Annotated in this window: 72 protein-coding genes, 1 tRNA gene and 2 pseudogenes; 40 read left to right on the top strand and 35 right to left on the bottom strand. The window is 40.1% G+C overall.

Annotated features, from left to right (window positions below; all coding sequences use genetic code 11):
* Positions 1-23: 23 nt before the first annotated feature.
* From C7Y70_RS01205 to C7Y70_RS01215, 3 genes are all read right to left on the bottom strand, one after another.
* Positions 24-2,144, bottom strand: a complete 2,121-nt coding sequence (locus C7Y70_RS01205; RefSeq protein WP_135473087.1) for a YjbH domain-containing protein — start codon at positions 2,142-2,144, stop codon at positions 24-26.
* Between the two features lie 150 nt (positions 2,145-2,294).
* On the bottom strand, positions 2,295-4,199 hold the full coding sequence (locus tag C7Y70_RS01210; protein WP_135473088.1) for a hypothetical protein: 1,905 nt from the start codon (positions 4,197-4,199) through the stop codon (positions 2,295-2,297).
* A gap of 383 nt (positions 4,200-4,582) precedes the next feature.
* Positions 4,583-5,239 carry a cyclic nucleotide-binding domain-containing protein gene (locus tag C7Y70_RS01215; protein ID WP_135473089.1) on the bottom strand — a complete coding sequence of 219 codons (657 nt, stop codon included), beginning with the start codon at positions 5,237-5,239 and terminating at the stop codon, positions 4,583-4,585.
* A gap of 276 nt (positions 5,240-5,515) precedes the next feature.
* Between C7Y70_RS01215 and C7Y70_RS01220 the strand changes: the two genes are divergently transcribed.
* Positions 5,516-5,746 carry a YgjV family protein gene (locus C7Y70_RS01220; RefSeq protein ID WP_099294956.1) on the top strand — a complete coding sequence of 77 codons (231 nt, stop codon included), beginning with the start codon at positions 5,516-5,518 and terminating at the stop codon, positions 5,744-5,746.
* Positions 5,747-5,748: 2 nt separating this feature from the next.
* Here the strand turns inward: C7Y70_RS01220 and C7Y70_RS01225 are convergent, their stop codons facing one another.
* From C7Y70_RS01225 to C7Y70_RS01245, 5 genes are all read right to left on the bottom strand, one after another.
* Positions 5,749-7,425: an amidohydrolase gene (locus tag C7Y70_RS01225; protein WP_135473090.1), complete on the bottom strand. Its 1,677-nt coding sequence runs from the start codon at positions 7,423-7,425 to the stop codon at positions 5,749-5,751.
* A 140-nt stretch (positions 7,426-7,565) separates the two neighbouring features.
* Positions 7,566-7,802: an EF-hand domain-containing protein gene (locus tag C7Y70_RS01230; protein ID WP_135473091.1), complete on the bottom strand. Its 237-nt coding sequence runs from the start codon at positions 7,800-7,802 to the stop codon at positions 7,566-7,568.
* Between the two features lie 3 nt (positions 7,803-7,805).
* The gene (locus C7Y70_RS01235; RefSeq protein WP_135473092.1) at positions 7,806-8,042 is read right to left on the bottom strand and encodes an EF-hand domain-containing protein; all 237 of its coding nucleotides are present in this window, start codon (positions 8,040-8,042) and stop codon (positions 7,806-7,808) included.
* A gap of 111 nt (positions 8,043-8,153) precedes the next feature.
* Positions 8,154-8,381 carry a hypothetical protein gene (locus C7Y70_RS01240; protein WP_135473093.1) on the bottom strand — a complete coding sequence of 76 codons (228 nt, stop codon included), beginning with the start codon at positions 8,379-8,381 and terminating at the stop codon, positions 8,154-8,156.
* 19 nt (positions 8,382-8,400) lie between these two features.
* Positions 8,401-8,628, bottom strand: coding sequence for an EF-hand domain-containing protein (locus C7Y70_RS01245; protein WP_135473094.1), 228 nt, complete (start codon positions 8,626-8,628; stop codon positions 8,401-8,403).
* A 571-nt stretch (positions 8,629-9,199) separates the two neighbouring features.
* Between C7Y70_RS01245 and C7Y70_RS01250 the strand changes: the two genes are divergently transcribed.
* The 4 genes from C7Y70_RS01250 to C7Y70_RS01265 are packed head-to-tail and all read left to right on the top strand — an operon-like array spanning position 9,200 to position 13,024.
* Positions 9,200-10,648 carry a HAMP domain-containing sensor histidine kinase gene (locus tag C7Y70_RS01250; protein WP_135473095.1) on the top strand — a complete coding sequence of 483 codons (1,449 nt, stop codon included), beginning with the start codon at positions 9,200-9,202 and terminating at the stop codon, positions 10,646-10,648.
* Position 10,649: 1 nt separating this feature from the next.
* Positions 10,650-11,162 carry a hypothetical protein gene (locus C7Y70_RS01255; RefSeq protein WP_135473096.1) on the top strand — a complete coding sequence of 171 codons (513 nt, stop codon included), beginning with the start codon at positions 10,650-10,652 and terminating at the stop codon, positions 11,160-11,162.
* Positions 11,163-11,165: 3 nt separating this feature from the next.
* The gene (locus C7Y70_RS01260) at positions 11,166-12,515 is read left to right on the top strand and encodes a sigma 54-interacting transcriptional regulator (protein WP_135473097.1); all 1,350 of its coding nucleotides are present in this window, start codon (positions 11,166-11,168) and stop codon (positions 12,513-12,515) included.
* Between the two features lie 8 nt (positions 12,516-12,523).
* Entirely contained in the window at positions 12,524-13,024 is a 501-nt protein-coding gene (locus C7Y70_RS01265) for a DUF1543 domain-containing protein (RefSeq protein ID WP_135473098.1), read from the top strand.
* Between the two features lie 19 nt (positions 13,025-13,043).
* Here C7Y70_RS01265 and C7Y70_RS01270 read toward each other — a convergent pair whose 3' ends face one another.
* The 4 genes from C7Y70_RS01270 to pdsR form a co-directional block, all read right to left on the bottom strand.
* Positions 13,044-13,277, bottom strand: coding sequence for a hypothetical protein (locus tag C7Y70_RS01270; protein WP_099294947.1), 234 nt, complete (start codon positions 13,275-13,277; stop codon positions 13,044-13,046).
* A 39-nt stretch (positions 13,278-13,316) separates the two neighbouring features.
* Positions 13,317-13,481 (bottom strand): hypothetical protein, encoded by a 165-nt coding sequence (locus C7Y70_RS20475; RefSeq protein WP_167850778.1) that lies wholly within the window; start codon positions 13,479-13,481, stop codon positions 13,317-13,319.
* Between the two features lie 263 nt (positions 13,482-13,744).
* The gene (gene pdsS, locus C7Y70_RS01275) at positions 13,745-15,874 is read right to left on the bottom strand and encodes a proteobacterial dedicated sortase system histidine kinase (protein ID WP_135473099.1); all 2,130 of its coding nucleotides are present in this window, start codon (positions 15,872-15,874) and stop codon (positions 13,745-13,747) included.
* Positions 15,874-16,563, bottom strand: a complete 690-nt coding sequence (gene pdsR / locus C7Y70_RS01280; protein WP_135473100.1) for a proteobacterial dedicated sortase system response regulator — start codon at positions 16,561-16,563, stop codon at positions 15,874-15,876. Before pdsR ends, pdsS begins: the two co-directional genes overlap by 1 nt.
* Before the next feature lie 227 nt (positions 16,564-16,790).
* Between pdsR and pdsO the strand changes: the two genes are divergently transcribed.
* From pdsO to C7Y70_RS01295, 3 genes are read left to right on the top strand one after another with little or no spacing between them, the layout of a single operon-like run.
* On the top strand, positions 16,791-17,519 hold the full coding sequence (gene pdsO / locus C7Y70_RS01285) for a sortase-associated OmpA-like protein PdsO (protein ID WP_135473101.1): 729 nt from the start codon (positions 16,791-16,793) through the stop codon (positions 17,517-17,519).
* 54 nt (positions 17,520-17,573) lie between these two features.
* Positions 17,574-19,574, top strand: coding sequence for a marine proteobacterial sortase target protein (locus tag C7Y70_RS01290; RefSeq protein WP_135473102.1), 2,001 nt, complete (start codon positions 17,574-17,576; stop codon positions 19,572-19,574).
* Positions 19,571-20,149: a class GN sortase gene (locus tag C7Y70_RS01295; RefSeq protein WP_099294942.1), complete on the top strand. Its 579-nt coding sequence runs from the start codon at positions 19,571-19,573 to the stop codon at positions 20,147-20,149. Before C7Y70_RS01290 ends, C7Y70_RS01295 begins: the two co-directional genes overlap by 4 nt.
* Here C7Y70_RS01295 and C7Y70_RS01300 read toward each other — a convergent pair.
* Complete coding sequence (locus C7Y70_RS01300) at positions 20,056-21,003, bottom strand: DMT family transporter (RefSeq protein WP_099294941.1); 948 nt, start codon at positions 21,001-21,003, stop codon at positions 20,056-20,058. The genes C7Y70_RS01295 and C7Y70_RS01300 overlap by 94 nt on opposite strands.
* A gap of 125 nt (positions 21,004-21,128) precedes the next feature.
* Here C7Y70_RS01300 and proB point away from each other — a divergent pair, with 125 nt between their 5' ends.
* From proB to gltX, 4 genes are all read left to right on the top strand, one after another.
* Positions 21,129-22,232 carry a glutamate 5-kinase gene (gene proB / locus C7Y70_RS01305; RefSeq protein ID WP_135473103.1) on the top strand — a complete coding sequence of 368 codons (1,104 nt, stop codon included), beginning with the start codon at positions 21,129-21,131 and terminating at the stop codon, positions 22,230-22,232.
* A gap of 76 nt (positions 22,233-22,308) precedes the next feature.
* Positions 22,309-23,271, top strand: coding sequence for a GGDEF domain-containing protein (locus tag C7Y70_RS01310; protein ID WP_135473104.1), 963 nt, complete (start codon positions 22,309-22,311; stop codon positions 23,269-23,271).
* A gap of 63 nt (positions 23,272-23,334) precedes the next feature.
* Positions 23,335-23,694, top strand: coding sequence for a glutaredoxin (locus C7Y70_RS01315; protein WP_099294938.1), 360 nt, complete (start codon positions 23,335-23,337; stop codon positions 23,692-23,694).
* Between the two features lie 82 nt (positions 23,695-23,776).
* On the top strand, positions 23,777-25,261 hold the full coding sequence (gene gltX / locus C7Y70_RS01320; protein WP_135473105.1) for a glutamate--tRNA ligase: 1,485 nt from the start codon (positions 23,777-23,779) through the stop codon (positions 25,259-25,261).
* A 46-nt stretch (positions 25,262-25,307) separates the two neighbouring features.
* On the opposite strand, the gene C7Y70_RS01325 is transcribed toward gltX, so the two are convergent.
* Positions 25,308-25,694 carry a hypothetical protein gene (locus tag C7Y70_RS01325; RefSeq protein ID WP_135473106.1) on the bottom strand — a complete coding sequence of 129 codons (387 nt, stop codon included), beginning with the start codon at positions 25,692-25,694 and terminating at the stop codon, positions 25,308-25,310.
* A gap of 538 nt (positions 25,695-26,232) precedes the next feature.
* Here C7Y70_RS01325 and C7Y70_RS20740 point away from each other — a divergent pair.
* A complete protein-coding gene (locus tag C7Y70_RS20740; RefSeq protein ID WP_167850779.1) occupies positions 26,233-28,821 on the top strand; it encodes a S8 family serine peptidase in 2,589 nt (862 codons plus the stop codon).
* 117 nt (positions 28,822-28,938) lie between these two features.
* Here the strand turns inward: C7Y70_RS20740 and C7Y70_RS20785 are convergent.
* From C7Y70_RS20785 to C7Y70_RS01340, 3 genes and pseudogenes are all read right to left on the bottom strand, one after another.
* Positions 28,939-29,661, bottom strand: a pseudogene (locus C7Y70_RS20785) (histidine kinase dimerization/phospho-acceptor domain-containing protein); the annotation flags it as partial.
* A complete protein-coding gene (locus tag C7Y70_RS01335) occupies positions 29,658-30,338 on the bottom strand; it encodes a response regulator transcription factor (protein WP_135473108.1) in 681 nt (226 codons plus the stop codon). The gene C7Y70_RS01335 and the pseudogene C7Y70_RS20785, both read right to left, overlap by 4 nt.
* Positions 30,338-30,772 (bottom strand): DUF3019 domain-containing protein, encoded by a 435-nt coding sequence (locus C7Y70_RS01340; RefSeq protein WP_135473109.1) that lies wholly within the window; start codon positions 30,770-30,772, stop codon positions 30,338-30,340. Before C7Y70_RS01340 ends, C7Y70_RS01335 begins: the two co-directional genes overlap by 1 nt.
* Positions 30,773-31,226: 454 nt before the next feature.
* Here C7Y70_RS01340 and C7Y70_RS01345 point away from each other — a divergent pair, with 454 nt between their 5' ends.
* The 3 genes from C7Y70_RS01345 to C7Y70_RS01355 all read left to right on the top strand — a co-directional run bounded on the left by C7Y70_RS01345 (position 31,227) and on the right by C7Y70_RS01355 (position 34,298).
* Positions 31,227-31,931, top strand: coding sequence for a DUF3581 domain-containing protein (locus C7Y70_RS01345; RefSeq protein ID WP_135473110.1), 705 nt, complete (start codon positions 31,227-31,229; stop codon positions 31,929-31,931).
* A gap of 104 nt (positions 31,932-32,035) precedes the next feature.
* A complete protein-coding gene (locus C7Y70_RS01350) occupies positions 32,036-33,280 on the top strand; it encodes a DEAD/DEAH box helicase (protein WP_135473111.1) in 1,245 nt (414 codons plus the stop codon).
* A 43-nt stretch (positions 33,281-33,323) separates the two neighbouring features.
* Positions 33,324-34,298, top strand: a complete 975-nt coding sequence (locus C7Y70_RS01355) for a sensor domain-containing diguanylate cyclase (protein WP_135473112.1) — start codon at positions 33,324-33,326, stop codon at positions 34,296-34,298.
* A gap of 331 nt (positions 34,299-34,629) precedes the next feature.
* Here C7Y70_RS01355 and C7Y70_RS01360 read toward each other — a convergent pair whose 3' ends face one another.
* Entirely contained in the window at positions 34,630-35,586 is a 957-nt protein-coding gene (locus C7Y70_RS01360) for a hypothetical protein (RefSeq protein ID WP_135473113.1), read from the bottom strand.
* A gap of 259 nt (positions 35,587-35,845) precedes the next feature.
* Here C7Y70_RS01360 and C7Y70_RS01365 point away from each other — a divergent pair, with 259 nt between their 5' ends.
* Positions 35,846-38,731, top strand: coding sequence for a pitrilysin family protein (locus C7Y70_RS01365; RefSeq protein ID WP_135473114.1), 2,886 nt, complete (start codon positions 35,846-35,848; stop codon positions 38,729-38,731).
* A gap of 163 nt (positions 38,732-38,894) precedes the next feature.
* Here the strand turns inward: C7Y70_RS01365 and C7Y70_RS01370 are convergent, their stop codons facing one another.
* Both C7Y70_RS01370 and C7Y70_RS01375 read right to left on the bottom strand, forming a co-directional pair.
* Positions 38,895-39,215 (bottom strand): helix-turn-helix transcriptional regulator, encoded by a 321-nt coding sequence (locus C7Y70_RS01370; protein ID WP_099294925.1) that lies wholly within the window; start codon positions 39,213-39,215, stop codon positions 38,895-38,897.
* 1 nt (position 39,216) lies between these two features.
* Positions 39,217-39,621, bottom strand: a complete 405-nt coding sequence (locus C7Y70_RS01375) for a hypothetical protein (protein ID WP_180270397.1) — start codon at positions 39,619-39,621, stop codon at positions 39,217-39,219.
* A gap of 327 nt (positions 39,622-39,948) precedes the next feature.
* Between C7Y70_RS01375 and cysE the strand changes: the two genes are divergently transcribed.
* Positions 39,949-40,764, top strand: a complete 816-nt coding sequence (gene cysE, locus C7Y70_RS01380; RefSeq protein WP_099294923.1) for a serine O-acetyltransferase — start codon at positions 39,949-39,951, stop codon at positions 40,762-40,764.
* Between the two features lie 24 nt (positions 40,765-40,788).
* Positions 40,789-41,445 carry a hypothetical protein gene (locus C7Y70_RS01385; RefSeq protein ID WP_135473115.1) on the top strand — a complete coding sequence of 219 codons (657 nt, stop codon included), beginning with the start codon at positions 40,789-40,791 and terminating at the stop codon, positions 41,443-41,445.
* A 3-nt stretch (positions 41,446-41,448) separates the two neighbouring features.
* On the opposite strand, the gene xseA is transcribed toward C7Y70_RS01385, so the two are convergent.
* Complete coding sequence (gene xseA / locus C7Y70_RS01390) at positions 41,449-42,783, bottom strand: exodeoxyribonuclease VII large subunit (protein ID WP_135473116.1); 1,335 nt, start codon at positions 42,781-42,783, stop codon at positions 41,449-41,451.
* A gap of 135 nt (positions 42,784-42,918) precedes the next feature.
* On the opposite strand from xseA, the gene guaB reads away from it, so the two are divergent.
* From guaB to rimI, 5 genes are all read left to right on the top strand, one after another.
* A complete protein-coding gene (gene guaB, locus C7Y70_RS01395; RefSeq protein WP_099294920.1) occupies positions 42,919-44,388 on the top strand; it encodes an IMP dehydrogenase in 1,470 nt (489 codons plus the stop codon).
* Positions 44,389-44,488: 100 nt separating this feature from the next.
* The gene (guaA, locus tag C7Y70_RS01400) at positions 44,489-46,066 is read left to right on the top strand and encodes a glutamine-hydrolyzing GMP synthase (RefSeq protein ID WP_099294919.1); all 1,578 of its coding nucleotides are present in this window, start codon (positions 44,489-44,491) and stop codon (positions 46,064-46,066) included.
* Positions 46,067-46,211: 145 nt separating this feature from the next.
* Positions 46,212-46,288 (top strand) — tRNA-Trp (locus C7Y70_RS01405).
* 65 nt (positions 46,289-46,353) lie between these two features.
* Positions 46,354-46,692 carry a hypothetical protein gene (locus C7Y70_RS01410; RefSeq protein ID WP_135473117.1) on the top strand — a complete coding sequence of 113 codons (339 nt, stop codon included), beginning with the start codon at positions 46,354-46,356 and terminating at the stop codon, positions 46,690-46,692.
* On the top strand, positions 46,679-47,140 hold the full coding sequence (rimI, locus tag C7Y70_RS01415; protein ID WP_210114648.1) for a ribosomal protein S18-alanine N-acetyltransferase: 462 nt from the start codon (positions 46,679-46,681) through the stop codon (positions 47,138-47,140). The genes C7Y70_RS01410 and rimI overlap by 14 nt, the downstream gene beginning before the upstream one ends.
* Here the strand turns inward: rimI and C7Y70_RS01420 are convergent.
* A complete protein-coding gene (locus tag C7Y70_RS01420; protein ID WP_135473118.1) occupies positions 47,111-49,804 on the bottom strand; it encodes a hybrid sensor histidine kinase/response regulator in 2,694 nt (897 codons plus the stop codon). The genes rimI and C7Y70_RS01420 overlap by 30 nt on opposite strands.
* A 258-nt stretch (positions 49,805-50,062) precedes the next feature.
* Between C7Y70_RS01420 and prfC the strand changes: the two genes are divergently transcribed.
* The 4 genes from prfC (at position 50,063) to C7Y70_RS01440 (ending at position 55,476) form a co-directional block, all read left to right on the top strand.
* Positions 50,063-51,646 (top strand): peptide chain release factor 3, encoded by a 1,584-nt coding sequence (gene prfC / locus C7Y70_RS01425; protein ID WP_135473119.1) that lies wholly within the window; start codon positions 50,063-50,065, stop codon positions 51,644-51,646.
* A gap of 54 nt (positions 51,647-51,700) precedes the next feature.
* Complete coding sequence (gene argS / locus C7Y70_RS01430) at positions 51,701-53,443, top strand: arginine--tRNA ligase (protein ID WP_135473120.1); 1,743 nt, start codon at positions 51,701-51,703, stop codon at positions 53,441-53,443.
* Between the two features lie 614 nt (positions 53,444-54,057).
* Positions 54,058-54,696, top strand: coding sequence for a pyridoxamine 5'-phosphate oxidase (gene pdxH, locus C7Y70_RS01435; protein WP_135473121.1), 639 nt, complete (start codon positions 54,058-54,060; stop codon positions 54,694-54,696).
* Positions 54,697-54,702: 6 nt separating this feature from the next.
* Positions 54,703-55,476, top strand: a complete 774-nt coding sequence (locus C7Y70_RS01440) for a TatD family hydrolase (RefSeq protein WP_135473122.1) — start codon at positions 54,703-54,705, stop codon at positions 55,474-55,476.
* On the opposite strand, the gene C7Y70_RS01445 is transcribed toward C7Y70_RS01440, so the two are convergent.
* Positions 55,443-56,063 (bottom strand): AhpA/YtjB family protein, encoded by a 621-nt coding sequence (locus C7Y70_RS01445; protein WP_135473123.1) that lies wholly within the window; start codon positions 56,061-56,063, stop codon positions 55,443-55,445. The genes C7Y70_RS01440 and C7Y70_RS01445 overlap by 34 nt on opposite strands.
* Before the next feature lie 131 nt (positions 56,064-56,194).
* On the opposite strand from C7Y70_RS01445, the gene serB reads away from it, so the two are divergent.
* Positions 56,195-57,202 carry a phosphoserine phosphatase SerB gene (gene serB / locus C7Y70_RS01450; protein ID WP_135473124.1) on the top strand — a complete coding sequence of 336 codons (1,008 nt, stop codon included), beginning with the start codon at positions 56,195-56,197 and terminating at the stop codon, positions 57,200-57,202.
* 136 nt (positions 57,203-57,338) lie between these two features.
* On the opposite strand, the gene C7Y70_RS01455 is transcribed toward serB, so the two are convergent.
* Positions 57,339-59,831: a PilZ domain-containing protein gene (locus tag C7Y70_RS01455; RefSeq protein ID WP_135473125.1), complete on the bottom strand. Its 2,493-nt coding sequence runs from the start codon at positions 59,829-59,831 to the stop codon at positions 57,339-57,341.
* Positions 59,832-60,169: 338 nt separating this feature from the next.
* Between C7Y70_RS01455 and radA the strand changes: the two genes are divergently transcribed.
* The 3 genes from radA (at position 60,170) to C7Y70_RS01470 (ending at position 63,938) form a co-directional block, all read left to right on the top strand.
* The gene (gene radA, locus C7Y70_RS01460; protein WP_135473126.1) at positions 60,170-61,555 is read left to right on the top strand and encodes a DNA repair protein RadA; all 1,386 of its coding nucleotides are present in this window, start codon (positions 60,170-60,172) and stop codon (positions 61,553-61,555) included.
* A 92-nt stretch (positions 61,556-61,647) separates the two neighbouring features.
* Positions 61,648-62,580, top strand: coding sequence for a hypothetical protein (locus tag C7Y70_RS01465; RefSeq protein ID WP_135473127.1), 933 nt, complete (start codon positions 61,648-61,650; stop codon positions 62,578-62,580).
* 449 nt (positions 62,581-63,029) lie between these two features.
* Complete coding sequence (locus C7Y70_RS01470; protein WP_237113971.1) at positions 63,030-63,938, top strand: tetratricopeptide repeat protein; 909 nt, start codon at positions 63,030-63,032, stop codon at positions 63,936-63,938.
* Between the two features lie 759 nt (positions 63,939-64,697).
* Here C7Y70_RS01470 and serA read toward each other — a convergent pair.
* The 5 genes from serA to C7Y70_RS01495 form a co-directional block, all read right to left on the bottom strand.
* Entirely contained in the window at positions 64,698-65,927 is a 1,230-nt protein-coding gene (gene serA / locus C7Y70_RS01475) for a phosphoglycerate dehydrogenase (RefSeq protein WP_099294906.1), read from the bottom strand.
* A gap of 10 nt (positions 65,928-65,937) precedes the next feature.
* On the bottom strand, positions 65,938-66,591 hold the full coding sequence (rpiA, locus tag C7Y70_RS01480; protein ID WP_135473128.1) for a ribose-5-phosphate isomerase RpiA: 654 nt from the start codon (positions 66,589-66,591) through the stop codon (positions 65,938-65,940).
* A gap of 53 nt (positions 66,592-66,644) precedes the next feature.
* Positions 66,645-67,241: a 5-formyltetrahydrofolate cyclo-ligase gene (locus tag C7Y70_RS01485; protein WP_135473129.1), complete on the bottom strand. Its 597-nt coding sequence runs from the start codon at positions 67,239-67,241 to the stop codon at positions 66,645-66,647.
* 21 nt (positions 67,242-67,262) lie between these two features.
* Complete coding sequence (locus tag C7Y70_RS01490) at positions 67,263-67,820, bottom strand: hypothetical protein (protein ID WP_135473130.1); 558 nt, start codon at positions 67,818-67,820, stop codon at positions 67,263-67,265.
* Between the two features lie 348 nt (positions 67,821-68,168).
* Entirely contained in the window at positions 68,169-69,689 is a 1,521-nt protein-coding gene (locus tag C7Y70_RS01495; protein WP_135473131.1) for a carboxypeptidase, read from the bottom strand.
* A 267-nt stretch (positions 69,690-69,956) separates the two neighbouring features.
* Between C7Y70_RS01495 and C7Y70_RS01500 the strand changes: the two genes are divergently transcribed.
* The 5 genes and pseudogenes from C7Y70_RS01500 (at position 69,957) to mrcB (ending at position 76,025) form a co-directional block, all read left to right on the top strand.
* A complete protein-coding gene (locus tag C7Y70_RS01500) occupies positions 69,957-71,192 on the top strand; it encodes a response regulator (protein ID WP_099295069.1) in 1,236 nt (411 codons plus the stop codon).
* Between the two features lie 173 nt (positions 71,193-71,365).
* On the top strand, positions 71,366-71,704 hold the full coding sequence (locus tag C7Y70_RS01505) for a P-II family nitrogen regulator (RefSeq protein WP_058560161.1): 339 nt from the start codon (positions 71,366-71,368) through the stop codon (positions 71,702-71,704).
* 11 nt (positions 71,705-71,715) lie between these two features.
* On the top strand, positions 71,716-72,945 hold the full coding sequence (locus C7Y70_RS01510) for an ammonium transporter (protein ID WP_099294901.1): 1,230 nt from the start codon (positions 71,716-71,718) through the stop codon (positions 72,943-72,945).
* Between the two features lie 175 nt (positions 72,946-73,120).
* Positions 73,121-73,282: pseudogene (locus tag C7Y70_RS01515) on the top strand (YqaE/Pmp3 family membrane protein).
* Positions 73,283-73,676: 394 nt separating this feature from the next.
* The gene (mrcB, locus tag C7Y70_RS01520; protein ID WP_135473132.1) at positions 73,677-76,025 is read left to right on the top strand and encodes a penicillin-binding protein 1B; all 2,349 of its coding nucleotides are present in this window, start codon (positions 73,677-73,679) and stop codon (positions 76,023-76,025) included.
* A 3-nt stretch (positions 76,026-76,028) separates the two neighbouring features.
* Here mrcB and C7Y70_RS01525 read toward each other — a convergent pair whose 3' ends face one another.
* From C7Y70_RS01525 to C7Y70_RS01550, 6 genes are all read right to left on the bottom strand, one after another.
* Positions 76,029-77,870 carry a methyl-accepting chemotaxis protein gene (locus C7Y70_RS01525; protein WP_135473133.1) on the bottom strand — a complete coding sequence of 614 codons (1,842 nt, stop codon included), beginning with the start codon at positions 77,868-77,870 and terminating at the stop codon, positions 76,029-76,031.
* A gap of 132 nt (positions 77,871-78,002) precedes the next feature.
* A complete protein-coding gene (gene hemL, locus C7Y70_RS01530) occupies positions 78,003-79,283 on the bottom strand; it encodes a glutamate-1-semialdehyde 2,1-aminomutase (RefSeq protein ID WP_135473134.1) in 1,281 nt (426 codons plus the stop codon).
* Positions 79,284-79,331: 48 nt separating this feature from the next.
* On the bottom strand, positions 79,332-80,348 hold the full coding sequence (locus tag C7Y70_RS01535) for an aspartate carbamoyltransferase (protein WP_099294896.1): 1,017 nt from the start codon (positions 80,346-80,348) through the stop codon (positions 79,332-79,334).
* 83 nt (positions 80,349-80,431) lie between these two features.
* Positions 80,432-80,866, bottom strand: a complete 435-nt coding sequence (locus C7Y70_RS01540; RefSeq protein WP_135473135.1) for a CopD family protein — start codon at positions 80,864-80,866, stop codon at positions 80,432-80,434.
* 18 nt (positions 80,867-80,884) lie between these two features.
* Entirely contained in the window at positions 80,885-82,567 is a 1,683-nt protein-coding gene (locus C7Y70_RS01545) for a chloride channel protein (RefSeq protein ID WP_099294894.1), read from the bottom strand.
* Positions 82,568-82,688: 121 nt separating this feature from the next.
* Entirely contained in the window at positions 82,689-84,569 is a 1,881-nt protein-coding gene (locus tag C7Y70_RS01550) for a methyl-accepting chemotaxis protein (protein WP_135473136.1), read from the bottom strand.
* Positions 84,570-84,667: 98 nt separating this feature from the next.
* Here C7Y70_RS01550 and C7Y70_RS01555 point away from each other — a divergent pair, with 98 nt between their 5' ends.
* The 3 genes from C7Y70_RS01555 (at position 84,668) to erpA (ending at position 87,108) form a co-directional block, all read left to right on the top strand.
* Positions 84,668-85,885 (top strand): porin, encoded by a 1,218-nt coding sequence (locus tag C7Y70_RS01555; RefSeq protein ID WP_135473137.1) that lies wholly within the window; start codon positions 84,668-84,670, stop codon positions 85,883-85,885.
* Entirely contained in the window at positions 85,863-86,678 is an 816-nt protein-coding gene (locus C7Y70_RS01560; RefSeq protein ID WP_167850780.1) for a transporter substrate-binding domain-containing protein, read from the top strand. The genes C7Y70_RS01555 and C7Y70_RS01560 overlap by 23 nt, the downstream gene beginning before the upstream one ends.
* Positions 86,679-86,769: 91 nt before the next feature.
* Complete coding sequence (erpA, locus tag C7Y70_RS01565; protein ID WP_099294890.1) at positions 86,770-87,108, top strand: iron-sulfur cluster insertion protein ErpA; 339 nt, start codon at positions 86,770-86,772, stop codon at positions 87,106-87,108.
* Positions 87,109-87,334 lie beyond the last annotated feature (226 nt).

An 87,334-nucleotide genomic window follows, 5' to 3' on the forward strand; every position in this document is an offset into this window, starting at 1 on the left:
TTAACCAGAGTTCAGGTTAAATATTATCTATATATTTCAAATGCTTCTTTTAACCTTGCAAGGTGAGAATAAATATAGCTACTCGACATTCTATCTTGGTTGAAGAATGTTTTATCAAGATCAATAGACGATGTAGGTGTCACTGCGCTGGTTCTATTAATTAGGTTAACATCTTGGTTTATAACAGTGTTCACACTGTGACCCCAATTTTTTGCGCCTTTGACTTGCCAATTACCTGCGCTCATATCTTTTCGAGGCGATAGTGGGATACTAAAACCTATACCTACTTTTTGCACATCGGTATTTATGTACATTAATCTTAAATTCGCATCACCGAACCAAAATTTCGTTTCAAGTTTATAGCCTGTATCTTCATTCCAGAACTGCCCGCCGGTTATATGGAAGGAAACATCTTTGTCGGCCCATAAATAACGGTATGAAAGTAACGAATAATCACGTTTATCGGTGTTGTAATCTTTATATTCAAAATAGCCTATTTTAGCCTTTAATTTATGAGCACCTGCAGGGCTTTGCCACGCCGTTTCATTAGTTATACCCATATAGTCAAAGTAATCTTGGAATAGTCCAACCTGAGTTTGGTTATAGATATTAAACGGAAGTGAAAACGTCTGGTAAGCGACTGCACGTTTAATACCTGTTTCTTGGCGTGAGTTTGAGAAAATTTTGCGATCTTCAAAGTGACTTGTGTTTGCTACATTTACTTGGCCGGTTACATTTATACCAGCACCTTGCCAAATCGGAATATTTAAGTCAGCTTGAAGTGCTAATGAATAATCGAGTACGCCAAACTCTGTTGCATGCCTAGATGATAAAGAAGGTGAAAATGTAACCCTTGGAACAAAGTAAGGGCTTGTCTTTGTTGTATTTCCAGCCCATTTGATAGATTTCGTATCTTGACTAGTAAATTGAGTTTTAACGAGTAAATCAGGCGTTATATTTTCACTAATAAAGCGTCGGTAATTTTCTAGTTGCCCACTTACTTGTAATATAGGTATGTCTAATTTTGATAAACGAACAATAAAGTCGTTATTTCCTTCAGGGAAATTTTCAGTAATACGGCCTAACACAAGGCCCAAAGCATCAATTTCGTTTCTGTTAAAAACTGAATTTTCAAATTCAACTATTATTAAATCACTATCAGATAAACCCACACGCAGATTTTCAAAGCCATCATTGCTCAATGCCGATTTTAAGCCATGTATGCTTTGATTGTTAACTTGGTTAGATTGCTCTACTTTTTTAGGCTTAGATACAGTTTGCATTGAGTTTGAGTTTGCTAAAGTGCTCACCTCAAATTGTGGTTTTCTATCTTTTTTTGCTACAGAAGCTGTTTGTGTATTATCAGGTGTGGGGGCTGCTTTAGGTTCAGTGTAGCTGCTTTGTGCTTGATCGCTTAGCGGCATACTGATATTTATTCCCCAATAAGTGTCTTCATCAGCAAACTCAGTATTAGAGTAAAAGCGGCTGTTAATAGAAACTGTTGCAATGTCGTATAACCACTCTTTTGGAATAGTCACCTTCGCACCAAGGTTAAAAGCTTCGGAGTCATGCTCTGCAAGGATGGATAGCCAAGTGAAAGGTTGATATTCAACACCTGCAAAAGCGCCATCAAGTTGACCTATTAGCGCGTCAGAGCTTCCCATGCCAGCACTAAAGCGAAAATCCCAGAGTTCTTTAGATGCTACAGCATAATAGGCTTCATAATTATTAGCCGCACCGCCTATGTCTTTTGCACCTACAGCGATAGTAAACCAGTCTTTAGGAATAAAAGGGATTTGATACTTGGCATTAAATGAGAGGTCGCGAATTTGCCCCTTATTTTCGTAGCTATAAAGGTTATCATGCATGGACGAAGAGGTAATTCTACCGCTTACCTCAAGGCCGTCAAAAAGCCCCGCAGAAAATGTGAAATTATGGCCATCGGTGTATTTATTTCTTATTTCCAGCTGATTGCTGTAACCAATATCAATATCACCTTTATTCATTACGGCCGCTGTGGGAGTATGAAAAATTCCAGTAAAACTATTAAATGCTATGCCATGATTTAAATCATTAGCAGCAAAAGCAGAAGAGCTGGCACTAATTGCACAAAGTGTCGCGAGAGTTTTTTTATAATAAGTCACGTGATTAACCAAATTAGATTTAAATGAGGCTTTAAATTTTTAAAACCAAAAGTTACTCCTACCATAATATAAATGAAGCAATAACTTAATAGCAAGATAAACAAAAGCCGCGCAAATGCGCGGCTTTAGGAGGTAATGTTCTAGTACTAATTAAGAACCTGAACCTGAACCTGTAGCTTCAACTTCTTCAACTTCACATACAGTTGGGATATCAAAGGTAGCAGCAACAGAATCAGCAGTTACTGCAACTCGTGGTAACCACTGGCCAGTACTAACATCTTGGTATCTTGCTGAATAAGTACTACCTTCTTCTAGGTTAACTGTAAAAGTACCAGTAGAGTAGATTGTTTGTTGGAATTGAGTACCTTTAAACAATCTTACACTAGAAGGTGTAGGAACTGGAGCCGTTGCAACTTCAAAATCTTCAGTGTTGCTACACACAAGCTGAGTAGTAATCTGTTTACTTACAATTGTTGGTGGTGCAATTGTTAACTTAAGATCTTGACCGTTCAAATCACATAAATTGTCGACTTTTAGTCCTGATGCAGCACCATCAGAGCTTGTAGATAAACCATCAAGTACGTTTACACCGTTGCGAAGAACTTTAACGGTAATAGGAAAGCTTGGCGGACGAGCAATATTCGCTTCAGAATAATCACCAGTATAACTAGTGAGTAATCGGCGGTAGCCATTAGTTTCAAGTAAAATTCTAGTTTCCGCAACGTTAGCAACGTCGTTACTGTCTAAAATGTCGAACGACACACTGCTACATGAGCTGTTATTGAAGAAATCCAGATTCCAGTAAGATAAGTGATTTACATCTACAGCAACGTCAAACGTTGTATAAGTCCCATCTTTTGGATCAGCATCATTGAAAGTGATTTCGCCGTAGCTTTCAAATTCCCATTTACCAGCATCTTCATCGTAGCTCCAAACAGGAAATATATCACCGGCGGCTAATTTTCTAGATACTGGAGCATCAACTGTACAAATACCATTTTTAAAACCATTTGCTTCTGCGTATGTATTCACATCAGAACCAGCAGGTAAAGTTACAGGGCAAGGGTTAGACGTTTTCTTGTCAACTTCCATTGCAACAGTGATTGAATTGCCTTCACCAAATGTACTTACTTTGTTGCCTTCATCATCGACAAGTTCGATAGCAACAAAGCCACCTGAAGTAAATGAGCCTTCAGATTGTTCAGTGCTGTTTGGATCAGTAGCAACTGATAAAGCTAGGCCGCCAGGGAAAGCATCTAAAGATGAGGTTTCAGCTGCTGCTTCTTCTGCTTCGTTGTCATTTCTAGTAGCTTCATTCGCAAAGTAGGCCACAGTCATTTTAGGAGCAGAAGTTAACGCAGTACCGTCTTTATCTAAAAATTGAGTACCACTTTTGATTTTAACTGTAGTACTACCAACTGCTTTCGCAGCTTTATCTGCAGATATAGCTTGTTTAAGCTGGATTTCTGTTTTGTCACCACTAACAGAAAGGCCTGATGCCGGATCGTAAGCAACCGTAGTGCCTTCTTCCGCTAGCTCAGACAAATCTTTTGTTTCTGCAACAATAGCAACATCAGAATCAGCCAATGTACGAGGAGTTAATCGTATCTCTTGAGCAGCAACATTTTCTGAGCTAGTTAAAGTAATGCTACCAGAGTTGCTAAGGTAACCTTCAGCGGTAACAACATAGTCATAGCTAACACCATCAGCAGGGATTGAGCCAACTGTAAATGCAAAAGAACTACCAGAAGTAACCTTATCGGTATCTGCTAATGCATTACCAGAAATTGTCAATAAACCATCTTCCGCTGATGTAAATGAAACCGTTGCTTCAGCTTCAATTTCTGCACCAGTAACATCAACCAAGTTTAATGTTAATGAACCAGCTTGAACTTCAACTGCCGCTGGCGGCACAGCTACTACAACCGTTTCAGGTGGTGTTACTGGTGGTTTTTCGTATTTGTTGTCATCGTTGTCGCTGAAACAAGCCGTTAGACTTGCTGTTAGGCCAAGAGCTAGCGCTAGCTTGGTTAGCTTGAAATTATTATTTCCCATAATCGTTACCTTTCTTTCCTTTCTCTTTAAGTAAACAGACTTAATTGCAGTTAAACTAGTATCATTAGAGGTCCCTTAAAGAGGTACTTTTGCTATGATACAATAATTTTGTTAATGAAGGATAAGCGCACATTATATATACGTCAAGTGAACATTATATATACTTTCTTTAAATTTATAAGAAATTTGTAATCAGTGTTGCAAGAGTACACAAGATGAGTACAAATAATGTATTTTCAGCGCTTAACCTAAAGTTTAGATGCTAATGTAACAAGCATACCATGTAAAACTTATTAGTGTAATTTAGCATCTTTTATATTGCTAAATTATGTATGTTTTGTTTAATTTCACTAATAATAGCATTCGTTAAAAGGATAATATAGTTAGATTTGTGAAAAGCTATCCACGTAATCACTGAGCTTATCAAGGTTAACGGCCTTCAAACCATTGTTAGACCTTTCTACTAAGCCTTTTTCTACAAGCTCTGATACGACACGACGATAGGCTCTCTCGGTTGTTGCAAACCGCTCTGCTTCGGCGTTGACCGTTGGGTAAGCACGCAGTAACGTTGGGTTATTATTTTCTGCTCGTAATAAACAGTCTTTAGCAATGTTGTAACCAAGAGGGAGTAATAGCTTATCCAAGTTTATTTTTTGATTTTCTTGAAATTTTGCAGCAATAGTTTGTGCTGTATATAAGCTCAACTCGGGCTTGTCTAATAATAAGGCTCGCCAATGTTTCAATTCGATTAAGTTATAACTCACGTCACTAAAACAAGTTACAGTATAAATACACGGGTTATTGTTTAGAGCTTCAATTTCGCCAATAAGTGTATTATTACAATCAAGCTGCCCTAGCAACAGGCGTCTGCCGTTACCCACATCATAACTAAATGACACCGTGCCACTACGTACTAACACAAGCTTTGTTAAAGGCTGATCTTGGTGAATTAGTACTTCTTTTTTTGATTGCTGGTATCGACTACCAGCAAATGTGAGAAGTTGCTCAACTAGATAACTCGAAAAATGATATTGAAACATCAAATATGCTCTTCGGACAATTGTCCTATTTATTACATCTTAATGGCGATAGCATTAAAACTCTAAGAATTTACACTAACTTACTAGCTTGCTTAAGCGCCTCAGCACTTATACAAGTTTGACACCTTTATATCCCGTGTAACGATTATTTAAAAGTATGCATTTAGCTTACTTTAGGTTTTAAGTAAGTTAGTTTTTTATACAGTACTACATTGTGTCGCTATTGCACCTAAATCGCAATACCCATAGTGTTAATCTTAATAGTTAGGAAAACAAATGAGTTGGGAATATTTAGGTTATATAGCTTCTGCTTTACTTGTTGCTTCTTTAACGATGAGCGATGTAGTCAAACTGCGCTGGTTAAATTTTGCTGGGTGTATAGCATTTACACTCTATGGTGTTGCGATAAGTGCATGGCCAGTCGCAATAACAAATGGGTTACTGACCTTTGTTAACTTATATCACTTAATTAAACTTGAGCGTAAAAAGTCAAAAACTGCAGAATAATATTACTCTGCAGTATCTACTTTATTAAAATTTGTCTTTTGGTATTTTAGTTCACCTGCTATCCAAGTTTGTTCAACGTTAATGTTATAAATATCTTCTACTGGGATTTTGAAATAATCTTTATCAACTAAAATAAAGTCTGCCCACTTTCCTTGTTCTAAGCTGCCTAGTTTAAACTCTTGATGCGCAGCGTATGCTCCTCCAAGAGTAAAAGCTCGCAATGCGTCTTCTCGGTTTAACGCTTCATCTGCTCGCCAGCCATTTTTGGGAAGTAGTTGATGATCCATTCTTGTAATTGCTGAGAACAAACCATGAAAAGGGTTGGCCAGCTCTACAGGAAAATCGGAACCGGCGGCAACAACAGAGCCTTGATTTAAGAAAGTTTGCCAAGCATAAGCGCCAGTGAGTTGCTCTGGCGTTAAACGTTGCTCTGCCATATGCATATCTGAAGTCGCATGGACGGGCTGCATTGACGGAATAATTTTTAATGCTTTAAAACGAGGAATATCATTCGGGGCAACGATTTGAGCGTGCTCAATTCTGTTGCGAAGTAAAATCCCACCGGTTTGTTTAAATACGTTTTCATAAGCATTAAGCACCGTTTTGTTTGCTTGATCACCGATTGCATGTGTATTCGCGCTAAACCCGTTAGAAAAGCTCAAGGTAAATAATGCCTCTAATTTTTGCTGGGTTTCTAACATTAAACCTTTGTGATTTTTTCTGTCAGCATAATCCTCAATTAACGCGGCACCTCGGCTACCCAATGCGCCATCAGCGTAAATTTTAACGCTGCGAATAGATATATAATCATTAATATCCTTAAAACGACCAGCCTTGAGCATTGTTTCAAGTGATGGATCCGTCGCGCTAAGCATCGCAACAATCCGCAAGGGTAACGTTTCTTGTTCAGCGCGCTGTTTATAGGTTTGCCATGTTTGTTTATCGATACCTGCATCGTGAGTGGAAGTTATGCCGAGGCTTAATAGGTGGTTACCTGCTTTATCGAGCGCTTGATTGATATCAGCCTCAGAAGGTGAAGGAATAAAGTGGGTAATTAACCCCTCGGCTTTATCTATAAAAATACCACTGGGCGCGCCATTTGGGGTGCGAATAATTTCTCCACCAGTAGGGGCTTTAGTTGATGCGGTTATATTTGCCAAAGCCATTGCCTTACTATTAACCCAAATTGCATGACCGTCAACGCGAGAAAGTACGACTGGTATATCTTTTATAATTTTATCTAGGTCAGCAGCGGTTGGAAACTGCTTCGAAGGCCAAAGCTCTTGGTTCCAACCTCGGCCAATTATCCAGCCCGATTTGCCTTTCGCAAAATCAGCTAACTTGGCTTGAACACTTTTTACAGATTCACTGCCGCGTAAATCCAGTTGAGATAAGTTTTGACCTAAACCAATAACATGGCCATGGGCATCTATCAGCCCTGGTAAAAGTGTTCTTTGCTTTGCATCGAGTTTTTGAGCATCAGGAAAGCTGTTTTTTAGCTCATCAGAACCCACCTTAACCACTTTACCATCTTTTATCACAAGGGTTGAAAATTGTGTCAGCTCGCCTTTGTAGGTTGGGGTGTAACCATTTGCATTGTAAATAACCTTGGTATTAGCAACTGCTATTAAAGGAAGAAAGAGGGATAATGCGAGCAAGTTTTTCATTGTGAGAGTCATCTAATTGTTGTTTTTATAAACATTAACAGAGAATCTCTGTGCTGCAAAATATTTGTGTTACTTTTAAGATTCCTTATAAAAGCATATGCTTATGAATTAATTAGTAAAACACCATTACATATGCAAAACTTTAAATGTGCTCATTTATTGGCATATACGCTGAACTCTGCAAAAGATAAACGACTGTCTTTGTCGGTATCATAGCTATTAAAGCGCGACCAAAGCGCAGGATCTCTCGCTGTTTCTGCACGTGTTAATAGGCCATCTTCATTTTTGTCCAATGCTTTGAACGTATCTGCCTGTGTATTGGTCATAGCAAAACCACTGAAGCTAGTCAGTAATAGCAGGGGCAATACGATGATATTTTGTTTGTTCATATTTTAATACAAGCTATTCGTTAAATAGTGTTTAAATTCAAGTAAGGATATACGGTTGTCTCTGTCTTTATCCCAGCGCTGGTAATCATTAAGTAACTGCGGTTGAGGATCAAGTTCCGATTTTATTAAAAATCCATCTTTGTCCTTATCTAAGTGGTCAAAGCGCTGCTTTACATCGAGTGCCGATGCACCAAAGCTTACACTGATCATTAATCCACAAATAAGTGCTTTGTTTTTCATTATTTATTCCTTTAATGAATGTTAAAGATAAAGTATTTGCCATAATTTAAATCCCAACATTAAATCCATTTACACAATCCCTCCGGGATTATGGCAAATACTTTAATTTGCTTAACGCTTTAGTTGTTCAAATTCGCGCTCAGAAAGCATTTCGTCACCGTTTTCGTCAAGATCGCTAAATTGTTTAAACAGGTTATCGCTCTTTTTAGCTTCTAAACGTGATATTTCGCCATCTGAATTAATGTCAAATTGCGCAAATTTAACATTGAGTTGAGAGGCTAAAACGGACGCACTAATGGCCAAAAACATTAATGCAAATGCACTTATTAATTGTTTCATCTTGTTTCCTTAACATTGATTACTGAATAAATAATTTAAATTCGGCATATGAAATTTGACCACTGTGGTCTTTATCTATTTGCTCAAAATTTTTATAAAGCATGGCATCCTCATATGCCTCTCCTTCGCTTAGCATCCCATTACCATCCTTATCTAGCTCGGCGAAGATGGCCTTGCTGTCTAAAGCAGTTGCACTAAAGCTTAGTATTACACTTAGGCAAAATAGTGTGATAACACGAGTGCTCATAAACATCCTTTTTAATATACATGTTGTATTTAATTGATAGTGATAACAAGAATAGTGCCAATAATATTTTAACTTATAAGTCAAAGAGTTAAAATTTCATAAAGTTTAAGGTAAGAAAAAAATACTCAGTGGCGTGTCTTTTTTGCAACAAGGTAAGGGTGTAAATAAAAAACACCTTTTAAACTAATCGCTTAGCGTGTTGCCAGTTAGCTACAGCAGGACTTTAAAATGCATCTAAAAGTGTTTTATTCAGCGAGTGTCTAAGTTAGCTGCCTGATAATATACTCAGGCCACCTCGAGGTGCGAGCGTCGTTGGAATGAAAAGCGATTTAGGCAAGGCATTGATTGCAAATAATGGTTGTTCCCTTGTTAAAATCAATAACGCAGTATAAACCGCTTTTAATCCAACCAGCTGGCCGTTTCGCAGGCAGTTACTCTCATTGTTGTTACTTTTTTAAAGGGACTGCCATTGTTGCAAAGTAACGCCTTGATATTAAGCCCCTGTTAAACGCTGAACTCTGCACCATGAGGTGGTTTTGGCATACAAACGACTATTTAAAAAGGAAGGGTAATACAAGTGACAATAGGCAAAAAATACAAAACTGTGCTTAGGTGGCGACCGAGTCTTATCGGGCAGTTTTTGATTAGTATTTTATTGTCTTTATTGCCCTTGTCTTTGGTGGTTATTATTTTTTTAAATGCGTTAAATAAACAGCTTGCCACCACTCAAATTATTGTGGATAGCAACTACAAAGTAACCAAATCATTTAATAGCCTTAAGCAAGACCTGAATAGTTTAGAGCGAGCAACAAGGCAAAACTGGGTATTAAAAAGTGAATCACTTGATGGACTTATTAAAGATAAGTGGACCGCATCATTTGAGACAATTGATGAACTAATAGTATTAAGTAATGAACAAGGTAAGCAAAAATGGCAATCATTGTTAACCGTACTACATAATACAAAAAAACAGCTTATTGAGGAAAATGCACAAAATGCCAAGCTGTTTATTCCAATTAGTCAGCTTATTAATGAACAAACATTGTGGTTACGAGAGAAAAATGAACAAAAAATTGCTGAAAATCAACAGCAATTAAAGGCGTTACAGAGCTCCTTTATAAATTGGTTAGTCGCACTTCTGCCGTTAACTATGTTAGTAGGCGGGGGGTTTTTATGGCGTATTAGTGGCCGTTTAAAGGGATTAACTAACGTGATAGATAAACTAGGGCAAGGGCATTGGCAACAAACGATATCAGTGCAAGGATCTGCAGAGCTTGTTGAGTTAGGTAATAAATTACAATGGGTGCAGGCTCAATTACATACTTTGGAGCAGCAAAAGGACACTTTTTTGCGCCATGTAACGCATGAGCTGAAAACGCCTTTAGCCTCTATGGTTGAAGGCACTGATTTGCTGACTGATGAAATCGTAGGGCCTATAAACAAAGAGCAGCAGGCAGTACTGGCGTTAATCACTCAAAGTATGGAACGCTTACGTACTATGATAGAGAGCTTGCTTAGTTACAATGCAATTCGTACCAGTAAAGATAATTTAAATGAAGTTGAATTCAGACATATAATAAAAAAAATAAATAACCATTTTGAGCACCGGTTGCAAGCTCGCGAGCAAACTTTGTGTTGGCATTCTAATTTACCCGATAAGCCTCTTCCTTTGGCTGGTGAGCTAATTGAAATGTCCCTTATTCAGCTCATTTCTAATGCATTAAAATACTCAGCCAATGAAAGCTCTGTCAAAGTTGAACTCGCACTAGTTGAGAGTCAGTTAATCATAACAGTCAGTGATCATGGCATTGGGATTAAAGAGCATGAAAAATCCAAAATATTCAATGCTTTTTATCAAACAAAAGCAAGCCAAATAGAAAACTCCCAAGGCAGCGGCTTAGGATTAACAATCGTTAAAGAATCAATTGAACACCTTAAAGGTACAATTACTGTTGAGGAAAATAGTCCTCAAGGTTGCTGTTTCACTATTCAAATACCGATTCAACAAGGAGTGAATTAATATGACTTGTTATTTTAAGTCAGCTTTTATGGCCTGTTTTATCCTAATAGGATTGACAGGGTGTGAGTTAACGAGTGATACAAGCACAAAAAACTCCGATTCAATGAAAGCGGTCCACCCAAACCCAAAGCCTCGCCCCAAAACGGAACCGGCTTATCCATCGGCAAGTACAGTGATTGCTTGGCATGCCTCGTCTTGTGGCGGTTTTGTACTAGCTGCTGATAAGAAACAGTATGTGGGTAAGAGAGAAATTCAATCGTATTTTAACTTCAGTTGTAAAAATAATAGCTTAGCACCTGAAAAAGTGCTGACAATGCTTTTACAGCTCGATCAAGCATATTATTGGCCTGATGATATTAAACATTACTGGTGGCTACAAAAACAGCAAATCAAACAACAAATCAATGCTAAAAAACAGCAGCAGGCATTGAGTGATAAAATGCAAAAGACCTTATCGTCTTTAGCAACCATCGAGCAGCAACTGCTGTTACGCGAAGAAACCAAGGAGCAGTAATCTATGGCAACTCAATTAACCCAAAGTGCACGTGTTTTATTGGTAGATGATGATGCAAGTTTGCTTAAGTTACTTGCTATTCGCATTGAATCTAAGGGCTACCAAGTGACAACCTGCGAAAGTGGCATAGTCGCGTTACAATTACTAAAAAGCCACGTATTTGATGCAGTAATCACCGATTTACGTATGGATGAAATGGACGGTATGGCACTGCATCGCCAGTTACAAAGTCGTTATCCGGCCTTGCCAGTGATAATGATGACGGCTCATGGTTCGATCCCCGATGCTGTCGAAGCAACCAAACAGGGAATTTTTGCATTTATTACCAAGCCCGTGGATAAAGATGAGTTATTTGACAGCCTCGCTAAAGCAATTGAAATTCATGGGTTGAATGCTGATGAACAAGCTTCAAGCAGCGCTATTGTAACTCGTAGCGGCGCAATGTTGCATTTACTTGAACAAGTAAAGCTTTTAGGTCCAACCCAAGTAAACGTGCTTATTTCTGGGGCAAGTGGTACTGGTAAAGAGTTACTTGCTAATGCTATTCACCAACATAGCCATGTAAGTGATGGGCCATTTGTAGCCATTAACTGTGGTGCAGTGCCTGGGGAGCTGCTTGAGTCGGAGTTGTTTGGCCATAAAAAAGGCGCGTTTACAGGTGCTGTTAAAGATCACCAAGGGTTATTTCAACAAGCTCAAGGCGGCACGTTATTTTTAGATGAAATAGGTGATATGCCATTAAACTTACAAGTTAAGTTATTACGTGTATTACAAGAAAAAACCATCCGCCCAGTTGGTTTTCAAGAAGAGATACCAATTGATGTGCGTATTGTTTCTGCAACCCATAAAAACTTACCCGACGCCATTGCTAATCAACAGTTTAGAGAAGATTTATACTATCGCTTAAATGTTGTAAATTTAAAGCTCCCGGCGTTAAAAGAGCGTCGAGAGGATATTAGCTTACTAGCACAGCATTTTAGCTCAATGATTGCTAAACGAATGGGGCAAACACAAAAGCAATTTGCTACAGATGCTATGTACGCATTAGTTCGTTATGATTGGCCAGGTAATATTCGCCAATTGCAAAATGTGGTAGAGCAGGTTGTTGCATTGACGCCAAGTGAGGTAATATCGGTACAGTTAGTACTAAGTGCACTTAATAGTAATGAGAGTAATGTTGAGCCGTTATCTTTAAACGACGCGAAAAAAGAATTTGAACGTGATTACGTGATCAATACGTTAAAAATGGCGGGCGGAAATGTGGCAGAAGGGGCGAAGCTTGCAAAACGAAATCGCTCTGATTTTTATAAGCTAATAAAGAAACACAGCATTGACGTTGATAATATTTTGTAGGGGTAAAAATGCAGTTATTTATGGTGTACTTAGGTGGCAGAATACAGGGTTGTCATATAGAAATGCACGACATACGTTTTGTGGTAGGTGAAGCAATAGAGCAATGCTATACAAAACTTAAAAGCCAATGGGTTGGTGATAAAAACATTGTGCATATGGACAGCTTTATGGCAATCAAGCACATTGATGGTTATCAAGTTGAGGTTGTAAATCAGCCTGTTGCGCAGCCAGAAAAACTGTTTTTTGTAAATCTAGGCGCATACCGCGCTGATAGCCTAGCTGAACAACATGATTTTGCTTTGTATGTGGCAAACGACGCTGAGCAAGCGAAACAACGGGCTAAGGAGCATTTGTTAGCGGGTCTAAGTCATTTGCACAAAGATGACTTACATGATGTTGATGATTGCTTTGCCATTGATTTACTTGATAGCCAATTACATATAAAACTAACGCCAAGTGGTCAATCTCAAGGCATTAAACCAGACTGGTTTGGCTATCATATTTTATAAGTAAAATTTTAGTAAGCGACTAATCGTTGTCGCTTTGCTCTTGGCGTTCCTTATCTTCACTCTTACTTGCAATTTTAAAAGCAATAATAACAAAGCCAAACATGGCAAAAGGCAGTGCTGCGAGCAAGTATTCAGTGAGGTTACTGTCAGCGAAACTCGCTTGTAATAGAAAATGTCCTGCCACACACAGTAAGATCACGATAAGCAGAATGGGTAATAAAATAAGTTCTTTTTTGGCTGAATGACTTTTCATGGTTAAACATGGCTTTTACAAGATGCGACATTGTAAAGATCAAACCGCTTTTAGGTCAAACATGTTATTTTTAAAAGTAACAACAGATTGCGCTGCATCATGTTTTTCCGTGATAGGCTCGTTTTTATCCTGCCTTGCATTATCACTATAAGAGTCTTGGTATAAGTCAAAAATAAAATCAATTTCTTCTTGTTTTAATATCATATATCTCCCCCTTTTTATCCAAACTAGCCCTCGGGCGTTTCACATAGACTTACTCTCATCGTTATTCCTTTTTAAAGGGACTGCTATTTTTGTAAACAGCACCTTGATATTAAGTCCCTGTGAAACGCAGAATGCTGCATCTTAGGTGGCTTGTGTCTATGTGGTTAATCAAACTTAATCTTACTGTACCTGAAATAGTCTGAATTATGAGTGAATCGAATCGACCTTAAGTAACTAATAAGAATGATGATCTAAAGATTAGCTTACATCGATATAGGGAGTCTTATGGTAAATATAACGCCGTCTTGCTGTGGTGTATTTTCTGCAATAACACTACCGTCGTGGTAATCACAGACTAAACGCACAATGTACAAACCTAACCCTAAATGTGGTTGTTGCTGAAGTTGCTGGCTGCGGATTGATACCATCGAATCAAAAATATGTTCTGAGATCCCTTCAGGTAATAAAGGCCCCTTATTTGTGACGGTGAGCACAGCCTCATTATCGTGCTTAGCTAAACTGACACAGATGCAGCTGTCTATTAAGCTAAACTCTAGCGCATTGTTAATAAGCTTATCGAGTAGCTGCGCGATGAATTCAGGCGCACCCATCATAGGAATTGGGCTGTCACAAATTGTTAGCTTAAATGTGTGGTGCGGGTAAGTCAGCTGGTAACCTTGCATACATCCATTGATGATTTTTTGTAGTTCAAATGGCTCAGGCTCGTTGCTTTGTATACTTTGTTCAAGCCGAGTCGCTTCACTCATGGTTGTAATTATTTTGCCTAAGCGCTCAACCCCTTCACTGGCCCGATCTAAGTATTTTTGACTGAGCTCTGATTGTGGCTGCATTTGAAGATTTTCCAAAGAGCTACGCACTACAGCAACAGGGGTTCTTAACTCATGAGATAGTCGTGATGACATGGTTTCTAAATAGTTAGTGTAGCCGCCAAGGCGACTGACAATATTTGCAAAACTACGCGATAGGTCGCCAATTTCATCATTTGAATCTGAATAGTTAATTGTTCCAGTAACTCGCCCTTGCGCATCGATTGCTTGCTCAGCGGTATCACGTAAACGCCTGACTCGGTTTGATATACGTGAAGCGAAAAAGAACAAAGTAACAGTGCCAATTAGCATTACCGCTAAAATGACATTAAATAGCTTCTCAAGTGATTTATTTCTCAGGGTGCGAACACCATTCGTTGTTTCTTCAGCGATAACAGCACCAATAACTTTATCATTGATCCAAATAGGGTAAGCAGCCGATAATATCACTGCTTTGTTATCCGGTGTCAGTCGCCATGATGACGCTGGTGTGCCATTGAGTGCCTTGCCAATATGGCTGCCTTGCATAGATGCTACATCGTGCAATGTGTCTAAAAATTCGTCTTCTGGACGAGTAAGTACTTTATAATAAAGCGGGTGTAAGTAATTTTTTTCAAAGCGTTGCCACCATGTTTTGGCGGGTTTATCGGCAAGGCCATCAGCCCAGACGCCATCCGCATGGTGAATTGAGCCTGATTGTGCTAATACGCGGTGATGATTATCAACCACCCAAATACGGCTGCCGCTGTGGCCCATGCCTTTTAAAATGCGGTTAATTTCAGGGGAGGGGACAAGCACTGAGCCAATATCATTAGGGTTAAGTATGTTCGACGTTGACATTAACTGTGGTTCTACTTTTTCTGCATCCCAATCTTCGATAGCAAAGCCAAGCTTATTACCCAGCATACTTAACGGAAATCGTAGTTCGATATTATAGCCTACGGCTGTACTGGTAAAATAACCCTGAATTTTAGTAAAAGGTTTATTGGTTTGGGCATCAAATGCATTGACCCAGCCATCTTGGCGAGCCGCGACATTATAATGTTTAAACTCACCCTCTGGTGTTTTTAACATGATTTGAAGGTGATCATTGCGGGTAAGGCTCAAACTATTTTTGGCACGGTAAACGAGTGATTCATCGGTTACATTAAAAACCGCATATAAAAATTCGCCGTATTTTCCCACCATGTGATCAAAAGACAGATCAGTGCTTTGATGATCGGTCTTATTACCTTGTAAATAACGCTCATCATAATGCCAAATTAAATTTTGATAAGGCTGCCAATCAGATAATTTGCCATCCAGTTGAATTGGGTTACTGAGGTTATAGGCATAAAGGTCTCGGCCTTTAACTACTTGATCTAAAAAGTTACTTTGTGAATCAAATAAAGCAGGGCGTTCATGCAACGCAGTGGCGAGTGCGCGCGTTGTGCCAACGAGTGTTTTTTCTTGGCCTTGACGTAAAAACTTCTCCATTTCCCATACGTATTCGTACCCTAGCCAGGGTAATAAAAGTAAAAAGCATGACAAGAAGATAAATTTACTGCGAAGGCCAAAACGAAGCATTAAAGTTGCTCCCAGCGATAGCCCATACCGTAAACAGTGTCTATACAGTCAAATTCAGCATCTAGGACAATAAACTTTTTGCGAATACGTTTTACATGCGAGGTAATTGTTGAGTCATCAACATATATTTTGGCGTCACTCATTAACTCATTGCGGCTTTTAACATGCCCAGGGCGCTGTGCCAAAGAATGCAGCATCCAAAATTCGGTCACCGTTAAATCAACTAACTGTTGCTGCCAAAATACTTGCATTCGTTTGGTATCCAATGTGAGTTGGCCACGATTAATTAATGCGGCTTCATCAGCAGGTTGCTCTAATGCTTTCATGCGTCTAAATAAAGCGCCAATCCGCGCGGCTAAGTGCGCCATACTAATGTCTTTTGTAAGGTAATCATCAGCCCCCATACGAAGGCCACACACGGTATCAATTTCGCTATCGCGAGCGGTTAAAAAAATAATCGGTAAGGTTTTTGAAAGTGAGCGTAAGGTTTGGCAAAGCAAAAAACCGCCGTCTATTTCATGGCCTAGCCCAATATCAACAATGGCTAAGTCAGGTAGTGCGTCTTGAAAAGCATGCTCAGCTGTTGCTCTATCGCAGAAACCATTGACTTGATATCCCTGTGCACTGAGCATTTCCATGTAGTTTTCGCGGATTGCCGTTTCATCTTCAATAATGGCTATTTTTTTCATCTTTATACCTTCTTACTTATCTAGTTGCACTATACCTAATTTTTTACCTTGGGTACTGGCAAAAAAGCAATTGCCTTTTTTTTGCCACAATTGCTCAGCAGTTTGCCTTTATTCATCCCTTTTGTTGCCACTTGCCAGTGTTTTAATAACACCATCCCAATTACAGCAGACGGCAACCAACGCCTGCTGAACAAATGAATAAACAGTTAAGTACAAAGGAATAAATCATGAAAAAACTTATTATCACATGCACCATCGCTACTTTATTCGCGGCGCCTAACTTTGCCCATGCAAGCAATGAAGAGAAAAAAGAAACGCACAAAGAAACAGTTATTGGCCTCAGCACAGGGGCTATTTTAGGCGGTATCGTCGGCGGCCCCGTCGGTGCATTTGTAGGAGCTTTTGCTGGTGGTCTAATTGGCGATAAGGAAGTTGCTGAAGATAAAATTGCTGAGCAAAAACGTGCTCTGATTGTTATGCAAGATAAAACAGACGACTACCAACATGTATTAGCTCATAACGCTAAGCTCACCGAACAGTTAGATGTTTTAGAGCAGCACAATGAGCGTCTTACACTCTCACAAATGAAAAACTTGATGGCAATGACAGTGCAGTTTAAAACGGGGTCAAGCGAGATTGCTCCCCACTTTGCTAAGCAACTTGATCAGCTTGTTATTTTGTTAAAAAGTCAACCAAAGCTATTACTTGATTTAAATGGATTTGCTGACCAACGAGGTGATGAAGAGGCTAACTTACGGCTATCAAAGAAGCGAGTTTCGGCGGTGCAAAGTTACTTAATTAAGCATGGCGTTAGCCATACTCGGTTGACGGCTAACGCATTTGGTGAGCAACACACACTTGCTAATAGTGACACTTATGAAGAGAACGTATTTGATCGTCGAGTAACGTTGACTACTCGTCCGAGTAACGTCTCACAAACAGCCAGTAATGACTAATCCGTTTTGGGTGCGCTAAAGAGCACCCACATAATTATTTTAGGCGTGAATTTTATGTTGAGTAGACCAAGCAAAGTGCTTACCCAGTCTTACGTAAAGGTGTGGGTAAGCCTTTTTATATTCGTTTGTAGTTTTACACCATGCTTAGTGACGGCAAGTGCTGTTGAGCTGCAAATGTATGACAGTCAAGGCGCAGCCGTTGCACCGGGTGTTATTTTGCAAAGTGATGCAAAAATGAAGGTAACGGGTCTGATAAATCACGTTATCGTGACTCAGCATTACCGTAACGAAAACCCGTTTTCAGTGAATGCGCGTTATGTATTTCCACTGCCTGATGAAAGTGCTGTACATGCAATGACTATGCGCATTGGCGAACGTGTCATTAAAGGCCAAATAGATAAGACAGAGCAAGCAGAGCAGCGTTTTCAACAAGCTAAAAAAGCAGGTAAACAAGCAGCCATCGTCAGGCAGCAACGGGCAAATATATTCACTACAAATGTAGCCAATATAAACCCTGGTGAAACCGTTATTATCGAGCTTGAGTATCAAGAAGTGATTGATTATCGCAGTGGTACTTTTGCGCTTAGATTTCCGACGACGATAACACCGCGTTATCATCCACTTAATGGCGAGTTATCAGCTGCAAACGCTCAAGATAATAAAGCGATTAACACGCCTTTAGTTGCTAATGGTTGGATCAGCCCTGTTTATCAAACTTCGGCTGGCGCGGCTTCTGATAGTGGAACGTTTAGTTTAACTATTAATATCGATGTTGGATTGGAATTGGTTGATATTGAATCTAAATATCACCAAATTGCAGTAACCAATCCTCAGTTTGGCCATTATCAAATTGCACTTGATGAAGGCAACGCTGTTAACCGCGACTTTTTATTGGAGTTTAAGCCATTACAAAAAGAACACGCCCAAGCTGCGTATTTTACTGAGCGGTTAAAAAATGGTGAACGTTACGGTTTATTAATGCTAATGCCACCAGATGATCACTTTACTCAAACGCAAAGACTGCCGCGTGAAATGGTTTTTGTAATTGATACCTCGGGCTCAATGCATGGTCAATCCATGGAGCAGGCAAAAAGTGCGTTGTACTATGCATTATCTTTACTTGATGCAAACGACAGCTTTAATATTATTGGGTTTGACGACCAAGTAGCCACTATGAGCGAGCATCCGGTTGCAGCTAATGATTTTAATCTGCGCCGAGCCGAGCGTTTTGTTTACAACCTACAAGCGGGTGGCGGCACTAATATTGAAGATGCGTTAGATGCGGTGCTTGATAACAGCGAGCAAGAGGGGTTTGTGCGCCAAGTGGTATTTTTAACGGATGGCAGTGTTAGTAATGAAGCTGAACTATTTACACATATTCGCATGCAATTAGGTGATACGCGTTTATTTACGGTAGGAATAGGCAGTGCACCAAATAGTTACTTTATGCGACGCGCTGCTGATGTGGGTCGGGGAACATTTACTTTTATAGGTAGTACGAAAGATGTACAACCGAAAATGCAGCAATTATTCAATAAATTGGCTCATCCTGCCATTACTCAATTAACCTTGCAAAGTAATGATAAGCAGCTCGAGTATTGGCCATCACCGTTACCTGATTTATATTTTTCAGAGCCTGTTATGGTGGCCATTAAATTAACAAACAATGATGGAGTAAGTCTTCTCGGTCAAACAGCGCAAGGGCCACTTAATTTAAAACTTAATGCACAGCAAGGCCAAAATGCAATGGGCATAAGCCGATTATGGGCACGGCAAAAAATTAAGTCGTTATTACTTTATAACGATAAACAACTAGTAAAAGAGCAAGTTCAAAACCTAGCATTAGAGCATCAATTACTAAGCCCATTTACTGCATTTGTCGCGATTGAGCAAACAGCAATAAACACGCCAGCTGAACACGATGTACAAGTGGCAAATCAACCCGTGCAAGGACTCACCATGCGATTGCCGCAAACTGATGGGCAAAGTAGGTTACACATGTTTTTGGGTTGCATTTTAATCACTGGGTGCGTTTTTTTAAGAGTCAAAAAATGAAATTCTGGTTTAGTGTTTTCGCCCTTGTGTTGGGGGTGGGTTTATTTTCACATGGCAGTTATATACAAGCAAAGGCATGGCTTGCTCAGCACTTAATTGAGCAAGCATGGCAAAAAGCGTTACTTACTCCTAATGAGCAAGTAAAACCTTGGTTCTACGCGGATAGCTATGTAACAGCGCAGCTTAACTGGCCAAGCCAAGGGAAAACGTTATCGATATTGGCAGGGGCTAGTGGCCGTAATTTAGCGTTTGCGCCAAGCCATTATTTACCAAGCGGTGAGCTTGGTTCTGAACACGGCGCTTTAATTGCGGGGCACAACGACACCCACTTTGCCTTTCTACAAAACGTTAAAGTAGGCGAGCAGTTTAGCTTACAAACACAAAGTGGTGCTGTGGTGTATTATCAAGTGCGCGAGATTGACGTCGTTCATCAATCCCAAAGTGATTTTTTAGCGCACAGTGGTTTGTATTTACTAACTTGCTATCCTTTTGACTCAGTCGTGGAAGGGACCGAATTTAGGTTGTTAGTCTCTGCTGATAAGGTGTCGTCAACAACATCAACGACTAATTCTTGATGGCGTTGACTGATCATGACACCTACAAACACCACGGTAATACTAAGCCATTGGCCTAAAGTGAGTATTTCACCCAGCATAATGGCAGATAAAATTAAGGTGAATATTGGAATTAAATTAGAGTATGCAGCGGCAGTAAGCACCGAGACCTTGCTAATCGCATAGTTATACAAACCATAGCCACCCAAAGTAACGCAAGAGCCCAAGTATAAAATACTCATTAACGCAGTTAAATCATGTTGGTTTTCACTTGGTAAATCGATGAACAGTAAAAATGGAGCAAAAAACAAACTGCCACTAAAACCTTGTAAAGCAATGAGTGTTAAAGGGGAATAGCGCGCGGCTAAGTGCTTTACTGCCACGGTATAAAAAGCCGCACACACCATTGCCATGAGCTCTAAAAAGTTTCCTAACAGCGGGTTAGGGGCTTGATCTGAAGTAGGAGAGAGCAGCGTCAGTAAAATACTGCCGCCAATACAAAAGGTAAAGCCAATAACTATGGCCTTACTGATGTACTCTTTAAGCATAAAAAACGCGAGAAAGGCAACAATGATAGGTAAACAAGAGACGATCACACCCGCTTGTGAGGCTGAGGTGTATTCCATAGCGTGCCCTTCAAATAGGAAGTATAAGCACGGCTCCGCTAGTGACATCCCCACTAGATACTTCCAATCCCCCTTACGGTAGTCAAAACGAATAACGTAGCGCCATAAACATGCAGCAATGACTAGTGTTGTTAGCATACGTAAAAAAATCACCAGCGCGGGGTCATAAATAGCAATCGCATACTTGAGTGCAATAAATGAGCTACCCCATAAAAAGGTGGCAATAATTAAACATAAACTGGCAGGCATAATGAGCTCTTACTTAAAATTCAGATGAATAAATTAAAATGCGATCCTAGCATGAAAATTTTTAACTTGTTCAAAAAGCGATAACTGGTATAAATAAATTATTCATATTTTGTGTAGTAAGTAGCATGCATAGGGCACAGGTAATAGTCGTTAAGCTGGGAACAAGTGTACTTACCGGCGGCACCGATAAACTCGACAAAGCACACATGGTTGAACTTGTTCGCCAGTGTAGCGAATTGAAAAAGCAGGGCCATCAAGTTGTTATGGTATCAAGTGGGGCTGTTGCTGCCGGCCGAGAGCAATTAATTAAACCCTGTGGTCGCTCTATTATTGATAAACAAATGCTCGCAGCCATTGGTCAGGGTCAGCTTATTCATATTTGGCAAAGCCTGTTTGCGTTATATGGCATTAATGTTGGTCAAATGCTATTAACCCGTGCTGATCTAGACGACAGAGAGCGTTACCTCAATGCTCGAGACACATTAACGGCTTTACTTAGTTATGATGTTGTGCCGATTATTAACGAAAATGATGCCGTTGCGACCAGTGAAATAAAGGTCGGTGATAATGATAACTTATCAGCACTCGTCGCTATTCTAGCCAATGCTGACAAGTTACTATTATTGACAGATCAAGAAGGGTTATTCACCAGCGATCCTCGTACTGATGCTAATGCACAATTGATTGAACAAGTGAGTCATATTGATGATGAGCTACGTCAGCTTGCTGGTGGTAGTGGGACAAATTTAGGTACGGGCGGTATGGCAACAAAGCTGGAGGCGGCAGACATTGCACGCCGAGCGGGTATTGAAGTCATCATTGCCAAAGGCTCAGGTCAAAATGTCATTGTGAATTGTGTGAGTGAGCAATTAACTGGTACCCGCTTTTTAAAACTGAGTGCGCCCAAGGATGGTCGTAAAAAATGGCTGCTCGCAGGGCCAAAAAGTAGTGGTCAAATTGTTATAGATGAGGGTGCAACAAACGCTATTAAGCAACATGGCGCGAGTTTATTAGCCAAAGGTGTACGTGCAGCAAAAGGACTATTTAACAGGGGAGACTTGGTTGATATAGTGGATTTAAATAATCAGTTTGTAGCGCGTGGAATTATTCGATTTAACCACCAAGAAGTTGAGCAAATTAAAGGCTGCCACTCCAAAGAAATCATCACTGTATTAGGCTTTGATTGTGGCTCAGCAGTTATCCATCGTGATGATTTAGTCTTACTCTAAAATTTAGTCAAATAATTTAGTGATTAAAGGGTGTTGTTCTAGACTTAAGCTTATGTATTCATAAGGTAGATATTAAATGGCGAACCCTTGCGGACATGAGTGGGTTGTATCCATAACCCAACAAGAAGAAGAGCCCGGTTTAGATCAGGCTTTGCTAAGGGCGATTTCGGAGCTTGCAGAAATTGATGCTTTTGCGATTTATGTTAATAAGCACTTTAATGATGATGTAGCGCCTATATTACTGAACAAAGACTCCCCTTTGGGAGCATTAGAGAACCATGAAATATCATCAATCTTGCAAAAGGTATCAAAAAATAAGATACGCATAAGTGCAGCCTTTGGCTCTTACACAAGTTACATTCCTATGTATTATTTAGGCCGTGTCATTGGCATGTTACTGGTTGAGACGGATCATGAGTTAGCTGAGCGTACAACTATGCTCAGCATTCATATTTTAAATGTGTATGCGAATCAACTTGCCCTTATTCATCGTTCACGGTTAGACCCCCTCACAGAGCTTTTAAATCGACAAACCTTTGATACCAAAGTGATAGAGATTGTATCAGATGATGAATTTTCTTTATCAAATGACGCGCAAAGTTGGTTTTTAGCCATCGTCGATATTGATCATTTTAAACGGGTTAATGACAATTTTGGCCACGTGATTGGGGATGAGGTCATTTTGTTACTGGCGAGGCTACTCAAAAATAATTTTAAAGTTGATGACTTTGTGTTTCGTTATGGTGGTGAAGAATTTGCTGTACTCTTTAATGCTAAAAGTGATTCTGACGCACTTCATATTCTTGAGTGCTTTAGAAATAACGTAGCAGAATATCCTTTCCCTCAAGTGGGTCAGTTAACCGTGAGCATAGGTTATTTAAAGCTGACAGAGGTTGATATGGTGGCCTCACTTGTCAATAAAGCAGATTTAGCCCTATACCACTCAAAAAATAATGGCCGTGACCAGGTTACTTCGTACCTTGAGCTTAACCTTGTTGAAAAAGTTCAAAATGACGATGATGGCATTGAGCTTTTTTAATGCTATTTTGATGGCTGTTATGCTAAAATCCGTGCCCTTAATTTGTTGTCGATAGGGTAGAAAATGAAATTAGTTCGTTGGATTTTAGGGTCTTTAATCTTATTTTTTGATTTTATATTTACACCGCGTAGTAAAAAGCGTGCGCCAGAGGACCAAGCAAAGCTCGATCAGCAAACTCGTGATTTTAAACTCTATCAATTTAAAGCATGCCCATTTTGCGTAAAGGTGCGCCGCGCGATTAAACGTGAAGGCTTAAAAGTAGAAACCCGCGACGCAAAAAACAATGAACAATATCGCCAAGAGCTGTTAGAGCAAGGTGGCAGAGTTAAGGTTCCTTGCCTGCGTATTGAAAAAGATAACCAAGTAACTTGGTTATACGAATCAAACGATATCATTGCCTATTTAGATAAAGTCGCAGCCTAAGGCGAGTGACCACTTCGAAAATTGCCCTTGCTATGCTAGCATCAGGGCAACTTTTATAGTCCTTTTTTAAAGAGAATATACTATGACAATCCGTACTCGTGTTGCTCCGTCACCAACAGGTGACCCGCATCTTGGCACTGCTTATATTGCCTTATTTAATTACTGTTTTGCTAAACAGCAAGGTGGTGAGTTTGTACTTCGTATTGAAGACACAGACCAAGTACGTAGCACGCCAGAATCTGAACAAGCGATTATGGATAGCCTACGTTGGTTAGGGCTTGAGTGGGATCATGGTCCTGATGTCGGCGGCGAGTTTGGCCCGTATCGTCAATCTGAGCGCAGCGATTTATATAAGAAATACGCACATCAGCTCGTTGATGAAGGCAAAGCGTTTTACTGTTTTGCAACCAGCGAAGAACTTGACCAAATGCGTGAAGAGCAAATGGCAGAAGGTTTACGTCCAAAATACGATGGTCGTGGTTTAAAATTATCGGAAGAAGAAATTAAAGCGAACTTAGCTGCTGGTAAGCCGTACGTTATTCGTATGAACATCCCATCTGAGGGCACATTTAAATTTAACGATTACCTGCGTGATGAGATTGAGATCCCGTGGGAAAATGTAGACATGCAAGTGCTACTTAAAGCCGATGGTTTTCCAACGTACTTTTTAGCTAACGTGGTTGATGATCACCACATGCAAATCAGCCATATTTTCCGTGGTGAAGAGTGGATTAACTCTGCACCTAAGTTATTAAAGCTATACGAAGATTTTGGCTGGGAAGCGCCTGTACTTGGTCACTTACCATTGCTACGTAACCCTGATAAATCAAAGCTATCAAAGCGTAAAAACCCTACCTCTATTAATTACTATAAAGAAATGGGTTACTTGCCTGAAGCGGTACTTAACTACTTAGGTCGCATGGGTTGGTCAATGCCAGATGAGCGTGAAAAATTCACCCTTAATGAAATGATAGAACATTTTGACATGAAGCGAGTGTCACTGGGTGGTCCGGTGTTTGATGTAGATAAGCTAAGCTGGCTAAACGGGATGTGGATCCGTGAAAACCTAACAGATGCAGAATTGATGCAACGTTTTGTGGATTGGAAGTTTAACGGCGATATGCTTGCTAAAGTATTACCAGAAGCGAAAACGCGTATAAATACACTTTCTGACATGGTTGATTTAGCAGGACATTTTGTAGGTGGTATCCCGACTTACGAGCCAGCACTTTTAACAGCCGGTAAAGCTGACGAAGATGTTATTCGCCAAGCGTTACAGTTCTTTATCTGGCAGTTAGAGGGCGTGCGTAGTTGGGAGAAACCTGAAATATTCGCTATTGCTAAAGCGGTAGCGACCTTCCATGAGTTAAAAATCAAAGATTTCCTAGAACCAATATTTGTGGCTATTACTGGCAAAACATCGTCTACCTCGGTTTTAGATGCAATGGAAATTTTAGGGTCTGACCTATCGCGTGCACGCTTACGAGTCGCGCTTGCCCATTTAGGTATTTCTAAAAAGCAGGCTAAAAAGATAGAGCGTGCTTATCGCGAATATCCAAACGGTTAAAATACTTATCAATTAGCCCTATAAACCGAGCTCTATGCTCGGTTTTTTAATAGCTATAAGACTGACCAATACATAAGTAAGCTATTTCACATTCATATTTGGCATATGTCACAGCTTTACATTGCTCAATGGTATAAGCGTTCGCTCCTCGGTTTACAGCATCTTGTTTTAATAAAGATTGGGCTTCGGCTTTTAAGTTCTTTTTATTAACAGTTCCTTTGCGACCCTCTTTATAGTTTGTACAGCTGAGCCCCTCTATCTGGCCCATCATCGTTGCACCCATTTCGATTGCATGTTGGTGGTTTCGAAACTTATATAAATCATGTTTAGCAATTTGATTTGCAATCATGTATTCACTGATATTTGTAGACAGAGTGATAGAGCTACAGCCACTACACAATAATAAAAGCAATAAAAAAAATTCTTTATTCATTTTGGCTCCGTTGACCTCTCAAGGTTAAATTTACAGTAGTCTGTTTTGTATTTAGGCAAGGCAACGACTATATGGTGTGGTTTTTACCCATAAATAGGCGGTAATGCAGCATCAATGCCAAACAAGCGCTTCCTTTAAATGGCCCCTAGTTTGAACGAATTTTAATCCGTAAAAGTCAACAGACCCTCGTTACTGCTTTTTATTATTATTCATTTTATTAGTATAACCTTTCGTTTAAATTCAACTTGTTAAAAATTGTAAGCTTTGCAAATATAAAATTAAAAAAGGAGCATTTTTGTGTTAATGGTAATGTTTTTGTAAATATGTAAAAACAACTTTTTATAAATTAAATACATGAAAAAAAGTGTTATTTATTATTTTGGTTTGTTGTTATGTTTATTTTGTTAATGCGGTGTACAAAATGCTACACGTTTTAGCGTCACTTTTAACCCTGCTTATGGTTGAATTGTTTGTACAAGCTTTGAATTACTATTCAGATTGCTTGAATAAATACAATCTAATTATCCAGGGGACACTTATGCAAGTGAAGACAATTTCAATTGCTGTTGCTGCTGCAATATACAGCGCGAGTGCAGCTCATGCTGCTGACATTGAGAGTTATACAAAAGAGAATGTACTAAAAGCGCCTAATTTCACTTTAGAGCAAGTTCAGGCATTACAGAAAGAAATAAACTCGGTTGAACAACCAATCACTGAAGTAGCTGATCTTAACGTTCAAGTTAACGCACGTGGTGCGAAGTTCGTAGAAGAGAACTCAGAGGGTGAGCATATCTACATTGTTCGGTTACGAGATGCATCAGTGAGCGTTGCTGCCAATACCCCGAACTCTCCACTAACTCGTGCGCTAACTGCTCCAAATTCAAAGTTATTTGAACGAGGCCAAGCAACAAGTCGAGCGGTTATAACATATGAGAATGAACTAAAACAAAAACAACAACAGGTTTTTTCTGAAGTAAGCTCAGTTACTGGACGCACTGAGATACGGCGTCAATTTACTAAAGCCATCAATGGTTTTTCTGTCAAAATGACAGAAAGTGAGGCCGCGCGCGTTGCAAACCTAGGCAGTGTTGCCTCTGTAATGCGTTCAAAGCATTACGATTTATTATCAGATGAAGGCCCAAAACAGATCAAAGCCGATGAGGTTTGGTCTGGTGCTGCCTCAAGTGCAGGCTTGAAGCTCAAAGGTGAAGGGCAAATTATTGGTATCATTGATTCAGGTGTTAATACTGATCACCCATCATTTGCCGATATCGGTGGCGATGAATACGATCACGAAAATCCATGGGGTAATGGCCAATATGTAGGGGATTGTGTTGAAGAACCTGAGCATGTTCAGTGTAATGATAAATTAATTGGTGTTCGTTCGTACGATGTAATTACTGACTCATATTCGGCAATGATCCCTGGTTGGCCTGCAATAGGCGAAGATTACGGTGGTCATGGTTCACATGTCGCATCAACGGCAGCGGGTAACGTTATTAATAATGTGCCGTATATGGTTGCCGGCACTGGTGAAGAAATGGATGGTAAAGTGATCAAAGCAGATCTATTTCCTGAAATTTCGGGTGTTGCCCCTCATGCGAATATTATTTCATATCAAGTATGTCATTCAACAAATGAAAGTGATTACAGAGGGTGTCCTGGTGAAGCACTGGTTGCTGGGATTGAGGATGCCATTGGTGATGGGGTTGATGTTATTAACTTTTCAATTGGTGGTGCAGACTCAAATGTATGGGCTGATCCTGTGCAGTTAGCATTTTTATCGGCGCGCGAAGCGGGTATTAATGTCGCGGCGGCTGCAGGTAATTCTGGCGCTGATGTTTGCGGTGCAGCAGAATGTTTGGGTTATTTAGATAATTCATCACCTTGGCTTAGCCAAGTTGCAGCAACCACTCATGTTCGAAGTGTTGTAGTAGAAACGGCTGTTGAATATGCTGGTTTTGCAAATGATGAGTTTGGATCAGAAATACCTACTTGGTCGGACGCAGGCCTTGTAGGCGGTTCTATTAATGATCAAGAAATCACCGGCGTAGTGGTTTGGGCAAAAGATTACGAAGATTCAAATGGCGAGAAAGATTACAATGGATACTGCGTCAATGAATTCCCAGCCGGCACGTTTGATTTTTATAAAGATGGTACTGCAATCGATGGAGCTGCTGAAGGAGATACGAAAGTCCTGGTTGTTTGTCAGCGACATGCACCCAATGATCCTAACGGTAATGCCCGTACAGCGAAGTCTGATAACATAAAGTCGGGTGGTGCAGATGGCTTCATCATGTTTAACCGTGATTCAGATCAAGGGACAGTTGCAGAGAGTTACTCTTTACCAAGTGTGCATTTTACATATGACCAATGGAATGGTGTGTGGCCAGAAGAAGGGCTAGCTGATTGGGTTGATAGCTATTCAGAAAAAGGCCATATGATCACAATAAAGCCAACCGTTATTGAACGCCGTATTAATGAAGAAGATGCTGATTGGTTGGCTACATTCTCTTCGCGTGGACCTTCTTATTCAAATATTGAAGTACTTGCACCAACACTTTCAGCACCTGGCGTGAGTATATATGCAGCATACTCAGACGAACACCCGTTTGTATCTACTCCTTATGGTGCAGCTTACTCAATGAGCAGTGGTACATCGATGGCTTCACCTCATGTCGCTGGTGCTATGGCACTGATCCGTCAAGCACACCCTGAGTGGTCTGCCGCTGAAGTTCAATCGGCCCTCACAATGACTACTGATAATGATGTTCAATATTATCGTTTAAATCAAGTTGGCGGTGATTCAGATAAAGCACAGATTTATCGTGCGGGTGCTGGGCGAATTAATGTTGCTAATGCCGTTCAATCTGGCTTGGTAATGGATGAAAGTGCAGAAAACTTCTTAGCAGCAGATCCATATAATGGTGGTACGCCACATAAGCTTAACTTACCAAACTTAGTTAACTTTTCATGTGCACCTGAGTGTCAATGGGTGCGTACGGTTAAAGCAACCAAAGATGGCACTTGGACAGTAAGTCACGAAGATGTGGTTAACTGGAGCTTTGATAAGCAGGTTCTGCATTGCAATAGCCATAAAGCTTGCTTCACAATTAACCATGGCTAAATTGTTTCTTAAAATAAAATTTAGCCCATAAAGATCAAGCTTATTAACTTCAGTCTCAATTAATTGGTTGAGATTAGTTGTGTATTGACTAAATACGCTGTGTTGATGCTCTAAGCGCGCAAATGAGAGGTACTGCTCTAAACGCAACTCAATTTCTTCAATATCTCGTTCTAACTGATCACGCTCTTCATTATTGTAATTTGAAATTGAAAGCGCGAATTGCATTCTAGTTAAAGGTGTACGAATTTCATGAGAAATAATGCGGGATAAATCACTATGTAATTGAATAAAGTTTTCGATTCGCTCAGACATTTCGGTGAATGTGCCTGCAAGTGGTGCAATAGACGAGCTGGGCTTAATGGGTAGATTAAATTTTTCAGGTTTCTTACTAAAACGCTTGGCAGCATTTTGTAAGATACTTAAATCACGGAAAACTGGGCGTATGAACAATAGAATAAGCCCACCTAGTAACAAGTAAAAGGTAATAAAGGCGAGCCAGTTTGTTGTTTGCGTAGGCGTTAAATTTATAGGGCCGATGCGGAAGTTTTTTTGTTTATCACCCTTTAAGTAAACATATTGCTGCTGCTCTAGCGTAACCGTTAATATACCTTCATTCTCAAATTTTTCCCTCAAGTTACCCGAAAGGAATAGCTGAGAATCATTTAATTCTTCTATTTTTTCTTCCTTATGCTCAATAAGCAATCTCAATTCTTTAACGCTCAACTGCACACTAAGAGGGGGGGATGAGAATAGATGGTTATAAAGTTGTCCAAATGCTAACACGAGGGCTATTAAGCTAATTGGAATGACAATATAGAGTTTTAAAAACTGTCTATTCATGGCTCAGTTATGTCCAAGCTATACCCTTTGCCACGAACTGACTTAATATCTAAGGATGCGTGTTGGTTTTCAAATAGCTCTTTAAGCTTTTTGCGTAACCGGCTTATTTTTAAATCAATGGCTCTGTCTAGACCATTATATTCACGACCAATTACATGTTTAAATAATACTTCTCTCGATACCGGTTGAGGGCTATTTTTTACTAAAAATGAAATGATTTCAAACTCGTTTTCATTTAGCTTCAGTGGGGTATTTAGAAATACGGCGTCGCGCTTTTTGACATCAATATATAAATTTTGTGAGTCTTTATTAAACTCTTGTTGTTGGCTGATAATATTTTTCACTTTTGCCAACAATAGTTCTGGTCGGATAGGTTTAACTAGGTAGTCATACGCGCCTAATTCTAGTCCCTTAATTTGTGATTGAATGGAATCCAGTGCGGTTAAAAATATCACCGGGCAATGATGATTTTTTCTCAAATCTTCAATTAGTGCAAAGCCATTACCGTCAGGGAGCATTACATCGCAGATAATTAAAGTGGGGTTAAACATAATGTCATGGTCATTGTAGCTTTGTGCGGTATTAAATACATCAACCGTATATTTTTGTTTTAATAAAAATTTTTTTATTAAAGTGGCAAGCTTTAAGTCATCTTCAATAACAAATATATGGTGCATTATAAACTCCAGCCAAATCGGCGCTTGATGCGATAATCACTTGCTTTGTAACGAGCAATTGATAACTCTTGCTCTTTAACAACTTTGTTGGTCAGAGGATCAATAAGTTGTATTTTTATAGAGTGAGAGGTTTGTAATTTTAAGTGCTCTTTAATTACCCCTTTTTTAGTGTAGCACTGTGTGTATTGTGGAAGGTTTGTTATTTCAAGACATAGTTCTTTAAAGGGCGCCAAGGTAAAATTAATTTTTATGTTGAATTGGCAAATTTTTTGTTCTGATTCGGTCACACATACTGTAGGAGAAATCTCTAAATAAGGTTTATCAACAGGCTTTGCCAAAGCGTACATGCTAAAAAATACACTACATAATACTGTAATGTGGTAGATTGACTTTTTAATTTTATCGAAGATTTTAAAACCCTTAGGGTAATTCAAAACTGATACACCTAAATAATTGGCAGCAGAGTTTCTAATAATGGACTTGCTGCCTACGTCTCTTTCTATTATTTATTCTTAACGTATTATCAAATAATGCTAGTTAATCCGACTTAAATATCCGAAGGAAAAATAGTTTTCCTATTTTTCACACGTGTATTCAAGCTAGCGAACTTATTGTACTTCCACCAATAGGCTTATACTACGCAACTTGAATAGAGAACCAGTGTCACCTATTTTCCGCGAGTTGTTAACTACTTGTACAAAAAGCTACATTTTATTATACGCAGTACTAATTAATAATATTTATTTTAGACGTTGGCCATACTGTATTTTAAGTTATGCAAGGAAGTGACTGTAAGGTCATAAACAAAACTTTAACAGATTCGACCTCTATTGTATTTTTATCTGGTAGTATAGTCAGGTTATAAGCAGTTTAAGTAGTGAACAAACAATGTTAAGTCCTTATTATCAGCAACATGCTGACTATGTCTCTATTTCTCGCGAGCAAGGTTGCCGCTTTGCTAAGTGTGTAGCTGATGATTACAACCCGCTTCATGATAAAGACGCAAAGAAATTTTGTGTACCGGGAGATCTATTGTTTTCGTTGGTATTAAGTAAGTATGGTATCAGTGAAAGAATGGAGTTCACCTTTGCAGGTATGGTGGATGAAAATTCAAAACTTCATTTTCCACCCGGGTCAAATGAGTTTGATATTACAAGCGGTGAAAAAGTCATGCTTAAAGTTAAGCGTGAAGGGAAAACAAGCCAGTGTGAAACACTTACTAACAGTTTGATAAAAAATTATGTAGAGTTTTCTGGTACTACGTTTCCACATGTCATCATTCCACTTATGGGTAAGCAAGATGTTATGATAAACCCGGCTAGGCCGATGGTTATTTATGAGTCTATGTTGATAAACCTCGATACATTGGATATCACAGCACCAACATTAGAATTTGCTGAACCTGACTTCGAATGTGCTGGTAAGCGAGGTAAAATAACCTTGCGATTTAATTTGCTTGAAAATGGCAGTAAGGTGGGATCAGGAGAAAAACATATGGTCGTATCAGGCATAAGAGAATATTGCCAAGCGACCGTTGACGATTTGATTGCATTTTACAACGAGCGTAAAGAAACGCTTAAGCCCGTAGCTTAAAACCGCAGTTATTTAAACATCTCTAAGAAGGCGCGTAAGCGCCTTTTTTGTTGCACGTTTTGCGCGTACAATAATGCTAATATTTGTCATTCCAAGTCTATCTTATGTCTGCTGCAACCTTTACTGATCTTCATCTAGACCCTTTATTACTCAAAAGCCTTGAGCTAACTGAATACCAAACTCCTACAGCAATTCAGCTACAAACAATCCCACTCATTTTGGCAGGTCATGATGTCATGGGAAGTGCGCAAACAGGTACCGGTAAAACAGCTGCCTTTGTATTGCCTTTATTACATAAATTAATCACAAGTGATAAAAAAGATGAGCAAGGCACTGTACGAATTTTAATTTTAACGCCAACCCGAGAGCTTGCTCAGCAGGTATTTGCTAGTTTCGAAAAATATGCACAAGGCTGTGATATCAAAGGTGCACTAGCATATGGCGGCGCCAGTATTGGCCCTCAAGTCAAAGCGATGAAAGAGGCGCAAGTGGTGGTTGCAACCCCTGGGCGGTTACTTGATCACATTATCAAAGGCAGCATTACATTATCAAGCGTAGACTCGCTGGTATTTGACGAAGCTGATCGCATGCTCGATATGGGCTTTATTGACGAGATTAAACGTATTTTGCGCCATGTGCCACGTGACCGTCAGACTTTATTATTTTCAGCCACCTTTGATGATAGCGTGTTTGAATTGAGTAAAAAGTTACTCAAGGACCCTAAGCTTGTTGAAGTTGATAAACGCAACTCCGCTGCCGTAGAAGTGGAACAAGTGATTTATGCCGTTGATGAAGATCGTAAGCGAGAGCTGGTCTCCCACATGATAGGAATGAAAAACTGGCGCCAAGTACTTATTTTTACGCGTACAAAACAAATGGCAGACAAGTTAGCCAAAGAAATGTGTAAAGACGGACTTAAAACGGAGTCTATCCACGGCGATAAATCACAAGGTGCGCGTGATAGAGCACTGCAAAACTTTAAAGAGGGGACCACTCGTGTGCTTGTTGCAACGGATGTTGCTGCGCGAGGATTAGATATTGTCTCATTAAAGTATGTGATCAATTTCGAGCTCCCTTATATAGCTGAAGATTACGTTCACCGAATTGGTCGAACGGGCCGAGCGGGTGAGCAGGGCCTTGCAATGTCATTAGTAAGTCTTGATGAGCAGTGGCTTCTTGAAGAGATTGAAGTCCTTTTAGATACTCGCCTAACGCCACAATGGCTGGCAGGCTATGAACCTGACCCAAACAAAAAGCCTAAAGATAACCGTAAAAATACGAATAAATCGCGAAAAGACCGTGATAAAAAACGAATTCTAGGTAAAAAAAGTTCAAACCGCCGCCGATAAGTCTTTTATACTTAATTTTAAGTAGTCAGCGCGGGTGCCCAGTATGTTTAAAGCTAATCAGTGGATGTTCTCAGAAAAAGATAATCATATATCTTTACAAAAGTGGCAGAAAACAGTCGATTTATTGACTGAGTTGTTTTCTGCCCCTGCGGGTTTTATTGTGCAGTCTGTTGATAAAGGTTATCGGGTAGTGATTGCCAGCGAACAGCAAGAAAACCCCTATGATGCAGGCACCTTTATACCCAATGATGTAAATATATTTTGTAAAAAGGTGGTCACAGACAATAGTGCGCTCTATGAGAAGCATGCTAGCAAAGAAACGTTTTGGCTTGATAACCCCGAAGTCGTTAAAGATGGTTTTGAGTCATACCTCGGTTTGCCCATCCATTGGCCCGATGGTGAGGTGTTTGGCACATTATGTGTAATGGATTTCGAACCGACAGATTATCAACGCAACTATTTAGAGTTAATCAAGCAACTAAGAGACATGGTCGAAGATGACTTAGAGATGGTTAATAGTTTCGTGCAAATGCGTGAAATTGCCATGCTAGACCCGTTGACGAATATTTATAACCGCCGTGCATTGAGTTTACTGGCTCAACAAAAGATTAACTTGGCTAGGCGGTTGGGCTTTGATGTATGTTGCTTGTTCATAGACATTAATGACTTTAAAAAACTAAACGATCGTTTTGGTCATGAAGTGGGTGATAATGCACTGATTACATTGGCTGAAACATTGCGAATGCGTTTAAGGGATGCCGATATCATTGGCCGTTTAGGTGGTGACGAGTTTATCGCGGTGATTCAGATTACCGACAAATCACTTATTGATAATGTGCTTAATAAAATATGCGACGGCTATAAAACTGCATTAGCTGAAAAAGACTTACCATGTTTAAGTTTAAGTATTGGCTATAGCTTTAGCTCTGTGCAAACAGAGCCCTTTGAGGTATTGCTTGATAAAGCAGATCAAGATATGTATAAAAACAAACAAGCACTGAAACTCTCAAATGAGTGAGTAATGCTTGCTGCATTGTTAGGGTCTGTTGACCTTTCAAGGTTAAATTTACAGCAGTCTGTTTGGTGTTTAGGCAAGGCAGCACCTATGTGGTGTGGTTGTTCCCCATAAGTAGGTGATAACGCAGCATCAATGCCAAACAGGCGCTGCCTTTCGGGTTCTGCCTAGGGGCGATTTACTCTTTGTTACCTACATGGATGTAGGTAAGAGGCGTTAGCAGGACGCGCAAGCTTTGCTCGGTTTTGACTTAGTCCACTAGGTTACAAGCCTCGCGCCGCGATTACATCGCTCCTAGTTTGAACAAATTTCAATCCGTAAAGGTCAATAGACCCTAAGCTATTTGCTTTTCGGCTAGATTTAATTCCATCGTTGCTTTTAACAAGCGATAAAGGTTAATTGATGCGTCAATTTCTTCTTTACGGTTTGTTAAACTTTCAATATTTAATCCAAGTGGTACATCCAAATGAGCGCAGCTTTGTAAAATCAAATCTAAGTTTTCACGGCAAATACGCACCGACTCACTCAGCGGGTTATGTGAATCCAGCATGCGCCATTTTGTGGCCTCAGGTACAGAAATCCCTAACCACTGCATAAAATCTAACGTTTTTTCACTGCCACATGGGGTAAAAGTCAGTATGATTCGTTGTGGCTTTATACCTTGTGCTTTGCAGCTGCGTGCATAACTGGTGATTAAATCAATTGTGGCTTGGGCATTGTAAACAGCTTGCGAGATAAAAAATTTGCACCCTTGTGCGGTTTTTTCAAGTAAGCGCTCGTGTTCGTTGCGTTTACTGGCGTGGCGCTCAGCAATCGTGACGCCACCTAAAAAGAAGTCATCCGATTGTTGCTCTAAAACTTTATAGGCATTTGGTAAGCTTAGCTTGATATCACCTTCAGATGAAGGGCTACCCACCAGTACTAAGTTTTTTAAATCAAACTGGGTCTTAGTTTCATGTAACCAGGCTTTAAATTCTTCCTCGCCACGCTGTGCAACACTTTTATAAGTGATCACATCTTGAGCGGATAAATTACGCAATAAGTGGCTGTATTCTCTTGGATCCACAGTCTGTTTAAATGGAAAAGGACGAGGCTTATCAGTACGGCTGCTTTCATCTTGAATATCATAAATAATCACACCGTCGTATTCAATTTCATGCAAACGACCTAATAGCTTTTGAGCAATGGTTTCAAGTTGGGCTTTATCGGTACCAATGCGCGGTGGCGTGGTGCCAATTAAGTAAACACCCTGATTGGTGTCTTCAATTTTCTCTTGTAATGATAAAGCCATAATCCTCATTCCAGCCAATTAACTTTCTATATCAGACAATATAGCAGCCATTTAGACGTCTAGATAGATTTTTTTAATGAAACTTTCTCAATGTGTGTGAATTTATCTCATGTTTCTTCTGGTTTTAGGTACGGGAAATACACAACTGTTTACATAAATCATTGGCCAAGGGGTCTTATATTTCCTCACTTTGTTGCATAATCGAAGTGATGTAGACATATTTATAACTAAAAAAATATTCAACTAACAAGGGATAACAATGAAATTTAAATTATTAGCAACGAGCCTAGCCGTTACGCTAGCACTGAGCGGGTGTGCTAGCAATGAAAGTACAACCATGGTTAAAGAAGTTGAAATAGAGCAAAACTCTGTAAACACTGCAAACGACCGTGTTTTTTCACAAGACTACGTACTAGAAGAGTTAGATAACGGTTTACGTGTGATGATTGTTAAAACCGATTATCCAGATGTTGTTTCATTGCAAATCCCTGTATCAGTCGGTTCACGCAATGAAGTAGAAGCGGGTAAAACGGGTTTTGCGCACTTTTTTGAACACATGATGTTTAAAGGATCTGAAAAGTTCCCGCAAGACGTGTATTCAGATATCTTAAAAAATTCAGGCGTTGATAACCGCGCTTATACAACTAATGATTACACTAACTATCACCTAAACTTCTCGAAACAGCACCTTGATAAAGTACTCGAAATTGAAGCCGATATTTTCCAAAACTTAAAATATTCAGAAGAGCAATTTCGTACAGAAGCATTAACCGTTAAAGGTGAATACCTTAAAAATAATGCCAGCCCTATCCGTAAGTTACTTTCAGCTGTGCGTAATGAAGCATTTGAAAAACACACATACAAACACACTACAATGGGCTTTTTCGAAGACATTGAAGCCATGCCAGATCAAATGGCGTATGGTAAAGAGTTCTTTGAGAAGTTTTACAAACCTGAATATGTTTCATTAGTTATTGTGGGTGATGTTGATACAAAAGACACCATGGCAATGGTTAAAAAACACTGGGGTAACTGGCAAAAAGGCGACTATGTTGCTGATATTCCAAAAGAGCCAAAGCAACAAGCGGCTAAGTACATCCATGAGAAAAATGAAGGGTTACCTGGGCATTGGTTACTTGTATCTTACAAGGGCACAGCTTGGCAGCCAGAAATAAAAGACCGCGCAGCATTGGATTTACTCTCGCAGCTTTATTTTTCAAATAACTCAGCGCTATACCAAGAGTTAGTAGTTGATAAACAAATTGCCAGCCAAATGTTTACTTATAACCCAGATACAAAAGATCCGGGCTTACTACATGTATTTGTAAAAGTAGAAAACGAAGAAGACTTAGCTAAAGCGCGTGATGCAATTAATAATACGTATGCAAAAGCGCGTACCGAGCTTGTAGATAGCCAAAAGCTTGCTGATTTGAAATCTAACTTAAAATACAGCTTTATTAATGGCCTTGATTCATCTCAGTCGATTGCATCAACACTTGCAAGCTATATGCACTTTGAGCGCGATCCAGAAGTGATTAACCAACTTTATGCAACCGCGGATAGTATTACTGCCAAAGATATTCAAGATATTGCTAACAAGTACTTTGTTGACAGTGGCCGCACAACGGTAACCATGTCGGCACTTGATAAGATAGCCGGTTTTGAAAAAGAAGTTGACCTAAATACGCTAGTTGCAAGCAAGCAAACAGTCAAAGAGCGCCACTTTAATGTGCTTGATAAGACCAATAGTTCACCATTGATTGACGTTAATTGGCTATTCCACACAGGTGCAGCCGCTGATCCTAAAGGTCAAAAAGGGGTTGCTGCACTCACCGCTGCAATGCTTGCACAAGGTGGCTCTGAGTCTAAAAGTTATAATGATATCAAAAAAGCACTGTATCCATTAGCCGGCAGCTTTGGTTATCAAATAGATAAAGAAATGATTTCATTGCAAGGGCGTGTCCATAAAGATAATGCCGCTCAGTGGTACGCATTGGTAAGTGAGCAATTACTTAATCCTGGTTTTAGAGAAGATGACTTTAAACGTTTAAAGAAAGAGTTGATTGACGGTATTAAATCGGGCCTAAAAGCTTCAAACGATGAAGAGCTTGGTAAAGAAGTGCTTTATCATAAGCTTTATCAAGGTCACCCATATGAAAGTTACAACTATGGTGACTTGTCAGATCTAGAAGCATTAACACTTGATGACGTAAAAGCGTTTTACGCCAAAGAGTTCACTCAGGCTAAATTAACTGTTGGTCTAATTGGCGCTGTACCTGAGTCTCTAAAAACCACCATGTTTGCTGATTTTAGCGATTTACCGAAAGGGGAGGAGAGTCGTTTATCAATACCTGATGCACCAGAACTTAAAGGGCATCATGCCACTATTGTTGAAAAGTCAGCGCAATCAACAGCAGTTTCATTTGGTTTCCCAATTGATACTATTCGCAGCAGCGAAGACTGGACCGCACTTTGGTTAGTACGTTCGTACTTTGGTGAGCACCGTAGCTCTAACTCATATTTGTATGAACGTATTCGTCAAACACGTGGTATGAACTATGGTGATTATGCGTATATCGAGTACTTCCCACGAGGTATGTTCCAAACAAAACCGGATGCTAATTTAGGTCGTTCAGAGCAGATATTCCAAGTTTGGTTACGCCCATTACGTTCAAATAACGATGCACACTTCGCAACACGTACGGCTTTATTTGAACTTGATAAACTGATCAAAAATGGCATGACTGAAAAAGATTTTGAGGCAACGCGCAATTTCTTAATTAACTTTGTGCCGCAAATGGTTGCAAGTCAAAACCGCCAGTTAGGGTATGCGCTTGATAGTGAGTTTTATAACACTGAAACGTTTGTTAAATACGTAACCAGCCAGCTTGAAAAGCTAAGCCTTGCTGATGTAAATCGCGTAATAAAAGAAAACTTACAAACAGACGATATTCAATATGTATTTATCACAGGCGATGGTAAAGATATGAAAAAACGCTTAGCGTCTGAGCAAACATCACCTATGGTGTATAACGCAGAAAAACCAGCAGAGCTTGTTGCTGAAGATAAAGTAATCGCTGATTACACGTTATCAATTCCTGCGAAAAACATTGAAGTGTTGGCTGTAGACAAGGTATTTGAATAACAAATATTTAGATAACTAAGATGTTTAATTTAAATGCCCCAAATTTGGGGCATTTTTATAACATTGCGCCAACTTTTATGCCTAAGCCAAACAGTATGATAGCACTGACGATAATTACTAAAGTGATATGACCTCGCGTTTGTTTTGTCATGACTTAAACTCCTTATTTCATAATTAAGAATACGGTGATCATGCCAAGTGCAAAGCTTGCAAAAGATGAGATTGCTATCACCGCCGTTATCTTTTGTTTATTAATAACCTGTGTTTTAGAGTCAGGTGCTGCGACCTCTTCAAGTCGTATCAATTCACCTTGGCGAACCTCCAATACAGCACACAAGGCCATGGTGGTTTCTTTCGATGCTGCGCCTTCTTTTTCTACTCGTTGAATAGTTCGTAAACTCACGTCACAGGCATCTGCGAGCTGTTGTTGAGTCCAATCTAGCTTTTGCCTTAATGTTCTCACTGTTGTGGGATTAAGTTGCATACTAAAATTTCCCCAGTAAAAACTCTAAAATTGTAATGAGTAAATAGCCGCCAATGAGTCCACCCAAAAAGCAGCCCGCAAGAACTTTTAGCGACGTTTTTGGATTGTTAAATAGTGATGATTGTTCGTAGCTTTTTACGAGCTTTTTATTTTTAAATAGTGAGCACTGAAGTTTTCCAGTCAAGATATTCAGCATTTCAAATTTAACACTAAATGTATTACCTGATAGTTCAAATTGGTGTTTGCTTGCTACATTAATGTTTCGTTTTTCACTAACAAGCTCATCATTGATATAGACTTCTTCTTTACCTGTGAAGTAGCTACCAAAACAGGCTATTTGATCATCGCCATCTTGAAAGTAAAATTTATAACCCAGTTTTTTAGTATTTAGTATGTCGTTATTCATCATCATTTATCCTTGTTGAGTTGATGATGCTAATTTAGCGATTATTTTTATTATTTACGCCGTCAGTTATATGCCAATGGCTATATTGTCATATGACATAACGACTGTCATGTGCTGTTAACTCCTGAATTAAATGGAATTTTATTTTTTTAATACTTATTTGCTTTTTATTGTTTGTCATAGGGTGCTGATAAGTTTGTTCATAAGTAATGGGATTAACTTTGTTATATCTAATAGCCAGAACAAATAATGACAGTATTAACACATCAGTCATTAAATCCGTTAAACTTACCTAAAGCACATTTATATTTTATTTAAGGCCGTCCTATGCGTCATGAAATTTGGCAACAACTTCGTTCTGAAGCAAATGAAGTTGTCACGCGTGAACCTTTATTAGCAAGCCATGTTTACTCATGTATTTTGAACCACGAATGTTTAGGTTCGGCGTTAAGCTTTATTGTGGCTAATAAATTAGCTGATGCGGTTGTATCAGCATTCACCATTAGAGAACTATTTGACCAAGCCTTTGTTGATTGTGACCGAATGTTGACCCACGTTGCAAATGACATAAAAGCAGTTAAAGATCGTGACCCAGCTGCCGATACTTACTTAACAGTCATTTTAAACTTAAAGGGTTTTCATGCAATACAAGCACATAGACTTGCCCATTGCCTCTGGCGTCAAAACCGCAAAGAACTCGCGCGGTTTATTCAAAGCCGTACCTCAGAAGTATTTGGCGTTGATATCCATCCTGCTTGTAAAGTCGGTCATGGTATTATGTTTGACCATGCAACTGGCATAGTAATAGGGGAAACGGCGGTAATCGAAGACAACGTATCCATTCTGCAATCTGTCACGCTGGGTGGTACTGGTAACGAAAAAGGTGACCGTCACCCTAAAATTCGCGCTGGCGTTTTAATTGGTGCTGGAGCAAAAGTACTTGGCAACATAGAAGTCGGTGAAGGGGCTAGAATTGGTGCAGGCTCAGTTGTATTAAGCCCGGTACCGCCGCATACCACTGCTGTCGGGGTTCCTGCTAAAATAGTTGGTCAGCCAAACTGTCCTTGTCCAGCAGAAAGCATGAATCAAAACTTTTTAGAAGCAGAGCCTGTGAACGAATCGCACACTAGTGCCATGTTATAAATGCCGTAAAGGAATTACCGCGTAATGATAAAAAATAGCCCATTGTCTTTATTACTCGCCTTTATTACGGGTATTATTATAGCTTCAGGCTATTTTTTGCTTACCGCTCCTTTTGAACAAAGCATTGAGAAAAAGCATATTCAATCAATTTCAAAAGCATCATTAAACAGGTTAGAACCCATCCAAACAGTTACGTTGGATGTTGCTGAAACATCTGTACAGCAAACTGAAATTAATAGTAATAATGATAATGCTAACGTTACAGAGCAATTACAGCTGCAAGTTGTTGCTTTAAAGCGTGAGCTTGCAACACAAAAAGCTGCAGTGAAAAGTTATCGAAAACAACTACAAGGCCCTTCTGATTTTGAGCAAATGCTGCTTGATAAATTTGACCAGCAAAAACGTGATGAGGAATGGGCTTACCGCACTGAAGTTGCCTTACAGGATTTTTTGATAACAGCCGACTTATCTATTGCCCCTGAATTAGTCAGTGCTGAGTGTAAAACCTCTGTGTGCAAGTTTGAACTTGTCGCGCCGCAAGGCAATGAAGAGTTTGATCACAGGCAATGGCGAGAATTAAACGATAAGTTAGTGAAGCAAGCGTTTTGGCAACAATTTAAAACCAGCACATCAACTTCGAGTGACAGTGATTTTAAATTGTTGCTCAGCACAGAGCAGTAATTTTTAGTTAGCCTGAGACTCAATGGTGCCATCGGCCAGCTCTGTAATTAAAATATCACCAGAGTTAACCTGTGTTACCGACTTAATCACTTTACCTTGTTTTGATTTAGTAATGCTATACCCGCGCGCGAGCACATTTAAGGGGCTAACTGAGTCTAATCGACCAGCCTGCATCGCAAGGTTATTTTTAGCACTCCCCAGCTGCTGTTGCATTGATTGTTGTAATCGCGCTTGCAGCTGTTGCAATTGATGATCCGCTTGCGAAAGCTTTCTATCGGGGGAGCGCTGTAACAAACGAGGCTTTAAGTTAGCTAAACGGCGCTCTTGTTGATAAAGGCGTTGCTGCATGGCATTTTGCAGTGCAAGAGTGAGCTCATCTAAGCGTTGCGCTTGCTGAGTAAGTTGGTTGCGAGGGTGGCAAAGTGTGAGTTTATGCTCCAGCTGCACAGCAAGTCTGAATTTATCAGCCACTTGGTGTTTAAATGCATTCGCTAAGCGATTAAGCATTTGCTGAACTTGATTTGTTAACTCAGCACTGTTTGGGCTAACAAGCTCTGCGGCTGCACTGGGGGTTGCTGCACGTATATCGGCAACGTAATCACTGATTGTGGTGTCGATTTCATGGCCGACGGCACTAATAATTGGCAGTTCGCTTGCAAAAATGGCGTGCGCAAGCTGCTCGTGATTAAAGCACCATAAATCTTCTAGTGAGCCGCCGCCACGGCCAACTATGAGTACATCGACTTCATTACGAATATTCGCGAGGGTTATTTTATCAATTAACTGTAAATGTGCATCTTTACCTTGCACCATGGCAGGGTAAATTACCACCTCAAGTTGTGGAGCGCGGCGCTTGAGTACCGTTAATATATCTTTTATTGCAGCCCCAGTAGCGGAGGTTACCACTCCCACCCGATGCACAACATTAGGTAAAGGTTTTTTATGCACAGAGCTAAACAGCCCTTGTGCTGCAAGGCGCATTTTTAATTCATCAAACTCTTGTTTTAACTGACCTTCACCAGCGGCTTCCATATGCTCAACAATTAATTGATAATCACCACGGGGTTCGTACAAAGAGACCCGTGCTCGCACAGTCACTTGTGCGCCATTTTCAGGACGATAACGTTGGTTACGATTATTACCGCGCCACATCGCGGCTTTTACTTGAGCACGGTCATCTTTTAAAGTGAAATACCAATGACCTGATGCGGGCGTTATAAAATTTGAGATCTCCCCCGTTAAAATTAACGACGCAAATCCTTGCTCGAGCACTGTTCTTATTTCTCGATTTAACCTGGAGACGGTATAAATCGTTTGCTGCTTTGAAGTTATGGCCATAAAACGAACCTTAAAAACGCTGATGGGGGTATTTTATCATAAATATTTGCTAAATCTTATTTACTCATGCCGATAACGCTGATAAAATTTGGCCGCAATTCCTTATACAAGATCCACATGTGAGAAGTTGCCAAAATGCTTAGAATTGCTAAAGAAGCTCTTACCTTTGATGACGTACTTTTAGTACCAGGTCATTCTACTGTTTTGCCACACACGGCAAATATTTCAACTCGCTTAACGCGTGGTATCAAACTTAACTTGCCGCTAGTTTCAGCATCTATGGATACTGTTACCGAAGCTCGCTTAGCGATTGCTTTAGCGCAAGAGGGCGGTTTAGGTTTTATCCACAAAAACATGACAATTGAAGAACAAGCTAAAAACGTACGTAAAGTTAAAACGTACGAAGCGGGCATTGTTTCTTATCCTGTTACTGTTACAGCGGATTTAACCATTGCGGATGCAGTTGCACTTTCTGAAGAAAAAGGTTTTTCAGGTTTTCCGGTAACGGATGCTGATAATGGCCTTGTTGGTATCGTAACCAGCCGTGATATGCGTTTCGAGACGAAACTTGAGCAACCAGTTTCAACTGTTATGACTAAAAAAGACAAGCTTGTTACCGTAAAAGAAGGTGCAGCACGCGAAGAAATTTTAGGCTTAATGCACGAACACCGTATCGAAAAAATTCTTGTTGTTGATGATGCCTTTAAGCTAAAAGGTATGATCACAGTAAAAGATTACCAAAAAGCACAAGACAAGCCAGATGCATGTAAAGACGAGCAAGGCCGTCTACGTGTTGGTGCAGCTGTTGGTGTTGGCGCCGGAACTGATGAGCGTATTGCTGCATTAGTTGAAGCAGGCGTAGATGTATTACTCATTGATACTTCACACGGCCACTCTCAAGGTGTTATTGACCGCGTAGCGGCAACACGCCAAGCATTCCCAGATTTACAAATTGTTGCAGGTAACGTAGCAACAGCTGAAGGTGCGATTGCCCTTGCTGATGCGGGTGTTGATGCAGTTAAAGTAGGTATCGGCCCAGGCTCAATCTGTACGACACGTATCGTAACCGGTTGTGGTGTACCACAAATTACGGCTATTTCTGATGCTGTTGAAGGCCTTAAAGGTCGCGACATTCCAGTTATTGCCGATGGCGGTATTCGTTTTTCAGGTGATATCGTAAAAGCATTAGTTGCTGGTGCATCATGTGTCATGGTTGGCTCTATGCTAGCGGGTACTGAAGAGGCACCTGGCGAAGTTGAGCTTTACCAAGGTCGTTACTACAAATCATACCGTGGTATGGGCAGCTTAGGTGCGATGGATCAAAAAGAAGGTTCATCAGATCGTTACTTCCAAAAATCTAATCAAGCTGACAAGCTAGTTCCTGAAGGGATTGAAGGTCGAGTGGCTTATAAAGGCCCAATCGCAACCATAATTCACCAACAAGTGGGCGGCCTGCGCAGTGCAATGGGATTAACCGGTTGTGCCACAATAAATGAGCTAAACACTAAACCACAGTTTGTACGCGTTACTTCGGCGGGTATGGGTGAATCGCACGTTCATGATGTGCAAATCACTAAAGAAGCGCCTAACTACCGCTTAGGTTAATCTACCTAACGTATTGAAATTACCGGGCCAGCATTTGCTGGCCCTTATTTATAGTCATTCAGGTTACCTGAATGCCAGTTCTTGACTAACGAGACCCTCAATGAGCAAAGACATTCACGATTCACGAATTCTTATTTTAGACTTTGGTTCGCAATACACGCAATTGATCGCCCGCCGTGTGCGAGAAATTGGTGTTTACTGTGAACTGTGGGCATGGGATGTCACGGAAGAGCAAATCCGTGAATTCAACCCACAAGGTATCATTCTTTCTGGTGGCCCTGAGTCAACAACCCTAGAAAACAGCCCGCGTGCTCCTGAGTATGTATTTAATGCTGGTGTGCCAGTGTTAGGTATTTGCTACGGTATGCAAACAATGGCAACACAACTGGGTGGTCGTGTACACAGCTCTGACAAAAAAGAGTTTGGCTACGCCCAAGTTGAAAAAGTAGGTGACTGTGCATTATTTGATGCCATTGAAGATCACATTACTGATGGCGGTAATGGCGTACTCGACGTATGGATGAGCCACGGTGATAAAGTAATGGAAATTCCAGATACGTTCACTACTACAGCTAAAACATCTACATGCCCGCATGCGGCAATGTCTAACGAAGAAAAGCGTTTTTATGGCGTTCAGTTCCACCCAGAAGTAACACACACGCATCAAGGTCAGCGTTTATTAGAACGTTTTGCAATTGATATCTGTGGCTGTGAAAAACTGTGGACGCCAGCAAAAATCATTGATGACGCCATCGAGCGTATCAAAGAAACTGTTGGCGATGACGAAGTTATCTTAGGCTTATCAGGCGGTGTTGATTCATCGGTTGTGGCGATGCTTATTCACCGCGCAATAGGCGATCGCCTAACGTGTGTGTTTGTTGATAACGGTTTACTTCGTTTAAACGAAGGTCAGCAAGTTATGGACATGTTTGGTAATAAGTTTGGCCTTAATATTGTTAAAGTAGATGCTGAAGACCAGTTCTTAGCGGATCTTGCGGGCAAATCTGACCCTGAAGATAAGCGTAAAGCAATTGGTCACACATTTATTAACGTATTTGATGAGCAATCTAAAAAGCTTAAAAATGCGAAGTGGTTGGGTCAAGGAACTATCTACCCGGACGTAATCGAGTCTGCTGCATCAGCGACAGGTAAAGCACACGTGATCAAGTCTCACCATAATGTGGGTGGCTTACCAGATGATATGGCGATGGGCTTAGTTGAGCCACTACGTGAATTGTTTAAAGACGAAGTACGTAAAATTGGTTTAGAGTTAGGCTTACCGTACGACATGCTTTACCGTCACCCGTTCCCTGGACCTGGTTTAGGTGTGCGTGTACTGGGTGAAATCAAGAAAGAATATTGTGATTTACTTCGCCGCGCAGACGCTATCTTCATTGAAGAGCTTCATAAAGCAGAGCTATACCACAAAGTAAGCCAAGCGTTTACTGTATTCTTACCGGTTAAGTCGGTAGGGGTTATGGGTGATGCACGTAAGTACGATTGGGTTGTTTCACTTCGTTGTGTAGAAACCATCGACTTTATGACAGCGCGTTGGTCACATTTGCCGTATGAATTCTTAGGTGTGGTTTCAAACCGTATCATTAATGAAATCGACGGTATCTCACGTGTTGTTTACGATATTTCAGGTAAACCTCCTGCAACTATCGAGTGGGAATAACAGCTAAGCGGTATTCCTAATTGATTAAAAAACGGCGAATTAGCATGCTTATTCGCCGTTTTGTTTATTTAAAAAGCAAACAAACCAAAAAATTGATTTTTTACTTTACCTTTAGCGAAAGGTCTCTATAATTCATCGTCATTGCAGGGGCGTAGTTCCAATTGGTAGAACAGCGGTCTCCAAAACCGACGGTTGGGAGTTCGAATCTCTCCGCCCCTGCCATTTCTTCTTTACATCGTTTTTATTACTTCTTATATTGTTCCAGTGTTTAAATCTACTGAGTTGTTATGCATACACGTTACGCAGCTATTTTTGGTATAGAAAACCTCGAACTGAATCAGCATTTTCGTAGTGAAACTGCGCAATATGATAGTGCGGATACTCACCAAGAACAATCAGCCGAAAGAAGCCCAGTGGCAGAGTCGAAAAGTAACAGACTTGAACTTAACGCTGTGTTGTTGGCCGATCTAAATCGAGCCGTTTCGCCACACACGATTAATCATGTGATCCAAGCAGAAGCTATAAACTGGCTTAACGACACGTTGAGTTTACCTTCAGCACAGCTTAAACCTGAACATAAACGTGCGCTGTGGGCGCTGATGAGCGATAAACTTGATAACCTTTAAAACTGTTACTGAAACTTCAATCGACGCGCTGATGGAAATCGAGAGTGCATGTCATAGCCATCCATGGACACTAAGCACCATGAAATCCTGTTTATCGGGGCGTTATTTTAATTTAGCAGCTTTCATCGGTCCTGATATGGTGGGGTTTTACATTGGTGAAAAGGCAGGGCCTGATTTTACCCTGATGGATATTTGTGTGATGCCTAAATATCAAGGGCAGGGCATAGCAAAGCAATTGCTTGAGAAGTTTGTCGATTACGGTGAGCAACACAGTGCTGAAAATCTGTTTTTAGAAGTCCGAGAAACAAATACACGTGCGATTAAGCTTTATGAGCGAGCAGGGTTTAGTGAAATGTCTGTACGTAAAAACTATTACCCTAGTGATGACCCTACAAAAAATGGCCATGAAGACGCCATCCTAATGGGAATGACTTTGCTTTTTGGATAGTGCGTCGTGGTTTATTGTGTATTTTATTGCTTCAATTAAGCTTAGAGCCAAATAATCTCGGCGGTTATGATCCGTATCTCTGCCCCGTAAATTATCTTCAAGCTCTGCTGCAGCATGGTGAATATTACTAAACCCAAAGCAGCCGGCACTGCCTTTTAAATTATGAGCCAGTGCTCTTAGCACCTCCCACTCTCCAGCTTGGTATAACTCATTAACTTGCGCTAAATGTTCAGGTAGTTTTGAGCGATAATTTTCATTTATCTGTTGAAACTTTTCACTATTTAGTAAGCTATCCCATTTGTTTTGACTGTCTTTTTCGATATGTAAGTATTTAACAAGAACATTCTCTAGTGCATCTTTATCAATCGGTTTGGCTAATGCTTCGTTGCAACCGGCTTTTAAATAAGTATCAATATCATGTTTCATGACATTCGCGGTGAGTGCAATAATAGGGCCGTCGTAGGCTGCGTGGCGAAGCATTTGAGTTGCCTCTAAACCGCCCATAACAGGCATTTGCATATCCATAATGATGACCTGATAATCGTTAACTAACGCCATTTCTACAGCTTCAGCGCCGTTGTTAGCTATATCAGGGTCTAACCCCCAGGTTTGCAGTAGTAATGTGATAAGCACTTGGTTATCAGGGTTGTCTTCAGCGACCAGTATATTTGCATCAAAGCTATTTGATGCGAATGAAAGTAGAGTGTCTTTTTCTGGCTTTAACTGACTGAGCTCCGTCAGCATTGGGGGTTGGCTTTCTTCAGGCAAGTTACACGCTATTTTTACATTAAAACAACTGCCCATCCCCGGTGTACTTTGTACGTATACGTCTCCGCCTAGTAATTGCGCTAAATTTTTAGAAATACACAGTCCCAGTCCTGTGCCACCAAAGCGGCGAGTGGTTGTGGCATCAGCTTGTTCAAAAGGCTTAAAAACACGTTCTACTTCATGCTCCGACATGCCTATACCACTGTCTTTAATGGCAAACTCAATTAATTGCGAATTTGGTTCATAAGTAATATCTAGCTTTATTAAACCTTGCTCGGTAAATTTAACCGCGTTGCTGGCAATATTAATCAATATTTGCTTTAACCGCGTTGTATCAGAATTAATTATTTTGGGTAAAGGCAAATGGTAGTTGATTTCGCATTTGAGGTTTTTTTCTTGCGAAAGGGGGCGAATAATCGAATCAATGTCGTGCACTAGCTGCACAATATCTAATGGTTCTTTTTCAACAGCAAGTTTCTCTGCTTCTATTTTCGAAAGATCCAATATATTGTTAATTAACTCTAATAGATGCTTAGAGTTACGTAAAATCGTGGCTAAATGTAGCTCGTCAGAGCTCGCTTCTTTACTGTGTAAAAGCTGCTCTGTAAAACCCATAATTGCTGTTAAAGGTGTGCGAATCTCGTGGCTCATATTCGCCAAAAAGCGACTCTTAAGTTGGTTTGCTTGTTCAGCTTGCGCAATGGCAGATTCAAGCTGACTATTCATTGTTTCGAGTGCTCGGGTTCGGCTTTCTACTTTATCCTCAAGGTGATGCTTGTATTCTTCAAGTTCGTCTTGATAATGACGTATTTGGTTTACCATGTGGTTAAAGTCGTTAAACAACACACCCACTTCATCGTTATTATGAGCGGGTAAATACACAGATAAATCACCATCGCCAACTCGATGGCTGGCAGCTCCTAATGATTCAATCGGGTTGAGTAATAGATTACGAACAACAATAAAAATCAGCATAGGTAAAGTGATAACAGAAATGATAACTATCAGGGCAGTAATCAAACTGATTGCTTTACCTGATTGATAAAGCAAAGCCTTCGGAATGGTTGAGACATAATAATAACCGCCGCTCATTTGTACGGCGTAAATCATACGCTCTATTTTATCTATGCTGGATAACTCGATGGTGGAAAGTTTACCTAAGTCAGCAAGATTATGAATTTGCTTAAGCTCATACTCACTAATAAATTGGCCACGCTTATTGTAGTCAGAACTAAATAAAATTTTACCGTCTTCTGTTAACAGCAGGTTGAGCGTGTTGTTATACGGTGCTTCTAGAATGCTTGTATTCAAAATAGAAGGTTCAACATGCAATATAATAAACCCTAATTGTTGGGGCCGTTTTAAATAATAATCAGCACTGTAAACGCGCTGAATGAAATACAGGCTGGTTGTACCATCGTTTTTTTGCACCATAAATTGTTGCTGGCGCAGGTTGCTTTGTAATACACGCGAGAAAAATGGGTAGTCAGTTGGGGGGGTATTTAAATTACTTGAGTAGTACGCTTTACTCTTTCCATTTGGAGAAACAAGATTAACGCTAATTATATCGGGGTAAGCTTCAGAGTAGCTGGCGAACACATCCATCAGGTCACCAAGTTGAGACGTATAGTTCCCATTGCTAAGCATGTCATCAGCAAGAAAATCACTCAATACTGGTGAGGTAGATAAGAGCTTTGAAGTTGAATGAAATGAATCAATGTAGTTAAACATTTTTTGTTGTTGTTGTTCAACAAATCGACTCACTATAAGCTCAGCTTGTTTTTGGGTTGAGTTGGTTACATTTGTTAATGTAAAGCCCCCTAAAAATAGCAATGGCAAGATCACAAGTGGAGTGATATACCATAATAATCTTATACTTAGCTTACTGGTTTTCATGCCCAAACAAAATATCCTCCATGTAATCTTACAATAGTATGCCGTAGGGAAAAATTACACAAGTTTAGTGCTGATCGTACCTATTTTGTTGAGGTTAAGTAAATTCTCAAATGTCGTTAATTACTTGCAATCGTTGCTTTTTTGGCTTGCACAAACAAGGTATAATGTTAGTAATTCTATTTTATACCTACAATGCACAACAAACGCCTTCGTTTTGGCATGTTTAGCTGTGCCTTGTTATGACTTAAAGCGGCTTACATGTCTAATTTATCTAGTGAAATTAATAAACGACGCACCTTTGCGATCATTTCTCACCCGGATGCGGGTAAAACCACCATTACTGAAAAAGTACTTTTATTCGGACAGGCAATTCAAAAAGCCGGTACGGTAAAAGGTCGTGGCTCTAATCAACATGCTAAATCTGACTGGATGGACATGGAAAAAGAGCGTGGTATCTCAGTAACCACTTCTGTAATGCAATTTCCATATAATGAGCGCTTAGTTAATTTACTTGATACGCCAGGGCACGAAGACTTCTCAGAAGATACTTATCGTACATTGACTGCAGTAGATTCATGTTTAATGGTTATCGACGCTGCAAAAGGTGTCGAAGATCGTACTCGTAAATTAATGGAAGTAACGCGTTTGCGTACTACGCCGATCGTTACTTTTATGAATAAATGTGACCGTGACATTCGTGATCCAATGGAATTATTGGACGAGGTTGAAACAGAGCTTAACATTGCCTGTGCGCCAATCACCTGGCCTATTGGTTGTGGTAAAGAGTTTAAAGGTATTTACCACATTCACCGTGGCGAGACTATTTTGTATAAAACAGGCCAAGGCCATACAATCCAAGAAGTACGCAGCATTGAAGGGCTTGATAACCCAGAGTTAGATGAAGCCATTGGCGGCGAACTTGCAGAGCAATTGCGTGAAGAGCTTGAGCTGGTAATTGGTGCATCACATCAATTTGACCTAGATCTGTTCTTAGCGGGCGAGTTATCGCCTGTGTATTTTGGTACAGCACTAGGTAACTTTGGTGTTGACCACGTATTAGATGGTTTGACGGAGTGGGCACCTACGCCATTACCTCGTGAAACTGAAGATCGTCAAGTAATTGCAGATGAAGATAATTTCTCAGGTTTTGTTTTTAAAATACAAGCTAACATGGATCCAAAGCACCGTGACCGTATTGCTTTCATGCGTATCGTATCGGGTAAATATAGCCAAGGCATGAAAATGAATCATGTGCGTATTGGTAAGCAGGTGAGTATTTCTGATGCAGTGACCTTTATGGCGGGCGATCGTGAGCGAGCTGCTGATGCGTACGCGGGTGATATAATAGGTTTGCACAATCATGGCACAATTCAAATTGGTGATACCTTTACCCAAGGCGAAAAGCTGAAATTTAGCGGTATCCCTAACTTTGCCCCTGAGTTATTCCGTCGTATCCGTTTAAAAGATCCACTTAAACAAAAGCAATTACTCAAAGGTTTAGTGCAGCTTTCAGAAGAAGGTGCAGTGCAAGTCTTTCGACCGCTAATTAACAATGATTTGATTGTTGGTGCAGTAGGTGTGTTGCAGTTTGATGTGGTTGTTGCTCGCTTAAAAGCTGAATACAACGTAGATGCGATTTACGAAGGCGTGAATGTAAATACCGCTCGCTGGGTAAGCTCAACAGATGTTAAAAAGTTTGAAGACTTCAAGCGTAAGTGTGAAAGTAACTTAGCGTTGGATGGCGGTGATAATTTAACTTACATCGCCCCAAGCCGTGTAAATCTTAACTTATCAATTGAGCGTTACCCTGAAGTGACGTTTAACCACACGCGTGAAAACTAAACTCAAAATTTAAATAATGCCTGCAATAGCGGGCTGATAAAGGTAACAAATTACATGAACATTCGTACGTTATTAATTGATAAAGCCATTGCGGCAATGACTGCAGCGGGCTTACCGGCTGATACTAATCCTGCGGTTACGCAAAGCACACGCCCACAATTTGGTGATTACCAAATTAATGGCGCGATGGGTGCAGCGAAAAAAATGAAAAGCAATCCTCGTGAGCTTGCACAAAAAATTATTGATAATTTAGATGTCAGTGACATCGCCGATAAAACAGAAATCGCAGGCCCGGGTTTTATTAATATTCATTTAAAGCCTGAGTTTTTAGCAAGCAGTGTTGAAGCCGCTAATCAAGATGCAAAACTAGCTGTTGCAGAACACGCGCAGCCAAAAACCGTTGTAGTTGATTACTCATCACCAAACCTAGCCAAAGAAATGCACGTAGGCCATTTACGTTCAACAATTATTGGTGATTCTGTAGTACGTGCACTTGAGTTTCGTGGTGACAAGGTTATTCGTCAAAATCACATGGGTGATTGGGGCACGCAATTTGGTATGTTGATTGCTCACTTAGAAGATCAAATAAACCAAGGTGTTGACTTAGATTCTGTTGCACTTGCTGATTTAGAGACCTTTTACCGTGACGCGAAAAAGCGTTTTGACGATGAAGAAGGTTTTGCTGATAAAGCCCGTGATTATGTTGTTAAATTACAAGGTGGCGATGCACATTGTGAAAAACTGTGGAAGCTGTTTATTGCCACGTCAGTTAAGCACTCTGAAGAAGTATACAAACGCTTAAATGTAACACTTACAGCCGATGACATCATGGCTGAAAGTGCCTACAACGCTGAGCTAAACGATATTATTGCATTGCTGAAAAATAAAGACATAGCAGTTGAATCCCAAGGCGCACAAGTTGTATTTTTAGATGAGCTGGCAAATAAAGATGGCGAACCATCGGCGTTTATCGTGCAAAAATCTGGCGGTGGCTTCTTATATGCAACAACCGATTTAGCAGCGTGTGACTATCGCTCAAACAAGTTAGGCGCCGAGCGTATCTTAATCTTTGTTGATGCGCGCCAAAGTCTTCATTTTAATCAAGTAGAGCTAACTGCCCGTAAAGCAGGCTTATTGCGTGATGAAACCAGCTATGAGTTTTGTCCGTTCGGCACCATGATGGGTGAAGATGGCAAGCCATTTAAAACACGTACTGGCGGCACAGTAAAATTAGCTGATTTACTTGAAGAATCAATCACTCGTGCAAGTGCAAAATTAGCTGAGCGAATTTCTGACTTTAGTGAGCAGGAGCGTAGCGAAATTGCTCGCAAAGTAGGTATTGGCGCGGTTAAATATGCAGACTTATCTAAAAACCGCACCAGTGATTATACTTTCAATTGGGACAGCATGCTTAGCTTTGAAGGGGCAACCGCACCTTACTTGCAATATGCTTACACCCGCGTACGCAGTATATTTCGTAAGTCAGGTGTAGATTCAGCGATCCTAAGCGCAGGTGTTGCTATTGTTGAACCACAAGAAAAAGCACTTGCTCTTAAACTTCTTCAGTTAGAAGAAGTGCTTGATCAAATGATCAGTGAAGCAACACCACACGTATTGTGTAGTTACTTATACGAATTAGCTAGCTTATACATGACCTTCTACGAAGCGTGTCCAGTACTTAAAGAAGGCGTAGAGCCAACTATACGTGACAGCCGTTTAGTGTTGTGTAATTTAGTGGCTGATACATTGCGCACAGGCTTGGATCTGTTAGGCATTGAAGTAATGGAGCAAATGTAATCTGCTGCGCGTAGTTCGCTTTAGCTGCGTTAATGAGTTTATTTAGCCTAAGTCACATACCAGATACGTATGCTCCTTGGCATAAATAAACTCATTGCCTTGCTAGTGCTCCTACACTTGCAGATATGTAGTTTGGCATTGAGTTACTAGCCCTAATTACATACACCACGTATGCTCATAGGGCTCAATCGAATGTCCGCCTTGTTTTAGGCTAAACTACTTAGGTGGATTCTTCTGCTTGTAGGTTGGGTTGAGTGTTACGAAACCCAAAAATGCTAAGTCACATATAAAATACGTATGCTCCTTGGCATAAATAAACTCATTGCCTTGCTAGTGCTCCTACACTTGCAGATATGTAGTTTGGCATTGAGTTACTAGCCCTAATTACATACACCACGTATGCTCATAGGGCTCAATCGAATGTCCGCCTTGTCGTAGGTTGGGTTGAGAGCAACGAAACCCAACAAAATTAATATAATTATCGCCTTATACTTGCTTGACGGCTTTGTTGGTCGTCTACTTTGGTCAACCTAGAACCTAGAACCTAGAACCTAGAACCTAGAACCTAGAACCTAGAACCTAGAACCTAGAACCTAGAACCTAGAGGGAATTTTATGAAACTCGAAGATATTCGTCGTGAATACCTGCAAGATGCGCTTAGCGAAGACAACTTGCTTGATTGCCCATTTAAGCAGTTTGAAATGTGGCTTGAAAATGCGGTGGCAACACAAATGCCTGATCCAACCGCTATGGTAGTGGCAACAGTTGATGAAACCGGCCAACCTTCACAGCGCATCGTGTTATTAAAACACCTTGATGATAATGGCTTTGTGTTTTTTACTAATACAGGCTCGCGCAAAGCGCAAGAACTTAAAGGTAATAACAAGATTTCTCTGCACTTTCCATGGCACCACATGGAGCGCCAAGTTATTGTCTATGGTGAAGCTAAGCCATTACCTACCTCGGCGGTGGCGAAATATTTCTTATCACGCCCGAAAGAAAGTCAATTAGCAGCGTGGGCTTCAGCTCAAAGTAGACCAATTTCATCGCGCAAAGTGTTAATGGAAACCTTTGCTAATATGAAAAATAAGTTCTCCAATGGTGAAATTCCACTTCCTGATTTTTGGGGCGGCTATTGTGTTGTGCCGACTAAAATTGAGTTTTGGCAAGGTGGCGCGCACCGTCTACATGATCGATTTATGTATCAACGCCAAGCCGATAACAGTTGGCAAATTACACGGTTGAACCCCTAAGTAGCTATGAGCTTTATTGATTCTCACTGTCACCTAGACTTTAGTGAATTTGAGCCTAATAGGGAGCAATTGATAGAGCGATGCCAGCAGCAGGGTGTAAACGCTTTTATTGTTCCTGGGGTTACTTTAGAGCAATCTAAGGCACTTATTGAGTTTGCAAAGCGCTATTCCTGTGTTCGTATTGGAGCAGGTTTACACCCTTACTTCTTATCAGAATACCTTGATGAGAACTTAGCAAAATTAACTAAATTTGCTCATCATCATAGAGATACAATTATTGCTATTGGTGAGTGTGGTATTGACCGCAGTATCGATGACCTTGCTCTTCAAATTCATATTTTTGAGTACCAAATAGCGCTAGCAAACCAACTGCAACTTCCCTTAATTGTCCATCATCGAAAAAGCCATGACTTAATTGCCCAGTCCTTTAAACGCTGTAAGCCTAAATATGGCGGTGTAATACATGCGTTTTCAGGTTCAATACAGCAAGCACACTATTATATTGAGCAGGGGTTTAAATTAGGAGTGGGGGGAGCTATTACATATGAGCGAGCCCAAAAGACTCGCCACGTTATTGCGCAGTTAGATGCAAGGTATTTACTATTGGAAACGGATTCCCCCTCAATGCCTTTATCAGGCTTCCAAGGACAAATAAACACGCCACTGCAACTACCTCGTGTGTTTGACCAATTATGTGAACTAAAGCAACTAACAGGTGGAGGTAAAGCGACATTTAAGCAGCAGCTTTATGACTCTTGTTCAGCACTTTTTTGCATATAGCGACTAACTTGCCAACGCTTTAAACCACGACCCAGTTGCCATGTAAAAATACTCGTTATCACTAACATTAAAAGTACTTGGCGGCCTAAATCATGAAAATGGTTATGGCTTTGTGATACCGCTGCACGGGTTAAATAAGTAATCGAAACAAACCCTATAGGACGCCCATCAGCATTGGTAACAGGCTCAACAAAGGGAGTTTTTAATTTACTAATACCAGGGGTTGAATGGGGTAATTTACCCATTAAATGGTGAGGTTGCCAATTATCGCTGCTCGCAATTAATGCACCTTGATGGTCGTAAATTGTGGCAGCTAGCACAAACTCATCTTTACTAATATTATTACAAAGCGCATTGAGTGCAGGTTTGTTTTTTTCAACTAGTGGTGTTTGTGCACTCAGTGCCATAAGCCGTGTTAAGCTCTTTGCTGTATTGTCAGCATTATCATAAAGTAACTGATGACTTTGAAAGCTGCTATTCACAGCAACCCATGTTAATAATAAAAAGCAAGCAGCCGCTAAGCTCAGGCGAACAAGTCGTTGCCTAACAGATGCTGAAACTGGGTTATTAATATGGTTATTTTTCATAGTCATTGCTTACGCTGCTGACAGCCTTTGTTTTTGATGTTACAACTATGCTAACTATAACCTTAAATCCCTGCTTATGGCGAGTTTACTGTTAAAAATGCAGGGGGACATTAGTCTCATTTGGAGTCATCATGACATTGGAACGCCTTGCGGCCCTATCACCAGCCCAATTATCATCGCAATTAGTACTTGGCAACTGGTATCAGTTTGTTGAGGCTGAATTTACAAAAACACTCATACCTGATAATCCAAAGGGGACGTTTAGTGTTGCATTTGGGGCACAATTAGATGGTGAAAATTTTGAGGATATTCTAAATTTCCTCAACGCGAATAACATTTTAGTTAGTAGCGTTTGTCGCTACCAACCGGATCCAATGCTTGCACCAGCTATTTGTTTCTACAGTAATGACTATTATGGCTCTTTAAACCCCTTGGTAATGAATGAGTTTGCTCATGCTAAAGGCTTTCAATTGGTACAACTCAGCACGCCGCCTAATTTAAATGAGCCGGGTTTGTTGGTAATGGATATGGACTCAACGGCAATCACAATTGAATGCATTGATGAAATAGCACGCCTTGCAAATGTTTATGACGAAGTTGCAGCAGTCACCGCAGAAGCGATGGCAGGTAAGCTCGATTTTAGTGAAAGCTTGTATCAACGAGTTGCAAAGCTTGAAGGTATAGAGCAAAGCTTAATTGATGAGCTCAAGAGTACGCTACCGTTGATGCCGGGTATCGACGCACTGTGTCGAGTACTAAAACAGCATAACTGGTATTTAGCCATTGCCTCTGGTGGGTTTGTACCCTTTGCAGAACAAGTACAGGCGTTACTCAACCTAGATGAAGTACATGCAAATGTGCTTGAATTTAAAGACAACAAACTGACGGGTAGAGTGCTTGGCACAATTGTAGACGCTAATCAAAAAGCCAAAGTGCTTGGTATGCTGCAAAAGCGATTGAGCTTACCATCTCATCAAACAGTCGCAATAGGTGATGGCGCAAATGATTTAGTAATGATGAAAGAGGCTGGATTAGGCGTTGCCGTTCACGGTAAACCTAAAGTAGTTGAACAGGCACAAGCAGCAATATGCGAAGGCTCCTTATTACAATTATTGTATTTGCTGACTATCCCTAAATAACCTGAACTTTGGTTAAGAGATGTACTAATGTATTGATATTAAATTACAAATATATTTATTAGTCTCCNNATAGATTTATTATCCAGAGTTCAGGTTAAATAATCAACGAACCGTAAGTTTTAGGTAACTTTCGTACTTAACCTAATCGATTCAACCAAATTTTTTTTCGTGATGACATTTGTTCTATTTGCTCAGCTTTAAAGTCAAAGTGATTGAGCGCTTCTTCTGTTACATCCACCATGTCACCTACACCAGCAACAGACCAAAGCGCTTCTTCTAAGTCTTTCGCTTTGTGCAAAGCATATTGGCTGACATATTTTAATTCGTTTGATAAGTAATCGGTATCAGGGCGACCTGTTCGCGATATAAACAGACGCATTACAAAAATCAGCTCATTCTTTAAGCCTTTTTTGAGGAAAAACGTATGCGGCGCAAAATCATCAACTGCTGTGCATTGAGTTTTTATCGCACTTTCAACGGATGACTTTTTCGGATCAAAGCGAATGAACAAGGTAAATGGTAAGGGAGGATCTTGTCGGCTTCGGTCTTTAATCAATGGTGTGATTGTGTCGGTAATTTGATCAGTTGACAAAAATGCGTCTAAACTGGTCTTTTCATTTAACAAACCAAAGCTTTGTAAAATACGATGTATAGGGCTAGGGTACAAACCTTGACCAATTGCACCTGTGGTAAAATGTGCGGCTTCTTTATGTAAATAAAAAGGGAGCTGACACACTGTTTTTGTCACCATGTTTCTTAGTGCAGTTGAAAGCCCTGGAATTTTTGGTGTCTCTTCAGATACCTTTAACTTACTTTTATTATTTTCAATTAATTGAGTGAAAAACTTCACTCCCATATGAGGTAAGTCAGCTAATATTGTGGCTTTTAAGTTAATAGTAGTCAAAGACTTGCTTACAGCCATCACTTCATATTTAAGCTTAGATAACTGATGCTTTTTAGTGATTTTTTGTAACTCAGGTAAGCTGAGCTCTACAATATGACCCTTTTTAAAATCAACTGGCTGCTTGCACTCAATTTGCAACCCCATCACCGAAAAATCAAGGCTATGAGCTTGAATTGAATGTTCTTCTGAGGCTACTTCATTCACAATAACCTCTGTTTTATAGAGGTAACGCTTGTGGGCACGCAAATTTACATATTCAAGATCAATGGCTTCTAAGCGGGGAGGGGTTTTGTGTTTACCATGACCAAAGCGTTTTAATTCATTGACTACACTTTTATTGTATTCAATGGTTTGGTAACGTTTTTGCTCTGCGGGGGTGCCCACCGCGGTTAATACAGCTAAATATTTTATGTCTTTTAACATGCCTTGCACGCGAGGTGACGGAGGCTTGTTAAGTTTTTCAATATCTTTACCCGCTGTTTTAGGCAGGCTCAAAGGTATAAAAGAATCCTCAGGATGGCTTGGCATTAACTGTACTTTAAAACATTGCCAGCTGTCTTTTTGGCTACCAAAGCCAAAAAACAAATTATGTAATTTAGGCTCTTTGTTAAGCTCAGTTCGGGTCGCCGAATAATAATATACTTTGCCAGACACCACGTGAGTGAAAGTGTATAAGTACTCCTCTTTCACTGGGGCAGGGTCGTTTAAAAGTTCAGCCAGACGTTGTTGATTCAAGATAGAGTATAGGCAAGATAACTTTCGTTCATCGCAGAAATAACGTTGGATGAACACATTGTTTTCAGTTGTTAACGCTATACTTGGGTATAGCTTTTCACTTTCTAAACTAAAAAAAACAAATAATGAAGCAACGCGAGGTATATAGTATTGCTCATACCCTTTTGAAACTACCGCATCAAGCGTATTATCTAAGTTTACTTTGTATCTGCGTTTATTACCGTGGATAAAGCTTTCTAGAAACTCATCGAATTTAACATTGTTTTCAATAAATGTTCGTTTTAATCGGACGTGGTTAAAATCTGCAGATACCGGTTCAACAGCAACCACCTCATACTGAATACCATTTTTTAGCCCAAGCTCAAAGTCTTGCTCTAAGCCAACGAGCCTTAATCCGATGAGTTGTCCACGTTTAACAGTATACCGCGGCGCTAGTTTGATTTTGGCACCACTTAAGGAAATATCTGATGTGGTAGCAGATATTGTATTTCCTTGGTTTATCTCAACAGTAATTTTAATTGAGTAATTCATCCGCTCTTCACGGCGACTTTCATAAGAGGCAAATTTGATTACTTGGCAACTAAGTGTATTTTGAGCTTGTTGCTCTGGCTGGTTAGCAAGTTCTGTCGCCTTTTTTTGCATGACCCTATGGTTATTATCGGTATTCATTACCGCTTCATAAACTGCAAGGGTATAACCGCCATGGCGTTTTATTGCTTCTTCAAACACGCTTATGGCAGTTTCATCCATAAAGTGTTGCTTACCACCATATTCGTAGGGCTTTACTTGGCCAGTTACTTGGCCTCTTAAATCTATAAAACGTGCAACGGGTTGAGATAAGCGTGACATTTCCATCTTGATCAAAAACTGCTCAGGCTTAGTTAAGCCTGCTGTTTTTGATTTAAAGATTCCATCAAATTTTGTATTGCCTAAATACGATTTTAATTCATCAACTAAATCTTCGTATTTTAGGAGAACATCTTCACTCATCTATAAAACCATCACCTTGGAAAAGTAGATACATCATCTATTTATATAAGTAACACGTTAACTTAGTAGAGCTGCTTTACTACTTATAATAGTGTTACGATAGCTACTTTTAATTTTTATTATTATAATTTGCCAAATAAATGGCTCATAAATCTATGTATTAGCTAACTAAAAACAAAGCAAAAAACGTGCCTTAAAGAAATTTCATAAAGCTATAAATAGATTGTGGCGCTGATTTAACTAATTGGCAAGCAGTGTAACCATGTAAAACCATGAGTTAACAAAATAAACGCTTTTATAAGCATAATATAAATACATAAGACTAGGTAAGAATTTAAATGGCAAAAACGGCAAAAGTAGAGTTTGTTTGCACCGAATGCGGCATGAACTATCAGCGTTGGCAAGGACAGTGTCGTTGTGGTGCGTGGAATACCTTAGCCGAATTTAAGCCCTCTGCAGGGCAAAATAAAAAAGCTTCGTCACGCGCAGGTGTCGGTGGTTATGCGGGTGGAGTAGGCGGAGGTTCAAAAAAAATAAATGATATCGCCACCGTCGAGGCTGAAAAACAACTTACTGAGATTGGAGAGCTTGATAGGGTATTAAGCGGTGGTGTTACAACCGGTTCGGTGAATATTATTTCCGGAGACCCGGGTGCAGGTAAAACAACACTGCTTTCTGATTTGGTTGCAAGAATGTCTAAGCGCATGCCATCACTTTACTGTACTGCTGAGGAGTCTTTATCGCAGTTTAAAAATCGTGTAAACCGTTTAAAGCTTGATTATAACGCGGATGAGCTTTACCTCCTTTCTGAGACTAGTGTTGAGACGATAATTGAAGAGCTTGAAAAGAACAAAATTAAGTTTGCTGTAATAGACTCTATCCAAGCGGTTGTCACCGACACTGCCAACGGCAGCCCAGGTTCGCCTTCACAAGTTAAAAGTGCTGCGCAAGCTTTAACCCAGTACTGCAAACAAAATGATGTCACTATGTTCATCATTGCTCATGTTAATAAAAACAACGAGATAGCAGGCCCACAAACATTAGTACATATCGTTGATGCGTTATTACATATAGATACAAACGATGGCCAAATCCGTACTTTAAGAGCCAATAAAAACCGTTTTGGTGATATAGATACTGTAGGCATTTTTAGAATGTGCGAGCGGGGCATGCTCAGTGTAGATAACCCAAGTGAAATATTTTTATCGGGCTCAAGTACTGAATCACCGGGTTCTGCCATTACCTGTATCCGTAAAGGCAACCGAAACCTATTGCTTGAAATTCAATGTTTAACCACCGAAACCGAAGCCGAGTTCCCGCAACGAGTGTGTGTAGGGTTAAACATGAACCGAATCAAAATGCTCACAGGTATTTTGCGTAAACATACTAAAACTAAAATTTTTCACGACACTTTTTTTAATATAGTGGGCGGTTTGAAAATTGACGAATCAGAAACCTGTATTGACCTTGCTTTAGTTGCGGCTTTATTGAGTAGTTTAAATGAGTTTGTGGTACCGCGAACAACCTGCATTATGGGTGAGCTTAGCTTAAATGGGGACGTAAGGCCGATAGACAGCGGCGTGCCAAGGGTTAAAGAAGCTGCGCAACATGGCTTTACTGAAATATTTATACCATTTCGTAATTATCATAAGTCGATGGAAGGACTTGGAGCAAAAATTACCCCCGTTAAAACAGTGCATGAGCTGCTAAGCCTGATAAATTAATAGCAGGCTTTAAAAGCGCTTAACGAGTCATGTTGTTCAATGTTAACCTTGAGCGAAGATAAATTGATTTAAAAAACATAATAAGGAATATAATGAAAAAACTAGCAATTATTGCAGGTGTTGTGGCTATAACACTCGGTGGTGTTAGCTACGCTAACCACCTTGTAACCCAAGAAGTCAAAGGTGAAGTTGACCGCCAGCTTGCAATGCTAACGGAGCAGGTTGGTTCGGTAATCTCATATGATGAGTTATCAGCGAGTGTTTTTTCACAAAGTGTTGAACTGTCTAATCTCGTTGTAACTGGTTTTGATGGTAAAAGCATCGCTGTAATTGATGATATATTGGTTGCTGGATACGAGACAGATAAAATAGCGCCTCGTACTGAGTTATCAGTCAATGGGTTTAAATTCAGTGACGAGTTTGTGGCGCAGCTTCCAGCTAATGCAAACAATCAACTGGCCAGCGCGCGTTATGACTTACATACTTTGATGAATTACGATGCGGAGTCAGGCAATAGTGATATTAAACTTACTATCGATGCAAACGACATTATTGCGTTTAATTTTGATTTAGGCTTAGCTAATTCAACGCCATTGATGGAAGCGTCGTTGGCCGCCAGTAAATTGCAGCAAGAAAGTGGCTCACAACAATTAACCCTAGAGCAGGAACTTCAGCAGCAAACAATTATGATGGAAGCGCTCTCTGGTCTTGAGCCACGCACTATTGAAATTAACTTACAAAACCAAGGTGAGTTTAAAGCCTTAGTTGAACAAGTTCTTGAAAAGCAAGGGATGACACTTGAGCAAATGCAACAAATGGTCGATATGCAATTACAGCAATCTCCAGTGAGCGATGAGTTAGCGCAAGCAATTAAAGACTTCACTAAAGGATTTGGGTCGCTAACTGTTTCGGCAAGCCTGCCTGAGGGGCAAACCATGACCGAAATAAACCAACAGATTTTTACTCTAATGGGGCAACCTAACGAGCTGGCAGAGTTTATAAACTTACAAGCAAAAGGGGAGTAGCTCGAGAAGCTATAATTCTTAAGTTTAAGAAAAAGTACCATTTTGAATGATTTAAAAGCGCGCTAACTCGCGCTTTCAAATCATCACAGGTCTATTGAAAGCGATAGCTTACGTTCATTGTTTGATTAACCCAACTTAGTCCATTTTTATCCAACTATTTAGACTCAAAGCCACTCGTGCTCTCTGCAAAACCCAAGTTGACCCCAGTGGTATAGTATTAATTTTTATTTGCTTGAAGTGGAGTGCATTGAGCCGCATTAAGGTTCACCATCAAGCCAGCATGAATATGCTTCATTTCAAGGGCAATCAGCATCACTTTTGAGACGGTTAGCTAAATAAACTTACTCGTTGATGGTTTTTATGTTTATTTTTTATCAAGTAGTTAGTTTTAGAATGATTGACTTATAAACTTGCTTTGACTATTGTTTATTCAACAATAACAAGGATGAGTGAAATTATTTATGCGAACGCCATTACTTACCGGTTTACTCCTATCAACATTTTTAGCCTCATTTATTACCTCTGCAGGTGTTGATAGCCCACCAAAAAATCAAGATAAGTTAGGGGCGTGCTCGTCAGAGCACTGTAAGCAAGAGTTTAAAAAATTAAAACAATATTCACGCCAACAAATACCCATCGCGCAAGAAATGATGGGGAGCTTTTATTACAATGGTTATGGGGTGGAAAAGGATCTAAAAAAAGCGCGCCGGTACTTTTATGAAGCTGCGCGTTGGGATTTACCAAACAGCCAATTCAAGCTGGGTATTATGATGCTTGAAGGCGAAGGCGGGGAAGTTAACGTCAGCCTTGGACTTACTAATTTACGAAAAGCAGCGAAAAAGTTAAAAAAAGCGCATTACTTTACCGCGGTGTACTTATTGTTGAACAACCCGTCTCAAGAAGATGTGTTCGAAGCAAAAGAAAAGTTAGAGTTAGCTGCTAATAAAGGGCATGTTAGAGCACATTATTTATTGGCTAAACTGCATGAGTCTACAATGTTGGGAAAAGCTGATAAAGAGAAGTCGCTTGCACTGTATAAAAAAATCGCTAATAGAGACCCAAGAGCAAAACAAAAGCTCGTCGACTTAGGCGTTGCTTTACCCAGAGAACCCAAAAACAAAGACATTGAACGTATCGAGGTGGTCAGAGAAAAGCAGACAATGGATATGTTTATTTCTGGATTGAAAAACTTACCTAGCATGAGGGCGTCAACATCAAGCAGAATCAGAGGCTCTCGATGTAATGATACTATTCCTTGTTCATCTATTAGTGGTGATGAGGATTTAAGGCGCTTTAAACAAGGTGCAACCCAAGCCTTTTTAAGCGGACAAGCTGCGCGCCTTCGTGGTGGCAATTAACAGCAAAATGCCCTATTTCATGTGCTGACAGTAGTTTTTGTTGAATTAGGTTTATCACTTAAAAATAAAAAGCCGTGCTTGTTAAAATAAGCACGGCTTTTATTTTACTCGCATCGTACCACCAGAGCCGCGTGGTGTTAGGTTTAGTCCAACTGCCGTTTTGGTGCAAAATAACACATCTAGAGTTTTACTCGCTGGTTTACTAAGGCAATTGCTAGTGGAATAATGAATGTATTTAATACACATTGTTTTATGGTTTCATTGAATCACAACACTTCGAGTAATTTATATCTGTCGTTAGCATTATTTTACAGCTTGGTTAGCAGTCTAAGTGAGAGTTATGTTTGTCGTTTTTAAAGTTATATTTTTCGTATTTATGTTTGCACTGTTCATTATTTCTCTTAGGAGCTTTTGTATTTTTACAGGCAGATTAATGCGATTAGAAGGCGGTAAAATTAAACACCTATTAACCTTTTTCTTAGGTTTTATTATTTTTATTGTGTGTTTTAATTTGGTTGTAAATAATGCAGAAAAGCTCGGATTTACAGTGATTGATGTACGAAGCAGCCAAAAATGAGGAAAGCCGTTCAAGGTGACTCAGGGGGCATGTATTGCCTTTTTCTATAGGGTTCCTTTCACTGCTTAATAACTCTATTTTGTATCTAAATAAAAGCCGTGCTTGAATTAACAAACATGGCTTTTATCTTTTGCTAGCACCTAGCACCTAGCACCTAGCACCTAGCACCTAGCACCTAGCACCTAGTGCAATAAACGGGCTCTAATAGTGCCTTCTACTGCACTGAGCTCTTTCAGGGCTACTTCAGATTGATCTGTGTCTACGTCGATAACCACATAGCCAATGGCTTCGTCAGTTTGTAAGTACTGTGCGGCGATATTGATGCCGTGCTGTGCGAACGCTTGGTTAATTTGTGTTAGTACGCCTGGGCGGTTGTGGTGTACGTGCAATAAGCGGCTGCGATTAGCAAGCTCAGGTAGAGATACTTCAGGGAAGTTAACAGCAGTAATGGTTGAGCCGTTATCTGAGTATTTAGCTAATTTGCCGGCAACTTCAATACCGATATTCTCTTGTGCTTCTTGGGTAGAGCCACCAATGTGTGGGGTTAAAATCACGTTGTCGAATTCACGCAGTGGTGAGACAAATTCATCATCGTTTGATTTTGGCTCTACTGGGAATACGTCAATGGCAGCGCCGCTTAGTTTTTTCTCACTGAGAGCTTCTGCAAGGGCGTCTATATCAACGACGGTGCCGCGTGAGGCGTTGATCAAAATAGCCCCTTGTTTCATGACTGAAATTTCAGCACTACCAATAAGGTTTTTAGTTTGTGGTGTTTCAGGTACATGCAAACTAATAACATCGGCGCGTTGTAGTAGCTGAGTTAGGTTATGCACTTGAGTAGCATTACCCAGCGTTAGCTTGTCCTCTATGTCGTAAAATTCAACGTTCATGCCTATGTTTTCTGCCATGATGCCAAGCTGTGTACCAATGTGGCCGTAGCCAATAATACCCAGTGTTTTACCACGAGCTTCAAACGACCCATGAGCGGTTTTTAACCACCCGCCACGGTGTGCAATAGCATTACGCTCAGGAATACCGCGGAACAACAGTAAAATTTCGCCTAGAACAAGTTCTGCAACTGAGCGCGTATTTGAGAATGGGGCGTTAAAAACAGCGATACCACGCTCGCGTGCTGCATCTAAATCAACTTGGTTGGTACCAATACAAAAACAGCCAACTGCAACAAGTTTTTCGGCTGCTTCTAGTACTGTTGCATTAATTTGAGTACGAGAACGAAGTCCTACAAAGTGCACATCTTTGATGCGCTCAAGTAGTTCGTCCTCAGGTAACGATGTTTTGACGTAATCGATGTTGCTGTAACCATTACGCTTTAGTGTTTCAACTGCACTTTGGTGCACACCTTCAAGCAAGAGAATTTTAATTTTGTCTTTTGCTAACGATACCTTACTCATATCCTCATTCCTATTTTATCTGTGGCCCATTTTTGGTGCCTATGATGACTTTATCTGCGCCACGTTCGGCAAATAAGCCGTTGGTTACAACGCCGACAATTTGATTAATTGTCTGCTCAAGTTGTTTTGCGTCGGTAATTTTTAAATTATGTACGTCTAAAATAACATTGCCATTGTCGGTAACAACACCTTGGCGGTAAACTGGGTCACCACCTAGTTTTAACAATTCGCGTGCGACATAGCTGCGTGCCATTGGGATAACTTCAACAGGTAATGGAAACTCACCCATGATATCAACCAGCTTGGTATCATCAACAATACATACAAATTGTTTGGCAACGGCAGCAACGATTTTTTCACGCGTTAATGCAGCACCGCCGCCTTTGATCATTTCATTATGTGTATTTATTTCATCAGCACCATCAACATATACGTCTAAGCTTGCTACATCATTTAGCTCAAATACTTCAATACCAAGCGCTTTAAGCTTTTCTGTCGATGCATCAGAGCTTGATACTGCTCCTGTGATGGTGTCTTTTATAGAGCCAAGTGCATCAATAAAATGATTAACAGTGGAGCCGGTGCCAACACCAACAATAGTATTTTCTTCTACGAATTCGAGTGCAGCCCACGCAGCTGCTTTTTTTAGTTCATCTTGTGTCATTTTTAGTTGCTCTATAGGTGGAGTTTATTTACGTAAGTATACAAATATATTGCTTACCAATGGTAAATTTTATGCGGTGTAATAATAAAATTTAAAGGTACATCCCACGGTTCTACGGGTAAACTTTCAACATGCTGGCACTGATGTGCAAGACCAATAAGTTGCGGTTTTTGCCAGTTTTCGTTGTGGTAGCGCGCCAAGGTCTTATCATAAAAACCGCCTCCCATACCTAAACGATTACCGTGACTATCAAATGCCACGAGTGGCATTAATAAGTAATCTAAGTCCTGTAAGGGGCAAATCTGACTACAATTTAACTTAGGCTCCAAGATAGCATAGCGATTTGCTCTCATGGGTGAATTTTCTTCATAGCGCTGAAAGTACAGGGTTGTGCCGTTGAAAGGGTGTATTACAGGTAGGTATACAAGGTGGTTTTTAGTCCAAAGCTCTTTAATTAACATGGATGTATCAAGTTCTGAGTCGTTGCTTAAATAAAGTGCTACCTGTGAGTTTTTAGTTGTATTGTACCTTTTTAGGTGTTGAATAAAATTCACTTTAAGTTGTTCGGCTGCAATTTCTTGCTCAATTTTTGATAAGTTTTGGCGCCGTTTTCTAATTTTTTGTCGTAAATTTGCTCTATTAATATTCATGCTTCACTTTCAAATTATGTTTTACGAGTCTAAAAAGGCAAATAAATCAGGGAAAGCGAATGATAGCCCAAGTACAATGAGCAATAATATGACCATCGCAATGAGTGAATAAAGAAGTGCGTTGTTATGTTTTTTTATTGGTGTATTGAGCTCTTCATCCAGTAATAAGTCATCATTTTGCCAATCCCCCTCATCGGCCACCGAAGGCTGTTCGTCTACAGCAGGGAGTCGTTGCTCTAAATCATCGAGCTTTTCTTCAATTCGAATCAAGCTACTGGTGATGTAATCAAGTGCGTTGAAAATGCGTTCATCGCGTTGCAAAGCTGCATCATCGCTAATATTTGCAGAAGTGCCTGTATTAATAGGTTGTAACTTGCTTTTAATACCGAAACTTGCCAATAGTTTAGCTTGTTTTAGTGCTTTATCTTTTGAGCACGCAGCGAATAAAGGTTTATTTTCAAAAAATGCAGCGACCTTATTTGGTGACGCATTGAGCTTAGTCGCCAGTTTAGTTTGTGCGTCGCTAGATTGAGTATCGTTTGCTAATCCTGCAAACATAACGCGATAGTTTTCTGACATCTTTGTTTTCCAAAAATGTTGAATCAATAAGTTGAGTATATACCCAAATCACCTCAGAATACGAGTGTCGTTGGAATTAAAAGCGCGTTAGGTAAGGCACTGATAGCAAGTAATGGTGAAAATCGATAACGCAGTATAAATCGCTTTTAAACCAACCCTTTGGGCGTTTCACAGTGGCTTGCTCTCTGTGTTGTTACTTTTTATAAGGGATTGCCATTATTGCAAAGTAACACTTTGATATTAAGCCCCTGTGATACGCTGAGTTCTGCATTTGAGGTGGTTTGGGTATAAAAAGAACAGCCCGTTTAAACGGGCTGGACAGGACAAATATAGTCTAAATATCAGCTATTAATATTTAGCAGCTTCGCCTTCTTTGGGTAATGCATTGATTATAAACTCGCGTAAATCATTATTAGAGCTCTCTAAATCAGCATGGCGAAGATACATCATATGACCACTGCGGTAGCCTTTAAAACTTAAGCGGTCACGCATTTTACTGCTAGGGTCAAGTTGCCACATTGTATACTTTGCATCAAAGTAATTTGTTGCACCGTCATAATAACCCGCTTGTACTAATACATTGAGGTAAGGATTTTGTGCCATGGCCAAGCGTAAGTTTTCACCTGTTTTGTTATTGCTGCGATCCCAAGGGTGTACGTTACCGAATAAGTTATATTTTACGTCGGTTTTATATTTTAGCTCATGACGTAAATAGTGGTTTATTGCTGGGGTGAATGAATGTAGCCATGAGGTGAGTTCAGCCCAGTAATCTGGAGATTCGCCAGCATCACGTTTGTCTATGCCTAAATAACGAGAGTCTAAACGGCCCAATGTTTGACCGCGATCGCGTAATAACTCTTTCCAAAAGAAGTTAGTTGGAATGTCTAAGTTATTTTGTGCAACAAATTTTTCAGACACACCAGCGTAAAGTGCCATTTGCTTAATGATAGCGCGTTTTTCTTCATCGCCAATAAAACCGCCTTTTGCAATCGCAGGGATCAACTTGTTAATTGTAAACGCTTCGACCTCAGGAAGTAACTCATCTAAATCTTTTGCTTGTAACTCAGGGCTTAATGCTTTGTGATACCACGCGGTTGCTGCAAAGTATGGTAGGCGATTCGCTGCCTTTACAGGACCATCGCGCTTGATACCGATATCAGTAGGGGATACAAGCACAACACCGTTAATATACATCCATTGGCGATTTTGTAATTCATGAGCAAGCCCTGATACACGCGTTGTACCGTAGCTTTCGCCAATTAAAAATTTAGGTGAACGCCAGCGCTCATGTCTGTTTACAAAGGTGTTGAGCCACTCGGCAAGGTATTTAATATCTGCATTGACACCAAAGAACATTTTTTTCTGTGCGTCTTTACTTGGTAGCTCGCCTTTTTCGTTTTCTAAAACACGTGAATAACCCGTATTCACTGGATTTACATAAACAATATCGGCCACATCAAGCACTGAGTAAGGGTTATCTTTTACGCCGTATGGCTGAATTGGGTAACCTTCATCATCAATCTTTAATACACGCGGGCCAGTATAAGCTAGGTGCATCCATACTGACGCTGAACCTGGTCCGCCATTGAATGAAATGAGCAGTGGGCGCTTTGTTCTATCGTCAACTTTGTCGCGCTCATAATAAGTATATTGCAATGTGGCGACTGCATCGCCATTGTCATTCCATACAGGTTGGGTGCCAGTGGTTGCGGTGTAAGAAAAGCGTTCACCGTTAATGCGTGCTTTGTGCTCAGTGACAACTGTACTGTCAACGTCAATACGACGCTGATTTTCAGTTGCAAAGCTTGCGTACGAGACGCTAAGGGTTAGCGCTGCGACTGAAAGGCTGATAATACTTATTAGTTTCATAATGGATCCTTTTTTTATATTTCAGCTATTAAAGGTAATTTTAGATTAAATAACAAAGTTAATGAGACTAGGTGCTGATATTAGTCGGTAAGAGGTAGAAGTTAAGCTTAGTTAATTTTTATCTGTGTATGCTTTTTACCTAATTTAGTGGGATTGGATTTTGATTCGTGAAGTAATCGAGTATATTACCCGCCTAAATTATATTTGAGCTTTAGCTTTAATGCGCACATTGAGCAACCCCCCTGTTAATGGGTAATTGAGATGTTTATGCAAAGAGTTTTAATTGTCGAAGATAGTAAGGTAGTGCAACAAGTACTGCGACACCTAACCGCGCATTACTTGAATGTTGCTGTTGACTTTGCATGGACGTTTGCAGAGGCTCGGGAGTGTGTGAGTATTCATGATTATACCCTTGCTTTAGTTGACTTAACGTTACCCGATGCCCCAGATGGCGAAGTGGTAAAATATACGCTCGAAAAAAATGTACCAACGGTGGTACTCACATCTAAAATTGATGAATACAAGCGTCAGCAAATGCTTGAGTTAGGTGTAGTTGATTACGTTATAAAAGATAATCGTGACTCCTACCATTACGCTGTTAAGCTTGTAGCTCAGCTATTAAGAAACCAAGGATGCAAAGCGCTTGTTGCGGATGACTCCATGCTAAGTCGCTCTTTAATGAAGCAAATGCTTGAAAGGCAACTATTTAGCGTTCAAGACGCCAATGACGGTGAACACGCGTTAAAAATTTTGAAAGCGGATCCTGAAATAAAATTATTGCTGACCGATTACGCAATGCCAACAATGGATGGCTTTGAGTTAGTAAAAGCGGTGCGCAACTTTAGAGGCAGAGATGATTTGGCGATTATTGGTTTATCTGGCGCGGGTAAACACGGGCTCTCAGCACGCTTTATAAAATATGGCGCAAATGATTTTTTAACGAAACCATTTATGAATGAAGAGTTTCACTGTCGTGTATTACAGACAATGGAACAATTAGCACTAATTGCAGATATAAAAGAAAGTGCGTATCGAGATGACTTAACAGGTTTGTACAATCGACGTTATTTTTATCAGTTTGCAGAAAAATTATTAAAAGAGACGTCGCGTAAGAATTGCTTAGCTTTATTAGACATCGACTTTTTCAAAGTGATTAATGATAAGTTTGGGCATGAAGCTGGCGATCAGGCACTTAAACAAATTTCCTCTTTGTTACGAAGCTCATTTAAAGACTTTACAGTGTCACGTGTGGGCGGTGAAGAGTTTGCAGTTGTGTTAACTGATATTAATATAGATCAAGCTTATGCCTTGATGGATGCGTTTAGAGCGCGTATTGCTGCTTACGACTTTGTTATCAATGGTCAATCTTTTACTATTACGGTAAGTGTAGGCCTGACACATTTTAATAATGTGACGTTAACAAGCGCGATGCGTCTAGCGGACAAGGCGCTGTATCAAGCAAAAGATCAAAAACGAGATTGTGTGATACAACACAGTGAGTAATTTGCACCAGTGAAGTAAAAATGTAAATAAAACGCACCTTAATGGTGCGTTTTTTGTTTCTTTTATTTAACTATTATCATTAAGTTATTGTTTTTAATTGCTTTAAAATAGTGGCACAAAGGTTGGATTATCTAGGCTAACAGGATAACAATAAGCGTCCGAAGGGGGCCACTATGAAAATGATTAGTGCAATAATAAAGCCATTCAAACTTGATGATGTGCGTGAAGCGCTGGCTGATTTAGGCATTGAAGGGATGACAGTTGTTGACGTCAAAGGTTTTGGTCGTCAGCGTGGACATACAGAGCTATACCGCGGTGCAGAATACCAAGTTGATTTTATTCCAAAGATAAAGCTCGAAATTGCTACTCGTACAGAAAATTGTGAACGTGTTGTTGAAACCATCACAAAAATTGCCTCAACAGGCAAAATTGGTGACGGTAAAATTTTCGTTTATGACTTAGACCAGATTGTTCGTATTCGTACGGGCGAGTTTGATGAAGAAGCAATTTAAGGGGACGCATGATGGAAAACACGATAGTAGAATTAAAGTTTTCATTAGATACATTTTATTTTTTAATCTCAGGTATTTTAGTTATGTGGATGGCAGCAGGTTTTGCCATGCTGGAAGCTGGCTTAGTTCGCTCAAAAAATACCACTGAAATCTTAACTAAAAACGTTGCGCTATACGCGATAGCTTGTACGATGTTTTTGCTCGTTGGCTACAACATCATGTATGTAGACAATGCCGAGGGTGGCTTAGTACCTTCAATAGGCGCTTTGATTGGTACCCAAGCTGCAGATGCTGATCACTCATTAGAGTCCGACTTCTTCTTCCAAGTTGTATTTGTTGCAACCGCAATGTCGATTGTGTCAGGTGCTGTTGCCGAACGCATGAAATTATGGGCGTTCCTTGCATTTGCAATCGTGCTAACTGGTTTTATCTACCCAATCGAAGGATATTGGACATGGGGCGGTGGTTTCTTGTCTGAAATGGGCTTTGTTGATTTTGCCGGCTCTGCAATTGTGCATGGCACAGGGGCTGCCGCTGCGCTTGCTGGTGTATTAATGCTAGGCGCTCGTAAAGGTAAATACGGTAAAAACGGTGAGATTTACCCAATTCCAGGCTCTAACTTACCACTTGCTACACTCGGTACATTTATTTTATGGATGGGGTGGTTTGGCTTCAACGGTGGCTCACAGCTTCTAATCTCTGATGCTGAAAATGCAACTGCGGTAGGTCAAATTTTACTAAATACTAACGCTGCTGCGGCAACGGGCGCTATTGCAGCATTGTTTGTATGTAAAGTGTTGTGGGGTAAAGCAGATTTAACCATGGTACTTAATGGTGCGCTTGCCGGCTTAGTTGTTATAACTGCTGACCCACTTTCACCATCACCAGTGATGGCCTGTGTATTGGGTATTTTAGGTGGTTCGTTGGTTGTGTTTAGTATTGTAGCTTTAGACAAAGTTAAGATTGATGACCCTGTAGGTGCAATATCAGTACACGGTGTGTGTGGTATCTTGGGTATTATTTTAGTGCCAGTATCAAACGCTGATGCCAGCTTTGTTAATCAGCTAATTGGTTTGGTATGTATATTAGGCTTTGTATTTGTTGCTTCATTAGCTGTCTGGGTTGTGCTGAAAAAGACTATGGGTATCCGTGTTACCGAAGAAGAAGAGTTAAACGGTATGGATCAACACGATTGTGGCATAGATGCTTACCCTGAGTTTGTATCAGTACGAGGTAACTAATACCTCTAAATTGTAAAAGTTCATTGTGTGTTCGAACAAAACCCTAGCATCTGCTAGGGTTTTTTTTGTAATTAGCATTCAATTTGAAGGCCAATAAAATCAGAAGTATCAGATAGGAATAATAAGTAATTGAGGCTATGCTTTAATGGCTAAATACAAACAATAAAGGATATTTATGGATAACAAGTTAATTCTTATAATTTTATAACTATTTTTACCACCGGTAGCGGTACTTCTAAAAGCGGGTGTTGGTAAACATTTATTAATCAATATTTTATTGTGCTTTGTTTTGTTTATACCGGCGGTTATTCACTCGATTTGGTTATGTACTCGCTAAAATTGACTGACAGTACAAGGAAAGAAAATGTGAGTGTAGCGACTTTCAGTTTCAGTTAATTTTACAGGTGTTAGCGTGTACACCCAAACTACTTAAAGATGCTAATTTAGGTTGGAATTAAAAGTGATTTAGGCAGGGCGTTGATTGCAAGTTATAGTGATTCTATTATTAAAAATTAACAACGCAGTATAAATTACTTTTTCCAACTCTTAGGCGTTTCACAGGCATTCATTTTCATCGATGTTACTTTTAAAAAAATTGCCATTGTTGCAAAGTAACGCCTTGATATTAAGCCTTTTTGGAGCAGGAATTCTGCATTTTGAGGTGGCTTGGGTATATGGCGATATGCTAAGCTCGCACCTGTAAATTAACTTCCGGAAGTAATAGCAACGTAATGGCTGATAAAAAAGAACCTCGCACACCTAAAACTCCGGCAAAACGCTCTGCCAAAAAGACAGCGAGTAAGGCTGCAAACACTACCAAAAAGACACCCAAAAAAGACTCATCTAAAACGCCCAAAAAACGCAGTTTTACACGTAAGTTAGTGTCTGTGCTTTGGAAGCTTACCCTTGCAGGTATCATTGCAATGGCGCTTTACTTAATCTATTTGGATGCAAAAATAACACGCCAGTTCGAAGGCAATAAATGGCAGCTTCCTGCTCAAGTTTATGCACGTGCTATGAGCTTTTATCCTGGGCAATTTTTGTCAGCTCAAGAAGTGATTTGGGAACTTGATAGGTTAAATTACTCATCAATTAATAAGTTAAGCCGCACAGGACAATACATAAAAGCGGGCGATAGTATTAAAATTTATCGTCGAGAGTTTGAGTTTTTTGATGGCCTTGAAGATTCACAAGTAATTGAACTACGATTTGCTGGGCAGAAGTTGGCGACAATCAAAGACAAATTTGGTCGACGTTTGAATAGTGCGCGTTTAGAGCCAGTACAAATTGCCCGAATTGGTAATGATTCGAAACAAGATCGCGAGTTCGTCCCTCTTGATAAATTTCCACGCATGCTTAAAGACACTTTACTGGTTGTAGAAGATCAAAAGTTTTATGAACACCATGGCGTATCTATTTTATCAATTATGCGTGCATTATACAGCAACATTAAAGCTGGTCGCACGGTTCAGGGCGGCAGTACGCTAACTCAGCAGCTAGCAAAGAATATTTACTTAACCCGTGACCGCACACTTATTCGTAAGTTTAATGAAGCACTTATCGCGTTGATCCTGGATTATCGTTATTCTAAAGATCAAATCTTAGAAGCGTATTTGAATGAAGTATATCTTGGCCAGTCTTACAACCAAGGGGTACATGGTATGGGCTTGGCTTCTGAGTTTTATTTTTCAAAACCCGTTGATGAGCTTGAGTACGATCAAATAGCCTTACTGGTGGCTATGGTTAAAGGACCTTCTTATTATAATCCGCGAAGGTACAGCGAGCGTACGATGGAGCGCCGTGATCTTGTTTTGCGTTTGATGGTGGATAACAAGTTAATTAACACGCGAGAGTATCGTGCTGCACTAAAACGACCCATCGATATTGCACCGATGAAAGACAGCTTACCTAAGTCTTATCCCGGTTATTTAGAACTAGTCGATCGAGAACTAAAGCAGCTGCTTCCTGATCAAAATGTACTCGATGCGGGCGTAAGGGTGTTCACCTATTTTGATTTACAAAAACAGGCCGCGATGGAAAATTCCATTATAAAAAGCCTGCCTTACCTTGAAAAACGCGCAACTACAGAGCAGTTAGAAGCGGCGATGATTTCAGTAAACGTTGAAAAAGGCGGTATTTCTGCATTAGTGGCTGGACGTGATCCGCGCTTTTTAGGGTTTAACCGCGTGTTAGATACCAAACGTAATATTGGCTCTTTAGTGAAGCCTGCAGTTTACTTAACGGCGCTTGAGTCTCCTAATTATAACCTTGCAACTCTACTTGACGATTCACCTGTGCAGGTGACTAATGAGCAAGGCAATGTGTGGCAACCAGAAAACTTTGACCGTCAATTTCGCGGCATGATGCCAATGCACAAAGCGTTTAGTAAAAGTATTAATATTCCTGCGGTCAATCTAGGTTTAGATGTTGGCGTTGACAATGTTGCAGGTACGCTAGAAAAGCTTGGTGCCAAAGGGCATATAGATCAGTATCCTTCATTGTTATTAGGAGCCGTTGAAATGTCGAGCCTCGAAGTTGCACAGCTTTATACAACACTTGCTGCAGATGGTGAATATAGAGAGCTTACATCAATTTCAGCATTAACCGATTCAGTCGGCAAAGTACTTTATCAACACCAAGTTATTTCTGAGCCTCGATTTGATAAAGCGTCTGTATACATGACTAAGTATGCCATGAAGCGAGTGACTAAAGATGGTACAGCTAAGCGTTTAAATGCACACTTCCCATCAATTCAGTTAGCAGGTAAAACAGGCACCAGCAACGATTTGCGCGATAGTTGGTTTGCAGGCTTTGATCAAAGCACTGTTACTGTTGCATGGCTAGGCCGTGATGATAATAAGAGCACTGGCTTAACTGGAAGTGTCGGGGCACTTGAGACATATATTCGTTATTTGAAACCACTAAATCCAGAATCAATAGCTGATACGCGCCCGCCGTCTATTAGATGGGCATTTGTTAATGAACAAACTGGCTTACAAGCACCGCCAGGCTGTGGCAAGGTTATTCAGCTACCACTTAGAGCGAGTGAGTTTGAACCAAGGCCACGCTGTCGGCAGTAAACTTTAAACTTTAAACTGATTCATTGCTGTTGTAAGCAACTCTGATAATTGATTTAGTTTTCTTGCGTCATCAAAGCCTGATTGTGCCGATGTTTGTGTTTGCACCGCAAGAGTACTAATTTGTTCAGCATCATTGAGTGCATGTGCAGTCGCTTGTGACTGTTCTTGCACTTTTTGCGCAATAAGTTCTCCTTGCTGCTGGATTTCTAGCATGCTGTGCTGCGCGTTTTGTAGTACCGTGTTTGTGTTGTTTGCTGACCCCACACACTCTGCCATTTTCTTTACACTGCGCTGCATTTTTTGTTGTGTATCGTCAGACGCTTTCTGAAGAGAGCTAATAATTTGGTGTATCTCTTGTGTTTGTAACTGCGTTCTTGATGCGAGTGTACGCACTTCATCCGCAACAACCGCAAATCCCCTTCCTTGTTCTCCCGCTCGGGCAGCTTCAATTGCGGCATTCAGTGCAAGCAAGTTAGTTTGATCGGCAATATCACTAATTCCTTTGCTGACGTTACCAATATTTTGACTATCGATTGCTAATCGGTCTAAAGCGTTTTGGTTTTCTTTAAATTCAACTTGTAAGTCTTCCATGTACTTAGCGAGTGTCATGGTGTTGTTTGAGCTTTCTTTTACATGGTCTGCTGCGCTTTGCGCAATGTGCATTGCCTGAGCTGCTGAACCTTCAATAGCCTGCGCACTTTGCGACATATCTTCGAGTACAGTGTGAATGGTACTAACACGGTTTTGTTGCTCACTTACATCCAGACTGGTTTTATGGCTTGTTTGTTGTAAAGATTGAGTTGCTTGACTTAGGTCAACAGTGGTTGTTTTAACATCTGCCAGTAATTGGGTAAATGCGTTAAGTAGCGCATTATAACGTGCAGTGATAATACTCATTTCATCACTCCCAATTGTTGCTAAACTCGCGTTTAAATCACCATTAGCAGCTTGCTTAGCTGCATTAGCAAAACGTGTCACTCCATCAACAACGGCAAAATAAAAACCGACCAATAGATATGCAGCACTTAACAAGCTCAATAATGACGCTACTAAAACAATGTTTCTGATCATACGTTGTTCTTGCAGCTTATCCGTAACAAGCTGTTCAAGTGTTGGGACACTTTGTGTAATCAACTTTTCTAAGTCGCGTTGAACCGCATTATAATAGTGGGTAAAGTCGGTTTTAGAGATAGATAAGCTATCAGGCTCGAGCATTTCTTTATCTATGGTATTTTTAAAATTAGTCACACTGTTTTGTAGTTGTGTTAGTAAAGGCGTAAGCTTTTCGTCTACTAAGGTATCTGCGCTCGTCGCGACAATTAAAGTTTTTTGTATGTGCGCTTGGTATTGTGGGAGTGATTTCGTGACATTTGATAACGCAATAAATGTAGCAGGAGAAAATGCGTTATCATCGAGTACTTTATTAGCACTCTCATTGGCTAAATTTATTTGTTTGATCAAAGCTGGGATCGGTGACACTAATACTCTATTTAAGTATGCACTGGGTAGATGATTATCAATGGCGAGTTGAGATTGAATGGATACCAATTCAAGGGCATCAAGGTTTTGGCTATCATCCACAGCATAGCCATAACTTCTGGCAAGCGCTGCATTATTGCTGGTGTTGCCCGAAATGTGGTTATCAAGTAAAAGGCGATAAGTTTGCAAGCCTTGACGTTTCATCGTAGAAACTTGGATGCTTTCGGTTAAAAGTGTGAGTAAGAAAAAGAGGCTCAGTGCTAATGGCACTAAAAGAATCCCAAACACTAAACTGATTTTAGTTTTGTACTTCAAATTTACCATCAAGTTGATAGCAGGGGCGGTTAATTGTCGTAGTCCTGTCATGGGGTCGCTTATTTGGCAAAATTGAATTCATTAGTAAACAAGACCGATAGACTCAACCTTTTCATTCACAAAAATTAAGCAAAAAAACGAAAAAAGCCCTTACGGGCTTTTTTTTATAGCAAAACAGGTGGATTAAAGTTTTGCAAATGCGCGTTCTGCAGCGGCGATAGTATCGGCAATTTCTTGCTCTGAGTGTTCAGAACAAACAAAACCTGCTTCAAACGCTGAAGGGGCTAAATATACACCTTCTTCAAGCATTAAGTGGAAGAACTTTTTAAAACGTTCTAAGTCACATTGCGTTGCTTGTTGGTAAGTCGTTACTTTCTCTTGTTCAGTGAAGAAAAAACCATACATACCACCGGCATAATTAGTGGTCAGTGGAATGCCGGCCTTTTTAGCAGCCGCTTCAAAGCCTTCACAAATCGCTTTGCTTTTTGCTTCAAGTGCGTCGTGAAGACCGTCAACATCAAGTAGTTCAAGTGCTTTTAAGCCTGCAGCCATCGCAATTGGGTTACCAGAAAGCGTACCTGCTTGATATACAGGCCCTACAGGTGCAATGTAATCCATGATTTCATTTTTACCACCAAACGCGCCTACAGGCATGCCACCGCCAATCACTTTGCCTAAACACGTTAAGTCTGGCTTGATGTTGTAATACGCCTGTGCACCACCAAGGGCGACACGAAAACCCGTCATGACTTCATCAAAGATAAGTACTGATTTGTACTCGTCACACACTGCGCGTAGGCCTTCTAAAAAGCCTTCTACAGGAGGGATGCAGTTCATATTACCTGCTACGGGCTCTACGATAACACAAGCAATTTCGTCAGCGTATTTTTCAAAAATAGCCTTAACTTCGTCTAAGTTATTAAACGATACAGTTAAAGTATGTTTAGCGAAGTCCTCAGGAATACCTGGTGAGTTTGGTACACCCATTGTTAACGCGCCAGAGCCTGCTTTAACCAATAATGAGTCAGCATGACCGTGGTAGCAGCCTTCAAATTTAAGTATTTTGTCACGACCAGTGTAACCGCGTGCTAAACGAATCGCGCTCATGGTTGCTTCTGTGCCTGAGCTTACCATGCGTACTTTTTCAATTGATGGTACTAACTGTTTTACTTTTTCTGCCATGAAAATTTCGGTTTCGGTTGGCGCACCGTAGCTTAAACCATTTTCAACAGCGTCAAGTACCGCTTGCTTGATAGCAGGGTGGTTGTGACCCAAAATCATTGGTCCCCATGAACCAACGTAGTCAATATAACGGTTACCATCAGCGTCAAAAGTAAACGGGCCTTGCGCTTTGGTAATGAATAAAGGCGTACCGCCTACGCCATTAAAGGCACGAACTGGAGAGTTAACGCCACCCGGGATTGATGCTTGGGCGCGGGCAAATAAATCTTGGCTAATTGTCATGAATATTCCTATTGAGTTTTCATGGTTTATTTTGAAATAAAGTATTGCTTAACTGTTACGTTTACGGCTAAACCAAGGTACTTCAACTTCATACTTTTCAACTTTGTCTGCAACATCTAATGTTAATGCAAATAACGCCATGCGAATTAGCACGCCATTTTGCACTTGACGGAAAATAGCAAGGTTATCGTTACTATTTAAATCGTTATCGAGCTCATTTGCTTCTAAGCGGCTATCACGCGGTAACGGATGCATTAACACTGAGCTTGGTTTACAGTGTGCATTGTAAATTGATTGACTTATGCGGAAACCTCCGCGGTATTTATTGGCTTCTTCTTGCGATGGGAAGCGCTCTTCCTGAATACGTGTTTGATACACGATATCAGCCGCTAGGTTACCTTCCATTTTATCAACAAGTTCAATCTTATGACCTGCATTATCAACAGCGTCTAAGATGTAACTTGGCATTTGTAAACCATCAGGTGCAACCATTGAGAATTTTATATCTTTGTAATGACACAGCAGCTTAGACAGTGAATGAACGGTACGACCGTATTTTAAATCACCAACAAGCGCTATATGCATCCCATCTATACCTTGTTCAAAGCGATTTAGTTCACGCTCAATCGTTAATAGATCAAGTAACGCTTGCGTTGGGTGCTCGTTAGGACCATCTCCACCATTGATTACTGGTACAGAGCAGCCAGTTGCAAACTCAGCGACAGACCCAGCATCTGGGTGACGCATAGCGACTGCATCGGCGTAGGCCGAAATAACACGAGCAGTGTCATAAAGTGACTCTCCTTTTGCAAGGGCTGAGCTTTGCATGCCTGTGGTTTCACGAACGAGTCCACCTAACAAATTAAAAGCAGTACCAAAACTTACTCGTGTACGCGTGCTTGGTTCAAAGAATAGGTTTGCTAAGATGGCGCCTTCTAATACATTGGTGCGTTTTTGCTTTTTAGCATACGGTTCCATTTTTTTGGCTACTGCAAAAATACGTTCAATACAGTCTCTATTGAGCTGATTCACAGAAAGAATATTTTCGCCTTGGAAACTTAACATTGGGTTATTCCTATTACATTGAAATGGGGCGCAATCAACCATGAATCATGGGCACGCAATCGCGCGATATTATAACAAATTTTTTATAAACTGGGCTTAGTTACCGCTAAAAATACAATAACAAGTAGCAACAGTACTGGCAGCTCATTGAAAATACGATAAAAACGATCAGTGCGTTTATTTCTATCGTGTTTAAAGTCAGCCAATAACTTAAAACAGTAGGCGTGGTATGCGTATAAAATAATCACTAGTACTAATTTGTAATGTAACCACATGCTGTATTTAAACCAATCGCGGCCATATTCTACAATCATTAGTACGCCAAAAATAGTGGTTAAAAACGCAAAGGGTGTTACAAAAAAGAGTAGGCGACGCTCCATAATTTTCAGCATTGAACTGCAAGACTTTTCTTCGGTCATTGCGTGGTAAACAAATAAACGAGGTAAGTAAAATATGCCCGCAAACCAGGCTATCATAAAAAATACATGTAAAGCTTTATAGACAAGTAAGGCACTCATAGTGATCTCTTTAACTGATTATAATAGGGTATTTCGTATCGTTAGAATGTGACGGATTTTATCCCACCGCATTATTCCCATAATTTGTTGGTTATCCATCAGATTATAAATATAGACAGCGCCGGAACGTTTATCTTTTAGAAGGTCAAACGCATCAGCTAATGTTGCTTGGCTGCTTAGCCCCTGAAGACTGATATAGTTGATAGAAATATTTTGGTCCGACATTAAGCTCAAATCATATTCGGCTAATCTATATCCGTTTTCAGCATCATGCACAATCAATGGCGTTTGGCTATCAAGGGCATCTAAGCTCGTTTTAATTTGTTCTTTATCATCACTGTAAAGCAGCTTAAATTGTTCGTCCATTTCATCCATCACCCCTACTTTTTGTAGGGCCTCTGTCGCTGGTGATATTTGATATTCAAGTCCTTGGAAATCTAACTGCTGCATGAAAATAGACCTGTTTCCAAATACTTGCAGAGCAGTTACGTAGGCGGTTGAAATTACCAACATAGCAGGCACGATTATTTCAGGACTCGATGTGAGCTCCATTACCGTGGTTAATGCCGCAAGAGGTGCGTGTAACGTGGCTGCTAGTAATCCTGCCATTCCTAATACGCTGTAGGTGCCGGCAATATCCACTCCTGGGCTAATAAACTGCGCAAAAAACGCCATAAGCGTGCCCATTAAAACACCAAGCCCAATGACTGGGCCAATAATTCCACCAGGAATACCTAGGCCAATAGCAAATAAAGTTGCTAGAAGCTTTGCGATTAAAATGGTGGTTAAAAATTGCAGGTCATCTGGAGACTCTATTGCTAGTGTAATTGCGCTCATACCTGAGCCCATCGCATGAGGAACTAAATAAGCAATCAACCCCGCAATAAGGCCGGCGAGTAATAGTCGCGGGAACATACTCAAAGGTTTAAAGGTACGAATAATCAACATTAAATTTTGATTAAAAGCAAATGCAACCGCACCAAGTGCCATGCCAAATACGATGAGGAATGGATAGTGCCAGCCAGAAAGGGGAGTAATAGTAATAAGTGCTAATTCTGACGCATTACCAAAGACAAATTGTGTTGCCAGAGCGCCTGTCACTGCTGCGAGCATTATTGGTACAAAAATATGTACTTTATATTCCCTTAACACCACTTCCATAACAAATATTACGGCGGCTAAAGGGGTGTTAAATGAGGCAGCAATGCCGGCAGCAACGCCGCAGCCGCTTAGTGTACGCATTGAGTTATGAGGCAAGTGCAATCTGTCAGCGAGTAAACTTGCACCCGTTGCCCCTAAATGAACAGAAGGGCCTTCCCGGCCAACAGAGAAGCCACTGATCAGCGCTAAAGCTCCCCCGACAAATTGATTCACGGTGTTATACAAAGGCATTTGGCCGTAATGTTTTTTTATCCGATGTATAACAAAAGGAATGCCTAAACGATAATGTTTAAAACCAGTAAGTGCTGCAAATGATGCGATTATTAATGCCGCTCCTATTGGAAGCATTACACGTTCTAGAGTTGGCAGTGTGGTGAAGTCATCAGGCGTACTCAGAAATAAACTCTGGAAAAACATGATGGTGAGGCGAAAGAAGATTATTAAAATTGCGGCAATTAGCCCTGCGCACACGCCGAGCAAGCATAGTTGAACAGATGTCTTAGGCTTTGCTAGTTGACGCCTCAGCGTTTCGAGCCACATGCATATTTCCTCACAGCACTTTTAAGCCGCAAGTTTACCAAAAGTGAAACCGTAAGTCCTTTTGATTTTGAAGTATCTAGAGATATTCAATCATTTAAGTGTGGTTTAGAGCGTGACTTAATTAAACAATAAATTTATTAAGTAAGCTTTGTTGACCATTAACATTTTCGGCTAAGTTTGTGTTGGTTTCATATTGCTCTTTTGCAAACTCATCTACTTGGACGCTAATATCTTTAATATAAATTGTGTTTTTATTTATCTCTTCTATTACAGTGCTTTGTTCTTCTATCGCAGCGGCAATTTGAAAGTTTCTGTCCATAATGTCTTTTACGGACATTGAAATCATGTTCAGTGATTGATTTGCGACTTCTGTTTGCTCAACGCATTGAGACGCTTTTTGTTTGCTTTGCTCCATAGCTTGTTGAACTTTAGATGAGAATAATTGTATTTGTTCAATCATCGATTTAATTTCAGTAGTTGAACTTTGTGTACGTGATGCCAATGTTCTTACTTCGTCTGCGACGACAGCAAACCCTCGGCCTTGCTCACCCGCTCTGGCTGCTTCAATCGCTGCATTGAGTGCTAGTAAGTTAGTTTGTTCTGCAACATTATTAATAACAGACAGTATCTGTTCAATACTATTACTGTGTTCTGCAAGTTGGTTACTGAGCTCCTGAGAGTTAGATATTGAATCAGATAAGCTTGCTATATCCGATGCGGTTTTCTCAAAAAGAGCTTTGCTTGAGGTGGTTGATTTATTGACTGATGTTACAGAAGAGGCTGCCTCTTGGGCGCTTGACGCTATTTCTGTCGAAGTTGTACTCATTTGATGCATCGCAGTGGCTAGACTATCAATTAATTGATACTGTTTATTAAGTGAGCGGCTGGATTCTGTTGACAAAGATTTTGCTGCACTACTTTGCTCTTCAACGTTGTTTGCTTTCCCTATTACACCCGTAACTAACGACTGTAATGATGATAAAAACTGATTAAAACTATTTGCAACAACACCACATTCGTCTTCTGAGGAGATTGTTAATCGTTGTGTTAAATCCCCACCACCAGAGGCGATTACATTGATTGCTTGCTCAAGCTCATCCAAGGGCTTTAATAATAATTTAGCAAGCTTTCTTAGGATAAAGACACAGCAGGTGATACTAAAAATCGCTATCAGTAATGTGCGTGTCGTAAAAGCAGTTAATGACTCATACACTTTATCTTTTTCAAGTAGCATCGCAATAGACCAATCGACTCCTGCTTCATTATCTAACGGGTAAAAATACAACAACTTTTCTTTGCCATCATGATCTATATGCAGAATGTTTTTTGTATTAGCTGGGGAGGAACTGTATACAGTTTGGGTTTGTTTATTATTTAAATCTGAGGATGGGTGAGTGATTATTTTACCTTCGCCATCGACTAAAAATGCCAACCCATTTCCATTAAAATTGATTGTGTTTACGCTGTTCGCTATTGCATCTAAGCTCAAGTCACCGCCAATGACGCCTTGGAAACCATTTTCAGTGTTGATGGCACTCACAACTGATAAGAGAAGCTCATTTGTTGCAGCATCAACGTACGGGGCCGTAAATAGAGTATTGTTACTATTCTTTGCTAATTTAAACCAAGGTCTTTGTCTGAAGTCAATGCCTGGAGGGTTAACTCTATTTTTATCATTAGATCGCAGCGTTTTTTCATCATTCAACGTACCAAACATTAGAGAAAAATCAGTTGTTAGTGCTTTATTTTCTAAACTTGATTGAAAATTTTGTTTCGAAAAATCTGATTCAAGCTGATTTTTTAAAATGTTTATTTGTGCCGACCTGCTAATGAGCCAATTACTGATACTGTTTGATAGCAATGAGGCGTTATCTTGAACATAGGCAGTTGTAGACTTGCGAAGAGTCTGTTGTACGAGTAGGTATGTGGTTGTTGCTATTAATGATATTACGATAAATACCACGATGCCTGAGGCGATGGAAAATTTAGTTCTGATTTTCATAAGGTTCCACTTTTAAAGAGTGCTTGGATGAACATTTTAGCTATCTAGATATAAATATAGTCTACACTTAATGAAAGTTTAAATAGTAAGGTATGTTTATGCGAGTTAAGCTCATTTGCTTGTTGTTTACAGCCGCTAATGTTTTTTCAGTCTACGGACAAGAGGTGAGCGAGGAACAAGAGCTCAACAATTTGAAATCTGAACTTAGTCAAATAAAAGCACAATTAGCTCTCCTTGAGCCATTAATGTTGCAATTTGAAGCAATCAATCGGCGAATCAAGGTACTCGAACAGCAGCAAAATAATCACGCAAAAATGGCTTCTAGTTCCGCATCACCTCCACGTGAAACACCCCTTCCCAAGTCAGAAGAACAGCAATTAAGTCACCAAACACGCGGTTTAGAAAGAGAAGCAAAAATATATGCAACATTAAGACCCACACTCGGTTATATCGACGAAAATAACGAATCGCAATGGGATGTAAGGGATGCACTTTCACATGCCGGTTTTAAATCAACGGTAGAGTTTAATGATAATTGGCAAGGGATTTTACATGGCGAGTGGGGAATTGATTTATCTAATAATGGAGATTTTGGTAAAGCTCGGCAAGTCTACGTTGCTTTAGATAGTCCTTATGGAACGGTTGGTATAGGCAAACAGCGTCCTGCGCAATATTTGTTTATTGCTGAGTACGTTGATATTTTTAATCATAGTAATAGCCCATTTGCTTATGACCCAGAGAGCCTCTTTTTTGTTGATAACCTGCTTAGCTACCAGATCAGTAAAGGTCATTTTACGTGGATGTTAGTCAGTCAGTTTGATGGTGCCGAAGGAGACAATAATAGCGATCTTATTAACGGTGGTGTTAGTTTTGATAAAGACAACCTTCACATTGCGATAACTTATACAAAAATAAGTGAATATGAAGGAGAAAGGGAGCTTGACGATAATGAAATACTAGGGGGCTCATTTGCTTACACGTTTGATAGTGGGTTGTACTTTGCTTTAGGTTATCAAGATAAAAAATATAGCCGCGATTTGATTCATGATAAACAGGGCCATACATTTGATATGTCCATGGCTTACCCTTTTGGGAAGTATTACAAAGTAAAGGCCGGTTATTTTGACTTTGATGATGGGCATTCAGCGAATAAAACTCATAAGTTTCATGGTGCCAATCTTACCTTCGAGTGGTTACCTGTTGAAAATCTTCGATTGCATGTTGAGTTTTTGCATAGGGACTTTGAATATTTAGCGGACTTTAACTCTTTATCAATAGGGTTTAGGTATGACTATGCAGAAGTTTGGCGTTATTAATGGAGTAGGTATGTGTTTATCAAAATATGTATTATTTTTGATGATGCTATCTACACTCACCTTCCCAGTCAAAAGCCAAACTAGCAACGTTGTAACCATATTGGCAGATGATGACTACCCTCCTTATAGCTATGTGGAAAATGGTGTATTAAAGGGGATTTATATTGAGTTGTTGAGGCGTGCAATTACACCGTTGCAACGAGAGTATTTTGTTGAAATTGTTCCAATGCCATGGAAAAGGGCCCTTTTGAGCGTTAAACAAGGAAATGTAGTCGGGATCATTCCCCCTTATCGTCATTCTGAAAAACGCCCATTTATCTCATCATACTCTATAGCATTAGGCACAGAGCATGTGGTTACTTATTGTCGTCAGAATATAGATTTAGAAAGTGCCTTAGCACTAAAGCTGCCGTCGGAAAAACGTTTGCACTTGGGGATGAACGCTGGTTATTTACTGTTAAATCAGCGCTATAAAAAGGCGATTCGATCAGGCTATATAAAATTGTGGGAAAATAAAAGTACTGAGGCTAATGTTATAAAGTTACTAACAGATAAGTTAGATTGCTATGTTAATGATAGAAATGCCACGCTTTATGAGCTTGATAATATAAAAAGGAGTAATCCGGAGTTGAGTCATATTCTTGTTGAAGAAAAAGATGAAATTAGTCAACAAACAGCTCATATTGGATTCAGCCAAGGGGTTGATAAAGAGTTTATTTTTAAAATGAATGACGCGTTATTAGGTGTTATGCATGAGCTTGATGTCAAAAAAAGTGAGCTACTTAAGCCATAATAATCTAGAGACTAATAAGCTCAGGCTATACTTGATTAAAACACTCGGGTATTAGATAATCGCTTCTATTAGAGGAATTGAGGGGTTTGGTATGTCAGAAGAATTACCGATTAAATTTAGTGACGCTGCGGCAATCCGTGTTAAGCAATTAATTGATGAAGAAGAGAATCCGGAACTTAAACTGCGTGTTTATGTTACAGGCGGTGGTTGTTCTGGTTTCCAATATGGCTTTACTTTTGACGAGAAAGCGAACCCAGGCGACTTAGAAATAGTGAAAAACGGGGTTACATTAGTTGTTGATCCAATGAGTATTCAGTATTTAGTTGACGGTGAAGTTGATTATACAGAAGGGTTGGAAGGTGCAAGGTTTTTTGTTTCTAATCCAAATGCAACGACCACCTGTGGCTGTGGCGCTAGTTTTAGCGTATAACCTACTAAATATACTAAGCCGCTATTCAGCGGCTTTTTTACTTTAAGCTTATTTTTAGCTTTGCTGAGTGTAATTTACCTTCATTCTTACTTCCTTCCATTTTTAGCAATTTTTCATTGATTTTAAAGTGCTATCACACTCCTTTGATCACTAAATAACACACAATTTTAACTAACCTGAACTCTGGTTAAGAGATGTACTAATATATTGATATTAAATCACAAAT

Origin of the sequence: Pseudoalteromonas sp. KS88, from assembly GCF_004766475.1 — a bacterium.
Taxonomy (GTDB): Bacteria; Pseudomonadota; Gammaproteobacteria; order Enterobacterales; family Alteromonadaceae; genus Pseudoalteromonas.

Excerpts from the sequence above, each read along its gene's own strand:
- C7Y70_RS01210 (WP_135473088.1), bottom strand. The coding sequence starts at position 4,199 with ATGGGAAATAATAATTTCAAGCTAACCAAGCTAGCGCTAGCTCTTGGC.
- C7Y70_RS01215 (WP_135473089.1), bottom strand. The coding sequence starts at position 5,239 with ATGTTTCAATATCATTTTTCGAGTTATCTAGTTGAGCAACTTCTCACA.
- C7Y70_RS01220 (WP_099294956.1), top strand. The coding sequence starts at position 5,516 with ATGAGTTGGGAATATTTAGGTTATATAGCTTCTGCTTTACTTGTTGCT.
- C7Y70_RS01225 (WP_135473090.1), bottom strand. The coding sequence starts at position 7,425 with ATGACTCTCACAATGAAAAACTTGCTCGCATTATCCCTCTTTCTTCCT.
- C7Y70_RS01230 (WP_135473091.1), bottom strand. The coding sequence starts at position 7,802 with ATGAACAAACAAAATATCATCGTATTGCCCCTGCTATTACTGACTAGC.
- C7Y70_RS01235 (WP_135473092.1), bottom strand. The coding sequence starts at position 8,042 with ATGAAAAACAAAGCACTTATTTGTGGATTAATGATCAGTGTAAGCTTT.
- C7Y70_RS01240 (WP_135473093.1), bottom strand. The coding sequence starts at position 8,381 with ATGAAACAATTAATAAGTGCATTTGCATTAATGTTTTTGGCCATTAGT.
- C7Y70_RS01245 (WP_135473094.1), bottom strand. The coding sequence starts at position 8,628 with ATGAGCACTCGTGTTATCACACTATTTTGCCTAAGTGTAATACTAAGC.
- C7Y70_RS01255 (WP_135473096.1), top strand. The coding sequence starts at position 10,650 with ATGACTTGTTATTTTAAGTCAGCTTTTATGGCCTGTTTTATCCTAATA.
- C7Y70_RS01260 (WP_135473097.1), top strand. The coding sequence starts at position 11,166 with ATGGCAACTCAATTAACCCAAAGTGCACGTGTTTTATTGGTAGATGAT.
- C7Y70_RS01265 (WP_135473098.1), top strand. The coding sequence starts at position 12,524 with ATGCAGTTATTTATGGTGTACTTAGGTGGCAGAATACAGGGTTGTCAT.
- C7Y70_RS01270 (WP_099294947.1), bottom strand. The coding sequence starts at position 13,277 with ATGAAAAGTCATTCAGCCAAAAAAGAACTTATTTTATTACCCATTCTG.
- C7Y70_RS20475 (WP_167850778.1), bottom strand. The coding sequence starts at position 13,481 with ATGATATTAAAACAAGAAGAAATTGATTTTATTTTTGACTTATACCAA.
- pdsS (WP_135473099.1), bottom strand. The coding sequence starts at position 15,874 with ATGCTTCGTTTTGGCCTTCGCAGTAAATTTATCTTCTTGTCATGCTTT.
- pdsR (WP_135473100.1), bottom strand. The coding sequence starts at position 16,563 with ATGAAAAAAATAGCCATTATTGAAGATGAAACGGCAATCCGCGAAAAC.
- pdsO (WP_135473101.1), top strand. The coding sequence starts at position 16,791 with ATGAAAAAACTTATTATCACATGCACCATCGCTACTTTATTCGCGGCG.
- C7Y70_RS01290 (WP_135473102.1), top strand. The coding sequence starts at position 17,574 with ATGTTGAGTAGACCAAGCAAAGTGCTTACCCAGTCTTACGTAAAGGTG.
- C7Y70_RS01295 (WP_099294942.1), top strand. The coding sequence starts at position 19,571 with ATGAAATTCTGGTTTAGTGTTTTCGCCCTTGTGTTGGGGGTGGGTTTA.
- C7Y70_RS01300 (WP_099294941.1), bottom strand. The coding sequence starts at position 21,003 with ATGCCTGCCAGTTTATGTTTAATTATTGCCACCTTTTTATGGGGTAGC.
- proB (WP_135473103.1), top strand. The coding sequence starts at position 21,129 with ATGCATAGGGCACAGGTAATAGTCGTTAAGCTGGGAACAAGTGTACTT.
- C7Y70_RS01310 (WP_135473104.1), top strand. The coding sequence starts at position 22,309 with ATGGCGAACCCTTGCGGACATGAGTGGGTTGTATCCATAACCCAACAA.
- C7Y70_RS01315 (WP_099294938.1), top strand. The coding sequence starts at position 23,335 with ATGAAATTAGTTCGTTGGATTTTAGGGTCTTTAATCTTATTTTTTGAT.
- gltX (WP_135473105.1), top strand. The coding sequence starts at position 23,777 with ATGACAATCCGTACTCGTGTTGCTCCGTCACCAACAGGTGACCCGCAT.
- C7Y70_RS01325 (WP_135473106.1), bottom strand. The coding sequence starts at position 25,694 with ATGAATAAAGAATTTTTTTTATTGCTTTTATTATTGTGTAGTGGCTGT.
- C7Y70_RS20740 (WP_167850779.1), top strand. The coding sequence starts at position 26,233 with ATGCAAGTGAAGACAATTTCAATTGCTGTTGCTGCTGCAATATACAGC.
- C7Y70_RS01335 (WP_135473108.1), bottom strand. The coding sequence starts at position 30,338 with ATGCACCATATATTTGTTATTGAAGATGACTTAAAGCTTGCCACTTTA.
- C7Y70_RS01345 (WP_135473110.1), top strand. The coding sequence starts at position 31,227 with ATGTTAAGTCCTTATTATCAGCAACATGCTGACTATGTCTCTATTTCT.
- C7Y70_RS01350 (WP_135473111.1), top strand. The coding sequence starts at position 32,036 with ATGTCTGCTGCAACCTTTACTGATCTTCATCTAGACCCTTTATTACTC.
- C7Y70_RS01355 (WP_135473112.1), top strand. The coding sequence starts at position 33,324 with ATGTTTAAAGCTAATCAGTGGATGTTCTCAGAAAAAGATAATCATATA.
- C7Y70_RS01360 (WP_135473113.1), bottom strand. The coding sequence starts at position 35,586 with ATGGCTTTATCATTACAAGAGAAAATTGAAGACACCAATCAGGGTGTT.
- C7Y70_RS01365 (WP_135473114.1), top strand. The coding sequence starts at position 35,846 with ATGAAATTTAAATTATTAGCAACGAGCCTAGCCGTTACGCTAGCACTG.
- C7Y70_RS01370 (WP_099294925.1), bottom strand. The coding sequence starts at position 39,215 with ATGCAACTTAATCCCACAACAGTGAGAACATTAAGGCAAAAGCTAGAT.
- C7Y70_RS01375 (WP_180270397.1), bottom strand. The coding sequence starts at position 39,621 with ATGAATAACGACATACTAAATACTAAAAAACTGGGTTATAAATTTTAC.
- cysE (WP_099294923.1), top strand. The coding sequence starts at position 39,949 with ATGCGTCATGAAATTTGGCAACAACTTCGTTCTGAAGCAAATGAAGTT.
- C7Y70_RS01385 (WP_135473115.1), top strand. The coding sequence starts at position 40,789 with ATGATAAAAAATAGCCCATTGTCTTTATTACTCGCCTTTATTACGGGT.
- xseA (WP_135473116.1), bottom strand. The coding sequence starts at position 42,783 with ATGGCCATAACTTCAAAGCAGCAAACGATTTATACCGTCTCCAGGTTA.
- guaB (WP_099294920.1), top strand. The coding sequence starts at position 42,919 with ATGCTTAGAATTGCTAAAGAAGCTCTTACCTTTGATGACGTACTTTTA.
- guaA (WP_099294919.1), top strand. The coding sequence starts at position 44,489 with ATGAGCAAAGACATTCACGATTCACGAATTCTTATTTTAGACTTTGGT.
- C7Y70_RS01410 (WP_135473117.1), top strand. The coding sequence starts at position 46,354 with ATGCATACACGTTACGCAGCTATTTTTGGTATAGAAAACCTCGAACTG.
- C7Y70_RS01420 (WP_135473118.1), bottom strand. The coding sequence starts at position 49,804 with ATGAAAACCAGTAAGCTAAGTATAAGATTATTATGGTATATCACTCCA.
- prfC (WP_135473119.1), top strand. The coding sequence starts at position 50,063 with ATGTCTAATTTATCTAGTGAAATTAATAAACGACGCACCTTTGCGATC.
- argS (WP_135473120.1), top strand. The coding sequence starts at position 51,701 with ATGAACATTCGTACGTTATTAATTGATAAAGCCATTGCGGCAATGACT.
- pdxH (WP_135473121.1), top strand. The coding sequence starts at position 54,058 with ATGAAACTCGAAGATATTCGTCGTGAATACCTGCAAGATGCGCTTAGC.
- C7Y70_RS01440 (WP_135473122.1), top strand. The coding sequence starts at position 54,703 with ATGAGCTTTATTGATTCTCACTGTCACCTAGACTTTAGTGAATTTGAG.
- C7Y70_RS01445 (WP_135473123.1), bottom strand. The coding sequence starts at position 56,063 with ATGAAAAATAACCATATTAATAACCCAGTTTCAGCATCTGTTAGGCAA.
- serB (WP_135473124.1), top strand. The coding sequence starts at position 56,195 with ATGACATTGGAACGCCTTGCGGCCCTATCACCAGCCCAATTATCATCG.
- C7Y70_RS01455 (WP_135473125.1), bottom strand. The coding sequence starts at position 59,831 with ATGAGTGAAGATGTTCTCCTAAAATACGAAGATTTAGTTGATGAATTA.
- radA (WP_135473126.1), top strand. The coding sequence starts at position 60,170 with ATGGCAAAAACGGCAAAAGTAGAGTTTGTTTGCACCGAATGCGGCATG.
- C7Y70_RS01465 (WP_135473127.1), top strand. The coding sequence starts at position 61,648 with ATGAAAAAACTAGCAATTATTGCAGGTGTTGTGGCTATAACACTCGGT.
- serA (WP_099294906.1), bottom strand. The coding sequence starts at position 65,927 with ATGAGTAAGGTATCGTTAGCAAAAGACAAAATTAAAATTCTCTTGCTT.
- rpiA (WP_135473128.1), bottom strand. The coding sequence starts at position 66,591 with ATGACACAAGATGAACTAAAAAAAGCAGCTGCGTGGGCTGCACTCGAA.
- C7Y70_RS01485 (WP_135473129.1), bottom strand. The coding sequence starts at position 67,241 with ATGAATATTAATAGAGCAAATTTACGACAAAAAATTAGAAAACGGCGC.
- C7Y70_RS01490 (WP_135473130.1), bottom strand. The coding sequence starts at position 67,820 with ATGTCAGAAAACTATCGCGTTATGTTTGCAGGATTAGCAAACGATACT.
- C7Y70_RS01495 (WP_135473131.1), bottom strand. The coding sequence starts at position 69,689 with ATGAAACTAATAAGTATTATCAGCCTTTCAGTCGCAGCGCTAACCCTT.
- C7Y70_RS01500 (WP_099295069.1), top strand. The coding sequence starts at position 69,957 with ATGCAAAGAGTTTTAATTGTCGAAGATAGTAAGGTAGTGCAACAAGTA.
- C7Y70_RS01505 (WP_058560161.1), top strand. The coding sequence starts at position 71,366 with ATGAAAATGATTAGTGCAATAATAAAGCCATTCAAACTTGATGATGTG.
- C7Y70_RS01510 (WP_099294901.1), top strand. The coding sequence starts at position 71,716 with ATGGAAAACACGATAGTAGAATTAAAGTTTTCATTAGATACATTTTAT.
- mrcB (WP_135473132.1), top strand. The coding sequence starts at position 73,677 with ATGGCTGATAAAAAAGAACCTCGCACACCTAAAACTCCGGCAAAACGC.
- C7Y70_RS01525 (WP_135473133.1), bottom strand. The coding sequence starts at position 77,870 with ATGACAGGACTACGACAATTAACCGCCCCTGCTATCAACTTGATGGTA.
- hemL (WP_135473134.1), bottom strand. The coding sequence starts at position 79,283 with ATGACAATTAGCCAAGATTTATTTGCCCGCGCCCAAGCATCAATCCCG.
- C7Y70_RS01535 (WP_099294896.1), bottom strand. The coding sequence starts at position 80,348 with ATGTTAAGTTTCCAAGGCGAAAATATTCTTTCTGTGAATCAGCTCAAT.
- C7Y70_RS01540 (WP_135473135.1), bottom strand. The coding sequence starts at position 80,866 with ATGAGTGCCTTACTTGTCTATAAAGCTTTACATGTATTTTTTATGATA.
- C7Y70_RS01545 (WP_099294894.1), bottom strand. The coding sequence starts at position 82,567 with ATGTGGCTCGAAACGCTGAGGCGTCAACTAGCAAAGCCTAAGACATCT.
- C7Y70_RS01550 (WP_135473136.1), bottom strand. The coding sequence starts at position 84,569 with ATGAAAATCAGAACTAAATTTTCCATCGCCTCAGGCATCGTGGTATTT.
- C7Y70_RS01555 (WP_135473137.1), top strand. The coding sequence starts at position 84,668 with ATGCGAGTTAAGCTCATTTGCTTGTTGTTTACAGCCGCTAATGTTTTT.
- C7Y70_RS01560 (WP_167850780.1), top strand. The coding sequence starts at position 85,863 with ATGCAGAAGTTTGGCGTTATTAATGGAGTAGGTATGTGTTTATCAAAA.
- erpA (WP_099294890.1), top strand. The coding sequence starts at position 86,770 with ATGTCAGAAGAATTACCGATTAAATTTAGTGACGCTGCGGCAATCCGT.